Origin of the sequence: Acinetobacter legionensis (assembly GCF_048551735.1) — a bacterium.
Classification (GTDB): Bacteria; Pseudomonadota; Gammaproteobacteria; order Pseudomonadales; family Moraxellaceae; genus Acinetobacter.
Genome location: NZ_JBIMBV010000004.1, coordinates 173,015 through 255,727 on the forward strand (window position 1 = coordinate 173,015; position 82,713 = coordinate 255,727).

Genomic DNA, 82,713 nt, shown 5'->3' on the forward strand with positions numbered 1-82,713 from the left:
ATAAATCAATTTCAGGATCTATACCTTGCATAATATCAATAGCCTGAGCATTCACCAGCTGGGCTAAGCGTTGTGCTTTGTTTAAATCACGACTATAAATCTGAACAATATGATGTTGTTTTGACAATGCTTTTGCAAAATGTGTAGCAACACGACCTGAACCAACAATACTAATACGCATATCAACATCTAAAACTTTAAATATAGTTACAGCATGCCAATAAAAAAGGGATGAATCAATTCATCCCTCTCAGATCATTTTGATAACTACATCAATTTAATGCATTGTTTAAATAAATAATTCGCTCAGCGGTACGTTTATTAAAACACTTGGTATATTGCATCTCTTTGTTTTGCTGAGACATCGCATCATCCCAATATTGACGTTGTTGCTGATAGGTTTCAATTTCGCTATCTGGAATATCGCCAAAACTTTTCTGTGAAATGACTTTACAATCAACATCACGTTTTTCAAACCATTCTGCTTGATCTTGCTTAAACTGTTCTTTTTGTTCATCACTCAAACTATCCCAAGTCTGGTTTAAACGATCGACTTGTTTGAGTTTTTCTTCATCTAGCTCTTTTTTACGGATATCCATGGCTTTTTGTGCAAGCGCTGTTTGCTCTGCATTTTCAATTTGGTTGACCTGCTCGCGTTCACGCATATCTTTATTTTCTTTCATATAGGCTGCGTATTGCACCGCTTTTACCGTAACAAAAGTTACCCCTTGAATAACTGCATCCTGATTAAGCACATCAAGGGTTAAGCCATCTTTGTCTGTTTTCACAACATTATAATTAAACTTGCCTTTCAACTGATCATTGGCTAGTACCAATTTAGATTCACCAGCTTCGATATATTCACGTATGCTGCGATACCCATCACCTTCACATCCATCCTCACAATCTTGCCCAAATTCTGCATATGAATTTTCAGCACGCTGTTGTAAGCCTTTCGGGAATTGAACCACTAACTGACTTTCACATTCCAACTGATTGGTTTTAGAAGAGTCTTCAGTTATCGTACGAACATTCTTCACTTCAAACTTTAAAGCATTGTTAATTTTCTGAAGTAGTGCTTGGTCAGCTTCATAACCAGAATTTTTAATATTGTCTGCGACTTCACGCAAATACTCATCTTTCAAATATTTTTGAATTTGATTCATATTATCTTGATTGGTACAGCTCCACTCTGCAAGTTCAGCATTACCTTCATCTTTTTTCTTTTTGAAGTAATCACAGCCTGACAGCATCAAGGTACTAGAAATCGCAGCAATCATAAATAATGGGTTTAATGATTTATTCATTGTTTATCCGATCATATTTTTATGTGGATCATTTAACCAAATAATTGAAGAATTTTCGAGTAAAAAATAAAAAGCTTCTGGATATTCAGAAGCTTTTTATACAATTTAAGCCTGTTTTAGCACCGAACATACCACTTTAAAAGATTATGGTGTCGTTGCACCAAGTACTTCAAACTCAATACGACGGTTTTTAAATTGCCCTTCTTTGGTTGAATTATCTGCAATTGGATTGTCTTGACCATGTCCTTCAGCAGTTAACTGTGAGGTATGTACGCCCTTTTCAACCAAATATGCCACAACCGATTTTGCACGTTTTTCAGATAATTTTTTGTTTGAATCCGCATTCCCAACATTATCGGTATAGCCTTTAACCACGAGTTTTGCATCTGGTAGTTGTTTTAACAAATTCGCTGCTTTATCCAAAATCGCTTTATTGGCTTCTGGAATACCAGAAGAACCTGTCGCAAAATTAATCACCTGTAAATTCAATGCAGCGGCAATATCATTTACATTGGCTTTATCTGCCTGAATGCTTGAAAGTGCTTGGTCTGCTTGTGAATTACTTGTATCTACATTTGCAGCACTGCTTGTTGCAGCTGCATTTGCATCGGCTGTTTGCTCTACAGAAATATGTAGATTAGGAGCAATAGCTTTTAACTCATCTGCCAATTTTTGTGCTTGCGCTAAATTTGGTGTTTGAATGGTAAGTTGATCACCGATCCAAGTCAGTGAAATATTTGGAATACCTTTAATTTTAGCCAACACCTGATCTACAGCATTTTGATCTGGCAAATCAGCGGCATAAGCACTGCTGGCTGTAACTTGACAATGATCGGTTTGACCAAACACTGAGGCAATACTGGTTTTTAAGCTGTCTAATAAAGATTGACTGCTCGATTGTGCCTGACAACTTGCTAATTTACCTTCTGCATCTGTAGAAATTTGCAGTTCAGCAGCTTGCAAATCAGCAACAGCTTGTGAAGCGCCACTGCTTACTGGATCTCCCCCTACTGGTGGTTTGTTACTGCATTGTTTGAATAACAATGCGGCCAATCCGGCAATCACCAACAAAGCAATAATTGGCAATAACCAATTGGATTTTTTAGGTTCATCTTGGATCGAATTTGTTGTGATTGTAGACGTATCGAGGGGTACTGGTGTTGGAGATACACTTTGTACAGGTATCGGTGCCACAGGTTCTACAGGCGGGATAACAGCCTCAGCCACGGGTGCAGCTTGCGTTGTGGCTGCGAAACCAAGACCACCTACACTTAAGCCTAATGTTGCAAATAATCCTGTTGCCCAAGCGGGCAAAGCATCCTGAATATTGTTCCATTGTGCTTTGATAAAATCAAAAATTTCATGTTTACTATCTGAGCCAGCTTGATCCGCAAGCAATGATAAAGTTGGAGCAATAGAGTGGTTTAATGCGGTTTCAATTTCTTGGGTTGGTGCATTGCCCGCAACCAAGCCTAAAAAATGCGCAACCGTTTCTGGTTGATGACTGAAAATCTCGCTTAAGCGAGGATTTAGATTTTGCTGCAGTGTGCCAATGAGTTCAGGTTTTGATTTTAAAACAGAGAGGAGAATGGGGTAAAAGGCACTTAAAGCACCGATTTTTTCGTCTTGAAACTGAAGATCACCCTGTAAAACTTTTGTGGTCACCCGTTCTTTTAAAAGCTCAATAATATTCATAATTTTGGACACTCCGATTTCATTGTTGTATTTGTCACTTTAATAATCATTTTATTGATCGTTTTTTATTCTAGTGATTAAATTCTAATAGTTATAATAGCTTTTTGTAGCGCAATGTGTTCAATATCTATTTGAAAAGCCAGCTTATGCTGGCTTTTTGTTTACTTTTTTAGGCTTATGTAAAATTTACATCTTAGCCAATAAAAGTATGGAGCACTTTACCAATCATTTTTTGATCGATTAATGGCGTATTTTTTCCATGAGATAAAATACTGTCATTGTTAACAACCCATTCCAAATCTGGATCAACCAAAGCCCAACCCGATTCTTTTACCCAACGATCCGTCATATTGGCCACTTTTGCAGGAGCGAGCGTGACTTTTTCAACCCATTCTAAAGGCTCAAACAAACCTTCACGAACCAATTGCACCCCAAAAGACACATAGGTATCAAATGCACTAATACCAGGTAAAGTCTCGGCAAAAGGCGCTAATTTCGCAGAACCACTCAAAGGTTCATGATGCGTACAAATCGCATCAATCACACCGTCTTTGACGCCTTGGCGCAGTAATTCTTTATCTTTTTCAGCACGTAATGGTGGGCGCACATGTGCCAAAGAGTTAAAACCATCAATTAAGTGCTCTGTTAAATGCAATTGATGCATTGCAACATCTGCTGTCACTGGCAAACCTTTGTTTTTTGCAATTTTAATCAACTCTACAGATGCACCACTTGAAAGCAAACCAAAGTGCGCTTTGACGCTTGTCGCTTCAATCATCAATAGGTATTTCGCAATAGCAACTGTTTCAGCCGGTGCTGGAATCATTGGTAATCCCTGACGTGAGGCAATAAACCCCTCATGTACACAACCATCTTTTGCGATCTGGTGCTCTTCTGGATAAAACACTACAGTCATGTCTAAACCAGCCGCATATTCCAAGGTACGCAGAACCACATCATCGTCTTTAAAAGTAGCATAGGCATTTGAAACAGCAGTACACCCCCCCTTTTTTAAACCTGCCATATTTGCGGGTTGTTTACCATTTAAACCTTGGGTTTGTGCACCAATCACTTGTAAATGAATACCACCGTCTAACATGGCCTTTTCTACCAGTCCATGAATCAAAGCACCATTGTCTTGCACGATCGGCTTTGAATCAGGTGGGGTAAATACATGCAAAATACCATTTTCACGTGCGGCTTTACCTTCTGACTTCAAGGTACCATGCTGTTGCTGACCTGGCTCGCGTAACCGTGCACACAAATCCACCATGGTGGGTATCAACCATTTGCCTTGTCCGTCAATTGTATCTACAACATTGGCAGATGATTCGACTATTTTTCCATGTTCAACATAAACCGTTTGTACAGTGTCAGTTTTTTTTATTGGGTCTAAGACACGTACATTTTCAATTTTTACACTACTCATGACTTTATCCTTCACCTTAAACCGCAATTGCTTCTAACAAACCTTTCTCTTGCAACTGACCTTGCATTGCCAAAGCCAAAACAGCCATTCGCACTGCAATACCATTGGTCACTTGATGCAAAATTACCGACTGTGCACCATCAGCAATACTAGAATCAATCTCTACACCGCGGTTCATCGGTCCCGGATGCATAACAATACAATCAGGTTTAGCCATGGCAAGACGATCTTTATTTAAACCATACATTTTGTAAAATTCAGCTTGTGACGACAAAGCTGGTGAATCAATACGTTCATTTTGAATACGTAAAGTAATGATCACATCACAGTCTTTAATGCCTTCATCCATTTTATTGAACAAGCGAACACCTTCACCATATTCGTCAAAACCACACGGAAGCAAAGTATTTGGTGCAATTACACGGATATCTTTGCAACCTAAAGTCTGCAAAGCTGCAATATCTGAACGTGCAACACGCGAATGCTTAATATCACCAATAATCGCCAGACTAATGTCTTCAAAATTCTTTTTCGTTTCACGGCGAATGGTTAACATATCTAACATTGCTTGAGTTGGATGAGCATGACGCCCATCTCCAGCATTGATGATTGCAACATGCGGACAAACTGTTTCAGCAATAAAATGTGCTGCACCTGATGAAGAGTGGCGTACAACAAAAATATCTGCTGCCATCGCTTCGAGGTTCCATAGCGTATCGCGCAATGTTTCCCCTTTTGAAGTACTTGATCGTGCGATATCAATGTTCAATACATTTGCAGATAACCGTTTTGCAGCCGCTTCAAAAGTAGTTCGTGTACGTGTCGAATTTTCAAAGAATAAGTTCATCACTGTACGACCTTCTAAAAGTGGTGTCGTTATCAGTTGATTTTGATCATTTATAAAGGAATGGGCTGTATCTAGAATTTTAGTGAGGGTTGCTTTAGAAAGACCTTCGATGGTGAGGAAATGCTTTAAGTTTCCGTCATTATTGAGTTGAATCTGACTCGGTGTATGCAATGCCGCCAAGTGCATGAGAGATTCCTTAGAGGTTAAGTTAACGTATTATACAGATTTTCTTTTTCTTTGGCAGTTGAAGTTTTGGACAAATAGTCATAAAAGTCAGCGATCAAATTTTAAATTTGATCTGCTTTAAGTCTGCCAGTTTGAGCGTTAAGTTCATTAATTTTTCTCGAAGTTGCTGAATTATATTGATGTAATCAATATCTGATTGATCTTTTAAAAGCTTGATATAAGCATCTATTCTCAGCAAGGATTGATTACGCCATTTAAGTAATTCTGCTATTGGATGGTAAATTTGTGGATCAAAATCATGCAATTGATATTCCAATATTTTTATATTGCTTAATGTCACATCATATTCTTTTACACGTTTTAAGCACTTTAAGGTATCTTCTAAACGAAAGCGGATCTCATGTTCACAAAGAAATTTTAAATGTGGCAAATCCTGTTGAGCAGCAAAATATTGTGCCAATGGCAGAGTAAAATCCTCATAAGGATACCAACGCCCATGCGCACAAGAGATCAATTCTTTATATTTTTTCTGTTCAATCCACAGGTTAAACACAGCAGCCTTTGCTTGATCATAGTGTCTTAATCGCAGTTCAGTTTGTTGTTCCGACTCATCAGCGGTACCCACGTAAATCATTTGGTTGTTTTTTAAATATTTGCTAATTTCTGCATTTAATTTCGTATAACTCAAGAGATTGTCTCACAGCTTATCCTCAGCTTAAAAATACTATAAATGAGTTTTAATTTTAATCACACTGTATCAATCAAGCTCTAACCCAATAGTTAGAGCTTAATGCCCGACCTATCTCAATGCACCAATATAGTGATGTGAAACTTGTGCTTGATAAATTTCTTCTTCTGTTGCACCAGAAACATATGCTTCCTCGCTTTGTTCAACTTGCGTTGTTGTTAGCATATTCACAGAAGAAACTGGTTGTTCCTGTTCTAATAAATGCTGTAAGCGCAAGGCATGCCGATTTAATTCTGGATCTTGAGTCGCCAATGACATATCAATCACATACTGTGCATAGCTTTTATTATCCACTAAATACATTACATCAATAACGCGCCCTGTCACACGTCTTAATCGCGTTAAGATTAATGCCCCAATGGAAAATGCATCTGCATGTGCAATAAATCTGCTGTTGTTAAGATCTTGCATAGAAATCCCCGTATTTATTAATTCATTAAAAATTCAATTAAATTTCTGAGCCAATACGGTGGATAATTAAGCAAATTGTGTACCAAAATAACGCCATTAAATGAAATAATAATGCATACACATTATTCTCTATTAAAATCTTGCCTTCTAAAAATCGCCCTACACATTGCGGAGCGTCAAATAGATCTATAAATTACTCCGTCATGAAATTTGCTCTCATCATCATAAATCAAGAACTACATGTGTGCTTTATTCATAGATGATTCATCTATATAAATTGCAATACTGCATGCAAATTTTTCTTGTTCTTAAATGATTTCAGTAACGCAAGAATTTTAAATCAAATTCTAATGATAAAAATAGCGCCAACACATTTCCAATGAAATTAAAATCAATAATAGCCCCATCACGATATTAAAAAAACGCGCCCGATTTCCTGTATTTAAAAAGCTTGCTAACTTTTCACCAGCAATCCCCCATAGCAATAAAGATAGATAACAGACGACAAAATAAATCACTACAAAAACCAATAAAACAGCATGAATATGCCCCGTTGAAAATAGCCCTGTACCCGCCACTGCGGCAATCCATGCTTTGGGATTTAGCCATTGCATTAACGCACCTTGTATAAAGGTCGGTATTTTTGCTTCATCTTGGGATTGACTAGAGATAATTGTCCCTTTTGCACGTAGAATATTCAGTCCAATCCACAACAATAAAACTGTACCTAAAATCGTGATCACATTAAGAAGTACAGGATAAACCACAATCATTTGATACAAACCAAAACAGACCGATGCCAATAACAAGGTAAAACCAATGGTCGCCCCTGAGATAAATGCAAAAGTTGCTTTTACACCATAATTCATACTGCTGGTTAAAATAGTTAAATTCACAGGTCCTGGTGAAATCGACATAGACAGCGAAAAAATAAACATTGAAACAATAAGACTAAGCATTTTTTAAATTCTTTATTCGATCTTATCTACATATTGATATTTGAATATATTTCAAGCAAAAAAACCAAATTTTTAACTGAATTTAGTACTTTTTATAAAATTTCGGACTTAAAAGACCATTCTATAAGTTTTCGTCATTAAAATACGCTAAAATACGCGATTGCTTTTTTAATGTCTTTGGAAATATTCATGAATTCGAAACCACGTCTTTCTACATATTGGGTTACCTGTGCAGATGGACTAGAAACCTTACTGCAAGAAGAAATTCAAGGTTTAGGGATTCAAGATATTGAAAAATTTCCTGGGCGTTTAATTTTTAAAGGCAAACTCGAAGATGCATACCGTGTTTGTATGTGGTCACGTTTGGCTTCTCGTGTACTGACACCGATTCATGTTCATGAGCTTGAGTTTACCCATGATGCACGTGACGTTGCAGAAGAACTTTATGAAGGTGCTATCAATTTTGATTGGTCACTTATTTTTGCACCACAAAGTACTTTCGCGATTCGTCTTCATGTAGAACGTGATATTAAAGTCAATACACAGTTTGCGACTTTACGTGTCAAAGATGGTGTGGTTGATTCCTTCATGGAAGCTGTAGGTAAACGTCCAAGTATCGACATTAAACAGCCTGAAATTACACTATATGTACTTGCTGGAAAAACTGAACACACCTATTGTTTAGATTTATCTGGGGATTCTTTACATAAGCGTGGCTATCGTCGTTTTATGACAGATGCCCCAATAAAAGAAAACCTAGCAGCTGCTATCTTACAAAAAGCACAGCTTAAACAACGTAATCCAGAAATTATTCTCGACCCAATGTGTGGTTCAGGAACCTTTATTATTGAATCATTGATGATCCTGACTGATCGTGCACCTGGTTTAGTACGCCGTTTTGGCTTTAATGGCTGGAATGGACATGACCATGAGTTATGGATGTCGATTAAAGCTGAAGCAGCTGAACGTCATAAAGTTGCCTTAGAACAACCTTTGCCTAAATTCTATGCCTATGACGCAGATTGGGAAGCAGTAAAAGCAACCAAACAAAATATTATTGCTGCTGGATTTGAGCAACAACTGGATCAAATTCAAATTGAAGAGCGAACTTTAGCCGATTGGCCTGATTTCCAAGCAGAAGGAAAAACTTCATTTATTGTCACCAACCCACCATATGGTGAGCGTTTAGGGGAAAAGGCTTCTAACCGAGCTTTGTATCTGGGCCTATCCGCGCTTCTACAAAAGAATTTCCCCAATCAGCATGCTGCGGTTATCGCAGCTGCTGTTGAACAAGCAGATGTATTGGCGTTTAACAATCCACAAATTTTACGTTTAATGAATGGTAAATTACCAATTTACATTCGTTTTGGTGATATTAAGCCTGCTGCAGTGGTTAAACCTTTCCTTGCAGATTGGCAACCTCAACAATTTGAAAAAATTGAAGGTGCAGAAGACTTTACCAATCGCTTGCAAAAAAATATGCAAGCTTTAAAGAAATGGGCTGTAAAAGAAAATATTTACTGTTTACGTCTCTATGATGCAGATTTACCAGACTTCAATGTCGCTGTAGATTTGTATGGTGATCGTTTACATGTTCAAGAATATGCACCACCAAAAACCATTGACCCAGAAAAAGCCAAAAAACGTTTTAACCTTGCTTTGGCTTCAATACGTGCTGTAACAGGTTTAGGTCGTGATGCGATCTTTATTAAAACCCGTGCCCGTCAAGAAGGTAAAACCCAGTATGCAAAACAAAGTACAGCATCTAAACGTTTTATTGTTCAAGAAGGTAAAGCCAAGATTTTAATCAATTTGACTGATTATTTGGATACTGGATTGTTCCTAGATCACCGTCAAATGCGTCTGCGCATTGCAGCTGAAGCTAAAGGAAAACATTTCCTTAACCTATATAGTTATACCTCTACAGCAAGCCTACACGCTGCTTTAGGCGGTGCTGCAAGTACCACAAGTGTTGACTTATCCAATACTTATTTAAACTGGTCTAAAGAAAACTTTGTCTTGAATGGCTTAACGGTTGATCATCCTGATGAACAGCATCAATTTTTCTCAAGCGATTGTTTTGAATGGTTAAAAGAAGGTCATGAACAATATGACATGATTTTTATTGATCCACCAACCTTCTCAAACTCAAAGAAATTCTACGGTACTTTTGACGTGCAACGTGACCATATTTCTTTACTTAAACGTGCAATGAACCGTCTAACTACAGAGGGAACTTTGTATTTCTCAAATAACTACCGTGGTTTTGAGATGGATGAAGAAATCGATGCAATGTTCGATGTACTGGAGATCACCAATGAAACTATTGGCTTAGATTTCAAACGTAATCAAAAAATTCATAGAGCCTGGAAAATTAAACACTTCCCTGTTTAATTATGTTAGACCTCGGACTTATTTATAAGTCACGGGGTCAATTTCATGTCCTATATAAAGTGTAACGCGATCTTGGGTTGTAATTCGGACATCATGGCGTTGATATGGATTATAACCAACTTCGCTTATTCTATATTTTTCAAGTGGTTTTAAATATTTATCCCCAGGTTGATTTGGATCTGGGTCTTTTTTCTGCCACTCGAAATCAGTTAAAACTGTAGAATAAATTTCATCTTTTTTAGCATCATCTGACCTTTCCTGAGCAACTTGTTTATGCAAATTATTTTGCTCTTCTACAGGTTGTTGTGCATTTTCCTTTACAGCTTTAATAATAATAGGTGACAGTTTAACCACACCTACAGATTGCTCTGCAAGATCTTGATCATCTAATTTATCTGCCAATACCTCTACCGAACTGAATGCCATCAAGAGAAAACCGAATATTTTTAAATAATCAGATTTATCCTTATCTTTGATCCTCATGATCAACGTTTCCTTTCTTATTATTCCTCACTGAAAAAACTATCAATTTTTGACCGTTTTTTCAATAAATTCATGAAAAACCCGATAATAGGTAAAACCTAAATCAATACACATAAATATTTGATGATTAAAATAATATGATGAAAAGACCAGGCTATGCCGATTAGTGGTTTAGGATGGTTTATAAATCTATGCATTCCTATAGCTCTGGATGCTTGATTGGGGGATTAAACAGGCTTTAAACCTTTGCATCAATTCTACGATGTGTAGTGTTTTCCCTATTATGCGGAAAGTCTTAATGTGGCATTCTACTGCTCAATCAACCTCATCTCCCCTTCACAAGTGTTATCCATTAAGATTACTTACCTTTTGATCCAATGCTTACACTTATGTAGAACGCTAAAAAGTCCTAAAGCTTGCAATACCATACCTTATATTCAAAGTTTAAATACCTTTGCGTAGGCTATGTCTCACTTTTCGTAAGGGTTGCCAAACCTTACACTGTAAACAAAGCAGTGCTTTGTTTTTGCTCATGGACGGGGGTACGTCCTATACCCCCGTCCAACTGTGACATCCATGTCGCCCCATGATTAAAACAACCATCTATGATTCAAAAGTACAAAAAACGAATTGTTAACCAATAATTTCTAAAAGTTCATTTAGAAACATAAGCTTCATTTATGATCAATGACTTGATGGAAACCACTTGTATGAGTAACTAGCTGGTTTGACTATATAACACGTAAAAATATAAATACTTCTCTACTAAAAAAGCCAACTACCTTGCGGTAGTTGGCTTTGGTTACACAGCTAGATAAATTAACTTAATTTTAATTTACCAAAATTAAGTTGACCATGTTCAGCACTGATTAAAATGGTATCACCTGCTGTAAATTGACCAGCAAGAATTTGCTGAGCCAATGGATTTTCAACCTGTTGTTGAATCGCACGTTTAAGGGGACGTGCACCATATACAGGATCAAAACCAGCATCAATCAGAATATCAAAGGCCTGATCATCGACTTTCAACCCAATATCTCGTTCAGATAAACGTGAACGTAAGCGATTCAATTGAATATCTGCTATGCCACGAATTTGTGATTTTTTCAACGAGTGGAATACCACCAACTCATCGATACGGTTAATAAACTCAGGACGGAAATGTTGTGATACGGCATTCATCACCGTTATACGAACATCCTCATCACTAGCACCTTCACCGAGCTCACGTACATCACTTGAACCTAAATTCGATGTCATCACAATCACGGTGTTTTTAAAATCAATCAGACGGCCTTGTGAATCAGTTAATCGTCCATCATCCAACACTTGTAATAAAATGTTGAATACATCTGGATGGGCTTTTTCAACTTCATCAAATAACACCACACTATATGGTTTACGGCGTACTGCTTCAGTTAAAACACCACCTTCTTCGTAACCAACATAACCCGGAGGTGCACCCACCAATCGACTAACCGAATGCTTTTCCATAAACTCTGACATATCGATACGAATAATTGCATCATCACTGTCAAATAAGAAATTACCTAAAGCCTTGGTTAACTCAGTTTTACCCACCCCTGTTGGTCCAAGGAATAAGAACGAACCACTTGGGCGATTTGGATCAGATAAGCCCGCACGTGAACGACGAACTGCATTTGAGACAGCAACCACAGCTTCATCCTGCCCCACCACACGGTTGTGTAAAAAATCTTCCATATGGAGTAATTTTTCACGCTCGCCTTGTAGCATTTTTGATACAGGAATACCAGTTGCAGCACTGACTACTTCTGCAATTTCATTTTCAGTCACTTTGGTACGAATCAGTTTCGGTTCTTCATTGACTTCCGCTACCTCTTCCTCACTCAAGCGTTTTTGCAATTCTGGAATCACCCCATATTGCAAACGACTTGCTTCAGCCAAATCACCCTCACGTTGCGCTTTTTCAAATGCAGTACGGGCTTTATCAAGTTCGATTTGCGCCTGATTTGTACCATCCACTAAACGCTTTTCAGCAATCCAAATTTCTTCCAAATCACTATATTCTTTTTCGACATCTGCAATTTGTTTTTCCAAATGCTCAACTTCAGCTTTGCTGACTGAATCTGCATCTTTTTTTACCGCCTCCAATTGCATTTTTAACTGGATTAAACGGCGGTCTAAACGGTCAAGTGGCTCAGGTTTAGAGTCAATCTCCATTTTAATACGTGATGCTGCTTCATCAATCAAATCAATCGCCTTATCTGGCAATTGGCGATCTGTAATATAGCGATGTGACATTTTCGCCGCTGCAATAATTGCAGAGTCGAGAATTTGCACACCATGATGTGTTGCATATTTGTCTTTGAGACCACGCAAAATTGCAATGGTATCTTCAACACTTGGCTCATCTACCAAAACTTTTTGGAAACGGCGTTCCAAAGCTGCATCTTTTTCAATGAATTGACGATACTCATCCAGTGTCGTTGCACCCACACAACGTAATTCACCACGTGCCAATGCAGGTTTTAACATATTACCTGCATCCATCGCACCATCACCCTTACCTGCACCAACAAGCGTATGTAGCTCATCAATAAAGAGAATGATTTCACCATCAAACTTCGCTAGATCCTTGAGTACTGCTTTTAAACGTTCTTCAAACTCACCACGGTATTTTGCACCAGCCAGCAACGAGCCTAAGTCTAGCGATAAAACACGCTTACCTTTTAAGCCTTCAGGCACTTCACCATTGATAATACGTTGTGCCAGACCTTCAACAATCGCCGTTTTACCTACCCCAGGTTCACCAATCAATACAGGATTATTTTTAGTACGACGGGACAACACTTGAATAGTCCGACGAATTTCTTCATCACGGCCAATCACAGGATCGAGTTTACCTTCCGCAGCACGTGCTGTTAAATCTATGGTATATTTATTAAGTGAATCTCGTTGATCTTCATGGTTATTTGCCATAACTTGTTCGCCACCTCGAATATTTTCAATTGCTTTGCGTAGTTTGTCAGTCGTGACACCTACGCTTGTTAACAATGTTTTGGTAGCACCTGTTTCAGCAAGTGCCAAGATTACCCAATCAGTAGATAAAAATTCATCTCCTGCTTTTTGAGCAAAGCTATCTGCCAAATTAAGCGCACGTACAGCTTCTGGATTTAAATTAATATCTCCAGTTGGTGTTCCAATTTTGGGCGCATCTGTTAAGGCTTTTTGCAGTTTTGTTTTTAACTCAGGTAGATTGGCGCCTGACTGTTGCAAAAGACTAAGATTAGATGGTTCTTCCAATAAAGCGGAAAGAATATGAATACCCTCAATTGCGGTATTATCATTACCCATTGCCTGAGATTGTGCATCAGATAAGGCTTGCTGCAGGCGGTTCGTAAATTTTTCAAATCGCATTCTTGTTATTCCTCACAACAAATTTTGTACTTGAATAATAAATGGGAACGTTTTTTTCGATTTCAATAGCAATAATGAATTAATTTATATATTTTTCAAAAACTTACCAAAATACTTAGAAGGGATTTCAGTATTAATATCTGTGCTGAAACGTTATTTTTCAAGTAAGCTTATGGAAAAATATAGAGAATTAGTTTTTTAAACGTTTGTATTTTCAACGATATGCTTTAGAGTAAGGAGTATTGAGAGATTTTAGTATAATAACAATGTTGACTTTCGGTAAATCATTATCTGTATTAATTGCAGTATCTGCACTGTATGCCTGTGGCTACAAATCGCCAAATAGTGAAGAATTTCCCCACAAACATATCCAGCAATTAACACCGAATATATCAGGCATAGAATTCACATGGTTTAAAACGTCTGATGACATGAATAGAAAAGCCCTCAATGAAAATTTTATTGTTTACAATTGCCCTGAAAGTCATATAAAACAAAATCCTGTAAAGAATTTTAAAATATGTACTTACGATCTAAATCATGATCAACAGATTCAGCCTCATTTCATTGCTACACAAACAAATCAATTGATCGATCAAATTGTCACCTTAAATCACAATCACTTTCTCATCACTATAAAAACCTTTCAATCTGGTGTGAATAATCCAATGCAAGCTTATTTATTCAATGCACAGACACAAAATTTAACGGCCATGACTTCGTTTTCCTATGCTGCATTTTCTCAGACAATTTTAGAGCAAATGGTGCAAGAGAAAACATATCAAAAGAAAGTCTTAGAATATGACACAACAGTTTATTTTGATCCTCAATATATTTCGGCCAAAGCAGCCGCAGAAGCTCAAAAAGAACATAAACAACAGCAGCAATCTGTAATCAAAAATTTCAAAGATATTTTTAGAGACAAGCCTGAACAACCAAAACGTGATTTTTCACCAGATGATTATCCTGCTCAACCTGCCGAACCTTTTAATTTAAAACTCATTCAACAATTAAGGCTCTATCTACAACAGCACCAAGCAGAATGTTATTTAATTCTTGATCACGAAACACGGCTCTTAAAAACACCTCAAAGTTATCTCTATAGTCGCGATTTTTCCAAATTTCTGCCACAGTTGAAAGATGAGATAAGACTGCCTGAATGCAAAAAGCCAGTTGAGTTACCCACTGTAAATGCCAAATATCTAAAATATCAAAGTATTGATGATGTTCAAGGTTCAGGAAATCATTATATATTCTGGTTTACACCTATTGGCTATGACGTATTTGAAATCAAACAACATGGGCAAAATAAACAATTTAAACTGCCCATTGACACTGCTTGGATATATCAAATTAGAAATAAACTGATCATCTCGGTTGATCAAACTTACTACATCATTCCACTTTCTTAATGAAGCATTTTAACCTCATAAAATTTTAAGCTACACAACCTATTAAGCTTTCAATGCACTTACACTTCTGACTTGGTTGCAGAACTTTGAGAAACTGCGCTATTCGCTGCGACATTTTGGGTAATCCATACATTTCCACCGATTACAGCACCCTGACCAATGGTAATACGCCCAAGAATAGTTGCACCTGCATAGATCACCACATTGTCTTCTACGATTGGGTGACGTGCATATTCTTTCTGTAAACGCCCAGAATCATCGATTTCAAAACGTTTAGCGCCAAGCGTTACGGCTTGGTAAATTCGCACATTTTTACCAATAATACAGGTTTCACCAATCACCACACCTGTACCATGATCAATAAAGAAACCTTGATCGACTTGTGCGCCTGGATGTATATCAATGCCAGTTTTTGAATGTGCAATCTCAGCAATTAAACGTGCCAACAGTGACAAGTCTTTTTTATAAAACTCATGTGCAATTCGGTGGTAAATAATTGCCAAAATACCCGGATAACACAATAAAACTTCATCGACACTTCGTGCAGCTGGATCACCATCATAGGCTGCAATCACATCTGTATCTAAAATTCGGCGTAGATCTGGTAATTTTTGTGCAAATTCACTGACGATACTTTGTGCCAATACCTCAATTACGTCGGCATTTTCGTTGTGCTTTTTATATTTATAATCATAAGTTAGATTAAGTTTGACTTGCTCCAATAATGAGTGCAAAGTTTTCTCAAGTGCATGTGCAATATAAAAATTTTCACTTTGTTGGCGTAGATCAGGTGGCCCTAGTCGCATAGGGAACAAGATACCACACAGATCATTCATGATTTTCTTAATTTCATCTTTTGAAGGTAATTCCCTACCGCCAAAGTCTTTTAAGCTTTTACGTTGAGTACGCCATTCATTACGAGCTTGTTGTAGCTCATCCACAATATTGGGGATATTCCATTGGGTCATATATTTACCTACTGAAATGACTTTTCACAATCCATGCGCTTAACATGAAATTTTATTATTCACTTTGAATATGTAAATACTATTTTATTAGCAATCTTGTAGATAAACATTCTTCGTATAAAGATATCTTTAAAAATCATTTAAATCTTATTTCAAAATAAGAATAAGCAATTCAATTTTTATTAATTTATTGAATATATAAAATCATTATAGTTGTTATCAATACATCTGATACATCAAGACTTAGATGTAATTCTAAGTTTGAAGAAAGGCAACTGAAATGACGAGTTTAAATCAACAACACTTTACCGAATTAACAACGGCTCAAATTGAAAATATCTTTGAACAAGCAAAACAACGTGTTGAAGATCATTATTTAGAATTTACGGGAACAATTTTACCTCATGAAGCATGGGCATTGTTTAAAGCGGGTCATGTGGTGATTGTCGACGTACGCACCAATGAAGAACGTAAATTTGTCGGCTATGTAGAAGATACTATTCATATTCCTTGGGCGACAGGAACTGCGCTGAACCGCAATCCACGCTTTGCCAAAGAACTTGAAACTAAAATTGGAAAAGACAAGATCATTCTACTGCTTTGTCGTAGTGGCAAACGTTCCGCAGCTGCTGCAAATGTGGCTTTTAATGCGGGTTTTGAAAATATTTACAATATCGAACAAGGCTTTGAAGGTGACCTTGACGAAAATGATCATCGTGGTTCTTTCAATGGATGGCGTTTCCACAACTTACCTTGGCGTCAGGAATAAGGCTCTTGCTTTATTCCTCTTATGAATTTTTATAAGCAGTTGATAATGATTAAAAACGCTCTTAATTAGAATCAAATTAATGCAATAAATACCGGTCACAATTAAACACCAATAGCAAAATTCTTACTTTATTGGAGATGATAAAAACAGCATTTTTAAATCAGATGAGTAATCAATAAATTAATTTCCAATACCACCAAGGATTAAAACATGGCTAAGAACCAAGAAGTCACACGCCAAGCGCTAAATGATCAAGCAGCCCGTCAACTTGCCAATGCGACAAAAACAGTACCGCAACTCTCCACCATTACGCCACGTTGGCTAACACATTTATTGCAATGGACCCCTGTTGAAGCAGGTATCTATCGGGTCAATAAAGTCAGCAATACCGATGATATTCAGGTGGCTTGTACACAACGTGATGAAGCAACACTTCCACAAACTTTTGTCGACTATGAAGTTAATCCACGTGAATACTTTTTAAATGGTGTTTCCACAGTTCTGGATATTCATACTCGTGTTTCTGACTTATATAGTAGTCCTCACGATCAAATCAAAGAACAGTTACGCTTAACCATCGAAACCATTAAAGAACGTCAAGAAAGTGAATTAATCAATAATCCTGAATACGGCTTATTGGCAAGTGTTGCAGATGAGCAACGTATTTCCACTTTGACAGGTGCACCCACACCAGATGATTTTGATGATTTACTACGTAAAGTTTGGAAAGAGCCAGGCTTCTTCTTAGCACATCCCGATGCGATTGCAGCTTTTGGACGTGAATGTACCCGTCGTGGTGTTCCACCACCCACCGTAAGCCTATTTGGTTCACAGTTCATCCTTGGCGTGGTATTCCACTGATTCCTTCAAATAAAATTCCAGTTGAAGATGGCAAAACCAAAATCATCTTGTTACGCGTTGGTGAAAAGCGTCAAGGCGTTGTTGGCTTATTCCAACCAGGTCTTGCTGGTGAACAGGCACCTGGCCTATCTGTACGCTTTATGGGCATCAATCGTAATGCAATCGCCTCTTACTTAATCTCCTTATATTGTTCTCTTGCTGTGTTGACAGATGACGCACTCGCTGTGCTCGAAGATGTGGAGGTAGACAAGTACCATGACTATCCAACAACTTACAAGTAATCAATCTACTCCAGATATTTCTTCTGATCATATTGCTGATGCACCCATCAGTGAATCTGTCATTGCACAATTGGCTGCTGAATTTTTTTCAGCTTTACCCAAGCAAAACCCACAAGGTTTTAACTTTGATATACCCGATCAACGATCTCAAGGTATTAGTCACCAACCACAGCCTAAAGACCCAATTACTGCTTTGTCTGGGCGTATACCTGCCATTGTGCAACAGGCAAATTTAAACCCGGATTCTACACATCACTATGTAGAACCGACCGCCGACCATCCTGAGCGTAGAATTCTATCTTCTTCGCCCATTATTGGTGGTGCAAATACTCCTGATCCATTTGCTGTCGGACAAAAGCTAGATTTGTCATTGAATCCTACACCAATCACACAACAGACAGCACCATCAAACCTAACAACGACTGCGCCACATCAAGCTCAATCGAGTTATTACTTTTTGGATCTGCCTCATCCTGAAGTTGCCAGTGCCCAAACAGTCAATACAAATGTGGCTCAAACTGATGTGCTTAAAAATCCATATGCGTTTGATCATTATCATGTGACAGATGACCAGCAATTAAAAAGTGTATTACAAGATCGTAATGACAAACCTGCAACAGCAGCGTCTGGTTATTATTTTCTTCAATCACCTACCATTGAAGCTGTTCGTCCGCATTTAGATGTGCAGATACCAGCGAATGCTCAGAACTATCAGCCCATTGATATTTTGCAAATCCGTCGGGATTTTCCCATCCTACAAGAACGTGTAAATGGTAAGCAATTGGTTTGGTTGGATAATGCAGCCACCACCCATAAACCTCAGGCGGTCATCGATCGAATTTCATATTTCTATCAACATGAAAACTCGAATATTCACCGCGCAGCACATGAACTTGCAGCACGTGCCAGTGATGCTTATGAGCATGCCCGGGATGTTGTGGCTCGCTTTATTGGGGCCGCTTCAGCAAAAAATATCGTCTTTGTTCGAGGTACAACAGAAGGTATTAATTTAATCGCAAAATCGTGGGGTAAACAGAATATTCAAGCGGGAGACGAAATTATTGTGTCCCATCTTGAGCATCATGCCAATATTGTGCCTTGGTACCAACTCAGTAAAGAAACTGGTGCAAAACTCCGTGTAATTCCTGTAGATGATACTGGTCAGATTCAGATTGAGGAATTTGTAAAATTGCTCAATCCTAGAACCAAACTGGTTTCGATTACACAGGTTTCTAATGCCTTGGGTACTGTAACGCCTACTCAAGAAATTATTGCATTGGCGCATGCAGCAGGTGTTCGAGTTTTGATTGATGGTGCTCAGTCTGTTTCGCACATGCCCACCAATGTTACTGCCTTAGATGCCGATTTCTTTGTGTTTTCTGGGCATAAAGTTTTTGGCCCAACGGGTATTGGCGCTGTTTATGCCAAGTCTGAATTACTTGATAGCATGCCTGTATGGGAAGGCGGCGGAAATATGATTCAGGATGTGACGTTTGAGAATGTGGTCTATCAACCTGCACCAAATAAATTTGAAGCAGGTACGGGGAATATTGCAGATGCTGTTGGCTTAGGTGCTGCTTTAGAATACGTAGAAAGTATTGGAATCCATAACATTGCACGTTATGAACATGACTTGCTTGAATATGGTCAACATGCACTACAAAGCGTTTCTGGACTACGCCTGATTGGTACTGCATTAAATAAAGCCAGTGTGATGTCTTTTACACTGGCAGGCTATGAAACGGAAGAGGTCGGGAAAGTACTCAATCAATATGGTATCGCCGTGCGTACTGGGCATCATTGTGCCCAACCGATCTTACGCCGTTTCGGTGTTGAACGTACTGTACGCCCTTCTCTTGCGTTTTATAATACCACTGAGGAAATTGATTTATTGGTTTCAGTATTGCATCAACTCCGCCGTGCTAAACCTTATAAATCCTAATTTTAAACTTTAGCTTTTAAAGCTTAGTTTTTAAGTTTTAGTTTTCAAAGACTTTATTGATCGATCATAATCACATGCTTAATTAATTAGGCATGTGATTTTTCGAGGTGACGATTGTATGATCTATTTTTGAATGGGGATGCGTAATTCATCCAATTAGTGAAAATATCCCCTCAATTCGATAAAACGATACACTACAACAAAAAAATTAAGCCGCTATTTAGTTTAAATCAGGTTGATTTACCATTATTTTTATCAACCTATTTTTGCAACATTTTTAAGACTATATTACTCATAACTTTAAAAGTAAATATATCGGCTGTACCTGTTAGTAAGGACAGTAATTTTTAACGGACGTATCATTCCCAAATTTTTTACTAATATGCTGAGCCCATATAGCGCGCTTTTTATCCAGCCATTGCAATGTTTCAACATCCACTAAAGAAGGCTTGGGTGCAAAGGATTTATAATCATTGATGAATTTTCCCATCCAACAATAGCCAAAGAAGTTTTCAGACATCATCTTGTCTTCGAGATTGTAAATAGGGAATAGCTCTTTCTCATAACTTTTTAAAAAATAAAGCTTGGCTAATGATGATTTATAAATTGCGTCAGCCATCGCATTTTTCTTAGTCGTGTCAGCTAATCTATAAATAGGTGTATCAATATTGATAAATACATCACTTGTTTCTACGTATTTTTGAATGTCTTTTTTTGTTATTTCATTAGCAGAACATCCTATCGATACCAGTGGTATTAATATTAGAGTTAAAAATTTAAATTTCATAATTACCCACTTCCTTTATTGTCAAACTGCTTCAAGTCTACAACAGAACCTTCCCCCTTATACGTTCCATCTCCTGTTAACTGTTTTAACATTCCCGAATGATAATCTTCATTAAATATATTTTTAAATGTGGATCTGTTTACATATAGAGGACAATGATTATTTTCAGCCAATTGCCGAAGATGTACTATGGTTTCTGGAACAGTAATATTTTTTGCAATTCCTATTACTGCCAATACATCAAAAAAACTAAATCCTGTTTTAAGTCTGATTGAAAAGGTTTGTTTTTGAAATTGAGCAACTAATTTACTGGCTTCATGCATTGAGTGTTTCCGTACATACTGTTGAAACTTTACATACATCATAGTGTTGAAGGAAAGCTTATTAATCATTCCATCCCCAAATTTGTTTATGTCATATTCCATACCAAAACGTAAAGCCAGTAGAAACTCTACTTTATTTGTGCGTTCCAGCCTTTGCCAATGATCTTCGTCAAAGAAAAAATTGTAAGGCGCAGCAATGTAGTAATTACCAACTTTAAACGCTGGATTACACGTTACAGAGGGATAGTTACAAACTTCAACATCCCTAGGAAACATACCCTTATCAGTTACAATAACGTCAGCCATAATTTTTTACCCTAAGTCATCATCTAGTGGAGGCATTGGTTTAGAAAGGTCATAAATTATTAGCTCTACCTGTTCCTCTTGATCACCTGAATCAATATGAACTGTATTTCCATCTTCATCAGTTTTCCCCTCAATAACTTCACCGTTTGCACGTTTCAATTGGTATGGAAAATCAACTAACGGTTTCTGAGTAGCTTTATCTAACAATTGGTGTTGCAAACCAAAATTTGTTGAGATTACTTTATCTATAAAGCTATTTTGTAAAGGCTCTTTTGAGCTTGAAGAACTTCTATAATTCTCACCTTGGCTTGTTCCAACAACATGATCTTGTTTAGGTAAAATTTTAGCTCCACAAGTCAATAAGTCATCAACATAAGCAACAGCTTTGCCATCCATAATAATATGATCATGGCTTTTAACAATTTCAGACCAACATTTGCACTTAGGGCAAAAGTGACCATCTCCAGCACGTAGAAATAGATTTCCCATTTGAGATGTTCGTTGTTGTGTTGCTTGAATGATGCCTCCATGATTTGTCATAGAGTTATGAATTGCAAAACCTTTAGTCATGATTAAAACCATCTTGGCACAAAAAGCCTTCAGGGGCCTTATCACCGATAAAGATATTTATAGCTACAGAGTTATTAGGGCTATCGACAATCTCATCACCATTCTCTAAGTGGCTTCCTACCAATGCAGCGGACTGACCATTTATAAGACAACCCTTGCCAGCACCTGAAATGATTTTAGAAATTGTCCCATCTGCGTAAATAGCATCGTCACCAACTAAAGCAATAGGCAATCCACCTATTCGGCTTTGCAATGCAGTCGCTTTAACTAACCCACCATTTTTGGTTTTAGCCCCATTTACCGCAAGGTAATAGATCTTTTTGGGTCTGTGTCGAAAATAAAGCTGCTCTGCTTTTATTGTTTGCTTTATGTCTTATTGAGACATCTGCTTTAACTGCTCAATTGGTAATTCATGTAAAAATTTAGGTTTCGTCATACTGAGGCCAATTATTGTTATTGAATGAAGAACATAGCAATTGAAACATAAAACCAACTATTAAGACAAATTTAATAGAATTATTAAATAATTTTAATAATTTAAATTGATCAATATCTTTACACTATTCATATTTCAATCAACTCGCTTATCAAGCCTATTGACCAATGTTCTCAATTAGATCTCTTGAATCTTTCTTAACAAATCAGATATTCAAATAATTGGGTAATATTCATTGCCCTACAGTATTTTGAATAGTCATCAAGAACACTCTACTTACAATTTAACAATCACATGCTTGAGCATCTGAATAAAAAAGCGAGATACTACAAAAAATTAAACCTTGTATGTTATTTATGCCTTCAATCAAAAAACTTTTCCTACTATCTAGCTTAATTATAGCAACACAAGCTTTTGCCTTACCTCAAGACTCACGTCGTGCAGGTGGCATAGCGGTTATTCCTGTTGCTAAAACCGTGTTAAATGTCACTTATCAAGACAAACCTGTCTTGATCGTGGATGGTGAAAATGCAGTAAACCATATTGTTTTTGGTATTCCGCTTTCAGCGCCACTGGGTACACTGCAATTACAAAGCTCTAAAGGCCCAATTAATATTGAAGTGAAGCCATTTAAATACGCTGAGCAGCGCCTCAATGTAAAAAATCAGGACTACGTCAATCCGAATCAAGAACAACTTGATCGTTATAGCCAAGAAGCGAAAGAACAAAACAGTGTTTATAGCTCTTTTAGCCCTGCACAATGGAAAGACTTTCCAACATTTATCCGTCCTACAGCAGGAAAATTTAGTAATTCATTTGGTCGTAAACGCTTTTTTAATGGTGAAGAACGTGCTCCACATTCTGGTTTAGATATCCCTGCCCCCATCGGACAAAAAGTGGTTGCGCCTGCCGCAGGAACAGTGGTTGCCACAGGCAATTATTTCTTTAATGGAAATACCGTTATGATTGATCACGGACAAGGTCTGATCAGCATGTTTTGCCACCTCAGTAAAATCAATGTAGAAAAAGGGCAAATCTTGAAACAAGGTGAATTATTGGGATTGGTGGGTAAAACAGGACGAGTAACAGGTCCACATCTACACTGGGGAATGAGCTTAAATAATGCCCGAGTTGATCCACAATTATTTTTATCACTTTAATTTTGCAAGCAAAATGCAAAGAAAACTTTGAACATTTGTTTCAAAAATGGTCCTTTTAAAGAAATACACATTTTGTAATAATTTATTTTTTAAAAAATTGTTAGCATGAGTCATGAATTTAAAAAGTTAGAGCACATAAAAAAAAGCCAATCTAAGGATTGGCTTTTTAGAATAATAATTTAATTATTCAGCTAAAATTATTTCAAAATCATGGGTGATTTCAACACCACCATCGGATAGCATTTTACTTGCTGAGCAATACTTTTCGGCTGATAATTCAACAGCTTTCGCTACTTGCTTCTCTTTTACATCATGCCCTGTTACCACAAAATGTAAATGTATCTTCGTGAATACAGCTGGAATCGTGTCTGCTCGATCCGCTTTGAGCTGACAAACAACATTTGTTACATTTTGCCTAGATTTCTTTAAAATGGTCACAATATCGAATGAAGCACACCCACCAAGTCCCATTAATATGAGTTCCATAGGACGTGGGCCACGGTTTTCACCACCATATTCAGCAGAACCATCCATCACAATTTGATGACCACTTTCTGATTTTGCTTCGAAAGCAACATTCTCTAACCAATGAACGCTAGTTTGCATTGCAACTACCTAAAAAAAGCTATAAATTTACGGGGTACCTGTACACTAGCATAAAATGAGTTGATAAGGAATTTCATCTCTACTGCTTCTACGTGACGAGTTCAATTTAGATCAACAGATCTAGTTATTATCCAATTCGGAATTTTTAAGCATGTCTTCTAATTTTGCACAACTTAGTACAGATGCTTTGTCTCCTGGTCAACTACCTGAGTCAGTCAAAGCTTTGCTCAAAAGAGCCCACATCAATCGTTTTCCAAAACGCTCAACGATTATTGATGCAGGTTCTGAGTCAAAATCACTGTATTTAATTTTAAAAGGTTCAGTTTCAATTATTTTACGTGAAGATGATGAACGTGAAATTGTTGTTGCATATTTGAACCCTGGGGACTTTTTTGGGGAAATGGGATTATTTGAGCAGAATCCACAACGTACTGCGGAAGTAAGAACCCGTGACGTATGTGAAATTGCTGAAATTTCATATGACAATTTCCACGAAATTAGTAAACAATATCCTGACTTAAGTTATGCCGTATTTGCACAACTTGTTCGTCGTTTAAAAAATACAACACGCAAAGTAACTGACCTTGCATTTATTGATGTATCTGGTCGTATTGCACGTTGTTTAATTGATCTTTCAGCACAGCCTGAAGCGATGATCTTGCCAAACGGCCGCCAAATCCGCATTACTCGCCAAGAAATTGGTCGTATTGTGGGCTGTTCCCGTGAAATGGTTGGTCGTGTTCTAAAAACACTTGAAGAACAAGGCATGATCGAAACCGACGGTAAAGCCATCCTTATATTTGATGTATCTTTAGAAGAATCTAATTTTTCTGAAGACGAACTAAGCACAGATGATGAATAAAACTTGAGAACAAATTTGAGAATTTATTTCCTTAAAGAATTATGTTGAATGGGATAAATATCAAATATTGTCAAAAAGTTGAAATATAGTTTAAAAGCAAACTCCCGAGTTTGCTTTTTTCATGTTGCTAAAACTACACAGTGAATGACTGTGAGCTAGTCTCATGACCATGCTATAAAACTAGACCAAGCTAAAATGAGCATTTTATAAAATAATCAGATAACTTTATCTTATTTTGATAATTAGAAACATTTTTTCACTTAGTTATCAAATTTAAATTACGCTATTATTCTCACAAGATACTGAATATTAGTTTTGAAGGACATAAAATGAAGTCAAATCGTTTAGGGCATTCTGATCTTGTGGTCCCTGAAATTTGTTTAGGTACCATGACCTTTGGTGAACAAAATAATCAGAATGAAGCATTTGAACAACTTGCTTATGCAATCGATCAAAATATCCATTTCTGGGATACTGCTGAAATGTATCCGGTACCCCCTAAACCAGAGACACAGGGATCGACTGAAAGCATCATAGGGAATTGGATTGCTCAAAACGGTCAGCGTGACAAACTTATCATTGCCACAAAAATTGCAGGCCCCCAACAAGGTGGCAGTCAAATTCGTGATGGGCATACCAAGTTTATAGAAGCAGAGATCAGTAATGCTATTGATAGCTCGCTCAAGCGCTTACAAACAGACTATATAGATCTTTATCAACTGCACTGGCCACAACGCCCTGTTAACTTCTTTGGCACGCTGGGTTACAGCAATCAGCTTGCGGCACGTACACAAGACATCACCCCGCTTGCTGAAACCTTAGAAGCACTCTCGAAAGAAGTTAAAAAAGGGCGTATTCGTCATATTGGCTTATCCAATGAGACACCTTGGGGTACCTTAAAGTTTTTACATTTAGCTGAACAATTGGGCTTAGAAAAAATTGTGAGTGTACAAAACCCTTATAGTTTGCTCAATCGTACTTATGAAATTGGGATGTCTGAGATCGCACAACACGAGGGCGTTGGCTTACTCGCTTACTCACCCTTAGCCTTTGGTTACTTAACTGGCAAGTATCGCCACGGCGCACGCCCTGAAAAAGGACGTATTACACTATTTTCTCGCTTTAGCCGCTATAGCAATCCACAGAGCGATTGGGCGACAGAACAATATGCACAGCTTGCAGAAAAACATGGTTTAAGCCTTACCCAATTGGCTTTAGCATTTATTAAACAACAATTTTTTGTGAGTAGTACCATTATTGGTGCGACTACGCTCGAGCAACTAAAAGAGAATATTCAGGCCTTTGATACCCAATTGTCTGAAGAAATCTTATTGGAAATAGATGCGATTCATCAGCAGCAGCCAAACCCTGCACCTTAAGCACAATTTTTGAAACGCTCATTGTTCTACGTTGTTTTCAATAAAAAAGGATGCATAAGCATCCTTTTTTATTCGATAGGTTTTATCAAAAAACTTATCTTCCGCCTCGCGCAGTATAAACTGCCATTGCAGCAGGTAAATTCTTTTTCATTGCATTGATACGATTAACATCAGATGGATGTGTTGACAGTAATGCAGAACCTTTTCCTCCACCCTGTTTCGCCATTTTTTCCCACAAGCTAATTGCTGCTTGAGGATTATAGCCAGCTTTTGCCATCATCATTAAGCCGCCCTCATCTGCACGGCTCTCTAAACTACGTGAGTATGGTAAACCCACTCCAACTTGGCTTCCCAAATCGAGAGCAGCATTACCTAATTCACCAATTTGGCTACCTGCATACGATTTACCAATTCCTACTGCAAGATTGGTCAACGCTTGCGCACCTAATTTTTGTTTAGAATGTTCTTCTAAAGCATGGGTCATTTCATGTCCCATTACTGCAGCAACTTCAGCTTCAGATAGATTGAGTCGATTTACAATCCCTGTGTAAAAAACTACTTTACCACCGGGTGCGACATAAGCATTGATTTCGTCTGACTTAAGAACAGCCAACTGCCAATCAAATCTTTGACCCGTTTGGTTCATTTGATCTGCAAAAGGTTTTAATCGGATAAATGCTGCGTTCACTTTTTTATAAGTTGCAGAAGTTGTATCTAGAGTCTTATTCAAACGTGCTTCTTGCACCGTTTTATTAAAGCCTTGTGTTGCGTTTAAATTAAGCGTTGCAGAATCAGCACCTGCCATATCCGCAATAGTTGAGCACCCTGAAATTGAAATGGCAGTCGCCGTACAAAGACTAAGCATTAATTTATTGTTCATTATAATCAACTCCATGGAGAACAATGAAAAGCACTGTGGATTATATGCAAATGTTACATAAGGTTAAATCAATAAGATCCATTAATTCATATTAATTATGTAAGTGAAATTTTACAAAAATTGAATCGCCAACCAATAGATGAGACAAATCACATTAAGCATCAAATATATGTTTTTCAATGGAATAATTTTTGTCTCTAACAATTGGTCGTTTCTTTTGATAAATAAAAATGCATTTTGGATCAAAATAACAGGAACCAGCACACATGCAACCATTACACTCAGACCTAACAATGCATTATTGATAATATTCAGATCAGTGGTTTGAGCCTGAATAATCAGCATTGCAATCGTTGGAGCACCGCCCATTGCGAAAATCAGAGAGTAAAATATTGTGCTCGATATATTCTTTTGCATCCTACAAACTCAATGTGTATATAAAAGGACATTTTAACAAGCTAAGCTTGAAAACCTAGCCTGATTGATATCGACTTTAGTCTTTTTTAGCTTTAAATAAAAAGCCCGATTTACATCGGGCTGAACACTCTGCGATCAAATTACTTTTTAACAACAGATTGATAAATTTGCTTTGCTTCAACCATGTTTTTGTTTAAATCTGATATACGGTCGTTATTTGATGGATGTGTTGAAGTGAACTTCTGTACACCATTATTACTGCCGCCATCAATCTTGTTCATTTTTTGCCAAACACTGATTGCCGCTTCAGGATTATAGCCAGCTTTCGCCATAAGCATTAATCCACCACGGTCAGCAGATGATTCTAAACTACGTGAATATGGCAGACCTACACCATATTTACTCCCGATGTCTAAAGCTTGAGTGCCGACTGAACCCAATTTATCGCCTGCATAGGTTTTGCCCATTTTCACAGCAAAGTCAGTAATTGCCGTTGCACCAGCACCACGTTTAGAATGCTCCTCTAAGGCATGGGTCATTTCATGTCCCATAATGGCAGCAATTTCAGCATCAGTCAGTTTCAATTGATTGACAATACCTGTAAAGAATACAACCTTACCGCCAGGCATTACAAATGCATTGAGTTCATTTGATTTAAGTACACTCAATTGCCAGTCAAATTTTTGACCAGTTTGATTTGCTTGATCAGCAAAAGGTTTCATCTTTAAGAAAACAGCATTGACTCGTTTATATGTTGCAGATGTTGTATCAAGTGCTTTTTGTGCCCTTGCATCATCTACAAGAAGTTTATAATCTGCTGCTGCATTGAGGTTTAGCGTCGCAGAATCATTACCCGTTAATTCAGCAACAGTTGTACAACCTGTTAAGCCTATAGCCAACCCTAATCCAAGTAATAGTTTCTTGTTAATCATTATTTTCACCAAATTTCATAGATCTTATTGCAAGCTTCAAAACGAAGCTCAGCTCTTAGCGGCTGCATTATGTTGTATTTTACAAAAAAAATCAAAATATAATCACAGTTTATTTAAAACGCCTAAAAATAATAACAATAAAAAAAGCTCCCGAAGGAGCTTTTTAAAGATTGAATCAATTAAGCATCAAATGGATGACGCATCACAATTGTTTCATCACGATCTGGACCTGTTGAAATGATGTCGATAGGACATTCAATCAACTGCTCAATACGTTTTACATAGTTAATTGCATTTTGTGGCAATTGATCTAATGATTTCGCACCAAACGTAGACTCAGACCAACCTGGCATAGTTTCATAAATTGGTTTTAAGGTTTCAAATGCAAGTGCATCTGTAGAACCTACACAACCTGAATCCGCAGCTTCATAACCGACACAGATTTTTACTTCTTCCAAACCATCTAAAACATCAAGTTTAGTTAAGCAAATACCTGATAATGAATTTACATCTACAGAACGACGTAAGATTTCAGCATCAAACCAACCACAACGACGCTGACGACCAGTCGACGCACCAAATTCTGAACCCACAGTACCCAAGTGTTTACCAACTGCATCACCAACATCATTGGCAGCATCATAAACAAGCTCAGTTGGGAATGGACCTGCGCCTACACGAGTTGTATAGGCTTTGGTAATTCCCAAAACATAGTCAAGATGCAATGGACCAAGACCTGAACCAGAACTTACCCCACCTGCAGTAGTGTTCGATGAAGTTACATACGGATATGTACCATGATCAACATCAAGAAGTGAGCCTTGCGCACCTTCAAACATGATATTTGCACCATCTTTACGATAGTCATGCAATGTTGTAATCACATCTAAAACTAATGGCTTAACCACCTCGCGCCATTGATCACAAAGTGCCAACACATCTTCAACTTTAACGGCTTCAACACCGAAGAATTGAGTCAATTGGAAGTTATGGTATTCAAGAAGCTCTTCAAGCTGTGCTTTAAGATGTTCGCCACCACGAACTAAATCAGCAACACGGATCGCACGACGTGCTACTTTATCTTCATAAGCAGGACCAATACCACGACCCGTTGTACCGATTTTGGCATTACCACGTTTCTTCTCACGCGCTTGATCAAGTGCAATATGGTGAGGAAGAATCAACGGACAGTTTGGAGAAATACGTAGACGTTCACGAACAGGTACGCCCTCTTTCTCAAGAATATCCATCTCTTTGATCAATGCTTCAGGTGAAAGTACAACACCATTGCCAATTAAGCAAAGTACGTTTTCACGTAAAATACCTGATGGAATGAGGTGAAGAACTGTTTTCTTACCACCAACGACGAGCGTATGCCCTGCGTTATGTCCGCCTTGATAACGTACAACCGCAGCTGCTTGATCTGTGAGCAGGTCAACGATTTTACCTTTACCTTCGTCGCCCCATTGGGTACCGAGTACCACAACACTTTTGCCCATAATAGCCTCATTACATCATGCTGTTAAAATAGAAAACCAAATCGAATGACATGAACATTCAATCTGATACTTAAATTGTTTCGATTTTCCACTCACCAGCAACATTCACCATCTGGTGGGTTGCATTTGGAACTGAGTTTAAATCGTCATTACCCAATAACTGAATTACACTTAAACCTTGTTGACGTGCTACGGCAATAGCATCCAGCAAAGTGGATTCGGTACCTTTCGGTGCAACCACTTTTTCAATCTGCTGACGTTGACCCGCACTTAAGGAATACAAGTCACAAGAAAAGCCTGTTGCAGGACGCGCGCGTCCAAAGTGTTCACCAATACCATCATAACGACCACCTTGTGCCAACGGTGCAGCACGGTTCGGTGCATACACGGCATACATTAACCCAGTGTGGTAATGGTACGAACGAAGCTCTACAACATCGATACCAATATTGAGTTTTGGCCAACGTGCTTGAATTTCTGTATATGTTGTTTTAAGTACCTCAAAAGCATTTTTAAATGCTTCATCAGCAAAAATCTCTGCGCTAATATTCGCTTGCAATGCATCCAGATCACTTGCATAACGACCTAAAGCATAAAAATCAGAACCAAATTCTAAATCTTGAGTGAATTCAGCAAGTTCTGGTAGTGCTTTGCGCTGATACAAATCAGATAAGTGGCTTTCTGTTGATTTGTTTAAACCCACATGTTTTACCAGACTTCTAAACAGTCCTACATGCCCTAAATCAAGATGAATACCATCAGCTAAACCCGCGGTATTAAGCAGATTGAGCATCACGTCGATCATTTCAACGTCTGCGTCAATACTGTCTGAACCAAATAACTCTGCACCTAACTGAAGTGGTGCACGCGTGGTATTAAAACCTTGTGGTTTAGTATGAAGTACAGTTCCTGCATAGCAGTAACGCGCCACACCTTGTACTTGATGTACATGGGCATCAATACGAGCCACTTGTGGTGTCATATCGGCACGCACACCAAGTAAACGACCTGAAAGTTGGTCGATGACTTTAAAAGTGGCTAAGTCTAAATCTTGATTCGATTCGGAGAGAGAAGAAAGAGATTCGATGTATTCGATGAATGGCGTATACACCAGCTGATAACCTCGTGATGCGAGGAAATCTAAAGCTTCACGGCGCAATTTTTCAATTACTTGCGCTTGCTCTGGTAATACATCAGCTACACCATCAGGTAATAACCATGTCTCTGAAATGGGCATGTTGTAAACCTAAATCCTGTCAGCGCGGAAGTAATCCGCATAAAAAAATCGGGAACACACCCGATTTCTCTTATTTTAGCACGATCATCTGCGCCATGCATTAATAAAATAACTTTTGATGCCTAGATAATTTGACCACTTATGCATAATTTAGGCAAAAAACTATCTATTACACATTACCCCACTTCAATTCTTTGTATTTATTTAACTTTTCACACAAGTGTTGATTGCTATTTGCGTTGTTGAAAATATAATTTATTCGTTTAGAAAAACAGCATCTATTTAAAGCAACTGAAATACTAAAAACTGGGGAAGTATGGAACTACATAGCAACTTATATTACACGCATCCAAATACGGAAATCATGCAAAAGCTAGGCCGTTTATTTCAAGAGCATCGCGGTGAACAAGACAAATTTATTGCTGTTGCAGTTGAGCTAAATTCTCAATTGGGGCAAGAACTTGCAGAAGATCTTTTAAACACAGTTGACAATATTGAGTTTGATTTGGGTCCTGAATCATTACACACTATTGCAGGCTATTCTGTTGCCCATTTTGTGCATGGTTCTTCGGGTGATGAGTTTATCGAAGCAATCCTACTTTTCTTAAAAGCATTACTCCCTGAAATTCACACACTGGGTTGGGGTTGTGGGGATGATGACCCGTGGGAATTTTGGTTTAAATTTGAAGGCGATGAATTGATTCGTGAAGATGATGAACCTTTCAATGATCCTGAACAAGATGACGAAATAAAATCTTCCATTTATACATGGTGGCATACAGGTTTACCTGAAAAAATCAAAGAAGGTTTCTTAAACCAAGCATAAATTTTTATTCAGATTTAAAGGGAAGTACAAAATCGAATCGCTGTACTTCCCTGTTATTTTGACTCTTTCAGCTATTTTAAATAGTCCTCGATACTCACCACTTGTGAAAACATTTGAAAGGCTGACAAACAGGCTGTTTGTACATCTTCTGCTTCAACTGTTCTGCCTGAATAGCTCAATTGACGCGTCGCTGTAGCGTCTGCAATAATCGTCGGTTGATAAGCAAATTCTGCCGCTGCACGTGACGTCGCATCAACACACATATGCGTCATCATGCCACTAATCACCAACTTATCAACATTCAGTCGCTCTAATTCTGCTTTTAAAGTGGTTTGAAAAAAGCTATTGGGATAATGTTTTTCAATCACAATTGAATCGATCTTAACACGTAAACCCGAATGTAGTGCTACACCCTGCGTTCCTGCTTCAAAAAATGTAGCATTGGGTTGATTGGCAATATGCTGAATATAAATAATCGGCTGCTCACGCTTTATAAATAGATCTTCCAATCGATTGATATGTTTTAAAGCCTGTTCCGCACAGAACAACTCCATCTTCCCTTGAGGAAAATAATCGTTTTGTACATCTATCACTAATAATGCTGTTTGACTCATGGTGTTTCCCTAACCCTTGTGTTGATGTTTTTATAAGATTAATCAAAACAACTGGCGATTTGCAGTCACTCATGAAAGAATAATCGATTAGAAACTTTCAAACTGAAAATTTGTTCAATTCACTATGTTGCCAAATGACCCAATTGACCTCAAAATTTTAAAAATACTAAAAACTGATTCTCGGTTAAGCAATAAAGAGATCGGAAAATTAGTACACCGTACAGGCCAAGCTGTAGGAAGTCGCATTGCGCGAATGCAAGATGAAGGCACAATTCAGAAATATACGATTACGCTACAGAACCAATCAACACAATTTATACGTGTGATGATGCAGACTAATGAATTTGAACAGTTTGAAGCATTTATCGCTCAATTTGAGTCAATTGAAAGTTGCTATAAAGTCTGTGGTTCCGCTTGCTATATGCTGGTTGCGCATTTTGATAGTCATGCAATCAATCTATTTATCGAGCAACTCTCTGAATGGGGACAATATTCAGTAGATAGTGTCGTAAGAGCAATTGAAACTCAGCCTTAATTTTATATCCAAATCCATATCATGTAAGAATAACAAATGAAATCTTCAGAAAAAACATTACGCGAACATAGTAAATTTCTAAGTTTAGTACTTCGACATCAACCAGAAACCATTGCAATCCAACTCGATTCTGAAGGCTGGACGGATGTACACATCCTTTTACAGCAAATGATCAAACACAGAAGACCACTTAAACTCGTAGAGTTGATTGAGGTCGTTGAAAGCAGTGATAAAAAACGCTTCCAACTTTCACCTGATCAAAACAAAATCCGCGCAGTACAAGGTCACTCTAGTGCTCAGGTTCAACGTGAGTATGTTGCTATTACGCCACCCGATACACTTTTTCATGGAACAGCAACTCGCTTTGTCGACAGTATTTTAGAAAAAGGCTTAATTTCAGGTGAACGTCATCACGTACATTTATCTGCTGATTTAGTCACAGCCCAGAAAGTGGGACAACGACATGGCAAAGTCATCATTTTCATCCTAGACACCAAACAGATGCATCAAGATGGTTTCCAATTTTATTGTGCTGAAAATGGGGTTTGGTTGACTGAACAAGTGCCGATAAAATATTTAAAGTTATTCGAAAGCGAATCAAAAAAACTAATCCAGCGGTAAGGCTGTGGTCTGTTTAATCTTCTGTAAAGGGATTTCAGTTTTGACATTCTGGATCCCTGGAATTTTATTTAAATGATTAATCTGAAATTTACGATATGCCTCTAAATCAGAAACCACAATACGTAAGAAAAAATCACAATCTCCTGCCATAAGTTGACATTCAACAATTTCAGAAATATTCATAATGCTTTCGATAAATCGATTGACCGCTTGTTCATCCTGACTCTTTAACCAAATTCGTGCAAAGACTGTCAAACTAAGATCTACTTTGTGTGGATTGACCAATGCAACATATTGGTCAATGATCCCCTCATCCTCCAGTTGCTTTACTCGTCTTAAACAAGGTGAAGCGGATAAACCTATCTGTTCTGCCAATTCATTATTTTGTAGTTTTCCATTACGTTGTAATGCACACAGAATACGCCGATCTATCTGATCCAATTTCATAAAATTATTTCTAGTAGATAAAACCAAAAAATAACATATTCCAGCAATAATATTGCAAAAATTATTTTACAGGCAGCAATTTTAGCGAAATATAGCGAATCAATTGGCATAAAATAAAAATCATCTTGTTTTATCTACCATTGAGCGACTCATGTTAAGTTTTAAGAACACTACGACTGAACTGACCTATTCAATTGAATTTAGAGAGTTTGTACGTGGGCTTAAAACCTCTATTCCAATGCTACTCGGTATTATCCCTTTTGCATTGGTTTTAGGAACACAAGCAGCGCAAAAAGGATTTTCTGCCTTAGAAGTTCCTTTATTAACAGGACTCAATTTTGCTGGTGGTTCTGAGTTCGCCATTATTGAAGTCTGGACGCAACCACCTCAATTGTTGTTTTTAATTCTGATCACTTTTCTGGTCAACAGCCGCCATATTTTAATGGGTGCAAGTTTAGCACCCTATATTCGACATTTGCCCAGTCGTAAAGCCCTTCCATTATTATTTTTTATGTGTGATGAAAGTTGGGCCCTTAGCATTACGGATGCACACAAACAAAACCCTCGCAATCCCTATGCAGGATTTAGTGTGTTTTTTTATATCGGCCTTTGTTTTGCGTTATATGTCATGTGGGTGGCTTTTACTACTATGGGAATCGGCATTGGTTCTTTCCTTGGTGATGTCACAAAGTTTGGTTTTGACATGGCATTCCCCGCAGTTTTTCTAGTGCTTTTACGCGGAATGTGGAAAGGCTTTAAACCCGCACTGCCTTGGTTGATTAGTCTGATTGCCGCTGCACTGGCCTATTATTATCTACCCAAAGGCTGGTATGTATTGATTGGTTCTATTTCAGGAATTATCGCTGCTTTTTTACTGATTGGAGATGAAGAATGATTCATATGACGACATTCATCGCCATTGTTTGTGTGGGATTAACAACCTACTTAACTCGAATTTTAGGCTATTTACTGTTAAAGAATAGACATCTCAGCAAAAGAACCACGCGAATTTTACAGGTTATCCCCGGCTGTGTTTTGATATCAGTGATTGCACCCTACTTTGTTACAGATCAACCAGCCAACTTGATTGCAATTATCATCACACTATTCGCAGCTTGTTATTTTTCATTATTACCCACTGTACTGATCAGTATCATTGCAACAGGGATTTTGAGATACTTTATGCTTTAAACGTTCTCAATAGCCTGTCACTCCTGACTTGATGCAATTCAAAACCTCAATTAAGGTTTTGAATTTTGCTGTAATATTTTAATTAATTCAGCATTTTGAAACTCAACTTGAGTCAAACGTGTTGAGGTATTGTCTAAAACTTCCTGCTGTACATGCATTTTTTTAGCCAAATCTTGCATAATTTGTAAGGTTTGTTTGAGATGTTGCTCTTGTGCATGGATCTGTTGCTCATGATTCTGCACATGCTTAAGCCATTCAAGGTTTTCTTTCTTTAACTTTCCCATTTGCCAAATCACAAACATCATGGCCAGATAAAGAATCACAATAACCAAATATATGAAAAACATCATTCCCCCCCAACAAAACATGTCAATCTTCGTCTTGATTAAACTCAAGTCATTAAAGTTATTTTTAAGTGATAAGTATTAGATTAATAAAATGATTCACACAAATCTAACAAGCGATTTGCATAGCCCCATTCGTTATCATACCAAGCAAACACTTTCGCCTGTTGACCCACGACCATAGTTTGAGTCAGATCAACAATCAGTGAATAAGGTGAATGATTAAAGTCACTTGAAACCAATTGCTCATCTGTAACAGACATAATCTCAGCATAATCATATTTTGCTGCTTGAATTAAGGTTTGGTTAATTAAATGAGCTGTTACAGGCGCTTTAGCAATAAATGTTAAATCAATGGCGGCAACATTAATTGTTGGTACACGGATTGAAAAACCATCAATACGGTTTTCCATTTTGGGCATGACTTGTTTTAATGCACCCAAAGCAGAAGATGTAGTTGGAATAATATTTTGTCCTGAGGCACGTGCGCGGCGTAAATCTCGATGTGCATGATCCAGTACAGATTGATCTGCTGTGACCGCATGAATTTCAGTCATTAATGCGCTGTCAATTCCAAATGCATCATCAATAATTTTGACCAAAGGGACTAAAGCTTGTGTGGTACATGACACACCCGAAATAATTTGATCACTAGCTTTAACATCATGATGATTTACCCCATAAACAATGGCAGCATCAACAGTATCAAAAGGTGCAGCACCGATAATGACGCGTTTTGCACCAGCTGTTATATGTTGTGTTGCAGCGGCTCTTGAACGAAACAGCCCTGTACATTCTAAAACAACATCAATGTTAAGCGCTTCCCAAGGCAATAATTCAGGATTGGCTTGTCTTAAAATTTGAACTTTCTGTTTAATTTGCCGTGCGTCAATCAACATATAAAGCTGTCCATTTTCTTGAACGATATTCACCGCACCGTCAAAGCGACCATGTGTAGTATCATATTTAAATAAATGAACCAGCGTTTCAACATCTGCAATATCGTTAATGGCAACAATTTCAAAATGGAAGTTTTTCGGATTTTCAAACCAAGCGCGTAATACATTCCGTCCAATTCGCCCGAATCCGTTTATTGCCACACGTTGCATCAGTTGTCCTTTTACAGCCAAATTACCATAATCAGTTATATGGTATAAGATTTATGATCACTACTGTTAATATATAGCTGACTTTAGCAAGAAAAAATTCGAAAACAATAGAATTTAAAACATCATTGGATAAAAAAATGTATTCATCTTTGCTCACAATGACATTTATGCGGCGCCTATTTTATTTTTGCTGTATTGCGATATGTATTTTTATATTTCTTCCTTTCAGTTATGCCCAACAGAAGAATATTCAAAATAATTATTCACGATGCAGCGAAACACAGACTCTGCAATTGATTGATAAACTTAAATTGATTTCCCCTGAACAGAGAGATACACGCTATCCAACATTTGAGCGCTGTATAAAGCTGGATCAAAATCGGCAATTGATCGCAATTAGTCAACCACTTCATATGCCGTCTGGGTATGCAGATTACGACTTAAATCTTTATTTGATTGACAACGCATCTGAAAAAATTCTAAATCACTATCATTATCCCATGAAGATTTCTTCAGATAACCATCAGTTTGAAAATTTAAAATTTGATATCAATCCTTACTCTAAAACTCCCCATACTCATGTTATTGGATTGGCCTTAACCTATGGGCATTTAGGTAGAATTGACTATACAATAAGTGAAATAAAGTTATTCAAAATCAGCAATCAACAAATGCAATTGGTTTTAGATAAATTTATGACGAATTACTCAGCTGGCGAAAGACCGTCTCTATGTGAAAATAATGCACAAACTGAGACTCAAATTTTACTTCACCCCTTAAAACAGAACAGTCATGGTTTAGCAGATATTCAATTAACGGAAAAAACAGAGCGTATAACACTTAACGAAAAAAACTGTAGTACCCAGCGTATTGTCAAAAAGCAACGCCATATCATGAAATTTGATGGGAAAAAATATCATTTTGAACATCTTAATTTTTTAGACTTTGGAATTTAATTGTATTTTGAACTTTTTAGAGATGAGCGCATGAAAACATTACAAATTGTATTGAACGCTGCACTGCTTTTGATTATTGGAAATAGTTTTGCAGCACCTTATCAAGCTTGTTCAGAACAATTACAAGATTCTTTAATTCAAAAATTTAAACTAACCAACCCAAGTTTTGCAAAGACTGAAGCTAAAACATATAAAAGCTGTATCAATTTGGACAGTACACAAAGAATTCAATTGGTTGCCATTAGCCAACCGATTAATTATAAATCTTATGATGATATGGAGCATGATCTAAATTTATATTTAATTGACTCTTCTCATCATAAAATTCTGCAAAAGTATAAAGCCCCAGAAACTTTTTATTCAGATGCAGATCATTATGATGGAGCAAAACTCCACAACACAAGATTTTCAACCTTGCCGAATACAGATGTGATCGGCTTAGAGACCTCATCCTCACATGAAGGTGGTTTTACCTATAGCCATAATAATCTTGCTTTATTTAAAGTTAATCCTCGCCAACCAATTAAACAAGTTTTTGCGGGTATTGGAACAAATGATAGTGGCTATGAAAGAATTGGAAATTGTATAGGAAATAATACCAGTTCAGATGTAAGACGTATTTTAGTGCTTTCCAACAAAACCACACATGGTTTACAAGATATTGTATTAAAAGAAATCAAAGACCAAACGAAAACCAACTATCAGACATGCAAATCTGTAAAAAAACAATATAAACAACAACAGACCATTAAATTTAATGGTCAAGAATATAAATTACAGCATAATGATCTACTGGGAATTGACCCTTTTTAAGCAAGCTTAAATACGATAATGGTAAAGTGGCTAAGTTTTAAATTTATACAACCAAAATTTACTCCAGACGAAAGTTGAAAATGTATAGAAATACCAATAATTCACCTTAAAATCATTGGTGGACACTACATTTTCCGTTATACTTTGGCGTTTTTAAAAATAAGCCCGTGTGGTGACTGAGCGCAAAAATCAGACTCAGCAACGCACTTTTAGCCAATACGAAAATTAAGGAGTGACTTGGTTGTGAGTACTCGTTTTATGACAACTGCTGAAATACGTGAAGCATTTTTGCGCTACTTTGAATCGCAAGGACATACACGTGTCGCGTCAAGTTCACTTGTACCTGCCAATGACCCTACTCTGCTTTTTACCAACGCAGGGATGAACCAGTTTAAGGACTGTTTCCTTGGATTAGAAAAACGTGACTATGTTCGCGCAACGACGTCGCAAAAATGTGTCCGTGCAGGCGGTAAGCACAACGACTTAGATAATGTCGGTTATACAGCACGTCACCATACATTCTTTGAAATGTTAGGTAACTTCTCTTTTGGTGATTACTTTAAGCGTGACGCGATTCGTTTCGCTTGGGATTTCCTTACGGGTGAAGAATGGTTGGCACTACCTAAAGATAAATTATATGCCACTGTTTATCATACAGATGATGAAGCTTTTGACATTTGGAACAAGGAAATTGGCTTAGCTGCAGATCGTATTATCCGTATTGGTGACAATAAAGGCGAAAAATACGCTTCTGATAACTTTTGGGCAATGGGTGATACTGGTCCGTGTGGTCCTTGTTCTGAAATTTTCTTTGACCATGGCGATCATATTTGGGGTGGCTTACCGGGTACACCTGAGGAAGATGGTGACCGTTTCATTGAAATCTGGAACAACGTTTTCATGCAGTTTAACCGTACTGCTGATGGCGTACTGCATAATCTTCCTGCACCATCTGTAGATACAGGCATGGGCTTGGAACGTATTTCTGCTGTTTTACAGCATGTCAATTCAAACTATGAAATTGACCTGTTCCAAAATTTATTAAAATCTGCTGCTGAAATTATTGGTGTTGATACATCTGAAGCGGTTGCAACTGCACAAGCAAACAATAAACCAATTGAATACCCTGCTTCACTTAAAGTAGTTGCAGACCATGCCCGTTCATGTTGCTTCCTGATCGCAGATGGCGTTAATCCTTCAAATGAAGGTCGTGGTTATGTATTGCGTCGTATTATCCGTCGTGCAGTACGTCACGGTAATAAAATGGGCGCAACGGGTACATTCTTCTACAAAATGTTACAACCATTAATCGATGCCATGGGCACTGCTTATCCTGAGCTTGAACAACGTCGTAATGTGATTGAAGCTGCTTTGGTTCGTGAAGAAGAATTGTTTGCGAAAACGCTTGAACAAGGATTAAAACTGCTTGAAGGTGAATTAGCCAATCTTAAGGGTAAAACCATTCCAGGCGAAACAGTCTTTAAACTTTACGACACTTATGGCTTCCCTGCTGATTTAACTGCAGATATCGCACGTGAACGCGAACTGGAAATTGACGAAGCAGGTTTTGAAGTTGAAATGGCAGCACAACGCCAACGTGCACGTGATGCAGGCAAGTTTGCTGTTGACTATAACAGTATTGTGAAAGTAGATAGCGATACTCAATTTGATGGCTATGAAGCAACTCAAGGTCAAGGTCAAATTATTGCGATCTACAAAGATGGCGTACAAGTTGATGAAATTGCTGAAGGCGACGAAGCACTGATCGTATTGAACCAAACACCATTCTATGCAGAAAGCGGTGGTCAAATTGGTGATACAGGTGTGTTCAAAAACGATACGGGTATTTTTGAAGTTCAAGATACTAAAAAATCTGGCGGCGCGTTTGTCCACCAAGGCATCGTGACAATGGGAAGCTTAAAAGCGACTCAAAATGTTGAAGCAATTGTAAAAGCCGATCTTCGTGAAGCTACTGCACGCAACCACTCTGCAACTCACCTTTTACATGCCGCTTTACGTCAAGTATTGGGCGAGCACGTACAACAAAAAGGTTCGTTGGTCGCTTCTGACATTTTACGTTTTGATTTTGCCAATGACCAACCTGTGACATTTGAACAAATTCAACAGGTTGAACGTATTGTAAACCGTGAAGTGATTGCAAACACCGCCGTTTCTACTGAACTTTTAGACATCGATGCCGCTAAAGAAAAAGGCGCAATGATGTTGTTCGGTGAAAAATATGGTGATGAAGTTCGTGTACTTTCTATGGGCTCAATCAAAGATGAGAAAAATTTCTCTATCGAACTTTGTGGTGGTATCCATGTTAAACGCACTGGCGATATTGGTCTGTTTAAAATCACCTCTGAAAGTGGTGTTGCAGCAGGTGTTCGTCGTATTGAAGCTCTCACAGGTACCAAAGCGCTTGAAATTGTTCAAAAATTTGATGCAGACATTTTGCATATCAATGACTTATTAAAAGCACAGAAAGATCAAACAGTTGAAAAAGTTCAATCAACTCTAGAAACAGCACATCAATTGCAAAAACATATCGAGCAATTGAATCAAAAATTGGCGAACTTCCAAGCCTCTGATTTAATCAATCAAGTGACAGAGATTTCAGGTCGCCAAACACTTATTGCCACAGTTCAAGGACAAGATGCGAAGTCTGTTCGCCATCTTCATGACAGTGTCAAATCAAAATTAGATAATGCAGTGATTGTGCTTGCAGCTGTAGAGGGTGAAAAAGTTAGCCTTATCGCTTCTGTAGCTAAAGATTTTACTGCAAATTTAAAAGCGGGTGACATCATCAAACACTTAGCTACTGAGTTGGGTGGTAAAGGTGGTGGTAAACCTGACTTAGCACAAGGTGGCGCGCCACTAAACGAGAAGTTTGAACAAGTAATGGCAGATTTAACTGCTTGGCTTGCTCAAAAATAATACTTCACCTTTTGTGTAACTGACCCTAATGCCGATTAGGGTCATGGCTTATATGGAACAACTATGGCATTAATCGTTCAAAAATATGGCGGTACTTCTATGGGTACTCCCGAGCGCATTTTAAATGTTGCTCGTCGTGTAAAGCGTTGGCATGACCACGGCCACAAGGTCGTAGTGGTTGTATCCGCAATGAGTGGTGAAACAAACCGCTTATTGGCTTTAGCGAAAGCCATTACCGAAACCCCTGATCCTCGTGAACTAGACCAAATGGTTTCTACGGGTGAACAGGTAACGATTTCAATGTTAGCAATGGCGCTCAATTCAATTGGTGTTGAAGCTAAGTCACTCACAGGTCGCCAAGTTGGTATCAAAACTGACAGCGCGTTTACCAAAGCCCGTATCGAATCTATTGATACAGATGTGATGACAAATCATTTGGATGCAGGTCGTGTCATTGTTGTTGCAGGCTTCCAAGGTTTCGACATTGATGGTAATACAACAACTTTAGGCCGTGGCGGTTCTGATACTTCTGGTGTTGCACTTGCTGCGGCATTAAAAGCAGATGAATGTCAGATTTACACAGATGTGGATGGGGTTTATACCACTGATCCTCGTGTTGCACCTAAAGCGAAAAAAGTTGATCGTATTTCATTTGAAGAAATGCTTGAAATGGCATCTCTCGGTTCTAAAGTATTGCAGATTCGTTCTGTTGAATTTGCAGGAAAATACCAAGTGCCTTTACGCGTATTATCAAGTTTTGATAATGACAATGATGGCGCATTCGACGAAGATTTCAAAAACAATGTCGGAACACTAATCACTACTGAAGCGGAAGACAATATGGAACAGCCAATTATTTCTGGTATCGCATTTAACCGTGACGAAGCTAAATTAACAATTTTAGGTGTACCTGATGAACCAGGTATTGCGTCTAAAATCTTATCACCTATTGGTTCTGCAAACGTTGAAGTGGATATGATCATCCAAAACGTTGAAGAAGATGGCACAACTGACTTCACTTTTACCGTGAATCGTGGTGAACTTAAAAAAGCCAAAGCAATCCTAGAAGAAACGGCTACAGCGATTGGTGCGCGTGAAGTTGCTACGCGTGATGACATTGTTAAAGTGTCGATTGTTGGCGTTGGCATGCGTTCTCATGCTGGTGTTGCAAGTAAAATGTTTACTGCACTTGCAGATGAAGGGATCAATATCTTGATGATCTCGACTTCTGAAATCAAAATTTCCGTGATTATTGAAGAAAATTACTTAGAACTTGCAGTTCGTTCACTCCATACAGCCTTCGGTTTAGACCGTGAACATGGCGAATCGAGTGCGCGTGCATAATTTTTGATCAAATATAGCAACTTATTCGCTGTTTTGACCAAGAAAAAATCAGAGCCACTATAGTGTTTTCTATAGTGGCTCTGTTATATTAGTTTTTGAGGTTTTAGAGAAATTTCAATAGAGCAATGTGAAAATGAAAAATTTGTCACATTATTCTGTTAAAATTATCGGTGCTATTTAAAGTTGTGTTTTCTAGTTTTTAGAAATTCATCGCAGGTTTAGCGTTTAAGCAAGGAGATAAACATGCTGATTCTGACCCGCCGTGTCGGAGAAACTTTGATGATTGGGGATCAAGTCAGTGTTACTGTGCTTGGTGTTAAAGGCAACCAAGTTCGTATTGGTGTAAATGCCCCAAAAGAAGTTTCTGTACATCGCGAAGAAATTTATCAACGTATTCAACATGAGCGTGCTATGCACGAGCATTTGCAACATATTGATCAAGATTATCAACCTTCTTTTGAAGATGATAATTCGCAAAACACCTATAATCGTTAAGATTATAGTGGTTTTGGAAACTAAAGCGGCTTTTAAGCCGCTTTAAATTTTTATTGATCAGTAAAAAACATCATCCGTTTTATTCAAGACCCAGTGCTTTTTTGACTGGCGAATAGCTACGGCGATGTTGATCAATCACCCCATGTTCAGCGATGGCGTCAAAGTGTGCTTTGGTTGGATAACCTTTATGTTTAGCAAAACCAAATTGCGGATACAACTTGTCTAACTCAACCATTTCATGATCACGCGTTACTTTGGCTAAAATACTTGCCGCACTGATCTCAGCATGTAAAGCATCCCCGCCTACGACCGCATCACAGCTCATACTTAAGCCTTTAGGAACTTTATTGCCATCTACAAGCACATGTTCTGGTCGCGTTTTAAGTGCCTCTATAGCACGTCGCATCGCCAATAATGAAGCTTGCAAGATATTCAGCTCATCAATTTCTTGATGTGTTGCTTCAGCAATTGCCCAAGCAATCGCTTTTTCCTGAATCTCAATGAATAACTTTTCACGTTTTTTTTCAGTTAATTTTTTAGAATCATTTAACCCTTGAATTGGGTTGTTTGGATCTAAAATAACTGCAGCTGCAACCACAGAGCCAACCAATGGACCTCGTCCTGCTTCATCTACACCAGCAACTAACATTTTCTTTCCTATCCTAAAAGAAGCTCAACAGGTTTTATCTGAGTTCATAGATCATCATCTTGAGATGATGACAGATCGAAAGCCCTTTTCTTTCTACATAACTTCAATCGAGTGATCAAAATTTAGAATATTTTGCTTAGCGTGAAAGACGCCATTTAAAGAAAAGAGCATCAGTCCTAAGACCATGAATTTATCAATATACAAAAAACTGTATCAATAAATTCATATGTCTTTGATGCTTTAATGCAATTATCTCATCGCTTCGGCGACACATGCATTAATTGTTTTTGTCACCACATTTGAAACAATCGTAGCACGCGCTTGAGGATCTAAAGCAGCTGTTGCTAAATCTACAGTGCTAACACTTTGGGGTGCCTTTTCACTGACACAACCACAAATTTCACTTTGTACATTGTTTTTCTGGTCTGCAGTCATGACTTTTGTTGCAGTCTTCCAAGCAGGTAAATTATTCAGTTCAGTTGTACATTTCGCATTTATCGCGATTTTAAGCGCAACACCACCTAACTGCTGAGTTGTTGACGCTGCTGCAGCACCTGTTGGGTCATTGGTCGCGCAAGCCGATAGAGCTAAAGCGATTGAAGCAAGAAAGACAACACGTTTTTTCACAATTTTTTCCTTTTTATGAGATAAAGCTAGGATATTTTGCCTAAACTAACACTTGGATTAAACTAAAAATTTGAATAATCACCTCATTAGACGCTAAATGGATAAATATTTCACAATTATTGCTTTAAGCGTTGCAAATTTAAAACAATACGTTGAGTTTTTAGAACTGATTTCTTTTAATAAAATCCATATTATAAGCACTAAATTAAATTGGAATCTGTGTCATGCAACAAAAATCACAATACTATACAAGGACAGCACAATGGTTGCATTGGATTATGGCAATCATCTTTATTACCGCTTGGGTCATTGGTTTTTATAGTGGCAATTTTTTAAGCTATGATGTCGATGGACCGTTTAAAGGCGATGTCATTACCCTACATAAGAATATTGCATCGGTGATTATCTTTTTGGTCATTATCCGTATCTTTTGGCGTTACACCCACCCTGCGCCTGAACTACCTGAAACCATGTCACCATTGATGAAAACTTTGGCTCATTTAGGTCATTTGGGTTTATATTTCATGCTATTGGCATTGCCAATCACAGGATGTTTGTTTAGCTGGAGTGCTGGCCATCCCGTGCCTGTATTGTACTTATTTGAGATTCCAAGACTTGTACAAGATAACCCCGATTTAACAGCGATTGTTAAACCTTTACATATTTATATTTCATGGGCTGCTGGCCTACTTCTTGTTGGACATGTTCTCGCTGCGCTCAAACATCATTTTATTGATAAAGACAATGTATTGAAAAGTATGACACGACAAGGTTAGTCATATACAGATTAAAAAATCTTATTAAAAGCACATCAAAACGGTGTGCTTTTTTTATATTTTTATTGTGGTTTAAATTTATGGCGCTTTAAATTCTAGATCTTTACTTTAATGCTTCTTTTGCACAACCTTTTAAACTATTCATCACTGCTTGTTGAATCAGCTTATTTTTTGCAGCTTCATTAAAAGTTGCCATAACCAGCTGTTTAGCTGGTACATCGTTCAAAGCATTCTCACTGACACAGCCACAGATTTTTTGCTGTGCATGTTGCTGTTGTGCAGCTGTCCATAAAAATGAGGATGCTTGCCAAATCTTTGACGCTTTTAACTCACTGGCACACTGCTGTTCGATTAAAGGCTTTAGCATTTTCTGCGTAATCGTTTCTGTGCTTGAGTCTGCACATGCAACAGTCACAGGTAAAATAATGAATAAGGTTAAACTTGTTGTTAAAAATTTCATTCTATTTCCCTCATGAAAAAAAAGCAGTGTTCACACACTGCTTTTATATGCTTAAAGAATATAGCTTGATTTAAGCCAATTGATCAATTTGATTGTTCCATTTTTGCTTTTCTTCATTTGAAATAAATGACGCTTCAAATGAATTTTTTGTCAATTGCTTTAACTCTGTATTTGATAGATCTAGCGCTTCAGCAATCGAAATAAAATTATCATTCATATAGCCACCAAAATAAGATGGGTCATCTGAATTGACAGTCACATGCACACCTTTTTGCAATAAACGATGAATATTATGTTGTGCCATATCATCCACCACACACAATTTTAAATTGCTCAGTGGGCAAACAGTCAAAGGCATCTTTTCTGCAATTAAACGTTGCATCAGTGCTGGGTCTTCTTCTGAACGTACACCGTGGTCAATACGGTTTACTTTTAATAAATCTAAAGCTTCCCAAACATATTCAGCAGGCCCTTCTTCTCCCGCATGCGCAACCACCAAGAAACCTTCTTTGCGTGCTTGAGCAAAAACCCGTTCAAACTTAGCTGGTGGATGCCCAACTTCGCTTGAATCTAAACCTACAGCAATAATTTGATCTTTATACGGCAAAGCTTGCTTTAACGTTTCAAATGCTGCTTCTTCACTTAAGTGACGCAGGAAGCACATGATCAAATGAGAGCTTATAGCCAACTTTGTTTGAGCATCATCACATGCACGTTGTAGACCATTGATCACCGTTTCAAAGGCAACTCCTCGGTCAGTATGTGTTTGTGGATCAAAGAACATTTCAGTATGTACAACTTTATCTTCTGCACATTTTTCAAAATATGCCCAAGCTAAATCATAAAAGTCTTGTTCATTGACCAGTACATTTGCACCTGCATAATAAATATCAAGGAAAGACTGTAGATTATGAAAGTTATATGCTTGTTTGACTTCTTCTACAGATTTATACGGGATATCAATTTGATTACGCTGAGCTATTGCAAACATCAACTCAGGCTCAAACGTGCCTTCGATATGTACATGGAGTTCTGCCTTAGGTAAGGCACGAATAAGTTCTAATCTATTCACGTTTTTCCTCAAACTTATTAAATTAAATTTCAATCATCCAAATCGCTTGGATTCATTTCAATCTGATTAAAACAAAAAAGGGTGCAAACTTGAGTTTACACCCTTTCCTTATTTAAATTTATTAACCACCAAATGCAACGAATTTAATCACCCAGAGTACAGCAATGATCCAAACCATATATGGAACTGTTTTCGCTTTACCTGTAAATAATTTAACCAATGCATAGCTGATAAAGCCCATTGCAATACCGTCTGCAATAGAATAAGCAAATGGCATAAATACAATGGTTAAAAATGCTGGAACTGCTTCGGTAATATCATCCCATTCAATATTGATGATACCTTGAATCATCAACACACCAACAAATAATAATGCTGGAGCAGTCGCAAATCCAGGAACAGATTGAGCCAGTGGTGCTAAAAATAAACACGCTAAAAATAAAATACCGACAACAACTGCAGTTAAACCTGTACGACCGCCTGCAGCAACACCCGCAGATGACTCAATATAAGGCGTTGTTGATGATGTACCTAAAGCAGCACCGGCAACAATTGCAGTTGAATCGGCAAATAGCGCTTTTTTCAAACGTGGTAATTTACCATCTTTCAATAAACCAGCACGATGTGAAACCCCGACCAATGTTCCGGTTGAGTCAAATAAATCAACCAAGAAAAATACGAAAATCACGCCGACTAAACTTACCGTAAATAAGTTTTCAAAATTCATTTGCATAAATGTCGGTGCAATAGAAGGAATCGAACCAACAACCCCTTTAAATTCATTTAAACCTAAAGCTGTTGCAATACCAGTGATTGCTAAAATACTGATAATAATTGCGCCACGAATTTTATAGTGGTGCATAATCACGATCAGGAAAAAACCCAATAAAGTCAGTAAGACTGTAGGTTGTTTTAAATCACCCAAACCCACCAAAGTTGCTTGATTTGCAACAATAATGCCTGAGTTTTTCAATGCAACCAGTGCAAGGAATAATCCAATACCACCACCGATTGCAAATTTCAATGACATTGGAATCGCATTGACAATGGCTTCACGGATTTTAAACATGCTAATTGCGATGAAGACAAGTCCGGAAACAAATACAGCAGCCAAAGCGGTTTGCCATTCAACGCCCATGCCTAAACAAACGGAATAGGTAAAATAAGCATTCAGCCCCATACCTGGTGCAAGTGCAATCGGATAGTTTGCAACAACCCCCATGACCAAACAACCAATCGCAGCGGCTAAACACGTTGCCACAAATACGGCGCCATGATCCATACCTGTTTCTGAAAGAATCAATGGGTTAACAATGATGATGTAGCACATTGTTAAAAATGTCGTTAAACCTGCCAGTATTTCGGTTCTAAACGTTGTTTTGTTTTCGCTCAGTTTAAATAAGCGTTCAAGCAAACCCGCTGAAGGATTTGGATTCGTCATTGTTGAGCCCCTGTTAAGTTTGAGCTATTCGTTGATAAAATCGAGTTCATTTAAAAAAATGCTAAATGCCGTCAATTAAGGCCATAATTCAGCATTCAATAAACATACCAAAATGACATTTCCGATAAAAAACTTGAATTAAAAAAGCTGCAGATTAGCAGCTTTCATTTTCTAGAAGGTTTAACGGTCGTTATCGATTACATATTACAAATTATAACATACAGTTTAAATAATTTTATCAATCTGACGCTTTTAGTCATCCAATTCATGTGAACTCAGAAGTTTAATGCTTTAAGGATATACAGTGCCTAAATCAAATCACCGTATTACTTACTTTGAGATGATTGTGATTATTAGGATTAGACTCAATTTTCCGAATGGTTAAATTCGCATCTTTGATAATATCTTGCATTTCTTGTTGTTTTTTTTGTTGCGAATCGACATAAGAAAAATAGCCTAGAAATATCACACTACTAAACACGAAAAAAGTTACAAGCTTTACCATTTCAAAATCAAATCAAGGTATAAATTTCGCTGATTATACACATAAACGTGACACAAATAACACTTTAACAATAAAATTGTCCGACAAATCACAAGTATTAACTTGCGCTTTCATAGTGCATACCAAATTTTAGAACCTACTATATATCTAAAATGGTGCTATTTGTTTTAAATGATGATTAAAAACGACATTAAGCTTGATCAATCAAAGACAGTTTTTAAACACACAAAGTTTTCAATAACAAGAGTTTAGACAGCTTAGCTTACACACTTAAAAACGCATGTAAGCTTTTTAAAGTGTAAGCTTTTAAATCAGTAATGTTTAAATACGCTATTCAAAGATTTAAGCCAACTCACTTAAGTTTTACATAGGGCCTTCAACTGATATTTCCACCTAAGGCTGCAATCAGTTGGGCTGTATTTTTTAACTGCAACTGCTTGAGCTGTAAAGTTGCCTGTTCAGCCTGTAAGGTTAAATTCTGTGCAGTGACCACTTCTAAGTAACTGACTAAGCCTGCATTAAAGCGTCGAGTTACAACTTGTTCATTTTCTAAAGCAAGTTTAAATAGTTGAGCTTGTTCAGATTGTTGTTGTTTAAAACTGGATGACTGTAAAAGCGCGTCTTCCACCTCTTTCCAACCCGTTAAAACAGCCTGTCTATACGCTGCTGCTTTTTCAGCATAACTCGCTTGTGCTTGTGCAATCTCAGCCTTACGTTTTCCACCGTCAAATATCAATGCCGTTGTTTGTAATCCAGTCGACCACAAATACTGTGGTGCTTGAAACAATTGACTCAACACGCGACTATTTACTTCACCCGTTAAGCCAATACTGAGATCGGGTAACCATGCTGTTTGAGCCAAACCCAATTGGGCATGTGTTGCAGCCAATTCACGTTCAGCACGGATTACATCAGGGCGCTGGATAAGCATCCGACTTGGTAGCTGAGTTGGTAATGTTGGAACTTGAAAGTGCTGTTTCTGTTTGACCAATTGAAATTGAGCAACCGTTTTACCTTGTACCACAGCTAAAATATTTTCTTGTAAATCACGTTCTCGCTGGGTTTCTATCTGCTGGATTTGCACTTGCTTGAGTTGTGTTTCAGCCTGTATCACATCCGCTCTCGCGATCATCCCTGCAATATATTGGTTATTTAAAATTTTGACGGAACGCTGATAACTGTGTTGGGTTTGTCGTAAAACATCCAACTGCGCATCCAGTACTCGGATATTCCAATAGCTTTCTGTGCCCAATAATTGTTGATTGAGTTTAACTGCTGCTAAGTCAGCCTGTGAAGCCTCTAAATTTGCCTGTTGCCCTTCAACTGCTTTGGCGACCCTGCCCCATAAATCAGGAATCCAACTGACCTGAACACCCGTTGTAAATTGGTTATTTGGCGTACTGTCCTTTGTTCCACTACGTTGTGCAGAACCATTTAACTTTAAACTTGGCAAACGGTTAGCGCGTTGCTGCTCAAGTAAGGCATTGGCTTGTTGATATCGTGCTTCTGCTTGTTTCAGACTCAAATTTTCTTGATTCAATTGTTGCATCAATTGACTAAGAATAGGATCTTGAAAAATTTCCCACCAAGTGTTGGCATTGACTTCTAAGCTTGCGGTTTTTTTCCAATTTAAAACAGCATATTTATAATGATCATCCGTTTGAAGGACTGGCACTTTATATTCAGGCGGATGCAACACAACAGTAGAATTGCATGCAGTCAATATCAAGAACACACTAAGGCACATGACATTTTTAACGATTAAACTCTGCATTATATTTTCCTATTTACCTCAATGAAGTGCATATTTATTTTTCAATCTCAAACAAGATTCAGCACATTTTTCCAACACCAAATACAAGACAGGCGTTGTATACAACGTCAATAATTGACCCAAGGCTAAACCACCCACAATGACAACACCCAAAGGCTGACGTAGCTCTGCCCCTTCTCCCCAGCTAAGTGCCAGTGGAATTGCACCCAGCAACGCTGCGGTATTGGTCATCAGAATTGGACGAAAACGGAGAGCTGCGGCAGACAAAATAGCCTGATATGCAGACTTGCCTGCTCTTCTTTCTAATAAAGTAAAATCAATTAAAAGAATGGCATTTTTTACAACAATTCCGATCAATAAAAACATGCCCAAAAGTGCAATTAAGGTGAATTGGAAATTAAATAACCATAAGGTCAACAAAGCCCCCAAAGCCACTGCGGGTACTGTCGATAAAATCGTCAATGGATGAACCAGACTTTCATAGGTAACCCCAAGAACGATATAAATAAGTAAGATCACCACACAGACAAGTAACGGCGTCGATAAACCAGCCTGCAAACTTTCTGCCTCGACATCTTTATCTGTCATGATAAAAATTTCATGGGGTAACATCACTTCGGGTAAAACACTACGAATAGCCGCATCCGCTTGTTCATAGCTATAGCCTTGTTTAACCACATAACCAATCCCCATTGCGGCATATTGGTTGCGTCGATAAACCCGATCATTGGTAATACCATAAGACCATGTGGCAAAATTACTGAGTGGTACAGCAATCCCTTGTTGGTTTGGAATGCGTACATTTGCCAGCGCTTCAGGATGTTCAGTAAAGTGTTTATCGACTTCCATCACCACATAAAACTGTTGGGTTTGATCATAAATAGTCGAAATTTGGCGCTGCGAAAATGAGTTATTGAGTACACTTGAAATATTTTCTATGTCCACACCCAAACGACGTGCTGCTTCACGGTCAATGTCTAAAGTCACATGCTGAGCCCCTTCATCACCCATGGTTTCAACTTCTTCTAACTCTGGAAGCTTCTGCATTGCCTGAGCAACTTTAGGCGTCCACTGACGTAATAACGCAACATCATCAGATTGCAGTAACAACAAATAATCTTGCCCACTTCCACTTGAAAATGGATCATCCAATTCTAGTTCCTGTTTGACTTGTGCAGAAAAAATCGCACCTGCCAGCCATGGGGCATTTTTTTTAATTCTATCTACAATTTCATGTGAAGATTTGCCATCTCGCTCTGCTTTGGGTTTTAAACTCACCATTAAAAAAGAATTGGTGATTCCGCCAGCACCACCAGACGTACCAATCACATCTTTGACTGCGGGATCCTTTAATACACTTTCACTAAAGGTGGCGATTTTGGGTTGCATAATTTGAAAGGAGAAGCCATCATCCCCTCGAATAAAAGCTTCAACCCGTCCGGTATCTTGCTCAGGTAATACCCGTTTGGGTAATGTTTGATAGACATATACAGAAGCAGCAATTGCACCGCCCCATAGCAAAATGACCAAATAACCGTGTTTGATCATCCATTTCAGTGAATGCAAATAGAGCTGACTCAAACCCTGCATCAAGCGATGGCTATAGCGATACAAAACCTGATGTTGATAACGCTCTAATGGTTTTAAACAGCGTGCAGATAAGCTTGGCGTAAGGACTAGGGAGACAAATACAGATAAAATAATAATAAAAATCAGTGTTAAAGAAAACTCTCTAAACAATCGTTCGATTACACCTCCCATAAATAGCACGGAAATAAAGATCACCACCAAAGCCAAATTCATTGCCAGCAAGGTCAGACCGACTTCTCGAATACCATTTAAGGCAGCCTGTATAGGCTGTTCACCCTGTTCTATATGACGTTCAATATTTTCTAAAACCACAATTGCATCATCAACCACGAGCCCAATCGCAACAATCACCGCCATAATCGACAAGTTATTCAATGAAAATCCAGCGAGATAAACCAGGCTGCATGCGCCAATCAAAGTCACCAGTAAAGCAATACTTGGAACAAGAGCACTTTGCAGACGACCTAACATCAGTGCGACCACAATAATCACCAAAAGCATGGAAAATAATAAAGTATCCCTTGCCTCATTTAAGCCCGCCCGAATAATTTCCGATCCATCCATCACTGTGGTCAGTTGTGAATCTGCTGGAATTAATCTGCTTAACTCTGGTAGTTTTTCTTTGATCTTTTCAATTGTGGCAACGGTATTTGCATTGGGTTGACGGCTGATTTTAATAATAACCGCTGGTTTGCCATTGTGAAAACCACTTACATAACGGTTTTCGACCGAATCCTGTACCTCAGCCACATCTTTTAAACGGACAACTGTCTGACCATTTTGATGTATGATCAAATTGGCAAAATCATCCGCTTTTTTTAAACGACTTGGAAGCTCAACTTGCCAACGTAACTGTTCAGTTTCAATTACCCCTAAGGCTTGTACTGTATTACTTTTTACAATCGCTTCACGAACTTGCTCCAAAGACACCCCTTGTGAAATCAAGGCATTTGGATTGAGTTGAATTCGCACAGCTGGCATAGATGCCCCGTCAATGACAACTTCCCCAACCCCATTAATTTGCGCAAGATTTGGCTGCAGCTGATTACTGGCAATTTCATAGAGTTTGCCCGCAGAAAGATGTTCTGAACTCAGTGCCAAATAAAAAATTGGACTCTGGCTTGGATTGATCTTGAAATATTCAGGAGGGCTTGGCATTCCAGAAGGCAGCTGTGACATCGCAGCATTGATTGCAGCTTGGACCTCTCTGGCGGCTTCATTGATGTCAGTCTTTAAATCAAAATGCAAAACCACTTGGGTTGCGCTTTGATTACTTGAAGAATTAATCGCTTTTACCCCTGAAACGCCCATCATGGCGCGCTCTAATGGCGTCGCCACGGTGGCAGACATACTTTCAGGACTTGCACCAGGTAAACTTGCTCGCACCACAATCGTTGGAATATCTGCCTGTGGTAAAGCGGCTACAGGTAAGCGAAAATAGGCCAATATACCCAATAATACAATTGCGATTCCCAGTAAAATACTGGCAACTGGTCGGTGAATAAAGGTCGAGAGAAAAGTCAAAACTCTCTCCTTGTCGTATCATGATCTGTGGGTAAATCATCTACAGATAAATCTGAATTGGTATGTTGCAATGAATATTGCAGACGATCAAAAAATAAATAAACCACTGGTGTAGTAAATAACGTGAGGACTTGACTTAAAATCAAACCACCCACCATGACGATCCCAAGAGGCTGACGTAATTCAGCCCCTGAACCCGACGCAAGCATCAATGGAATTGCCCCAACCAGTGCCGCAAGTGTGGTCATTAAAATTGGGCGAAAACGCATCAGTGCGGCTTGATAAATCGCTTGCTGTGGTGACAATCCGTCATTACGTTGTGCAGCCAAAGCAAAATCCACCATCATGATGCCATTTTTCTTGACCAGACCAATCAATAAAATGATCCCAATCAAGGCAATCATGTCCAGTGGTCGATTGACCATAAACAATGCCAACAAAGCACCAATTGCAGCAGATGGCAAGGTAGAAAGAATGGTTATCGGGTGAATAAAACTTTCGTACAGAATGCCCAACACAATGTACATGGTCACTATTGCTGCAATCACCAACCAGAACGTATGTTGTTGCGAGTTCTCATAAGCAGCAGCTGCACCTTGCAGTTTGACTTTGACTTCTGTTGGTAGATTTAGACGCTGTTGTACACGATCAATCGCTTTGATCGCATCCCCGAGCGCGACCCCTGATGCAAGATTAAAAGATACCCCATTGGCTGGAAATTGTGATTGCTGTTGCAGAATAATAGGCACGCGTTTTTGCACAATATTGGCAACAGAACTGAGTAATATCGGCTCTCCACTTTTATTATGAATATAGGTTTGCCCTAAAGCATCTATACCTTGAGTGAATGTTGGGTCCAGTTCTAAAACAATACGATATTGATTAGATTGCGTGTATAAAGTTGCAATCTGGCGCTGCGCAAATAAATTTTGTAAAGCTAAACTGATATCTTCAATGTTTAAACCCAAACGTGCTGCGGCATCTCGATTGACATCAATAAATGCTTGTAAGCCTTGTCCACCCTCTTCACTGGTGACTTGTGCAAATTCAGGTTGTAGTCGTAAAGCATCAACAAATATAGGAGTCCATTCGGCTAAATCTGTCGTTTTAGCAGCGCTTATACTCAGTTGATATTGAGTACGACTAATTTTATCTTCAATACTCAGCTCTTGTACTGGTTGCATCCAGCCTTGAATCCCTTCAACTTGAGCGAACTGTCCTCTAAGTCGTGCCATAATTTGATCTACAGGATCTCTTTCAGCATGCGGCTTTAGATTAATTAAAATACGTCCATTACTTAGTTTTGGATTATTGGCATCTATACCAATAAATGAAGACAAACTTTCCACAGCAGGATCTTTTAAGATCTGCCCCGCGAGTGTTTGTTGACGCTCACTCATGGCTTGGAATGAAATATCATCAGGCGCTTCAGTCACCACCTGTATGACACCACTGTCCTGTACAGGGAAAAAGCCTTTGGGAATCATCCAATACAGCAGACCCGCTAAAATGACGGTACTCAACATCACCGCAAGAGTCAGTACTTGATGCCGAAAAACCCACTGTAAAGCTTTACCGTATTGCTGGATAATTCGGTCTAGACTCCAGCGACTGTGAGAAGTTGAATGTTTGGCATTTTTTAATAAATATGCGCACATCATTGGCGTCAATGTAAGCGACACCACCAATGAAATTGCGATTGCTGCTGCTAAAGTGACAGCAAATTCATGGAACAGTCGCCCAACTACATCCCCCATAAACAGTAATGGGATTAATACTGCAATCAGTGAAATCGACAGCGAAATTAAGGTAAAGCCGATTTCTTTAGATCCTTTAAGTGCGGCTTGTAATAAGCTTTCTCCTGCCTCACGATGTCGTGCAATATTTTCCAACATCACAATTGCATCATCGACTACAAAGCCTGTCGCAATGGTGAGTGCCATTAAAGTCAGGTTATTAACAGAGAATCCTAAAAAATACATGACGACAAAAGTACCAATAATCGACAGTGGTACGGCAATACTAGGAATAATCGTAGCGGATAAATTTCTTAAAAATAAAAAAGTCACCATCACCACCAAGCACACGGCAAAAACCAATTCTTTTTGCACATCATCAATGGAGCTACGAATACTCTCAGTTCGATCGGTTAACACTCGAATTTTGACATTTTCAGGCAGATTTTTTTGTAGCTCAGGCAATATTTGCTTAATCTGATCTGCAACTTGAATCACATTGGCATTCGGTTGGCGCTGTACATTGACCAAGATTGCAGCTTGACTGTCTGCCCAAGCCGCCATATAGCGATCTTCGCTCCCTTCTATGACTTTTGCCACATCTCTAAGACGTATCGGTGCGCCATTGTTCCAACGTAAAATTAGATTTTCATAATCTGCAATCGAGCGAATCTGATCATTGGCATCCAACATGGTGGTGCGATATGGTCCATCAAAGCTGCCTTTGGGTTGATTTGCATTGGCAGAATTAATTGCAGAACGCACATCCTCAGCACTCATTTTATAGGCAGCAAGTGCCGTAGCATTCATTTGCACGCGTATTGCTGGACGTTGCCCCCCCGCAAGACTGACCATCCCGACACCTGAAAGCTGAGAAAGCTTTTGTGCAACTCGGGTATCCACCATGTCGTAGACTGTTGTTAAAGGTAAAGTTTCTGAGCTGATCGCAAGGGTAATCACAGGAACATCAGCAGGATTTACTTTACGGTAAATCGGTGGTGCTGGTAGATCATTGGGTAATTTACTGCTGGCGGTACTGAGTGCTGACTGTACTTCTTGTTCAACGACACCAAGTTCTGCGCTCAGTTCAAACTGCAAGGTAATAACGGATGCCCCCACTGAACTACTGGAAGACATTTGCTTTAAACCAGCAATTTTGCCCATTTCTCGTTCGAGTGGTGCGGTGATTGTGCGTTGTACTGTATCGGGATTGGCGCCAGGTTGAAAAGTATAGACTTGAATAATTGGATAATCGACCTGTGGCAAAGCAGAGACAGGCAACAACCGCCAAACCAAGAAGCCACTCAACAGCAGTGCTAACATCAATAATGTGGTTGCGACTGGACGTAAAATAAAGAACCGTGAAATATTCATGATTTATCCAGCAGTTGGCTTGGCCGTAGAAATTGGCTGTTGATTCTCTACAACAATTTGAACTTCTTTGCCTTCCGAAAGACGATCAATTCCTTCAAGTACTACTTTTTCGCTCCCCTTTAATCCGTCTAAAACTTCAATTTGACCATTCGATGTCATCCCCAGTTTTAACATGCGAATTTCGGCTTTATTTTGCGGATTGATGATATAAACATAGCTGCCTTTTGCACCATGTTGTACAGCATCACTCGGGATACTGATTGCATTTTGAATGGTTTGAGTATTTAAACGCACATTGACAAACTGATTTGGAAATAAAGCATCATCATGATTAGCAAAAATTGCTTTTATTTTTAAAGTCCCAGTACTGATATCAATCTGATTATCTATTGCTTGTACATGCCCCAGCGCAAGTTGTTTTTGCTCTGTTTTATCCCAAGCAGTTACCAACACTTTATCGCCATTTTTTAATGATTGACGCAGATTTGCTAAATAGTTTTCTGCCACTGAAAATTGCACAAAAATTGGATGAACTTGAGTAATACTGACTAAACCAGCACTTTCATTGGCTTGAATAAGGTTACCAGCATCTTTCTGTCTAAATCCAACCCGCCCATCAATAGGTGAATAAATTTTAGTATAAGACAGCTGTAGTTTTGCGGCATCCACTTGCGCCTTGTTCGCTTGTATCTGTCCTTGGAGTTGATTGACCAGAGCGAGTTGTTGTTCTACTTGTTGTTTCGCAATTGAATCTTGTTTAAACAATAATTGATAACGCTTCAACTCTGTTTCAGCATTTTGCAATTGTGCTAAGTTCTGTTGTCGTGTTCCTTCAGCCTGTGCAAGCACGACTTGGAATGGTGCGGGATCAATTTGTGCAAGGAGCTGACCCTTTTTTACGGTTTGCCCTTCTTTAAAATAAATCTGCTGTAAAACCCCAGAAACCTGACTTTGTACATTCACAATATGTGTAGGAATGACTGTACCAATTGCTTTAATTTCAACCTGTAAATCTTGTCGTTGTACTGGCACAGTTCGCACGGGTACAGGTTTACTCCATTGGCTATATTCCTCTGCGGGTTTGGATGAGGTTTTTTTCCAATAGAAGCCTGCTAGTCCGAAAATAATCAGCAGCATAAATCCAATTAAATATTTAAATTTGCGGCCAATAAAACTTTTTTTGGGGTTTACATTTACAGATGGCTTACTCATAAGAACTCTTATTCATACAGTCGTAGAACGATCAAAATTTACAATTACGAACCAAATAAAGTGAAATCTCATATTTATTTATTATTCATCTCATTAATAATTAAGATGAAAGTAGGTTCAAAATAGTTCATTTATTCATGTTGCATTTTGTAAGTTTTATTATTGCATTTAATAATCATTATCACTATCATTATTTTCAACACATTCCCCTCCTTAGCAAAACTTTGTGTTGTTCGCTTCTTAAACAGGCAAATCTAATGAATTTGAACGTACAAAAGCAACAGTGGTTTGATCATATTTATCAAGACCATCAAAATACTTTACTTCTGTGGTTCAAACATAAACTTCACAACCATCACCACTCCGAAGATCTAAGTCAGGAAGTTTTTTATCGTGCATTAAAAAGTAACTACAGTTTTGAAAATATTAAAGAACCCAAAGCATGGTTATTGGGGATTGCCAAACACGTGATTATTGATCATTGGCGCCATCAGCAAATCGAGCGCTTATATTTAGATGCATTAATACATACACCTCAGGATAGTCACCCATCTGTAGAACATGAAATATGTATTCAGGAAAGTTTATACCAAGTTCATCAAACGCTAGAAAAGCTCCCCGACCGGGTTGCACAGGTTTTTTTATTATCACAGATGGAAGATATGACTTACCGATCTATCGGCGAAAAACTTAATATTTCTGAAGCCACCGTTAAACGAGATATTAAACAAGCTTTTCACGCCTGCTCTAGTATCTATAACACAACATTTAATTAATCATCATTTTTACGTATAAAACAATTTAGTAAATGAAAATTAAATCTATAAATTCAATAAAGTATATTGCAATACTTACCCCAAACTTTTGAAATCCCTCTATTGATAAAACAAAGAGTTAAAAAATATTTGCTCTTTTAATACTCTCTATCTTATTCACTCCTGTTATCTACTGTTGTTGCAACTAAATACATATCCAGTATTTAAATAATAAAAAAATGAGCTTTTTTTAAGACAAAAACGACTAAGTACATGAATATTACTCATACGAGAATCTAATGAAGGAACATCAAACTAAAGATGCTTTAGCGATTGCAATTCGTACAGCACTCTGGGGCGGATCTATTTTTTTAGTAAATGGATCTGTATTCTCAGCAGCGAGTACATCTGATGGTCAAGAACAAAATTCTACTCAGCTCCCTACCATCACTGTATCGGTCAATAATACAAATAGCCTGACAACCGAAGACACAGGTTTATATACCGCAAAAGCCACCACAGCATCAACAGGCTTAGCACTCAGCCTAAAAGAAACACCTCAATTGGTCAGTGTAATCACACGCCAGCAAATGGAGGATCAAAACTTAACACAATTAACAGATGTCGTAACGCAAGCTGCTGGATTAACAATCAATCAAGGTGGAAATATTGGCTCAGATAACTCACCAATTTATGCACGAGGTCAAACTGTAGACAACTATTTATTAGATGGTGTGAAATTACTGAATTCATATTCCAGCATTTTTCAAAGTCAAGATACTGCACTTTTTGACAGAATTGAGATTGTTCGGGGTGCTAATGGTTTGATGACTGGTGCTGGTTCAGCCAGTGCTAGTATTAATATGGTTCGAAAAAAACCATTACAAGACTTTAAAGCTTCTATAAGCTCTAGTGCTGGATCGTGGGATACCTATAGAACAGATATCGATGTTTCATCACCACTGAATCAGTCTGGGAATATCCGTGGTCGTGCCGTACTAGCTTATCAAGATGGCGACTCTTATATAGATCGTTATGCGGAAGAACGTAAAGTTGCATATGGCGTACTTGAAGCTGATTTAACAGATCGAACCAAAGCAAGTCTTGGAATTAGCTATCAAAAAATTGATATTTCAGGCATTGCTCGTGGAGGTTTACCTTCATATTATACGGATGGTTCACTGATTGAATGGTCACGCTCTGATTCAGCAGCTGCAGGTTGGACGTATTCAGACCGATCAACGACTGGTTATTTTGCAGATATTGAACATAAATTTAACGATAACTGGAAAATCAAAGGGACGTTATCTCGAACTGAGACGTCGTCTGACGAAGTGGTCGGTTATGCATATAATAGTTCAGGAATAGATAAACAAACTGGAAAAGGTGCTTTAATTTATGCGACACGCTGGGATTATGAACCAACACAAAACTTATTTAATTTAACGCTGAATGGTTCTTTTAATCTATTCAATCAAACCCATGAAGTTGTTTTAGGTACAACCTATACCAAAAGTGAAAATCAACGTCCTACCTACTCGGGTTGGAATAATGGAATGTCTTGGAATGGAAAATTAGACAATATTTTCACTTGGGATGGTCATACACCAAGTCGACCTGAAACGATAATTGACGGCTGGTATAGTGGAAATGATAGTAGTCGTTCTATATTTGGTGCAGTTCGTTTAAAGCCATCAGACAAGGCAGCGATTATTTTAGGTACGCGCGTTGAAGACTGGAAACGTGTTGCTGTAAATCATGATAATGCTAAAAATACAACAGATATCAAAACTCATAAAGAGACTGGTGAAGTCATCCCGTATGTAGGGCTTAGCTATGATTTAACTGACAATTGGACAACATATGCCAGTTATACCAATATTTTTTCTCCTCAGGATAAAAAGACAGTTAAGGGAGATTATTTAGACCCACTTGTCGGCAACAGTACAGAAGTAGGCATTAAAGGTGAATTTTTCGATAATCAATTGAATATAGGTGCTGCTGTTTATCAAACTAAAGAAGATAATTTTGCAGTCGCTGTCCCTGAACAAGCAGATAACTCTCACATAGCTCCTGATGGATCTCAAGCATATACAGCAGAATCGGGAACAAAGAGCCGCGGTCTTGAAGTAGAAGCCACAGGAAAACTCAATGAGTTATGGCAAGTTTCAGGAAGTTTTACTCGAAATTTGTCGAAAAACAGTCAAGGTAATAGTATAAACACCAACATTCCAAATAATACTGCTAAATTATTTACCACCTATACTCTGCCTTACTTTGATAAGGCTCTGACAATAGGTGGCGGTCTACGTTGGCAAAGTGATATTTATTCAGATATAACCCTCCCTGTAAAGACTCGTTTTACCCAGAACAGTTACACTTTAGTTGATTTAATGGCACGTTATAAAATCAATGAAAATTTATTGCTGAATCTGAATATCAACAACCTGTTTAATGAAAAATATCATTTAGCGACAACCAATAGCTATTATGGTGCACCGACTAATTTTAGAGTGGGCTTAAAATACGAGTGGTAATACTAAAACCTATTTATAATTGGCTAAATATTGATTTAAATTAAAATAAATTAATAGGTTTAATCAGAGAAAGTTATCGCTAAGGTGGCTTTCTCTACTGATAAAATTATTACTGCTTAAAATATACAAAATAAAATTCTCAATTAACTAGCAGTCAACATCATCTATTGCTCATCTATTGATTTTTAATCTACCTATATGGCAGTGAACACAAGAGTATCAGTTTAATGAGAATCGTAAATTTTCTAAGCTGCCTATATGGCAATGAACCAATGGCAATCAAATGAAGGCATGACCTTGATTTTCTAAGCTGCCTATATGGCAGTGAACCATCGGTTGGAGGTGTGACATTGTCAGGGTATTTTCTAAGCTGCCTATATGGCAGTGAACGTTCAAGTAATTCACCCTTTTCTCGCTTGTCATTTCTAAGCTGCCTATATGGCAGTGAACGAAATTTATTTGCCAATCGAGCAATCGACTATTTTCTAAGCTGCCTATATGGCAGTGAACTTAGGTAGTACTGCTATTGTATCTGGTGCATTTTTCTAAGCTGCCTATATGGCAGTGAACCTCTGATTACAAGCTTCCTTATGATTTCAAACTTTCTAAGCTGCCTATATGGCAGTGAACGAGTTCATCTTGGTGATCGTATGTATCAAGAATTTCTAAGCTGCCTATATGGCAGTGAACAAGATATTACGGTTTTGATAAGTCTCATTTGTTTTCTAAGCTGCCTATATGGCAGTGAACTTTCGAAATTGATTTCTACAAGTTTGATAAATTTTCTAAGCTGCCTATATGGCAGTGAACCCACGCTCGTAAAAGCGACAGTATTTACCACTTTTCTAAGCTGCCTATATGGCAGTGAACACTCAACTTCAGCACGACACCATGGACTTAAATTTCTAAGCTGCCTATATGGCAGTGAACAATAATTTTAAATCAAAAAACACTCTGATAACAGCAAGTTAATTATAAAAATCATAAAATACCAAAGTTTTTTACAATATATATAACCACTTGATTTTATTAAACTATAAGAGTGTAAAAAAATATTAGGGTAAATTTTTGATATGAATAAAAAACATAGCAAAAAAACCATCCGCAGATGGTTTTTTAACACATGATCTATTATTGAAGTGAAGTCTGTCTTCACTTCAATATAATTGATTAAAATTTAAAGGTTGCACCTACAAATACTTTTTGACGTTCAACGAAGTATGCATCTCTACCATTTGACAACTTTTTATCAAGTAAATTAGTAAAACCGCCACGTACAATAAGCTTATCATTGACTTGATAATTACTTGCTAGATTTACGATCGTATGTGGTTTTTGCATCGTAGGGGTAGCGCCTTTATCGGTCAAATATTGTTTACCCAAATATTGTGCGGACAACTCTAAATTGAGTGGATCGGTTGGCTGCCAATTTAATGCGGAATTCACTGTTAATTTTGAAGTAGTCAGTAAAGTTGCACCAGTATCTTCATTTTTTGCTTTTAAGAAATAGGTAGCATTATTATTCCATTTTAGATTATCTAAAACTGGGAAATTTACAACCATTTCGATACCACGTGTTACCGCTTTTTGAATATTTTCATTACGGGTAAACCAAATACCACCTTCGTGACCTAATGGTGAATAAGCGATTTTATTTTTAAAATCTGTTTGGAAAAGTGTCAAACCTAAGTCCGCACCAGAACCAGTATAATTCACACCAATTTCATAGTTTGTGCTTTCTTCAGGTTTTAAGTTGGGATTACCTGTCATATAGCAACCACCGCCTGTATAGGTATCTGGTTTTTGCTTACTGTCATACCAAGTTTTACCTTTTAAACCATTACAGCCATTCCCGCCAGACTGAGTAGCTCCACCAGGAGATGATTCTTTCACTGTTGGTGCTCTAAAGCCTTTTGCGACCCCACCTTTAATTACCAGATCATCTGTTAGACTATAAACTAAATAACCTCGTGGACTATGATGTGCACCGTATTTATCATCATGATCTAAACGATTCCCTACGGTTAATGTCAAATTATCCAACAATGAAATATTGTCTTCAAAAAATAATGCCCAATTCTTATTATTCACTGTAGGATCGGTATAACTTTTCCCATCCCAACTCCCTCCTGGTAGAGTGCCAATCGTGTCAGTATTGGTTAATTCTTGTTTTTTCCATTGACCGCCAACAGTTAAGACTTGCTTAAACATTGCCTCAAATGGCATGGTTAAACTACCTTCAACAATCATTTCATTTGATTTAGTTTTAGAACCAAGCACACTTGAATCATAGTCATTGTAATATGCACTTAATTTAGATTTACCAATTGCCCACTCGCCATCATGCGATATGCTATATGAGTTATGTTCTAATTTATTTGCGCCCCAACTGGTCTCCTGCTCAGCACCTGTTGTGGCGTTAATTTGAGAACCCTTTTCATTCTTTTGAATACTATGCCCCGCTTCAAAACTGAGTGAGTGTTTATCTGTTGGCTGATAATGCAACATCGCATTGTAGTTTTGATCTTGAGAACCTGTGGTCCCATTTCCTGCTTTATATTTTTTATCTGCCTCTCGCTCAGTCATCCCTGCTGTCAAGCGCAGACCTAAGGTATCCGTTAATGGGCCAGCAGCCATGATGCCTGTTTGTAAAGATGTACCTAAATCAGAAGAGGTCGTTGGCTGAGTATAATTTAACGTAACATTACCACCCCAAACACTAGGAATTTTCTTGGTAATAATATTAATTACTCCCCCCATTGCATCTGAACCATACAAAGAAGACATTGGACCGCGGACAACTTCAATTCTTTCAATCATATCAGGAGTAATCCAATTTAAATCCTGTCGACCTAAATCTGGACGATAATTTGTATCTCTTGAAGACCCGATGCGTTTGCCATCAACTAAAATCAGCGTGTAATTATCTGGTAAACCACGTAATTTAATCTTAGAACCTTCGCCTGAGGGACTAATTCCACCCGTTACCCCCGGGACTTTACTTAATAATTCTCCAAGACTCCCCACTGGTTGTTTTTCGATATCTTCGCTTGTAATAACACTAATACTTGCTGGTGCTTCTTTAACATCTACAGCTTGACTACTCGCAGTCACCACAATTGTTTTTAATTTTGTCGCATCTTCAGAAGTATCTTTTGCATATGCGGAAATTGACATTGCGGTGAGTATTGAAATTGACAGTGTCTGGAATCTTAATTGTTTATTCATGTTAATACGCAACTTAAATACGGAGGAATTGTGAAAGAATTGTTGCGTATTGTATTTGAGCAAAACTTCAAATGCAATTACTAATAATAATAATTATCATTTATATATTTTTAACTTGAGGTAAATTTATGCAAATACTCTTAATCTAAAATACATGAAAAGTATTTTTTTAAAGACCAAATTCAAGAAGTAGTTTTGTAAAATTGAATTCAAAAATTTCTTTTTAAATGTCCTTTTTATAGCTTTCTTTTTCTACAAAAAAGAAAGCTTACAAGCCATAAAATGCTTGTAAGCTCTCTTTTACTTATTTGCTGAATATCATCAAGCTCAAATTGGTCAGATTTAAAGAATCAAATACATTAAAAATTTATAAATATCAGAATCTTCAATAATTAGTGCAACGTTTTTGATCAATTTTACTCAATTTCTTCTAATTCAATATTAATAAGACACACTTTTCCCCAAAAAAGCATAGTCCTATTTATTGATAAAATAGATAAACTAAAATTCTTACTTTTTGGGTAAATTAGGTTTCGTTGCGTAATCTACACCATGCTTTTCTAAATACTCACGAATTAGTTGGCGAACCACTTGTGAAGGCTTTAGATCTTGACGATTGCACAATTCTTCAAAAGCTTCCTTTTTGTTCGGGTCTATCAAAATAGTTAATCTTGCTGTTTTATTTTCCATATCCCCAATCTCTTAATTTATTTAGAAATAGAATTCTAATAACATTTATGAGATTTTCAATGATATTTTTTTATTTTATAGTATTCATATTTATAACTTTACATTCATAGACTTAAGTCGACTATTTCACTCAAGTTTCAACGTCTTTAGATAACCTATATTCGGGCTGTATTTATATGTTAAATATATTTTCTAATTTCTTAGTATTGATGACTTAAAATGGCTATTACATCGTATCAAATATAATAGCCAATCAATGTTTTAAGAAAAATCTAACTCTTTTTCAAAAATACGAAGCTCATGTCTTGCCATCGCTAAGTTCGATTTTTGGCGATCTAATACCAGATATAAAAATAAATCGCTATTCTTTTCAAGTGGTCGTAATAAATGGTATTGCTTCCCAAGTGTGATCAAAACATCATCAATCGTATCTTGCAAATTTAATGCTTTTGCTGTTTTAATTTTTGCTCTCAAAACTTCCGTATTTCCCGCAGCAGCAAGTTCTAAATCGATCCCCGTTCCTTGAGCGGCAAGTGATAATCCACTGGTATAGTCTACAAGTGCTGCTGCTGTGAATCCATCAATTTCCGCTAATGGATTTAAGTCAATTTTAGCCATTATTTTTAACCCCTTTATTTAATATAAGATGATTTATATAGATTTATAACGCTCTATAACAACATAAAAATATCATAAAATGATAATAAAATATTATATTATTATAATAATATGTAATTTTTTTACTGTTTTTCAGCACCTTGACATACAAAAACCCTCTTATGAGGGTTTTATCAAATTTTTAAATTTCGTTAGCTTAGCGCTTTATCAAAGCTTACACTCTATTTCAGATCACAATATTCCACTTGATCGAATCATATCTAAACCTTTAGCTAAGTTTATAATTTTATCTGTTCTCTTTTGATTGACAAATAGTAGAAGAGAAATCTGAAAAAGACTTCAATTCAAAAATTTACTTTGGATTTTTAACATTCACTCACCGCCCCCATACCATTGTGAAAATAAAATAGCCAGAAGCGCTATTGTTTAAACCACAAAATTAGTCGTCACTCTGCTTGAATGATATTTTCATTTGTTTAAAAACCAAGCCAGATGCTATAAAACCGAGGCATCCAATAACGATAAACTCAACAATAGCTTCGATTAAACCTAGAACAAAAAAAACTATGGATAAGACTACCGATACAGTAAAAACGATCTTCCCAAACATTAGAATTAAGCCACTTTAAAGATCAATGTAAATTTAACTATAAAATCATAGTATATAAGTTTTATGAAATTAAAAAAGTAACGATAAATTTCTGTGTAATCTTGACTGTACTTAGCTCAACGGCTGTCTATGTTCTCGAATTGTAGTCTTGCTTTAATCCCCGTAATTTTTAGATAAAAGGTCCTGTTTTTTAAAAGAAATCTGAACAAATTATCAACTAATTAAATTTAACTATCCATCAACTATTTTTAAATTAAGTTATGAATTTGGCAGATCTACTCTTTTGGAGATGGAATCCCTAAGTTTATATCGATCAACTGCGATACAAATATTATGCGCAAGCTGAAGATACGCCAAAGTTAGAATACGATATCGGCAATAACTGCAGAATCAAGATAAAAACTCTTTTGTATTTTTAAGAATTTAAATGCACTTTTCATGTAGTACCACATTAATGATCAGGAAATTATTGATCTTGTCATGATAAAATCATTTTTTAAAAAGTAATTCAAAAATCGTTTGGAAGAATTTTTCATGAAACTTATAGTAATTTTATCTACTTTTATGGTTTTACTTTCTGGTTGTGCTGCAATGAGTGTTGAACAATGTAAAACTGCGAATTGGTTTAACGTTGGTGAAAAAGATGGCGCTGCTGGAAATAAATCCCATATAGATAAATACTATTCTTCTTGTAAAAAAGCCAATATTATTCCTAGTCAAAATCTTTATGAAATGGGTTATCTAAAAGGTTTAGAGGCTTACTGCCAACCTGAAAATATCTTTTACGAAGCTTTAGAGGGGCGCGGTAATTTTCGAGTTTGCCCGGCAGAGAAACGCGAATCCTTACGTCATTATTTTCAAGTCGCCAGTAACTTTTACTATGCGAATACAGAATTTAATACTTCACAGAATAATATAGATTACTATCTTGGAAAATTAGACAGTAAAGATCTGTCTAACAAAGATCGTGATGACTATAAAAAGAAATTATCTGACCTCCGAAGCAATAGCAGTCAAGTACGCTCACGTTACCAAGATGCGCTTCGGAATCTAGAACGTTTTAAAGCAGAACATCATCTCTATTAGATTTAAACAAAATCACAGACATATACTCACTGATGATTGCAAACGCCGCTTGGAATAAATCATTCAAATAAAAAAGCCCCACATCACTGTGAGGCTTCCCCTTAATTTTTGCGCTGATTAAGGATTATTGTATGTTTATTCACTATAATGAATTAACAATCACAGTTTTACTAAATAACGTGAAATGTGTCAATTTAAAACATAAAATAAGCATGTTTTACAGCTATTCACCGTCATTCATTGATACAGACTTGTTTTCTTAATGGACTATCTTGAGGAAGATCGCCATTAGACGAACCAATACCATGCGTAATACCATTTTCATCATAAAATGACAAATATGTATAGGTTTTATTTTCATCACAGTCTAGATAAGTGATCATTTTCATATATTTAAAAGAATTACCCTGCCTATCCTTAGCAATTCTCAACATAACTGCTTTATATTTAAATTGGTCCAATTCTGGCTCTCTTTTTACAAGAAAAAGGGATTTTTTAATTTTAGATGTATGCTTATCATCTAGCTCTTTTTTAAACTTTTTAATATCTAATTTTTCTTCAAGAAAAGTTGGTTTTATTGGATCAGCAAAGCTAAACTTCGAATTCAATATAAGAAACGCCAAGACAAATTTTTTCATCATTGATTTAAATGTCATATGCAAAGAAGTTTAATCTCATAAATTAAAGCCTTAATTTTAGATGGGTGCACTCGCTCAGTAATTTTAAAGACTTATATCAATATCGATGTTATTGGCAATGTCAGAAACAATATCTTTACCCGTATTCACAATCAACCGACCTGCTTCCACAATCAGATCAACAGCATCCAATGGATTGATCGAATTCACGATATCATTCATTACGCTAGAATCTTTTTGCTCTTGTTGGGATTGCTGTTCTAAATTTTCATTTTCTAGATTACTCACTTTCTTCTCTCATAAAAATCATAAATCCTATCGGGTTATCTCATAGATTTCCAGCACGTGATTCAATACAGGTGAAATATGCCCAACTCACTCATAACACCAATCGCTAGCATTTATTAACTGTCTTTATCAAAGATATGTTAAGTTGAAGTTTGATCTTGTATATTTACTTTTGACTAGTATTTAAGCAATATAATAAAACTAAGCTAACTATTTAAATAATTTTCTAATTAAGCCTATCCTGTTTAAAAATCAAATCCTATCAAAAAATAAAATATAAATCGTCAAAATGTCGAAATAAAATTATTCTTATTTTTGGAAGTATAAAAACTCGCAGTTATTTAATTCCAAAAAACAGAAAATATTTTTTCTTCGCCTGTATTTCTAATCTTAACTTTATACCCTGCTTTCTTAAATTCCTCACCCAAATTAATTATTTCATGATGAGTGAAATCTTTAGTGATATATTCACTTATAAACAGCTCTCCTTGATCCGCTTTTAACCGAATTTGGGTCTTCAAAAAACTTTTAAGCTGATCAATTGAAAAATACAGCATGTGATTTGAATCTATTTTATTGTCACTCATTTTTGGTTTTGGCATTAAAAAAACTCATATTAAAGAATGTCAAAAATATTATGATCAACTTAACTTTGAATTGAGTATAAATATTGAAATATCATGTATTCGGTTGAAATCAATCTATACGATTATTTTTTAACAACTTTTAAGCAATGATGACAAACTTCCAACTCACCATCTTTACAATAATGTGTTTCAATTACGCGATGAAAGCCAAAAATACATTTTATGAATTGAATCAAAATCAACTCCTCCATAGGGTAAAAGCTCACCTCAAGATGAGCTTTCCCAGCCAGCAATTTTATTATGGAAGCCATATTCCAGTTGGAACATTTCCCAATAAGTGTACGAGTAATGTTAAAGCTACAAACATGAAAAAGAAAAATGCAATGCTTATTGATTTGTGTATCATGATTTCACCTCCACTTTATTGTTGTTTCTTTTTTATACAATAAATCATTTAAAATATCAAATAATTTAAATAACTTATAATTTATTTTTTACCATTTGTTAAAATCAACCTTCCGATTGCAAAAAGATTGCAAAGCTAAAACTAGCCTAATCAACTCAAATTTAAGATACAACTGGGGTATAAGGTCTACCTATTTCAGTGAATTTATTCGAAACTGCAATTCTCGTATGCACTTCATTGACCTGACTTAAAAAGTACTTTGCTGATAATTTATCTCCTAATAACCTAATTCAGTGCATCTTGGTTTCAACCAAACTTCGAAGATGATAGCCTGACCAATTTTCCCACATTGTCCTCCCCAAATACTTAATCGTTCTTAGTTGTTGTTTTCTCTTTAATGTATGAGCTTTTGTATCTTTCCAAGGCTTTGCATTTTTTCTCGACAGAACGATAGAACGTGTATGTCTATCTGAAATCACCTATCAACAGTATTTTTTGTCATAAGCTCCATCCGCATAGTTGGAATCTATATGTTTATTTTTGGAATTTAATCAAGTAAATCCCTGAATACTTTTGAATCTCCCACGATATTTGTAGTGAGCTGAACAGCACGTATTTACAATGTTTTAGTATCAATACCAATGTGGAGTTTACACCATTGTCGACAATATTCAGGCTAAGGTTTTTTACGCTTCCATTCTCCTTCAACTAAAAATTTCATACCTGTAGAGTCAACTCATAGGTGAAGTCCATCTCTGCTTTGTTCTAAGCTAATTGCAATATCAGTATACTTTTTTTCTTCCAAAAAGGGTTGAATAATCTGGTGCAGTCCAGTCTAATCTGCAAAGACGAACGAGACTTTGAACAAATCCTGTGGTTATTCGTAAAGTTAAACGAAAGAGAGATTTAATTATTAAACAGTACTGAATCGCTTTATCTGAGTAGGTTTGATTTCGTCCTTGTTTGTATATTGATTGTGCATAGCGCTGAGTAATTGGAATCAAACCAAATAGTGATATTGCCACAATTAATTTAAATCTTCGCAGTATACTGCTCATGTAAGGAAACCAATTCGTTATACGATATATTTTGGATGCAGACTCATTCATCTAAGAGTTATATTGCTGAATGAGCCTTTAGAGATAGCTTTGTGCAACTAAGCCAAAATTAACTACCAAATAATAAAAATAAGAGAATTCATAGATTATCCTAAATTATAGATATCTGACTTTAAACCAAATATTCCAAGGCAAAGCTGACTGATATAAAAAAGGCACATTTGCGCCTTTTTTATATCTAAAGTATATTTAAACAATAATATTTAGTTTTTTAGTAAATAAGTTTTAATAATTTCATTCTCATCTAATATCATCAACTCATCAGCTACCCAAAAAATATAAAACTCGTTTTTAAACTTAATCTTTCTTTTCGAATAGTTTGTTACTGAGTCTGACTGGTTAGCTTTTACTTTAAAAGACTTTTTATTATCATGTCCTAGCAGCTTACTTCCGTGCCAAGGTCCACCTATACAAATATTCATAATGTTTGAATTAAAAAATGTGGTCTTGAATGTACATTTAAATCGTGGAATAAACAATCTATACCTTGGTATAAATTTTAATCAAAAACTTACTCTCATAATTCGTCCCTATGGTGCATTATTTAATACTTTATCAGCTAAAGCTAAAAAACCAGCTCAACAATTTACGATAGCAATTCCTAATATTGACTCCCTCCAAAAATAACGTGATAAAAATCACATTAAACACACAATATTTTTGAAATAAATAGAACAATTCATCTTATTTCCTATTTTTAAGTAGAAGTCAGAAACCGATTGTTTATTGTCTAACATAAAATTAATCAACCCACCTAAAAAAGGTGGGTTGATTAAAGACTTAGATAGCAAGTCAAAGTGAAAAGCACAACCTTCTTCACTGATTAAATTTTACACAATTCATATTAACATTCAAATAAAATATTTTACCTTTTGGTAAATCTTCATATATGTATCGTCAACTTTATGTAACAGCCTCATTATTTAGACTAGAAAAATCAAAGATTTTGTGCGAAAAAAGCTAAATCATCAATCTTTATAGATTCACAACCCTCACATTTTCTATTCTAAATTTATCTCATATTATGCATATAAAAACTAAATAAAATACTGATATATATACTATTTTATTTAAAATAATAGAACTTGATTTTTTTTGGTTATTTTAAACACTATTAAAAAAAAGCGATTTTGAAATATTTAATACTCACTGATGACCATAATGCTCATTGGCATTTATTTTAAAGATAACACAAATAAATATTCATAAAGAGAGGGTCATGTGGGTATGTAAATCATACAAAATGATAGAAAAATAGAATAGGTTCACTACAATAATAATAGGAAATCTTGCATGTAGCCAGTCAGACACTAAACAATTAACTTAAATTCAAATTTCCCTTTATAATCAATTTCATCTAAATAATCTTTAATGTCATGCGCTATATTTTTAAAAGTATTTAAAACATCACTTGGTGGATCAATCATAACTTCAATTTTATAATTTTCATCTTCTCTATTTATAGTATGTGTATATGCACCATCACAACTCATTCTTAATTCTAGATCATGCTCAATCTTTTTAGTTAAGTTATTTGTTATCAACACAATTTTTGAAAATCTATGCATATTCCTTCTTTCCATAATCAGATAAAGAATCTCGCAATTCCAACCAAAAATCCTTTTTAATTAAAAGTTTGATCAGTCAGAGAAGCGATGGCGCTTGAGCTACGATTCACTATATCGTATTTTATAGATATAATAATTCAGGTTTAGTAAAATAATCAACTGTTAAAATTTAAAAGATTCTACTATTATGAGATTTCTTTCTCAAAAAATTAAATTTTTTAGAACTTTTATAGATAAATTATTATCATTAATAATAGCACATTTAAATAAAAAATTTAATAATATCAAAAATATACATAGGATAATTTTATCAAAAATCATTGAAACATTTCAAATCATGTTCTTAAACTTCAATTCCCAATAAGACTCTATCGATCTGAGCTTGATTAATAAGATTGTGGCTTAGTAGGTTTCTTAAACAAGTTAAATGGATTAGATTGAATCAGGCGCACTGTCGCAAAGGGTCTAGCTTTATTGGTAATAAAGAAGCTCAAGCAACACTTGATGCTGAAAAATCCAGTACAGATAATACTAAATAACAAACAATCCAAATGCTTCAAAAAACGGCTTTAGCTGGAGTGAATGCAATTGTTGGAATGGCGAATGTTGTAGCTGGTGATGTTAATGCGAGAACTCAGTCGAATAACGAATATTCGGATAAAGCAGCGATTAAAGAAGGGGCTAAAGGTAAAAAGCAAATAGATTTTTTAAAAACTTATTGGGGCATGGTAGTTAGAATCGGAAAACATTTGATGTTAAACCAGAGTATACATTAGCTCAATTTTCAGGTGAAACTGGGTGGGGAGAACATATAAATCCAGGGGCAAAATTTAATTTGGGAAATATTATGGCAGGTTCTTCTTGGAAAGGAAAAACGGTGAGAGCATGGGATAAAATAGAAAAGTCCTACGCCCCTTACAGAGTTTATGACAGCCCTGAACAATTTGCAGATGACTATATAAAAACAATAGCAAAAGCAGGACGATATAAAACAGCTAAAGGTGCAAAAACTCCTGAAATGTTTTTTCAGTTCTTAAAAATTCAGTTTATGCTTCCTATAAAACTATGTATCTAAAAATTTTACCATGGTCAAAGATGTTAGTCAGCGCCTTAGTCTTAACAATGTATCTCAATCAGATAACCCATCAAAGCCTAAAACTCCGATTAACAAGGAGATACTTTCTAAATTTGCTCAAAATGCAGAAATTCCAGACAATATTAAACCTGTCTTTCCTAATTTCTATAATACTCAGTCATCTAATCGTAATGTGAATATCAATTAGAAAACAGATATTCACGTTAGCGGTATTTCTGATCCGATGTTGGCAACTCGAAATGTTCGTAATGAACAAGACGCTGTTAATCTGCAAATGACTAGAAATTCTAAGGGAGTGAAGGTTTAGTTAATTAATACTCACTGGTGTATCTGATCTTTTGAACTCTTTGCCATATTCAGAGTATTCATTATCTTGAATTGAATAACATGTTTTTACATTATCATAATCATCTCGATAAGCAAAAATACTTCCTTGAGTGCATAAGAGTGAATTATTAACTGAGTATTGGATTACGGGAGGTTTTCCTGTTAAATCTCCTTTTTTATCTTTAAAACCTAGAATTCCATCTCTTAAAGGTAAAGCTAAGCCATTTTTTGTATCTAAAGCAATAAATCTAAATATTTGAGGTGATGAGCTTAGGTTGAGAAGAATGTACTTTTGGTTAAAATTAGGTTTTTGTGTTTTTAGAGCATTTTTGTATTTAGCCACGTTTACTTTTGAGCAAAAGTTGAAATCATCATAATCAAATTGGCATTCGGTTGTAGCTTTGTATGGAGCATTAGCCCAAGCCCCACCACTAATTAAAAGAGTTGAAAGGAATAGTTTTTTCATTTGTTTGCTTCTCTAAAATTGTGTTTACTTGATTAATTGATAGGACTAAGGCGACCAAATAATTTAAAATCTTTAGCTTTAACCCAACCTGAAGTATCATTGCCGTTTTTATCTATATACATTACATAAAGCCAAGTTTGATTTTCGTTCTTAAATTCCTGATAAGCTATAACTGAATCATTCTGAATAATAAATACACCTTTCAACTTACATTCGCTTGATGGTGCTGAATGAAAATATGATCTAAATCCCTTTGTACCTTGAACTGTATAGGAATACTTTGTTCCGTAATGCATGCCATTATCATCTGCTATCTTCGATAGGTAATCACATGTCTTAGCCCAAGCCCCGCCGCTTAATAAAAGGGTAAGAATTATTAGTTTTTTCATTTATTTTCATCTCTAAAAGTGTGCTTACTTGATTAATTAATAGGACTGATACGATCAGATATTTTTAAGTCATTTTCTTTAATCCATCCTGAAGTATAAACTCTATCTTTAGAGCCATACATCACATAGATCCAATTGTGGTTATCATTAGTAAACTTTTGATAACCAACTACTGAATCATTAGGAATTAAGTAAGTCTTAGCATATTTACATTTATTCGCCGGTGCAGAATGAAAGTATGCTCTATGTCCCTTTGGTCCTTTAACAACAAAGCTGTATTCAGTTCCATAATGTATGCCTTTTTTATCAGCTATTCTGTTCAAATCTTCACAACTTGCCCATGCCCCAACACTAAACATACAACAAGCAATTAAAATTAGTTTTTTCATTTATGGATCCCTTTTTTATTCACTCTATGATAGATTTTTTACTGAAAAGAACAAGATGCAGTTAATTTATAGATGACTAGAAACTCGGGGGAATATTTTTCATGAAACATATTATCTTTTTTAGCTTAATAAGCCTTATAAGCTGTTCAGTAATTGCTAAAGATTGCCTTGAATTGGTATCCTCTACAAATATTAGAGATATGCTATTCTAAGAAATTAAACTCGGCAGCAAAGAAACTGCTTTTAATATATCAGAGTAAATAAAAACTCTTGAACCTGACTATAAGCAGCAACTAATAAAAGCTCAAAGGCTTTGGGTGCAATTTAAAGAAGCAGACTGTATCATGAGTTAAGTTATTCAACCATGATACACATACACACGATGATACAAGGATCGATCTGCTGTATGTGTTTATGTTAGTTTATATAAAGCAATAAAAAATCCCTAAATCATTATAATTTAGGGATTTTTTAAATCATACAAAGCTATTTGAGTTTATATGACTTTAATATCTTGGTAGGTATATCCAGACTCGAACTGGAGACCTCTACGATGTCAACGTAGTATCTATTTATTAAAATCATATACTTAAATTAATATGACGAAATTTTGACGTAAACACTACTTTATCCACAAGTCTTGAAATCCTCGTGTAAGTATATTATATCATCAATAGAAATAGCTGGAATCATTGAGTTAACTATAAAGATCTAAATCTTATTTTTTTATGGTATCTTTCCATTAAAAATATTTGAGAATATTCTTAATGAAATCTGATGGCATAAAAATAAATTGGCTTTACATTTTTTTATTGTTTATTATTCCAGCAATTTTTGGAATAACTTATAGCATACTTAATTATTATTTAATAAATCTCAATCTACCTGTGACTGGTGAGCGTCTAGGGCAATTTGGTGATTATGTTGGTGGATTACTAAATCCAATATTGACGTTCTTTAGCTTTTTAGCCCTTCTTATTACTATTGTTATACAAAACAGACAACTAGATGTATCTACTAGAGAATTACATAGCACAAATAAAACTTTAATCGAAAATCAAAAAGTAATGAGTGAACAGCTTTTAACGCAAAGCTTACAGCAGTTTGATAGCACTTTCTTTGCAATGTTGAAAGAATTAAATAATTTGCAGATTGAGCTGAATACTCTTGTCACACAAAATAATACTAAACTCGAAAGATGTTTTAAATATGTTATGTATGAAGATAGTGATAACATCCAAGACTACATGGAAAAAGTCTTAAAAAATCGTGAAGTTTCAAGATACTTTATGCTTTTGTATCAGATTTTAAGGATAATTGATACGAAAGTTGATGATAATATTTATATTAAAACAGATAAATTTTCAATAAAAAAAATGTATAGCAACATTGTCCGATCATCTATATCCGAAGAATTAATGCAACTATTAATGATTAATGCTCTTAATAATATTTTTCAATCATTTAAGGATTTGATTGAAAAATTTAATTTATTTGAACATACATCTTTCACTGTTGACTCTCAATATAGTCTCCTATTAATAAATGCTGCTCAATACTATGATGCTCAAGCTTTTGATCAAAGCTTTTATTGGAAAGAACTAGCAGATTGTAATTTATTTGGTAAATATATACCGCATAATAACATTATAACTAGGATTGCCCTTTTCAAAAAAATTTATAAAATGCTTAGTTCTGATAACACTCTAATAGGACCATTTGGCGAAAAAGTTTTTAATGACATGAATTATTTTTGTAAATTGAGTTCGAATTTGTTTGGCGATATTGGACTTCTTTTAGATGCTGAAACATTTAAAGCTAAAAAATTAGGTTCTTTTGAAAACGAAAATTTTTATTCTTTTCTAACAATTAATACAGTAGAAAGCCAAAATCAGATAACTTTATTGAGAAGTGACACAGATGAAAAAGTAATTGATATTAATTTTCAAGATAATTCTGAAATCACGTTTGAAGTTTCTAAAATGATTAATAACATTTAAGGTTTTTAAATATGTGCTCAAACTACGAAATGCCCACCAGAGAATCTCTCGCCTTACTTGATGTCGAAGTCGATCAGCTAGAACTTGATCTAAAGGCGCATATTTATCCGGGTTACCACGCCCCGATTATTATGAAAGGTTTTGATTTGGATTTCGGTAAGTTTGGGCTTTTGCCGCAATGGGCTAAAGACTTCAAATTTAGCTCTTATACTTATAATGCGCGGACCGAAACTGTAGCTGAAAAACCGAGTTTTAGGCATGCATGGAAGTACAGTAAATTCTGTCTTGTACCTGTTCAAGAGTTTTACGAGCCAAAGTATATTGATGGCAAAGCGCACTGGTACACCATCAAACGTGAAGATGGTCAGCCTTTCACTGTTGCTGCAATCTACGATGATGCTGTAATCAAAGACTCTAAAGTCAGATCGTTTTCAATGCTCACGATTAATTCTGACAACCACCCTTTTATGAAGCAATTTCACGCGCCTTCCGATGAGAAACGATCGATCATTGTAATTCCTGAAGAGTATCGAAATGATTGGCTCAATGTAGACCGTGAAAACGCACATGAGTATTTTTTTGAAATGCGTGATGAGTTTGTTACTTTTCCGCGTGACCATTCATCTGGTAAAAATAAATGTGCAGATTTGTTCTGAAATCTTGTTAATATTTATAAATTATTTAGAATTAATTTGTACTCAGCGATAATTTTATTATTTATATATTGTTTTTCCAAGAATTCCTTAATTTCAATTTCTGTTATTTCGTTATTTTTTGGTTTGATAAAATTATAACTTAAGCTCCAATCTTCTGAAATATGGCCAGATTTATGTATAAATGCTGTTTTGCTTTGTCCTTCGTGCATATAGCATAAGAAATATTTAACTCCATCATTGTACACAATTCCATTAAATTTCTTTGTTTTCTTTAAAATTTGCATTTCTCCAAGAGTTGTTCTTTTATAAGAATCTGTATTGCAAAGAACAACCCTATCGAATAATTCAATGTAAATTTCAATTTCAGATGAATTGAATTCTGGTACATATGGCTCATCATTAAGAATTAATTTACTGTACGGATCAGTATGAATAGTTAGAGCTTCAAATGGCTTTATAATTACTGGTTCATTGAATTTCTTTAATTCCAAAGTGTATTTTTTTTCAAATACAGCAAGTAATCGGTATACACAAACAGGTTTATCTTTGTGATTTTGCAAAATAACATTAGTAATTCTTGTTTCATATGATTTTTCTGATACTACATGAAATATAGCATGTATTTTATGACCTATTTTTTTGAGACCAAAACTTATCGTGAAGAAAGATGTACATGCGGCGATGATAATTGCGACAAGCGGTAAAACAATCATATCAATCCTTTAATGTGAAATTTAGCAGGTATTTCAATTATATTACAATAACTTATTGTGTTTATTCAAATTATTTATCGACTCCTAAGTTTTTCTAAAGACACTAAATAATTAAAAAATTTACGTTTGTCCACAGCTTTTAAATTTGAAATTTTAAAACATACAAACTAAACTCTTGAATACGTAACGTAATCAAGTGGTGTTTTTATGGATATTAAATTAGATGACAGTTCATCAAAAGCAAAGTTGTTAAAGCTTAATGAAGCAAGTCTAGCCCACTTGAGAGACTCAAAAGTTATTGATATCAGAGCACATTCTTCTAAAACGAGATGTCTATCTGATATATCAAAAATCTCATCTTTCCAAGCAGTCACAAAGTATTCTATTCCACTTGTTCTCAATAAAATTGCTGCGGGTTTCCCCTCCCCGGCAGAAGACTATATAGATAAAACTGTCGATATGAATGATCTTCTGATCTCAAATAAAGAAGCAACTTTCATTGTCCAAGTTGAATCTTTATCAATGAAAGATGTAGGGATCGATATAAATGATTATTTGATTGTCGATAGAAGCATACGCTCACAGCATCAAGATATCGTTATCGCATTCATCGACAATGATTTCACTGTAAAAAGAATGATGATTACACAAAGAATGTCTCATCAAGAATTGTTTGATATTTTTCATAATGAAAATGAACTTAGAAATCTGCCAGCAGTTTGGCTTAAGCCTGAAAATATCGAATACAAACCTATCCTCCCCCGCAATGAACAAGAATTAGTAATCTGGGGTGTTGTCACCAAAGTTATTAAGAACTTCAAATGAAACATGAAGAAAAGATATTTGCACTTGTTGATATCAATAATTGCTATGTTTCGTGTGAACGGTTCTTTAATCCCAAGTTGAATAACCTCCCAGTCATCGTACTCTCAAATAACGATGGGTGTGCAGTTGCCCGTAGCAATGAAGCTAAACAAATGGGGATTAAAATGGGTGTTCCGCTATTTCAGATAAAGGATGTCGTCCAAAAAAATAACGTTCAAGTACTTTCAAGCAACTATGCGATATATGCGGAAATGTCGCGTCGATTTCACTCAATCTTAGCCGGGTATGTTGCTCCGCATGAGCAGGAAATCTATTCAATTGACGAATGTTTTCTAGATCTGACAAGCTTTAAGAATAACTATGATCTTGTTGATTACTGCCAAGGCATGCGCGAACGTATCCAGGAGTGGATCGGGTTACCTGTGTCTATTGGAATCGGAAGATCGAAGACTGAAGCAAAAATCGCGAATTACATGGCTAAGAAAGGAAAAAGGTTTAATGGAGTTTGTGATTTAGCGAATATGGACCCAAAGCACAGAGATTACTTCTGGTCATTAGTAGAAGTCGGTGAAGTATGGGGCGTGGGCAGAAAGCAGAATAAAAAGCTTAATGATATGGGCATAAAAACTGTTTTAGATTTATCTAGGGCGAATCCACCAATAATGGGAAAGATGTTTACAGTTTGCATGCAGAGAACTGTTTTAGAGCTTCAAGGTATCTCTTGTATGCCGATTGAAGACCAGCCCAAGCCGAAACAACAGATCGTTGCAAGCAGATCATTTGGCGTGAAAATCACTGAATTGCAAGACTTAAAAGAAGCGATGTCGAAGTATGTGCAGGACGCGGTAGGTCGATTAAGGAAAGAAAAGCTATTGTGTGGTGTTATTACGGCTTTTGTTCAGTCGAATCCATTTGATCAATCTGTGCCCTACTACAGCAAAGCTCATACTTATAAGTTTGCAGAACCCACAGATTGTGTTCTTGATCTTGTTGAAGTTGCTTATTTACTATTGGAAAGAATTTATAAACCAGATATCAAATATAAGAAATGTGGTGTGTTTTATTCAGAGTTAATTCTGAAATCAAATCATATCCCCGACTTGCTTTCAGATCATGAAGCAAGAGCTTTAAATGAGAATTTGATGCAGGCATATGAAGATATTCAAAGTAAATTTGGCAAAGCTAAGATCTCTGTAGGTCCCTGCTATTTCAAGGATCGGAAGTGGTCAATGAGTCGAGATATGCTGTCTAAGAATTATTTTACAAAAAGTGGAATGATTAAAGTTAAGTAATTAATTAAGATAAATAATTTTTATGCAAAGATAAATATTATTGATTATAGTTAAGACTTATAGAATAATTGCAAATAAGCAAATTTTCTATAAGTCTTAATATGAAAGATGTATTATTCTCATTCTATAATGATCAAACCGAACAAAATTTAAAAAATATCTGGAAAGATAAGAAAACTAAATTTATATTTGACACTAATATTTTGCTAAATATTTATTATTACAACAAAGATGGAAAAGCTATTTTTTTTAAACTTTTAGAATCTTTAGGTGATAAGGCATGGTTACCATTTCATGTGGCTTTAGAATATCAACGTAATAGATTAAAAATTATTAATGATAGCTATGAGAATAGCCAAAAAATAATAAAAAGATTTGAAAATCTGAATAAAAAATTTACTTTTGATGAGAAAAGCATTGATACGATTCTGAAAGACTTTGAGGATTTTTTTAATAAAAATGTAGAATTAAATGACAACTTAGAAAATTTTAAAAAATTATACAAAGAATTTCTAGAACATAGTCAATCTGAATTTGATAAGATTTCTAAACCAATTATTAATGAAATTAACAAAATTAATTCAGATATAATCAAAATTGACTCCAATGACCATGTCCGTGAAAGGTTGGATAAAATATTTAAAGGAGAAAAACTTGGTAATTGTCTATTCAATAATGAACAAGAACTTAAAGACTTTAATAAAGATGCAGAGAATCGCTTCTCAAACCAAATTCCTCCTGGGTATGCAGATTTAACAGAGAAAGGAGATTCATCCTTTATATTCAACAATTACAAGTTTTTTAACAAATATGGTGATCTTATAATTTTTAAAGAAATTTTAAAGCATGCTAGAGATAATAAATTACAAAATATTATTTTTATATCAGAGGAAAAAAAAGAGGATTGGAGAGAATCAATAAACACCTCACATCAAAAGAAAATTTTGGGGATAAGACATGAATTAAAAGAAGAGTTGCATGCTGAAACTGGTGCAAAAAATATTTTTATTTTTAATCAGGAAGAATTTGTTGAATATACAAGTCAATATTTAACACCAGAAGTAGATCGTGAATCTATAAAAAATATGAATAAGACTCTTGAACAAATAAATTCAAGAGATTTGTACGATTTCACAAAAAATAATAGTCAGGATTTATTGATTGAATTAGAGGGATCGGAAAAAATCGAACCTTTTACAAAATCGCAATCTATAAGTTTCACAATGTTTTCACAATTGAATGCAGCTATAATTTCACATAAATCCATGATAGCAACTATTGAACAAAAAATTCAAAATCTAGATTTCAACCATATGATTTTAGTTGATAAACACAAAAAATTACTTTCTGAAAATTTAGATTTCATAGAAGATGACGAGAAATTAACAAAAATACTGGAAATCGAAAACATTCTTGATGAGTTGAAGAGTATTGAAAAAGAAAGCAACTCTTTACGTCAGCAACTACAAAACTCTGAAAAAGAACTATCAAAATTATTAAAAAATCTTCATAGCATAAGACGTCAAATTAATCTTGCGTCCATGCTCTAAGAAATCATTATTCACTAAAATAAGCCCTCAATCCGAGGGCCAAGCTTCAATCAATCTTTCTGCATCAACTGCGTGTCCATCAGCTTTTTCTGCCACTGCTCGATATTCAGTGATGCATTTTTCGAGTATGTCACTATTGGTATTGGTGTACTCAATGATGGTTTCTTTGGAAGCACTGGACAAGCGACTGCTTGCAATTTTGAGCTGTTTTGACAAGCTATCAGCATTGGACTGAGCAAGATCAGCATCAGACTCAATTTGCTTAATTTTAGCATTATAGTTTTGCTCCGCTTTTAACTGTTGTTCGGACCATTGTTTCTCTTTGATTGCTGCAGAAGCTTTTGCTTGTTCCGCCAGTGCTTTTGCTTCCACAACTTCGGTTTTGTATTTTGCATTCAATAATGTGTATTCATTTTTAAAGTGA

73 protein-coding genes, 4 pseudogenes and 1 CRISPR repeat array (1 of these 78 running past the window's edge) are annotated in these 82,713 nt (G+C 36.4%); of the genes and pseudogenes, 30 read left to right on the forward strand and 47 right to left on the reverse strand.

All coding sequences use genetic code 11. From position 1 onward, the window contains the following. From ACG9ZL_RS05310 to ACG9ZL_RS05345, 8 genes are all read right to left on the reverse strand, one after another. Positions 1-181 carry the start of a Rossmann-like and DUF2520 domain-containing protein gene (locus ACG9ZL_RS05310; RefSeq protein ID WP_419359307.1) on the reverse strand. The gene continues 599 nt to the left of window position 1, outside the view, so only the first 181 of its 780 coding nucleotides appear in the window; its start codon is at positions 179-181; the stop codon falls past the left edge of the window. A 91-nt stretch (positions 182-272) separates the two neighbouring features. After that, positions 273-1,307, reverse strand: a complete 1,035-nt coding sequence (locus ACG9ZL_RS05315; RefSeq protein WP_419359308.1) for a DUF1311 domain-containing protein — start codon at positions 1,305-1,307, stop codon at positions 273-275. A 144-nt stretch (positions 1,308-1,451) separates the two neighbouring features. Further along, positions 1,452-3,002, reverse strand: coding sequence for an OmpA family protein (locus tag ACG9ZL_RS05320; RefSeq protein WP_419359310.1), 1,551 nt, complete (start codon positions 3,000-3,002; stop codon positions 1,452-1,454). Between the two features lie 193 nt (positions 3,003-3,195). After that, a complete protein-coding gene (locus ACG9ZL_RS05325) occupies positions 3,196-4,431 on the reverse strand; it encodes a dihydroorotase (protein ID WP_419359312.1) in 1,236 nt (411 codons plus the stop codon). A gap of 16 nt (positions 4,432-4,447) precedes the next feature. After that, positions 4,448-5,464 (reverse strand): aspartate carbamoyltransferase catalytic subunit, encoded by a 1,017-nt coding sequence (locus tag ACG9ZL_RS05330; RefSeq protein WP_004721095.1) that lies wholly within the window; start codon positions 5,462-5,464, stop codon positions 4,448-4,450. A 94-nt stretch (positions 5,465-5,558) separates the two neighbouring features. Continuing rightward, the gene (locus tag ACG9ZL_RS05335) at positions 5,559-6,152 is read right to left on the reverse strand and encodes a hypothetical protein (RefSeq protein ID WP_419359314.1); all 594 of its coding nucleotides are present in this window, start codon (positions 6,150-6,152) and stop codon (positions 5,559-5,561) included. A gap of 111 nt (positions 6,153-6,263) precedes the next feature. Next, positions 6,264-6,623: a hypothetical protein gene (locus tag ACG9ZL_RS05340; RefSeq protein ID WP_336953101.1), complete on the reverse strand. Its 360-nt coding sequence runs from the start codon at positions 6,621-6,623 to the stop codon at positions 6,264-6,266. Between the two features lie 347 nt (positions 6,624-6,970). Next, on the reverse strand, positions 6,971-7,582 hold the full coding sequence (locus ACG9ZL_RS05345; RefSeq protein WP_419359315.1) for a LysE family translocator: 612 nt from the start codon (positions 7,580-7,582) through the stop codon (positions 6,971-6,973). A 189-nt stretch (positions 7,583-7,771) separates the two neighbouring features. Here ACG9ZL_RS05345 and rlmKL point away from each other — a divergent pair, with 189 nt between their 5' ends. Next, positions 7,772-9,976 carry a bifunctional 23S rRNA (guanine(2069)-N(7))-methyltransferase RlmK/23S rRNA (guanine(2445)-N(2))-methyltransferase RlmL gene (gene rlmKL / locus ACG9ZL_RS05350; RefSeq protein ID WP_419359317.1) on the forward strand — a complete coding sequence of 735 codons (2,205 nt, stop codon included), beginning with the start codon at positions 7,772-7,774 and terminating at the stop codon, positions 9,974-9,976. An 18-nt stretch (positions 9,977-9,994) separates the two neighbouring features. On the opposite strand, the gene ACG9ZL_RS05355 is transcribed toward rlmKL, so the two are convergent. Beyond that, positions 9,995-10,459, reverse strand: a complete 465-nt coding sequence (locus ACG9ZL_RS05355) for a hypothetical protein (RefSeq protein WP_336953107.1) — start codon at positions 10,457-10,459, stop codon at positions 9,995-9,997. 819 nt (positions 10,460-11,278) lie between these two features. Beyond that, the gene (clpB, locus tag ACG9ZL_RS05360; protein ID WP_336953109.1) at positions 11,279-13,858 is read right to left on the reverse strand and encodes an ATP-dependent chaperone ClpB; all 2,580 of its coding nucleotides are present in this window, start codon (positions 13,856-13,858) and stop codon (positions 11,279-11,281) included. 266 nt (positions 13,859-14,124) lie between these two features. Here clpB and ACG9ZL_RS05365 point away from each other — a divergent pair, with 266 nt between their 5' ends. Continuing rightward, entirely contained in the window at positions 14,125-15,270 is a 1,146-nt protein-coding gene (locus ACG9ZL_RS05365; protein WP_419359319.1) for a hypothetical protein, read from the forward strand. Positions 15,271-15,329: 59 nt separating this feature from the next. On the opposite strand, the gene epsC is transcribed toward ACG9ZL_RS05365, so the two are convergent. Further along, positions 15,330-16,238 (reverse strand): serine O-acetyltransferase EpsC, encoded by a 909-nt coding sequence (gene epsC / locus ACG9ZL_RS05370; protein ID WP_419327389.1) that lies wholly within the window; start codon positions 16,236-16,238, stop codon positions 15,330-15,332. Between the two features lie 280 nt (positions 16,239-16,518). Here epsC and ACG9ZL_RS05375 point away from each other — a divergent pair, with 280 nt between their 5' ends. The 3 genes and pseudogenes from ACG9ZL_RS05375 (at position 16,519) to ACG9ZL_RS05385 (ending at position 20,091) form a co-directional block, all read left to right on the forward strand. Beyond that, the gene (locus tag ACG9ZL_RS05375; protein ID WP_004721117.1) at positions 16,519-17,007 is read left to right on the forward strand and encodes a rhodanese-like domain-containing protein; all 489 of its coding nucleotides are present in this window, start codon (positions 16,519-16,521) and stop codon (positions 17,005-17,007) included. 210 nt (positions 17,008-17,217) lie between these two features. Further along, positions 17,218-18,149, forward strand: a pseudogene (locus ACG9ZL_RS05380) (family 2A encapsulin nanocompartment shell protein). Then, positions 18,124-20,091 carry a family 2A encapsulin nanocompartment cargo protein cysteine desulfurase gene (locus ACG9ZL_RS05385; protein ID WP_419359321.1) on the forward strand — a complete coding sequence of 656 codons (1,968 nt, stop codon included), beginning with the start codon at positions 18,124-18,126 and terminating at the stop codon, positions 20,089-20,091. The pseudogene ACG9ZL_RS05380 and the gene ACG9ZL_RS05385 overlap by 26 nt, the downstream one beginning before the upstream one ends. Positions 20,092-20,419: 328 nt before the next feature. Here the strand turns inward: ACG9ZL_RS05385 and ACG9ZL_RS05390 are convergent, their stop codons facing one another. The 4 genes and pseudogenes from ACG9ZL_RS05390 to ACG9ZL_RS05405 form a co-directional block, all read right to left on the reverse strand. Beyond that, a complete protein-coding gene (locus ACG9ZL_RS05390; protein WP_333667274.1) occupies positions 20,420-20,878 on the reverse strand; it encodes a hypothetical protein in 459 nt (152 codons plus the stop codon). Between the two features lie 2 nt (positions 20,879-20,880). Next, positions 20,881-21,507 (reverse strand): hypothetical protein, encoded by a 627-nt coding sequence (locus ACG9ZL_RS05395; RefSeq protein WP_335954936.1) that lies wholly within the window; start codon positions 21,505-21,507, stop codon positions 20,881-20,883. A 6-nt stretch (positions 21,508-21,513) separates the two neighbouring features. Continuing rightward, on the reverse strand, positions 21,514-22,077 hold the full coding sequence (locus tag ACG9ZL_RS05400; protein WP_335954937.1) for a PAAR domain-containing protein: 564 nt from the start codon (positions 22,075-22,077) through the stop codon (positions 21,514-21,516). Beyond that, a pseudogene (locus ACG9ZL_RS05405) lies at positions 22,070-22,513 on the reverse strand (PAAR domain-containing protein). The gene ACG9ZL_RS05400 and the pseudogene ACG9ZL_RS05405 overlap by 8 nt, the downstream one beginning before the upstream one ends. A 356-nt stretch (positions 22,514-22,869) precedes the next feature. Between ACG9ZL_RS05405 and ACG9ZL_RS05410 the strand changes: the two are divergent. Next, entirely contained in the window at positions 22,870-23,673 is an 804-nt protein-coding gene (locus ACG9ZL_RS05410; protein WP_419327387.1) for a peptidoglycan DD-metalloendopeptidase family protein, read from the forward strand. Between the two features lie 183 nt (positions 23,674-23,856). Here ACG9ZL_RS05410 and ACG9ZL_RS05415 read toward each other — a convergent pair whose 3' ends face one another. Then, positions 23,857-24,279 carry an OsmC family protein gene (locus ACG9ZL_RS05415; protein ID WP_336953120.1) on the reverse strand — a complete coding sequence of 141 codons (423 nt, stop codon included), beginning with the start codon at positions 24,277-24,279 and terminating at the stop codon, positions 23,857-23,859. 151 nt (positions 24,280-24,430) lie between these two features. On the opposite strand from ACG9ZL_RS05415, the gene crp reads away from it, so the two are divergent. Together crp and ACG9ZL_RS05425 are read left to right on the forward strand one after the other, a co-directional pair. Next, positions 24,431-25,141 (forward strand): cAMP-activated global transcriptional regulator CRP, encoded by a 711-nt coding sequence (gene crp / locus ACG9ZL_RS05420; RefSeq protein ID WP_004721139.1) that lies wholly within the window; start codon positions 24,431-24,433, stop codon positions 25,139-25,141. A gap of 329 nt (positions 25,142-25,470) precedes the next feature. Next, entirely contained in the window at positions 25,471-26,520 is a 1,050-nt protein-coding gene (locus ACG9ZL_RS05425; RefSeq protein WP_419359323.1) for an NADP(H)-dependent aldo-keto reductase, read from the forward strand. 94 nt (positions 26,521-26,614) lie between these two features. Here ACG9ZL_RS05425 and ACG9ZL_RS05430 read toward each other — a convergent pair whose 3' ends face one another. The 5 genes from ACG9ZL_RS05430 to ACG9ZL_RS05450 form a co-directional block, all read right to left on the reverse strand. Next, positions 26,615-27,400: a M48 family metallopeptidase gene (locus tag ACG9ZL_RS05430; RefSeq protein WP_419359325.1), complete on the reverse strand. Its 786-nt coding sequence runs from the start codon at positions 27,398-27,400 to the stop codon at positions 26,615-26,617. A 111-nt stretch (positions 27,401-27,511) separates the two neighbouring features. Continuing rightward, positions 27,512-27,817 (reverse strand): hypothetical protein, encoded by a 306-nt coding sequence (locus ACG9ZL_RS05435; RefSeq protein WP_336953124.1) that lies wholly within the window; start codon positions 27,815-27,817, stop codon positions 27,512-27,514. A 140-nt stretch (positions 27,818-27,957) separates the two neighbouring features. Next, positions 27,958-28,749, reverse strand: a complete 792-nt coding sequence (locus ACG9ZL_RS05440; protein WP_336953126.1) for a M48 family metallopeptidase — start codon at positions 28,747-28,749, stop codon at positions 27,958-27,960. A gap of 179 nt (positions 28,750-28,928) precedes the next feature. Further along, a complete protein-coding gene (locus ACG9ZL_RS05445) occupies positions 28,929-30,248 on the reverse strand; it encodes an adenylosuccinate synthase (RefSeq protein ID WP_419359327.1) in 1,320 nt (439 codons plus the stop codon). Positions 30,249-30,318: 70 nt separating this feature from the next. After that, positions 30,319-31,485 (reverse strand): ATP phosphoribosyltransferase regulatory subunit, encoded by a 1,167-nt coding sequence (locus tag ACG9ZL_RS05450; protein ID WP_004820956.1) that lies wholly within the window; start codon positions 31,483-31,485, stop codon positions 30,319-30,321. 316 nt (positions 31,486-31,801) lie between these two features. Between ACG9ZL_RS05450 and ACG9ZL_RS05455 the strand changes: the two genes are divergently transcribed. Beyond that, the gene (locus ACG9ZL_RS05455; RefSeq protein ID WP_419359329.1) at positions 31,802-32,311 is read left to right on the forward strand and encodes a hypothetical protein; all 510 of its coding nucleotides are present in this window, start codon (positions 31,802-31,804) and stop codon (positions 32,309-32,311) included. A gap of 71 nt (positions 32,312-32,382) precedes the next feature. Here the strand turns inward: ACG9ZL_RS05455 and ACG9ZL_RS05460 are convergent, their stop codons facing one another. Continuing rightward, positions 32,383-32,925 carry a cysteine hydrolase family protein gene (locus ACG9ZL_RS05460; RefSeq protein ID WP_336953131.1) on the reverse strand — a complete coding sequence of 181 codons (543 nt, stop codon included), beginning with the start codon at positions 32,923-32,925 and terminating at the stop codon, positions 32,383-32,385. A gap of 124 nt (positions 32,926-33,049) precedes the next feature. Between ACG9ZL_RS05460 and ACG9ZL_RS05465 the strand changes: the two genes are divergently transcribed. Together ACG9ZL_RS05465 and ACG9ZL_RS05470 are read left to right on the forward strand one after the other, a co-directional pair. Beyond that, positions 33,050-33,460 carry an Lrp/AsnC family transcriptional regulator gene (locus ACG9ZL_RS05465; RefSeq protein WP_234623015.1) on the forward strand — a complete coding sequence of 137 codons (411 nt, stop codon included), beginning with the start codon at positions 33,050-33,052 and terminating at the stop codon, positions 33,458-33,460. Positions 33,461-33,496: 36 nt separating this feature from the next. Next, positions 33,497-34,081: an RNA 2'-phosphotransferase gene (locus ACG9ZL_RS05470; protein ID WP_105712858.1), complete on the forward strand. Its 585-nt coding sequence runs from the start codon at positions 33,497-33,499 to the stop codon at positions 34,079-34,081. Here ACG9ZL_RS05470 and ACG9ZL_RS05475 read toward each other — a convergent pair. After that, on the reverse strand, positions 34,067-34,522 hold the full coding sequence (locus ACG9ZL_RS05475) for an Lrp/AsnC family transcriptional regulator (protein ID WP_034614550.1): 456 nt from the start codon (positions 34,520-34,522) through the stop codon (positions 34,067-34,069). The genes ACG9ZL_RS05470 and ACG9ZL_RS05475 overlap by 15 nt on opposite strands. A 157-nt stretch (positions 34,523-34,679) precedes the next feature. Here ACG9ZL_RS05475 and ACG9ZL_RS05480 point away from each other — a divergent pair, with 157 nt between their 5' ends. Continuing rightward, on the forward strand, positions 34,680-35,423 hold the full coding sequence (locus ACG9ZL_RS05480; protein WP_419359331.1) for an AzlC family ABC transporter permease: 744 nt from the start codon (positions 34,680-34,682) through the stop codon (positions 35,421-35,423). Further along, positions 35,420-35,719, forward strand: a complete 300-nt coding sequence (locus ACG9ZL_RS05485) for a branched-chain amino acid transport AzlD family protein (RefSeq protein WP_262085811.1) — start codon at positions 35,420-35,422, stop codon at positions 35,717-35,719. Before ACG9ZL_RS05480 ends, ACG9ZL_RS05485 begins: the two co-directional genes overlap by 4 nt. 50 nt (positions 35,720-35,769) lie before the next feature. Here the strand turns inward: ACG9ZL_RS05485 and ACG9ZL_RS05490 are convergent, their stop codons facing one another. Then, on the reverse strand, positions 35,770-36,066 hold the full coding sequence (locus tag ACG9ZL_RS05490; RefSeq protein ID WP_004721164.1) for a hypothetical protein: 297 nt from the start codon (positions 36,064-36,066) through the stop codon (positions 35,770-35,772). An 83-nt stretch (positions 36,067-36,149) separates the two neighbouring features. Continuing rightward, positions 36,150-37,172: a type I glyceraldehyde-3-phosphate dehydrogenase gene (locus ACG9ZL_RS05495; RefSeq protein ID WP_333666862.1), complete on the reverse strand. Its 1,023-nt coding sequence runs from the start codon at positions 37,170-37,172 to the stop codon at positions 36,150-36,152. A 293-nt stretch (positions 37,173-37,465) separates the two neighbouring features. On the opposite strand from ACG9ZL_RS05495, the gene ACG9ZL_RS05500 reads away from it, so the two are divergent. The 5 genes from ACG9ZL_RS05500 to csrA all read left to right on the forward strand — a co-directional run bounded on the left by ACG9ZL_RS05500 (position 37,466) and on the right by csrA (position 43,717). Continuing rightward, positions 37,466-38,128: a PA3715 family protein gene (locus ACG9ZL_RS05500; protein ID WP_419359333.1), complete on the forward strand. Its 663-nt coding sequence runs from the start codon at positions 37,466-37,468 to the stop codon at positions 38,126-38,128. Positions 38,129-38,158: 30 nt separating this feature from the next. Further along, positions 38,159-38,941 carry a PA3715 family protein gene (locus ACG9ZL_RS05505; RefSeq protein WP_419359335.1) on the forward strand — a complete coding sequence of 261 codons (783 nt, stop codon included), beginning with the start codon at positions 38,159-38,161 and terminating at the stop codon, positions 38,939-38,941. Between the two features lie 243 nt (positions 38,942-39,184). Next, the gene (gene alaS, locus ACG9ZL_RS05510) at positions 39,185-41,878 is read left to right on the forward strand and encodes an alanine--tRNA ligase (RefSeq protein ID WP_419359337.1); all 2,694 of its coding nucleotides are present in this window, start codon (positions 39,185-39,187) and stop codon (positions 41,876-41,878) included. A 63-nt stretch (positions 41,879-41,941) separates the two neighbouring features. Further along, on the forward strand, positions 41,942-43,222 hold the full coding sequence (locus tag ACG9ZL_RS05515) for an aspartate kinase (RefSeq protein WP_419359338.1): 1,281 nt from the start codon (positions 41,942-41,944) through the stop codon (positions 43,220-43,222). Positions 43,223-43,465: 243 nt separating this feature from the next. Continuing rightward, a complete protein-coding gene (csrA, locus tag ACG9ZL_RS05520; RefSeq protein WP_004721174.1) occupies positions 43,466-43,717 on the forward strand; it encodes a carbon storage regulator CsrA in 252 nt (83 codons plus the stop codon). A 79-nt stretch (positions 43,718-43,796) separates the two neighbouring features. On the opposite strand, the gene rnhB is transcribed toward csrA, so the two are convergent. Both rnhB and ACG9ZL_RS05530 read right to left on the reverse strand, forming a co-directional pair. Next, positions 43,797-44,366, reverse strand: coding sequence for a ribonuclease HII (rnhB, locus tag ACG9ZL_RS05525; RefSeq protein WP_166782625.1), 570 nt, complete (start codon positions 44,364-44,366; stop codon positions 43,797-43,799). A 249-nt stretch (positions 44,367-44,615) separates the two neighbouring features. After that, complete coding sequence (locus tag ACG9ZL_RS05530) at positions 44,616-44,993, reverse strand: hypothetical protein (RefSeq protein WP_004820799.1); 378 nt, start codon at positions 44,991-44,993, stop codon at positions 44,616-44,618. Between the two features lie 224 nt (positions 44,994-45,217). Here ACG9ZL_RS05530 and ACG9ZL_RS05535 point away from each other — a divergent pair, with 224 nt between their 5' ends. Next, positions 45,218-45,769 carry a cytochrome b gene (locus tag ACG9ZL_RS05535; protein ID WP_004721181.1) on the forward strand — a complete coding sequence of 184 codons (552 nt, stop codon included), beginning with the start codon at positions 45,218-45,220 and terminating at the stop codon, positions 45,767-45,769. 103 nt (positions 45,770-45,872) lie between these two features. Here the strand turns inward: ACG9ZL_RS05535 and ACG9ZL_RS05540 are convergent, their stop codons facing one another. The 7 genes from ACG9ZL_RS05540 to ACG9ZL_RS05570 form a co-directional block, all read right to left on the reverse strand. Continuing rightward, positions 45,873-46,229 (reverse strand): hypothetical protein, encoded by a 357-nt coding sequence (locus ACG9ZL_RS05540; RefSeq protein ID WP_151957887.1) that lies wholly within the window; start codon positions 46,227-46,229, stop codon positions 45,873-45,875. A 70-nt stretch (positions 46,230-46,299) separates the two neighbouring features. Beyond that, positions 46,300-47,301, reverse strand: coding sequence for an adenosine deaminase (locus ACG9ZL_RS05545; RefSeq protein ID WP_419359341.1), 1,002 nt, complete (start codon positions 47,299-47,301; stop codon positions 46,300-46,302). A gap of 121 nt (positions 47,302-47,422) precedes the next feature. After that, complete coding sequence (locus tag ACG9ZL_RS05550; RefSeq protein WP_004721188.1) at positions 47,423-48,742, reverse strand: NCS2 family permease; 1,320 nt, start codon at positions 48,740-48,742, stop codon at positions 47,423-47,425. 881 nt (positions 48,743-49,623) lie between these two features. Then, positions 49,624-51,021, reverse strand: coding sequence for an efflux transporter outer membrane subunit (locus ACG9ZL_RS05555; protein WP_166782628.1), 1,398 nt, complete (start codon positions 51,019-51,021; stop codon positions 49,624-49,626). 18 nt (positions 51,022-51,039) lie between these two features. Continuing rightward, positions 51,040-54,135 (reverse strand): efflux RND transporter permease subunit, encoded by a 3,096-nt coding sequence (locus tag ACG9ZL_RS05560; protein ID WP_419359344.1) that lies wholly within the window; start codon positions 54,133-54,135, stop codon positions 51,040-51,042. Continuing rightward, on the reverse strand, positions 54,132-57,245 hold the full coding sequence (locus ACG9ZL_RS05565; protein WP_419359346.1) for a multidrug efflux RND transporter permease subunit: 3,114 nt from the start codon (positions 57,243-57,245) through the stop codon (positions 54,132-54,134). The genes ACG9ZL_RS05560 and ACG9ZL_RS05565 overlap by 4 nt, the downstream gene beginning before the upstream one ends. 3 nt (positions 57,246-57,248) lie before the next feature. Continuing rightward, on the reverse strand, positions 57,249-58,457 hold the full coding sequence (locus ACG9ZL_RS05570; RefSeq protein ID WP_419359348.1) for an efflux RND transporter periplasmic adaptor subunit: 1,209 nt from the start codon (positions 58,455-58,457) through the stop codon (positions 57,249-57,251). Between the two features lie 257 nt (positions 58,458-58,714). Between ACG9ZL_RS05570 and ACG9ZL_RS05575 the strand changes: the two genes are divergently transcribed. Together ACG9ZL_RS05575 and ACG9ZL_RS05580 are read left to right on the forward strand one after the other, a co-directional pair. Next, a complete protein-coding gene (locus ACG9ZL_RS05575) occupies positions 58,715-59,233 on the forward strand; it encodes an RNA polymerase sigma factor (protein ID WP_419359350.1) in 519 nt (172 codons plus the stop codon). A 278-nt stretch (positions 59,234-59,511) separates the two neighbouring features. After that, positions 59,512-61,749 (forward strand): TonB-dependent siderophore receptor, encoded by a 2,238-nt coding sequence (locus ACG9ZL_RS05580; protein WP_419359352.1) that lies wholly within the window; start codon positions 59,512-59,514, stop codon positions 61,747-61,749. Between the two features lie 182 nt (positions 61,750-61,931). Beyond that, positions 61,932-62,679: direct repeats of the CRISPR family, unit length 28 nt; unit sequence TTTCTAAGCTGCCTATATGGCAGTGAAC. Between the two features lie 240 nt (positions 62,680-62,919). Here ACG9ZL_RS05580 and ACG9ZL_RS05585 read toward each other — a convergent pair. The 3 genes from ACG9ZL_RS05585 to ACG9ZL_RS05595 form a co-directional block, all read right to left on the reverse strand. Then, a complete protein-coding gene (locus tag ACG9ZL_RS05585) occupies positions 62,920-64,977 on the reverse strand; it encodes a TonB-dependent receptor domain-containing protein (RefSeq protein ID WP_419359354.1) in 2,058 nt (685 codons plus the stop codon). Positions 64,978-65,487: 510 nt separating this feature from the next. Beyond that, on the reverse strand, positions 65,488-65,667 hold the full coding sequence (locus tag ACG9ZL_RS05590) for a ribbon-helix-helix protein (protein ID WP_336953158.1): 180 nt from the start codon (positions 65,665-65,667) through the stop codon (positions 65,488-65,490). A 261-nt stretch (positions 65,668-65,928) separates the two neighbouring features. Next, positions 65,929-66,285, reverse strand: coding sequence for a roadblock/LC7 domain-containing protein (locus ACG9ZL_RS05595; protein ID WP_336953159.1), 357 nt, complete (start codon positions 66,283-66,285; stop codon positions 65,929-65,931). Positions 66,286-67,429: 1,144 nt separating this feature from the next. Here ACG9ZL_RS05595 and ACG9ZL_RS05600 point away from each other — a divergent pair. Then, positions 67,430-67,981: a DUF2799 domain-containing protein gene (locus ACG9ZL_RS05600; RefSeq protein WP_419327369.1), complete on the forward strand. Its 552-nt coding sequence runs from the start codon at positions 67,430-67,432 to the stop codon at positions 67,979-67,981. Positions 67,982-68,214: 233 nt separating this feature from the next. Here the strand turns inward: ACG9ZL_RS05600 and ACG9ZL_RS05605 are convergent, their stop codons facing one another. The 5 genes and pseudogenes from ACG9ZL_RS05605 to ACG9ZL_RS05625 all read right to left on the reverse strand — a co-directional run bounded on the left by ACG9ZL_RS05605 (position 68,215) and on the right by ACG9ZL_RS05625 (position 72,586). Next, positions 68,215-68,622 carry a hypothetical protein gene (locus ACG9ZL_RS05605; RefSeq protein WP_336953162.1) on the reverse strand — a complete coding sequence of 136 codons (408 nt, stop codon included), beginning with the start codon at positions 68,620-68,622 and terminating at the stop codon, positions 68,215-68,217. 81 nt (positions 68,623-68,703) lie between these two features. Then, positions 68,704-68,907: a hypothetical protein gene (locus ACG9ZL_RS05610; RefSeq protein WP_419327368.1), complete on the reverse strand. Its 204-nt coding sequence runs from the start codon at positions 68,905-68,907 to the stop codon at positions 68,704-68,706. Between the two features lie 341 nt (positions 68,908-69,248). After that, positions 69,249-69,509 carry a hypothetical protein gene (locus ACG9ZL_RS05615; RefSeq protein ID WP_336953166.1) on the reverse strand — a complete coding sequence of 87 codons (261 nt, stop codon included), beginning with the start codon at positions 69,507-69,509 and terminating at the stop codon, positions 69,249-69,251. Positions 69,510-70,061: 552 nt separating this feature from the next. Continuing rightward, positions 70,062-71,009: pseudogene (locus ACG9ZL_RS05620) on the reverse strand (IS5 family transposase). A 1,319-nt stretch (positions 71,010-72,328) separates the two neighbouring features. Beyond that, positions 72,329-72,586, reverse strand: coding sequence for a hypothetical protein (locus tag ACG9ZL_RS05625; protein WP_419359356.1), 258 nt, complete (start codon positions 72,584-72,586; stop codon positions 72,329-72,331). Between the two features lie 551 nt (positions 72,587-73,137). Here ACG9ZL_RS05625 and ACG9ZL_RS05630 point away from each other — a divergent pair. Beyond that, the gene (locus tag ACG9ZL_RS05630; protein WP_419359357.1) at positions 73,138-73,362 is read left to right on the forward strand and encodes a hypothetical protein; all 225 of its coding nucleotides are present in this window, start codon (positions 73,138-73,140) and stop codon (positions 73,360-73,362) included. 26 nt (positions 73,363-73,388) lie between these two features. Next, positions 73,389-73,661, forward strand: a pseudogene (locus ACG9ZL_RS05635) (hypothetical protein); the annotation flags it as partial. A 328-nt stretch (positions 73,662-73,989) separates the two neighbouring features. On the opposite strand, the gene ACG9ZL_RS05640 reads toward ACG9ZL_RS05635, so the two are convergent. Genes ACG9ZL_RS05640 through ACG9ZL_RS05650 form a run of 3 tightly spaced genes read right to left on the reverse strand, consistent with a single transcriptional unit; the run spans position 73,990 to position 75,253 of the window. Further along, positions 73,990-74,475, reverse strand: a complete 486-nt coding sequence (locus tag ACG9ZL_RS05640; protein ID WP_419327366.1) for a hypothetical protein — start codon at positions 74,473-74,475, stop codon at positions 73,990-73,992. A 32-nt stretch (positions 74,476-74,507) separates the two neighbouring features. Then, positions 74,508-74,864, reverse strand: a complete 357-nt coding sequence (locus ACG9ZL_RS05645) for a hypothetical protein (protein ID WP_336953174.1) — start codon at positions 74,862-74,864, stop codon at positions 74,508-74,510. Positions 74,865-74,896: 32 nt separating this feature from the next. Further along, positions 74,897-75,253, reverse strand: a complete 357-nt coding sequence (locus tag ACG9ZL_RS05650) for a hypothetical protein (RefSeq protein WP_336953176.1) — start codon at positions 75,251-75,253, stop codon at positions 74,897-74,899. A gap of 260 nt (positions 75,254-75,513) precedes the next feature. On the opposite strand from ACG9ZL_RS05650, the gene ACG9ZL_RS05655 reads away from it, so the two are divergent. The 3 genes from ACG9ZL_RS05655 (at position 75,514) to ACG9ZL_RS05665 (ending at position 77,909) form a co-directional block, all read left to right on the forward strand. Beyond that, positions 75,514-75,606 (forward strand): lysozyme inhibitor LprI family protein, encoded by a 93-nt coding sequence (locus ACG9ZL_RS05655; RefSeq protein ID WP_419327541.1) that lies wholly within the window; start codon positions 75,514-75,516, stop codon positions 75,604-75,606. A 414-nt stretch (positions 75,607-76,020) separates the two neighbouring features. After that, on the forward strand, positions 76,021-77,253 hold the full coding sequence (locus ACG9ZL_RS05660) for a putative phage abortive infection protein (RefSeq protein ID WP_419359359.1): 1,233 nt from the start codon (positions 76,021-76,023) through the stop codon (positions 77,251-77,253). Positions 77,254-77,264: 11 nt separating this feature from the next. Further along, a complete protein-coding gene (locus tag ACG9ZL_RS05665) occupies positions 77,265-77,909 on the forward strand; it encodes an SOS response-associated peptidase (RefSeq protein ID WP_419359361.1) in 645 nt (214 codons plus the stop codon). A gap of 14 nt (positions 77,910-77,923) precedes the next feature. On the opposite strand, the gene ACG9ZL_RS05670 is transcribed toward ACG9ZL_RS05665, so the two are convergent. Then, on the reverse strand, positions 77,924-78,622 hold the full coding sequence (locus ACG9ZL_RS05670) for a hypothetical protein (RefSeq protein WP_419359363.1): 699 nt from the start codon (positions 78,620-78,622) through the stop codon (positions 77,924-77,926). Positions 78,623-78,829: 207 nt separating this feature from the next. Between ACG9ZL_RS05670 and ACG9ZL_RS05675 the strand changes: the two genes are divergently transcribed. From ACG9ZL_RS05675 to ACG9ZL_RS05685, 3 genes are all read left to right on the forward strand, one after another. Then, positions 78,830-79,447: a LexA family protein gene (locus tag ACG9ZL_RS05675; protein ID WP_419359365.1), complete on the forward strand. Its 618-nt coding sequence runs from the start codon at positions 78,830-78,832 to the stop codon at positions 79,445-79,447. Continuing rightward, the gene (locus ACG9ZL_RS05680) at positions 79,444-80,739 is read left to right on the forward strand and encodes a Y-family DNA polymerase (RefSeq protein ID WP_419359367.1); all 1,296 of its coding nucleotides are present in this window, start codon (positions 79,444-79,446) and stop codon (positions 80,737-80,739) included. Before ACG9ZL_RS05675 ends, ACG9ZL_RS05680 begins: the two co-directional genes overlap by 4 nt. 101 nt (positions 80,740-80,840) lie before the next feature. Beyond that, positions 80,841-82,289 carry a PIN-like domain-containing protein gene (locus tag ACG9ZL_RS05685; protein ID WP_419359369.1) on the forward strand — a complete coding sequence of 483 codons (1,449 nt, stop codon included), beginning with the start codon at positions 80,841-80,843 and terminating at the stop codon, positions 82,287-82,289. Between the two features lie 27 nt (positions 82,290-82,316). On the opposite strand, the gene ACG9ZL_RS05690 is transcribed toward ACG9ZL_RS05685, so the two are convergent. Continuing rightward, positions 82,317-82,713: efflux RND transporter periplasmic adaptor subunit (locus ACG9ZL_RS05690; protein ID WP_419359371.1), on the reverse strand; the 397-nt coding region annotated here is incomplete at its 5' end.

Bases quoted from the DNA above. Each gene is read 5' to 3' on its own strand.
- ACG9ZL_RS05315 (WP_419359308.1), bottom strand. From the start codon at position 1,307: ATGAATAAATCATTAAACCCATTATTTATGATTGCTGCGATTTCTAGT.
- ACG9ZL_RS05320 (WP_419359310.1), bottom strand. From the start codon at position 3,002: ATGAATATTATTGAGCTTTTAAAAGAACGGGTGACCACAAAAGTTTTA.
- ACG9ZL_RS05325 (WP_419359312.1), bottom strand. From the start codon at position 4,431: ATGAGTAGTGTAAAAATTGAAAATGTACGTGTCTTAGACCCAATAAAA.
- ACG9ZL_RS05330 (WP_004721095.1), bottom strand. From the start codon at position 5,464: ATGCACTTGGCGGCATTGCATACACCGAGTCAGATTCAACTCAATAAT.
- ACG9ZL_RS05340 (WP_336953101.1), bottom strand. From the start codon at position 6,623: ATGCAAGATCTTAACAACAGCAGATTTATTGCACATGCAGATGCATTT.
- ACG9ZL_RS05345 (WP_419359315.1), bottom strand. From the start codon at position 7,582: ATGCTTAGTCTTATTGTTTCAATGTTTATTTTTTCGCTGTCTATGTCG.
- rlmKL (WP_419359317.1), top strand. From the start codon at position 7,772: ATGAATTCGAAACCACGTCTTTCTACATATTGGGTTACCTGTGCAGAT.
- ACG9ZL_RS05355 (WP_336953107.1), bottom strand. From the start codon at position 10,459: ATGAGGATCAAAGATAAGGATAAATCTGATTATTTAAAAATATTCGGT.
- clpB (WP_336953109.1), bottom strand. From the start codon at position 13,858: ATGCGATTTGAAAAATTTACGAACCGCCTGCAGCAAGCCTTATCTGAT.
- ACG9ZL_RS05365 (WP_419359319.1), top strand. From the start codon at position 14,125: ATGTTGACTTTCGGTAAATCATTATCTGTATTAATTGCAGTATCTGCA.
- epsC (WP_419327389.1), bottom strand. From the start codon at position 16,238: ATGACCCAATGGAATATCCCCAATATTGTGGATGAGCTACAACAAGCT.
- ACG9ZL_RS05375 (WP_004721117.1), top strand. From the start codon at position 16,519: ATGACGAGTTTAAATCAACAACACTTTACCGAATTAACAACGGCTCAA.
- ACG9ZL_RS05385 (WP_419359321.1), top strand. From the start codon at position 18,124: ATGACTATCCAACAACTTACAAGTAATCAATCTACTCCAGATATTTCT.
- ACG9ZL_RS05390 (WP_333667274.1), bottom strand. From the start codon at position 20,878: ATGAAATTTAAATTTTTAACTCTAATATTAATACCACTGGTATCGATA.
- ACG9ZL_RS05395 (WP_335954936.1), bottom strand. From the start codon at position 21,507: ATGGCTGACGTTATTGTAACTGATAAGGGTATGTTTCCTAGGGATGTT.
- ACG9ZL_RS05400 (WP_335954937.1), bottom strand. From the start codon at position 22,077: ATGACTAAAGGTTTTGCAATTCATAACTCTATGACAAATCATGGAGGC.
- ACG9ZL_RS05410 (WP_419327387.1), top strand. From the start codon at position 22,870: ATGCCTTCAATCAAAAAACTTTTCCTACTATCTAGCTTAATTATAGCA.
- ACG9ZL_RS05415 (WP_336953120.1), bottom strand. From the start codon at position 24,279: ATGCAAACTAGCGTTCATTGGTTAGAGAATGTTGCTTTCGAAGCAAAA.
- crp (WP_004721139.1), top strand. From the start codon at position 24,431: ATGTCTTCTAATTTTGCACAACTTAGTACAGATGCTTTGTCTCCTGGT.
- ACG9ZL_RS05425 (WP_419359323.1), top strand. From the start codon at position 25,471: ATGAAGTCAAATCGTTTAGGGCATTCTGATCTTGTGGTCCCTGAAATT.
- ACG9ZL_RS05430 (WP_419359325.1), bottom strand. From the start codon at position 27,400: ATGAACAATAAATTAATGCTTAGTCTTTGTACGGCGACTGCCATTTCA.
- ACG9ZL_RS05435 (WP_336953124.1), bottom strand. From the start codon at position 27,817: ATGCAAAAGAATATATCGAGCACAATATTTTACTCTCTGATTTTCGCA.
- ACG9ZL_RS05440 (WP_336953126.1), bottom strand. From the start codon at position 28,749: ATGATTAACAAGAAACTATTACTTGGATTAGGGTTGGCTATAGGCTTA.
- ACG9ZL_RS05445 (WP_419359327.1), bottom strand. From the start codon at position 30,248: ATGGGCAAAAGTGTTGTGGTACTCGGTACCCAATGGGGCGACGAAGGT.
- ACG9ZL_RS05450 (WP_004820956.1), bottom strand. From the start codon at position 31,485: ATGCCCATTTCAGAGACATGGTTATTACCTGATGGTGTAGCTGATGTA.
- ACG9ZL_RS05455 (WP_419359329.1), top strand. From the start codon at position 31,802: ATGGAACTACATAGCAACTTATATTACACGCATCCAAATACGGAAATC.
- ACG9ZL_RS05460 (WP_336953131.1), bottom strand. From the start codon at position 32,925: ATGAGTCAAACAGCATTATTAGTGATAGATGTACAAAACGATTATTTT.
- ACG9ZL_RS05465 (WP_234623015.1), top strand. From the start codon at position 33,050: ATGTTGCCAAATGACCCAATTGACCTCAAAATTTTAAAAATACTAAAA.
- ACG9ZL_RS05470 (WP_105712858.1), top strand. From the start codon at position 33,497: ATGAAATCTTCAGAAAAAACATTACGCGAACATAGTAAATTTCTAAGT.
- ACG9ZL_RS05480 (WP_419359331.1), top strand. From the start codon at position 34,680: ATGTTAAGTTTTAAGAACACTACGACTGAACTGACCTATTCAATTGAA.
- ACG9ZL_RS05485 (WP_262085811.1), top strand. From the start codon at position 35,420: ATGATTCATATGACGACATTCATCGCCATTGTTTGTGTGGGATTAACA.
- ACG9ZL_RS05490 (WP_004721164.1), bottom strand. From the start codon at position 36,066: ATGTTTTTCATATATTTGGTTATTGTGATTCTTTATCTGGCCATGATG.
- ACG9ZL_RS05495 (WP_333666862.1), bottom strand. From the start codon at position 37,172: ATGCAACGTGTGGCAATAAACGGATTCGGGCGAATTGGACGGAATGTA.
- ACG9ZL_RS05505 (WP_419359335.1), top strand. From the start codon at position 38,159: ATGAAAACATTACAAATTGTATTGAACGCTGCACTGCTTTTGATTATT.
- ACG9ZL_RS05515 (WP_419359338.1), top strand. From the start codon at position 41,942: ATGGCATTAATCGTTCAAAAATATGGCGGTACTTCTATGGGTACTCCC.
- csrA (WP_004721174.1), top strand. From the start codon at position 43,466: ATGCTGATTCTGACCCGCCGTGTCGGAGAAACTTTGATGATTGGGGAT.
- rnhB (WP_166782625.1), bottom strand. From the start codon at position 44,366: ATGTTAGTTGCTGGTGTAGATGAAGCAGGACGAGGTCCATTGGTTGGC.
- ACG9ZL_RS05535 (WP_004721181.1), top strand. From the start codon at position 45,218: ATGCAACAAAAATCACAATACTATACAAGGACAGCACAATGGTTGCAT.
- ACG9ZL_RS05540 (WP_151957887.1), bottom strand. From the start codon at position 46,229: ATGAAATTTTTAACAACAAGTTTAACCTTATTCATTATTTTACCTGTG.
- ACG9ZL_RS05550 (WP_004721188.1), bottom strand. From the start codon at position 48,742: ATGACGAATCCAAATCCTTCAGCGGGTTTGCTTGAACGCTTATTTAAA.
- ACG9ZL_RS05555 (WP_166782628.1), bottom strand. From the start codon at position 51,021: ATGCAGAGTTTAATCGTTAAAAATGTCATGTGCCTTAGTGTGTTCTTG.
- ACG9ZL_RS05565 (WP_419359346.1), bottom strand. From the start codon at position 57,245: ATGAATATTTCACGGTTCTTTATTTTACGTCCAGTCGCAACCACATTA.
- ACG9ZL_RS05570 (WP_419359348.1), bottom strand. From the start codon at position 58,457: ATGAGTAAGCCATCTGTAAATGTAAACCCCAAAAAAAGTTTTATTGGC.
- ACG9ZL_RS05575 (WP_419359350.1), top strand. From the start codon at position 58,715: ATGAATTTGAACGTACAAAAGCAACAGTGGTTTGATCATATTTATCAA.
- ACG9ZL_RS05580 (WP_419359352.1), top strand. From the start codon at position 59,512: ATGAAGGAACATCAAACTAAAGATGCTTTAGCGATTGCAATTCGTACA.
- ACG9ZL_RS05585 (WP_419359354.1), bottom strand. From the start codon at position 64,977: ATGAATAAACAATTAAGATTCCAGACACTGTCAATTTCAATACTCACC.
- ACG9ZL_RS05590 (WP_336953158.1), bottom strand. From the start codon at position 65,667: ATGGAAAATAAAACAGCAAGATTAACTATTTTGATAGACCCGAACAAA.
- ACG9ZL_RS05595 (WP_336953159.1), bottom strand. From the start codon at position 66,285: ATGGCTAAAATTGACTTAAATCCATTAGCGGAAATTGATGGATTCACA.
- ACG9ZL_RS05600 (WP_419327369.1), top strand. From the start codon at position 67,430: ATGAAACTTATAGTAATTTTATCTACTTTTATGGTTTTACTTTCTGGT.
- ACG9ZL_RS05605 (WP_336953162.1), bottom strand. From the start codon at position 68,622: ATGATGAAAAAATTTGTCTTGGCGTTTCTTATATTGAATTCGAAGTTT.
- ACG9ZL_RS05615 (WP_336953166.1), bottom strand. From the start codon at position 69,509: ATGCCAAAACCAAAAATGAGTGACAATAAAATAGATTCAAATCACATG.
- ACG9ZL_RS05625 (WP_419359356.1), bottom strand. From the start codon at position 72,586: ATGCATAGATTTTCAAAAATTGTGTTGATAACAAATAACTTAACTAAA.
- ACG9ZL_RS05630 (WP_419359357.1), top strand. From the start codon at position 73,138: ATGCTTCAAAAAACGGCTTTAGCTGGAGTGAATGCAATTGTTGGAATG.
- ACG9ZL_RS05640 (WP_419327366.1), bottom strand. From the start codon at position 74,475: ATGAAAAAACTATTCCTTTCAACTCTTTTAATTAGTGGTGGGGCTTGG.
- ACG9ZL_RS05645 (WP_336953174.1), bottom strand. From the start codon at position 74,864: ATGAAAAAACTAATAATTCTTACCCTTTTATTAAGCGGCGGGGCTTGG.
- ACG9ZL_RS05650 (WP_336953176.1), bottom strand. From the start codon at position 75,253: ATGAAAAAACTAATTTTAATTGCTTGTTGTATGTTTAGTGTTGGGGCA.
- ACG9ZL_RS05660 (WP_419359359.1), top strand. From the start codon at position 76,021: ATGAAATCTGATGGCATAAAAATAAATTGGCTTTACATTTTTTTATTG.
- ACG9ZL_RS05665 (WP_419359361.1), top strand. From the start codon at position 77,265: ATGTGCTCAAACTACGAAATGCCCACCAGAGAATCTCTCGCCTTACTT.
- ACG9ZL_RS05670 (WP_419359363.1), bottom strand. From the start codon at position 78,622: ATGATTGTTTTACCGCTTGTCGCAATTATCATCGCCGCATGTACATCT.
- ACG9ZL_RS05675 (WP_419359365.1), top strand. From the start codon at position 78,830: ATGGATATTAAATTAGATGACAGTTCATCAAAAGCAAAGTTGTTAAAG.
- ACG9ZL_RS05680 (WP_419359367.1), top strand. From the start codon at position 79,444: ATGAAACATGAAGAAAAGATATTTGCACTTGTTGATATCAATAATTGC.
- ACG9ZL_RS05685 (WP_419359369.1), top strand. From the start codon at position 80,841: ATGAAAGATGTATTATTCTCATTCTATAATGATCAAACCGAACAAAAT.